Genomic DNA, 113,943 nt, shown 5'->3' on the forward strand with positions numbered 1-113,943 from the left:
AGCCGACGGCGGTGATCCTGCTGCGCGCGCTGCTGGCCAAGAACGGCATCGCCGAAGACCAGGTCAAGGTCGTGAAGATGGGCAGCGACATGGCCCAGTTGATGACCGGGCGGGTCGCCGCCGTCACCGGCTGGATGACGAACACCAACGCGCTCAAGATTCTCGGCGAGGACCGCGTCGACATGATGCTGTGGGACGCCGGCATCCGGCTCTATGCCAACGTCTACTACACGACCGACGACATGCTCGCCAAACACTCGGACGTGCTGACCCGGTTCCTTACCGGATCGGCCCGCGGCTGGGGCTACGCGCGCAAGAACCCGAAGGCGGCAGTCGACCATCTCGTTGCGGAATACAAGAACCTGAACAAGGCGAGCGAGATGGCGGCGGTCGGCGGCGTGCTCGGCTTTTCCTTCGACAAGGTGACGGCGAAGGAGGGCTGGGCGGCCATGAACAAGGCGAACTGGCAGGCCCAGATCGATTCCTACGACAGCCTGAAGCAGTTCAAGGGAACGACTCCGACCGTGGACGATGTCATGACCGACAAGATCCTGGCGGCCACCGAGAAGCTGCGCAAGCAGATCGGATGACATGAGGGACGAGGCGGCGGCGGAGGTTGCGCCCGGTTCCGGCGTTACGGCGATCTCCGTCGATCGCCTCGTTGTCCGGTTCGAGGGGAACGACGGCAGCATCACCGCCTTGAGCGATGTCGATTTCGAGGTGCCCGAGGGCGGTTTCGTCACCATGCTCGGGCCCTCGGGATGCGGCAAGTCCACCCTGCTGCGGGCGATCGCCGACCTGGTGCCGGTCAGCGAGGGCGGAATCCGGGTGTTCGGCCGGACGCCGGAACAGTCGCGGCTGGCCCGGGATTTCGCCTTCGTGTTTCAGGATTCGACGCTGCTGCCATGGCGCAGTGCGATCGACAACGTCCGGTTGCCGCTGGAGGTCGGCCGGCGCGGCGGGGTCGAACTCGAGCGGCATGCGGAACCGGAAGAATTGCTCGCGCTGGTCGGTCTCGAAGGACGGGAGGAGGCCCTGCCGCACGAACTGTCCGGCGGCATGAAGCAGCGGGTCTCGATCGCCCGGGCGCTGGTCCAGAAGCCCCGGGTCCTTCTGATGGACGAACCCTTCGGCGCGCTCGACGAAATCACCCGGGACAAGCTCAACGAGGAGCTGCTGCGGATCTGGCGGGAAACGGGAACGACGATCATGTTCGTCACCCATTCGGTGCCCGAGGCGGCGTTTCTCGGGCGCAAATGCCTGGTCCTGTCGGCCCAGCCCGGCCGGGTCCGCGGCTATGTCGGTATCGACCTGCCGGAACCGCGGCAGCTCGGCGTCCGCGATACCCTGGAGTTCGTGCAGATCACCTCGCATCTGCGCAGCCTGCTGGAGGTTGAGGAATGAAAGCGGCCGGTTACGGCAAGGCGCTGGCGCTGGCCGCACCCGCCGGCGATCCCGGCAAGCGGATGGAGAAATGGCGCCGGCGCGCCCCGGCCATCGTCGCGGCGGTCGGCCTGCTACTGCTGTGGCAGCTCATCGTCGACGGTTTCGGCGTCCCGACCTACATCGCGCCCAGCCCGGTCCAGGTCCTGGAGGTGTTCGGCAAGGAAGGCGAAATCCTGTGGATCAATTTCTGGCCGACGCTGATGGAAGCGGCGGCGGGATTTGCGCTGGGCAACGGCATCGCCGTGGTGCTCGCCGTCTGGTTCGTGCACAGCCAGCTTGCCGAGCGGGCGTTCTACCCGATCGCGGTCTTCATCAACACGATACCGATCATAGCCATCGCGCCGATCCTGGTGCTGATGCTCGGCAACGGCTATGCGCCGAAAATCGTCATCGCGGCGCTGATCTGCTTCTTCCCGACCCTGGTGAACATGGTCCGGGGCCTGAAATCGGTCAGCCCGCAGATGCTGGACCTGATGCGCGTCCTGTCGGCCAACCAGGCCGAAGTGCTGTGGAAGATCAGGCTTCAGAGTTCGCTGCCCTTCCTGTTCGCCGCCCTTAAGATCGCGTCCACGACCTCGGTGATCGGCGCCATCGTCGGCGAGTGGATCGGCTCGAATTACGGGCTCGGCTCGCTGATCATCGAGGCGACCTACAATTTCCGCGCGCCCCTGCTCTACGCCACGGTGATCCTGGGCGCGGGCATGGCGGTCGCCGCCTTCACGATCACAACGCTCGTCGAGCGGCGTGTCCTCAAATGGAAACCGGGCGATGTCATCTGACCCGAAAACGGAGAAACCCCCAAAACGGAGAAACCGGCGTGACTCTTTCCGACAGCGTTAGGCGGCCCGAGGCTGCGGTGCCCGTCGTTTCGACCTCCGACGTGGTGGTCGTCGGCGGCGGACCGGCCGGCGTTTCGGCGGCGGTTTCGGCCGCGCGCAACGGCGTTTCCGCGACCCTGGTGGAGCGCTACCCCTATCTCGGCGGGCTGGCGTCCGGCGGCATGGTGCTGGTGCTCGACGACATGCACAACGACACCGAAATCTCCGTGCGCGGCCAGGCCATGGAGATCGTCGAGCGGATGCACGCCAAGGGGCTGTGCGTGTATCCGCCGGAAGCGGACCGCGACCCCGCCGTCCGCGCGACGGAGGAGATGTGGCGCAAGTGGTCGCGCTGGGGCGTGTTCGACTTCCACACCCACACCAAGCCGCACCCCGTCATCTTCGCGGCCGCCTTCGATCCGGAAGGCTTCAAACAGGCTTCGCTCGACATGGTGCGCGAAGCCGGCGTGAACCTGCGCCTGCACAGCTGGTTCCAGTCGACCATCGTCGAGGACGGCCGGGCCGCCGGGGTCATCGTCGAGACCAAGGAAGGGCCGCAGGCGATCCGGGGTTCGGTGGTGATCGACGCGACGGGCGATCTGGACGTCGCCGCCAGCGCCAGCGCCCCGTTCGCCGCAGGCGCCTACATCGTGACCACCGTATCGCGCATCGGCGGCGTCGATACCGACGAGGCCGAGCGGTTCCAGTATGGCGAGCCGGAGCGCTTTGCCGAACTCGACCGGCAGGCCAAGCGCATCATCGGCGGCTGCTGGCAATACTGGTGGCTCAAGACGCCGCTGCCCGGCATCGTCTGGTGTAATTGCCCGCACATGGTCGGCTTCGACGGCATGAAGGTCGGCGACCTGACCGCGGCCGAGATCGAGGGCCGGCGCCGGATGAAGGCGCTGCTGGAATTCGCGCGCGAGAACATCCCCGGCTTTGCCAAAGCCTATTTCGTCGATTTCGCGCCGCAGACCGGCGTGCGCCAGACCCGCCTTCTGGACGGCGACTATGTCGTCACCAAGCGCGACGTGATGGACCGGGTGCATTTCCAGGACAGCGTCTGCCGGGGCCGCGACTATTACACGCCGTACCGTGCGATGCTTCCCAAGGGGGTGGAGCAACTGCTGGTCGCCGGCCGCCACTATTCGGCGACGCCCCAGGCCCAGAAGCTGAGCCGGGAGATTCCGCCCTGCATGGCGATGGGCGAGGCCGCCGGTATCGCCGCCGCGCAGTCGCTCGACAGCGGCGTTACGGTGCGCGAGGCGGACGTACGGGCCATCCAGCGCCAGATGCGCGCCCAGGGCGCCGATCCGGGCGACCGGCCGGCACCCAACGCCCTGGTCGCGGAGGCCGCGTGATGCCGGCCGGGCAGGACGGCGCCGGCGGCCGGCCCCTTCCGCTCGAAGGGGTGCGGGTTCTGGATTTCAGCCAGGTGATGATGGGGCCGTGCTGCACCCAGATGCTCGGCGACTATGGCGCGGACGTCATCAAGATCGAGCGTGCCGGAGGGGGCGACCTGTCGCGCTGGAGCGTCGGCGACGATCCGGACGGCGGCAACAATCCGGTGTTCGCCAGCCTGAACCGGAACAAGCGCAGCATTGCCGTGAACCTGAAGGCCGACGAGGACCGGGAGGCGGTCCTGCGCCTGGTGGAGACCGCCGACGTCGTCGTGAACAATTTCCGCCCGGGCGTCATGGACCGCATGGGTTTCGGATACGACCGCCTCCAGGCGATCAATCCCGGCATCATCTATGCGGTCGGGACGGGCTACGGGCTCGACGGCCCCTACGTCGACCGGGGCGGGCAGGATGTGCTGGCCCAGGCGATGAGCGGCGTCATGCACCGGCGCGCCGATCCCGCGCTGCCGCTCTCCGTCTACCCGACCGCGCTCGCCGACTACGCCGCCGGGATGCATCTGGTGCAGGGCATCCTGCTGGCGCTGCTGCAACGCCGGCAGACCGGCAAGGGCCAGCAGGTTGCGGTGTCGCTCTACAATTCCATGCTCGCCATGCAGATGCAGGAAGCGGCGGCGTGGATGATGCGCGGCCAGGATCTGAACTGGGCCGCCATGCCGCTCTGCGGCGTGTTCGAGACGACCGACGGTGCGATCGTCATGGTCGGCGCGTTCAAGAAAAACCCGCTGCAGGACATCTGCCGCGCGCTCGGCATCGAGGATCTGTCGGCTGATCCGCGCTACGCCGATCTGGAGCAGCAGAAGCGTCACCGGCCGGAGTTGCAGGAGATTTTCCGCAACAGCTTCCGCGGCAACAGTACCGGATACTGGCTGGAGCGGCTCGGCGAGGTCGACATCCTCAGCGCACCGGTCAGGTCGCTGCCGGAGGCGCTGGACGATCCCCAGACCGCCTGCAACGAGATGGTCGTCGAACTCGCGCCGTCCGCAGGCGGGCCGGTCCGCCTGATTGCGTCACCTATCGACATGTCAGACGCGCCGTTCCGGGTCCGCCACGCGCCGCCGAAGCTGGGCGAGCACAATGACGAGGTGCTGGCGGAAAGCCGCCGGGGGGTCGCGGCGTGAGCGTCGACCTCGATATCGCCGGCGGCGTCGCGCGGATCGTTCTGAACCGCCCGGACCGCAGGAACGCCATCGACCGGGCGGCCGAGGCGGCGCTCGGCGAAATCTGGGACCGGATCGAGGCCGGCCCGGACATCCGCTGCGCCGTACTGACCGGCGCCGGCCGCACATTCTGCGCCGGGGCGGACATGAAAGAGGAGGGCGTCGAGGGCCTCGAATACTGGGCCGGCGCCGATCCCTGGGGCTTCGGCGGCATCGCCCTGGGCGGCCGCCTGTCCGTCCCGCTGATCGCCCGGGTTAACGGTCCGGCGCTGGGCGGCGGGTTCGAGATGGTGCTGGGCTGCGATCTGGTCGTGGCGGCGGAGAACGCCGTCTTCGGCCTGCCGGAGCCGCGGGTCGGCCGGGTGCCGCTCGATGCCCGGGTCGTGCTGCCGCGCCTGATTCCGCGGGCGCAGGCGCTCGGCGTGCTGCTGACCGGCCGGCGCATCGGCGCGGCGGAGGCGCTGGGCTTCGGGTTCGTCAACCAGGTTGTCCCGGCGGACGGGCTGGATGCCGCCGTCGATGCCTGGGTCGCGGATATCCTGGCGTGCGCGCCGCTCAGCCTGAAGGCGATCAAGCGGTCGGTCTACGACACGGCCCATCTGGGTCTCGCCGAAGCCCGCAACGCCCGGCTGCACGCCCTGGTCGCCGCCCTGAACAGCCGGGATGCGGACGAGGGCGTGCTCGCGTTCCGGGAGAAGCGCCCGCCGGTCTGGACCGGCAGCTGAACCGCCGTCCGGAGCACAGCCATGGCCTTCGTGATCGCCGAAACCTGCATCGACGTGAAGGACGGCGTCTGCACCGAGGTCTGCCCGGTCGACTGCATCTACGAGGGCGGCCGGATGTATTACATCCAGCCCGACGAATGCGTCGATTGCGCCCTGTGCGTCTCGGTCTGTCCGGTCGAGGCGATCTGGGCCGACGATGAATTGCCCGCAGGTTCGGAAGGTTTCGCCGCCGTGAATGCCGAGTTTTTCGGCGAGAAGGTGACCGGCTGGGGGCGGCCGGGCGGCCTGGAAGAGGCCTTCCGCACCGAAAAGGACCATCCGGCGGTCGCGGCCTGGGACGCCGGCGGCGGGTGAGCGCGACGCCATGCACGCCGCGGTGCTGCGCTATTTCGAGGCGGTCGCCGAAGAGGGATCGATCCGCCGGGCGTCGGAGCGCCTGAACATCTCGGCCTCGGCGGTCAACCGGCAGATCCTCAAGATCGAGGACTATTTCGGCACGCCGCTGTTCGAGCGCCATCCGGACGGCATGCGCCTGACCGAAGCGGGCCGTCTTATGCTCCGCCATTCGCGCGAAACCCTGCACGATTTCAAGCGGTTGCACGGTGAAATCAACAATCTGCGCAGCGTGGTCAGCGGCGAGGTCGCAATCGCCACCCTGGACAGCCTGACCCAGCATTTCCTGCCCGATACGCTGACCCGCTTCATCGCGGACCATCCGGCCGTCCAGATCCGCGTCACGGCCGGCGATCCGAACGAAATCCTCCATTCGGTCGCACGCGGCACCGCCGATCTCGGCCTGACCTTCGATCCGGTCTGGCGCGGCGGCATCCATGAATTGCAGAACATCCCCTGTCCGCTGCACGCCATCATGAAGCCGGACCACGATCTGGCCGGCCGCGGCTCGGTCACGCTCGACGAATGCAGCGCCTACCCGCTGATCTACCAGGACAATACCGGCTCGATTCGCGGCTTTCTCGGCGACAGCCTCGACACGTTCAAGCGGGCCCACAAACCCGTGCTGACCTCCAACACGCTGGCGCTGCTCAAACGCCTGCTGCTGCGCGGCGTCGGCATCGCCTTCTACACCCGGCTGGGCTTCGTCGAGGAGCTGGCCGAGGGAAGGCTGGTCGCCGTGCCGCTTGAGAGCGAGCGGCTGACGCAGTTGCGCCTGTGCCTGCTCGCCCCGTCCGAGCGCAGCCCGACGGTAGCCGCGCGGGTGATGGCGGAGCATCTGGGGCGCGATCTCGCCTTCCTGTCGGGCGATTCGACGCCCGGCAATTCCATGTTGGGCGAGCGATGACCCGGTGCCTGCCCGTCGGCCGCCTATCCGTCGGCCGCCTGTTGGCGGCGCCGGGCGAGGGTGCGGCGCTGCGCAACGCCGAGGTGACGATCGCTGACGGCCGGATTGCCGCGATCGACTGTTCTGACGGTGCGCCGCGCGACGGCCGGATCGCGTTGCCGGCCATGGTCAATGCCCATGACCATGGTTACGGCATCCTTCCCCTCGCGATGGGCGGCTGCGACGACGCCTTGGAATGCTGGATCGCCTCCTTCTTGCGCCTGCCGCTCGATCCACGCCTCGAAGCGGCGGTCGCCTTCGGCCGCATGGCGCTCGCCGGCATCGGCGCGACCGTGCATTGCCACAATTCGCTCGCCGTCGACCGTCTGGAAAGCGAGGCGGACGGCGTCGCGCGCGCTGCCGCCAAGGTCGGTATCCGGGTCGCCTTTTCCTGCCCGGTCCGCGACCGCAATCCCTGGGTGTACGGCGACCAGCGGGACCTGCTTCCCTACCTGGAGGACGGCGACCGCGCGGCGATGGAGGCCGCTCTTGCCGAAGCGGCGCCGGCACACCGCCAGGTCGAGCAGGTCGAGGAGATCGCCGCGGCGCACGAGAACGAGCTCTTCCAGGTCCAGTACGGCCCGGTCGGCCCGCAATGGTGCCGGGACGAAACGCTGGCCGGGATCGCCGAGGCGTCCGCCCTCCACGGCCGCCGGGTCCACATGCATCTGCTCGAATCGCCGCGCCAGCGCCAGTGGCTCGATGCGACCTATAGGCAGGGAATCGTCCGGTTTCTGGACGAGATCGGCCTGCTCTCGCCGCGGCTCACGGTGGCGCACGGCGTCCATCTGACGGAAGAGGAATGCGCCCTGCTGGCCGAACGGGGCGTCACCGTTTCGGTCAACACCTCGTCCAATCTGCGGATGCGCTCCGGCATCGCGCCCGTGCAGCGCTACATGCGCCACGGCCTGCGCTTCGGTTTCGGGCTCGACGGTGCGGCCCACGACGACGACCAGGACTATTTCCGCGATTTGCGGCTGGCTGGGCGGGTGCACAACGGCACCGGGCTGGAGCCGGTCCTGCCGCCGGCCCGGCTGTTCCGGGCCGCCTGCCGCGACGGCTTCCGCGCGATCGACGGCAGCGGCGACTACGGCGCGCTGGCGCCGGGCGCCCGGGCGGACCTCGCGATACTCGATTACGCCGCAATGAGCGCGGATTGCCTGGCCGACGGCTTGGACGAAACCGAAGTCCTGCTCACCCGGGCAAGCAACCGGCATGTGCGCGGCCTCATCGTCGCCGGGCGCACGGTCATGGCCGAAGGCAGGCTTGCCGCGTTCGATCTGGCGGAACTGGAAGCGGACCTGACGGAGCGCGCCCGGCGCGCGGCGGCGGACGACCCCGGCCAGTTCGCACGCGGACACCGCCGGCGCGAGGCGGTGCGCGCCTACTACGCGAATCGCCGGCGCCCGGCCTGACGCCGGACTGCGGCCCGGCGGCGCCGGCGTCAGCCGACGGTCAGTGCTCGCCGCTCGAAATGACGGCGTAGGTCTCCGGCCGGCGGTCGCGGAAGAACTGCCAGAGGTTGCGCACCTCGCGCACCTTCTCCATGTCCATGTCGGCGTAAATCAGTTCGTTCCCGTCCTCACTGGCCTCGCACAGGAACTCGCCGCGCGGATCGACGATGTAGGACGAGCCGTAGAAGCGCCCGATATTCCACGGCCCTTCGGTACCGACCCGGTTGCAGGCGCCGATATAGACTCCGTTGGCGACGGCGGAGGCCGGCTGTTCCAGCTTCCAGAGATACTGGCTGAGCCCGGCGACGGTGGCCGACGGGTTGACGATATATTCGGCGCCGTTGAGCGCCAGCGCGCGCCAGCCTTCCGGAAAATGCCGGTCGTAGCAGATATAGACGCCGAGCCTGCAATAGGCGGTTTCGAAGACGGGCCAGCCGGAGGTGCCGGGCTTGAAGAAGAACTTCTCGTAAAAGCCGGCGACCTGGGGGATATGCGTCTTGCGGTACTTGCCGAGATAGCTGCCGTCGGCGTCGATGACCGCCGCGGTGTTGTAATAGACGCCGGTCTGCTCTTCCTCGTAGATCGGCACCACGACGACCAAGGAATGCTTTTTCGCGTATTCCTGCATCAGCCGGGTCGTCGGCCCGTCGGGGATCTTCTCGACCGCGGCGTACCACTTCACGTCCTGGCTCGGGCAGAAATAGGGCTGGTTGAACACCTCCTGCAGGCACAGGACCTGAACCCCGTTTGCGCCGGCCTCGTCGATCAGCGGCAGGTGGGCCTCGATCATGTTGGCCTTGATCGTCTCGGGGCTCTCGTCGGTGCTGGTGTTGAGCGCGAACTGGATCAGACCGGCCCTGACTGTGGTCATGTCCTCTCTCCTTCGGGATGCTGTAGCCTTTGCCGTTTCCGGGCGAAGAGCGCAAAGGTCGAATTTAGCCCAACAGGCCGTCTTTCCGCCAGAAGACGATCGCCAACCGTCCCCGCCAACTGTCCGGGCCGACCGGTAGTCGCCGAACGGCAAGGGCGGGTCCGGCCGGCGCAAATCGCCCTGGGAGATCACCACTCGGAGTCAGCGAGCACCCGTCTGCCGGCGGCGGCGAGGAAGGCGTCATCCTTCCCTCCGACCTCGCCGCATACCCGGTTCATTGCGTCGGTAACCTCGTCCGGCGCATGGCGCGCGAGATATTCGTCGAGCGCGGCGGCGTACACGTCGCTTCGGGACCGCCGTCCTTGCGATGCCAGCCGTTCGGCGCGTTCGAAAATGTCGTCGGGGATCGATACGGCTGTTTTCATACCGACAGTATAACTTTTTCCCAGAGCCAGCGGTCATAGGATTTCCGGAGGAGGTTCGCCGCGGCGCCAATGTTCCGGGCGGGGCGCCCGGATTGTCGAACCCCGACTGGCGCCGGGGTGCGGTTTGCCGTAATATCCGCGTTTGGTTCCGGTCGCCGGCGCCGCTTCCGGCCGTGCCGGCGGTATCGTTGGGAGAATCCGAGATGGCCACTCTGATCCGGGGCGGAACCGTCGTGAATGCGGACCGCAGCTTCCGCGCCGACGTGCTTCTGGACGGCGACAGGATCGCCGCCGTCGGCGAGAATCTGGAAGCGCCGGCGGGCGCCGAGACCGTCGATGCGGGCGGCTGTTATGTGATGCCGGGCGGCATCGATCCGCACACCCATATGCAGTTGCCCTTCATGGGCACCGTGGCGTCCGAGGATTTCGAGACCGGAACGACCGCGGGCTGCGTCGGCGGCACCACGACGATCATCGATTTCGTGATCCCCGATCCGCAGCAGAATATTCTGGACGCCTACAAGCAATGGCGGGAATGGGCGGAGAAATCGGTCAGCGACTACACCTTCCACGTCGCCATCACCTGGTGGGACGAGTCGGTCCGCGCCGATATGGGCACCCTGGTGCGCGATCACGGCGTCAACTCGTTCAAGCATTTCATGGCCTACAAGAACGCGATCATGGCCGAGGACGAGACGCTGGTGAACAGCTTCTGCCGGGCCCGCGAACTGGGCGCGATCTGCACCGTCCATGCCGAGAACGGCGAGCTGGTTTACCATCTTCAGCAGGAATTGTACGACCAGGGCGTGACCGGGCCGGAGGGCCATCCGCTGTCGCGCCCACCGGAGGTCGAGGGCGAGGCCGCCAACCGGGCGATCCGGATCGCCGAGGTGCTCGACGTGCCGCTCTACGTCGTCCACACCTCCTGCATCGACGCGCTCGAGGCGATCACGCGGGCGCGCAACGAGGGCCAGCGCGTGTTCGGCGAGGTGCTGGCCGGGCATCTGCTGATCGACGACAGCGTCTACCGCCATCCGGATTTCGCGACTGCCGCGGCCTATGTCATGAGCCCGCCCTTCCGCTCGTCCGAGCACCAGGCGGCGCTGTGGCGCGGCCTGCAGGCCGGCAACCTGCAGACCACGGCGACCGACCATTGCTGTTTCTGCGCGCCGCAGAAGGCCGCCGGCCGCCACGATTTCCGGCTGATTCCGAACGGCACCGGCGGCATCGAGGACCGGATGCATGTGCTCTGGGAGCACGGCGTCAACACCGGCCGGCTGACCATGAACGAGTTCGTCGCCGTGACCTCGACCAACGCCGCCAAGATCTTCAACATCTACCCGCGCAAGGGCGTGGTAGCCGCGGGGGCGGACGCCGACCTGGCGGTCTGGGATCCGACGCGCAGCCGGTCGATCTCGGTCGAGACCCACCATCAGCGGGTCGACTACAACATTTTCGAGGGCATGGAGGTCACCGGCATCAACGTCAAGACGTTCAGCCAAGGCCGGCTGGTCTGGGACGACGGCGATGTGCGCGTGACCCGCGGGACCGGCCGCTACATCGACCGGCCGCCCTTCGCGCCCTATTACGAGGCGCTCAAAATCAAGCACGAACGCGCCCGCCCGGTCGCAGTCATCCGCGAAGCGGCGGAGTAGGGCGAAGCGTTCCGGCCGCCAACGGCAAACGCGCGCCCGGAAGCGGGAAATTCACGCCGCGTTGCCCAGTTCGCGCAGTGCGCGCGCCAACGCTCGAAAGTCCCCGGTTCTCAACGACGTTCGGCGCCATGCCAATCCGATTCGGCGCGAAGCGGGCGTTGCAAGCCGCGAGAGCGAGATGCCCGTTCCCTGGGCGATATGCGCGTCGACCGCGAGCCGCGGTACGAGCGTGACACCGATGCCGGCCGCCACCATCTGCACCAGCGTGTGCAGGCTGCTGGCCTCGAACTGCGCCCGCGCCTTCGCGTTTACGGTGCCGCAGACATCCAGCGCGTGGCCGCGCAGACAGTGGCCCTCCTCGAGCAGCATGAGATGTTCGCCCTCGAGCGCCTCCCGCGAAATCGCTTCGGCGCCGGCGAACGCATGGGACCGGTTGCAGGCAAACAGGAACTCGTCCTCGAGGATGTCCTCGACGGTGAGGTCCCCGGTTTCGCAGGGCAGCGCGATCAGCGCGGCATCCACCTCGCCGTCCTCCAGCCGGGCGAGCAGCGGGACGGTCTGCTCCTCCCGCAGGTAGATCGTCAACTCCGGGAACCTCTCCCTCAGGGCCGGCAGGACCCGGGGCAGGAGGAAGGGGCCGATGGTCGGGATCACTCCCAGGCGCATCTCCCCGGTCATGGGGGCGCGGTCCGCCCTGGCGATCTCCATCACCTCTTCCGCTTGGCGCAACAGCGCCTTCGCCCTCCCGGCGATGGTCGTGCCGACGCGCGTCATCAGCACGTGCCGGTTCGAGCGCTCCGCGACCGCGGCGCCGAGCACCGACTCGAGATCGCGGATGCCGGCGCTCAGCGTCGACTGGGTGATGTGGCAGCGCGCGGCCGCCCGCCCGAAATGCCGCGTGTCCGCCAGCGCCGCCAGGTATTCGAGTTGCTTCATCGTGGGCAGGCGCTTCATCGGAGGTTCCTCCGGGAGCTTATATTCGGAAAACTCGATTATTATAGACAATATTCATCGTTGTACACGAAGATATGCACTCCCTACGCTCCCCCGGTCAGCCAGTCGGCTGAGGCCGGAGCGCGGTCTCCGGGACCGTTTCGAACCAACGCAGGACACGCGAAGGAGGAAGTCATGAACGAAAGCAGATGCCCGGTCATGCACGGGGCGCGCGGAAACGCCGCCGGCGGCGGCACCTCGAACCGGGACTGGTGGCCCAACCAACTGAAGCTCAACGTGCTGCACCAGCATTCCGCCCTGTCTAACCCGATGGGCGGGGACTTCGACTACGCCAAGGCGTTCGAGAGCCTCGACTTCGACGCAGTCAAGAAGGACATCTTCGAGCTGATGACCGCGTCGCAGGACTGGTGGCCGGCCGACTACGGCCATTACGGGCCGCTCTTCATCCGGATGGCATGGCACAGCGCCGGCACCTACCGGATCGGCGACGGCCGCGGCGGCGGGCGCACCGGCACCCAGCGCTTCGCGCCGCTCAACAGCTGGCCCGACAACGGCAATCTCGACAAAGCGCGGATGCTGCTCTGGCCGGTCAAGCGGAAGTACGGCCGGAAGATTTCCTGGGCCGACCTCATGATCCTGGCCGGCAACTGCGCCTTGGAGTCGATGGGGTTCAGGACCTTCGGCTTCGCCGGCGGACGCGAGGACGTCTGGGAGCCCGAAGAGGACATCTCCTGGGGCTCCGAGACCGAGTGGCTCGGAGATGAGCGCTACACCGGCGACCGGGAGCTCGAGGCGCCTCTCGGTGCGGTCCAGATGGGTCTCATCTACGTCAACCCGGAAGGGCCGAACGGCAATCCCGACCCGGTCGCCTCGGGCCGGGACATCCGCGAGACCTTTGGGCGCATGGCAATGAACGACGAGGAGACCGTCGCGCTCGTCGCCGGCGGGCACACCTTCGGCAAGGCCCACGGCGCCGGCGATACGGCCCATGTCGGCCCCGAACCCGAGGGCGCGCCCATCGAACAACAGGGACTCGGCTGGAAGAGCAGCTTCGGCAGCGGCAAGGCGGGCGATGCGATCACCAGCGGCATCGAGGGCGCATGGACCCCCACGCCGGTCAAGTGGGACAACAGCTACTTCGACACTCTGTTCGGCTACGAATGGGAGGTGGCGAAGAGCCCCGCCGGCGCGTGGCAATGGGTGCCGAAGGACGGCGCCGGCGCGGACATCGTGCCGGATGCCCACGATCCGTCGAAACGCCATGCGCCGATGATGACCACGGCGGACATGGCCATGCGGATGGACCCGGTTTACGAGTCGATCTCGCGGCGCTTCCACGCCGACCCGGACGCGTTCGCGGGTGCCTTCGCCCGGGCGTGGTTCAAGCTGACGCACCGCGACATGGGTCCGCGCGCGCGCTATCTCGGCCCGGAGGTCCCGGCAGAGGAGCTGATCTGGCAGGACCCCGTCCCCGCCGTCGCCCATGACTTGATCGACGAACGGGACATCGCCGATCTCAAGGCCGGGATCCTCGGTTCGGGGCTCTCTGTCTCCGAGCTGGTCTCAACCGCCTGGGCATCGGCTTCGACCTTCCGCGGCTCCGATCTGCGCGGCGGGGCGAACGGCGCGCGCATCCGTCTTGCGCCGCAGAAGGACTGGGAGGTCAACCAGCCCGCCCGGCTGGCGTCCGTGCTCGAAACCCTCGAGGGCGTCCGGCAGGCGTTCAACGACGCGCAAGCCGGCGGGAAGAGGGTCTCGCTCGCCGACCTGATCGTCCTGGGCGGGTGCGCGGCCGTCCAGCGGGCGGCGGAGAACGCCGGGTACGAGGTGACGGTTCCGTTCGCGCCGGGCCGCACGGATGCGTCCCAGGAGCAGACGGACATCGAGTCCTTCGCCGTGCTCGAACCGGCTGCGGACGGGTTCCGCAACTTCCTCAACGGCCGGCGCGCCGGGCCGGCGGAGGCGCTGCTGGTCGACCGGGCCCAGCTGCTGGGGCTGACGGCGCCCGAGATGACGGTGCTCGTCGGCGGCATGCGGGTCCTGAACGCAAACTTCGAACAATCCCGGCACGGAGTCTTTACCGACCGGCCGGAGTCGCTCACCAACGACTTCTTCGTGAATCTGCTCGACCTGGGCACGACATGGGAGGCAGCTTCCGAATCCGAAGACCTGTTCGAGGGGCGTGATCGCGCTACGGGCGATCTTAAATGGACCGCCACCCGGGCCGATCTGATCTTTGGCTCGAACTCGCAGCTTCGGGCGATCGCGGAAGTCTACGGATGCGAGGACTCCGGTCGGCGTTTCGTGGACGACTTCGTCGCTGCCTGGGACAAGGTGATGACTCGGGACCGTTTCGATATTGCGTGATCTCAACGGGAAGGTTCTCGACGGGTCGCGTCGAGAACCTTCCTCACGCGCGCGGGAACGACTATTGCGCGGAACATTCCGGCGGCGTCGGCCGCAACATCGACCGGCCGCCCTTCGTGCCCGATTACGAGGCGCTGAAGATCAAGCACGAACGCGCCCGGCCGGTCGCGGTCATCCGCGAAGCGGCGGAATAGGGCGCGGCGGGCAGACCGCCGGCCGGCCCGGCTGTGGGGGCATCCCGGCTGCGGGCGCGCACCGCGCTATCCCGCCTGCTGAACGGCAAGGCGGGCATATCCACGGACATGGCGCTGGCGCTGGAAGACATCGGCCGGGGCACTGCCGGTCGCTGGATGCGGATGCAGGTAAGTTACGAGCTTGCCCAGGCGGGGCGGGACCGGGCGGCTGCGTAGATGTCTGAGGGCGCGCTGTATGTATGATCCGGTTTCGTGCCCGAGATGTAGGGCAGGGGACCGTTCCGGATGCTACCGTAGGGAGAGATCCTAAGACTTGAGGTAGACGGCTAGGACAAGCATTCCAATAGCGAGGAAGGCGTAGAAGTAGTCGATTAAGGGCTTGGTACGTTTCATCCTCCAAAGTCCTCTCTGAGTTGCTTGAACTGCTCAGGTGTCATGCCCGAAATTAGTTTCTGAAACTCGTTCAGCTTCCTGTCTCGTTCCTTGTCTTCCGCGGAATACGGAATTGTATCCAACCTGTGCAATACGGCGTTCGGCGCCTCCTTAATCCACATGCGGTCTCCACATATCTTCACGTTGAAACTGTAATCTCCGGAGGGGCGGCGAAACCCGTCGCTTGCGCTGACGAGCGGTCCCAGAGGTCCCTTGAACACGTCGATGCTCGCGCGTTTCCGGTCCGCGATGACGAGCACTCCCTCGACCTGAGCGCGTCTCTCGTTCTGGATCATCTCTTCGGGAATGCCATGCCAGTTTGCTTGCCCACCCAGCACCCACCAGTTTCTACCCGAATCATCTCGCAACCATTTGGGACGCCGCCCCGCTTTCTCGAGCGCGACGCGGCAGCGTTCCTCGATCTCCTTGACAACGCGATCCCGGTCCAGATCGTCGAACTTTCCGAGCTTCTGCATCATGTCGCCATCCCCTTCCACCGGCCTCGGCGGAGCGCGCGCTTCTGATCGTCAGGTCGTGAGGGATACGCGGTCACGACCTGCTCACCGCGCATCACCACCTTCTTGCTCGCCAAGCGTTCAAGCGCCTGAATCTCCCGCTTGCGAACCTCGATCTCGCGTCTGACGTCCCGATCGCGCATGAACCAGGTCTCCTCGTCGATCTGGGTTCCGCACTCGAGAATGAGGATGATGTCCCGATTCCGAATACCTCGCTGCCGCATGCGCGTTATGGCGTGGCCGGTGTATGCGATGGCCGTCATTGGACGTCTCCGTCTTCCTCTCCGCCGCCGACATTCTGCGAGGCGTTCCCCGATTCCGGCGCCACCTTCTTCAAGGTCTCTTTCACCTCGGTCGGCGTCGCCGTGGACACGATCTTCGCGAGCTTGGCGACTGGCTGATCTTCGTTCAGGTCCCTGTAGATGCCAGGCAGTCTCTCTTCCAGCCACGCTGCGCGCTCCTTGCCCGCGTCGTCTCCCTTCAACTCCTCGGGAATCTCGGAGAGCCTGACATGGCCGGTTTCAAGCGCCCTCTTGGCATCGAGGGAGTCGTTGGTGACCTTTTCGATCTCGTCGTTGCAAAGGTCGTAGTCAGGAAACCGTAACCACGGCGACCCGTAGCTGAGATCATCACGCTCTACTTCGACGACGCCGGGATTTTCGAGGTCGGCGGCAAGCTTCCGCAAGTAGCCGGCAAAGGGGTTGCTTTTCGAGCGATCGAACGGGTCGTCTCCAAATGTATCGTGGCTATCGCTAAACAGATGGTCGCCGAAGATATCCGCCTTCGCGATAGACTCTTTTTCCAGCGTGTCCGCATTGAGCGCGACGGTCGTGGCCGTCCCGAAGAGCCAATACCCGACCTCGTTCCCAATCTCGTCCAAGCGGCTGATCGCTTCACCCGCTTCTTCCAGCTTACTTCGTCTCCAGCCGAGACTCCCTTCGGCCAGAAGCACAAATAGGAGAGGCGCCATGTTGATGATCTCGGTGGCGCTAACGCCGTATCGGCTCTTGACGAGGTCGTAGGCGAGCCGGGCCTTCGGCGCGATCTCGGCGTTGACTTGGACGCGCTGTGCGGGAGCAGGCGCCTTGCCGGTTTGCGGGAGCGGCAACTCACCGGTAAGCACCTCGGGGGCGATCTGGAGGGCCTTGGCAAGCCTCTCCACGGTAGTCCAGTGAGGGGTCGTGTTACTGTGTGCGGGGTTCTCTAGGCGCTGAATGGTGCGCATTGAGACTCTCGATAGTTCTGCGAGTCGAGCCTTCGAGAAGCCCTTCGCTTTGCGCAAGACATACAAACGGGTTGGATGAGCCATGACTTATGTACCTAGGCTAAACAGTGCCATTATTGAATTTATCCGCTATTCATATATAATTTTGCGCTAAAATATGTTCAAGCGCCAATACTTGGCCATTTTTGAGTCAATGCATCAGACCCTACGCCACGGGAATGATGCAGCGCGTCAAAAGGTGGACAAACTACGGGCGGACGGAGGCTAACAAATCCAATCGGCACCATGGTCGAAAGGAGGCGCCGACGGAAACCCCCCGTTTGCTCGATCGCCATCATGGCCTCGGCGATAATACTTCCGACCCTCCCGGCGGTATCGCGAAGACCGTGCAGGCGCGGGCTGCCGGGCTCGGCGTCCGCGCGGATTGCCCACCGGCCCACGCGATGGAAAGCGTCGGCCGGACGCGCATCGGCTGCGTGCGCGCGGCGGACCGCTGGCCGGCCCGGATCTCCCGACGCCGTCACAACCTTCGTCCGCCACGCTGCGCCGAATGGGGTTGACATCGGTCATGAGAACATTATATGAACATAAAGCGGGCGCGGCGGACGCAGGCGGGTGCAAACACGGCGGAAAGGCCGGATGCAAAAAAAGACGGTATATAGACCGGTCTGTCCCGATTTTCCGTTTTTCGGTAAACGGAGCAATTTCAAAGTGTTAGGCGGATTTAAGAAAATGAACGGTCAAACAAAAATCTAGAAATACCGGCCTGAAGACCTTCGGCGCCCGCAGGCCTACTCGGCCGCCTGCGCCCGGTTTGCCGGGTTCCGCGGATCGTCGGCCCAGACGACGTAGGGCTTGCCGTTGTCGACCGGCTCCATGGTGATGCAGCCGTCGACCGGGCAGACATACATGCAGAGATTGCAGCCGACGCACTCCTCGTCGATCACCTCGTAGCGCCGTTCGCCGTCGACCCTGAGCGCGGCGATCGACTGGTGGGAGGTGTCTTCGCAGGTGACGTGGCACAGGCCGCACTTGATGCAGAGATCCTGGTCGATGCGGGCGACGATCTCGTAGTTCATGTCGAGTTCGCCCCATTCGACATAGTTGCGCGCCGCGGCGCCCCGGAAGTCCGACAGGGTGCGGTAGCCCTTCTCGTCCATCCAGTTCGACAGGCCGTCGATCATGTCCTCGACGATCTTGAAGCCGCGATGCATCGCCGCCGTGCAGACCTGGACGTTGCTGGCGCCGATGGCGAGAAACTCCGCCGCGTCGCGCCACGTCGAGATCCCGCCGATTCCCGAGATCCCCATGCCGCGGCATTCCGGGTCGCGCGCCAGGTCGCCGACCATGCGCAGGGCGACCGGCTTGACCGCCGGGCCGCAATAGCCGCCATGGGTGCCCTTGCCGTTGACCAGCGGCAGCGGCGCCATCGTGTCGAGATCGACGCCGATCACGGAGGCCAGCGTGTTGATCAGCGACACGGCATCGGCATTGCCCTTGCGTGCGGCGCGGGCCGGGTAGCGGATGTCGGTGATGTTGGGCGTGAGCTTGACGATGACCGGCATCCGCGTGTGCTGCTTGCACCAGGCCGTGACCATCTCGACATAGTCCGGCACCTGGCCGACCGCCGAGCCCATGCCGCGCTCGGACATGCCGTGGGGGCAGCCGAAATTGAGCTCGATCCCGTCGGCTCCGGTGTCCTCGACCTCGGCGAGGATGGTCTTCCAGCTTTCCTCGTCGCACGGCACCATCAGGGAGACGACCAGCGCCCGGTCCGGCCATTCCCGCTTGATCTGCTTGACCTCGCGCAGGTTGACCTCGATCGGCCGGTCCGAAATCAGCTCGATATTGGTGAAGCCGGCCATGCGGGAGCCGTTGTACTCCACCGCGCCGTAGCGCGACGTGGTGTTGACGATCGGCTCGCCGACGGTCTTCCAGACGACACCGCCCCAGCCGGCTCTGAAGGCGCGCTCGACATTGTAGTATTTGTCGGTCGGCGGCGCCGAGGCGAGCCAAAAGGGATTGGGCGATGTGATTCCGGCGAGGTCGGTTCTCAGGTCAGCCATGGTCCTTGCCTCCCGCTCATCGGGTCAGGTAGCAGTGGATCGACCGCGCGGCGACCTTGCCGTCTTCCACCGCCTGCACGGTCAGGTCGAGTCCGTCGATGCAGTCGCCGCCGGCGAACACGCCGGAGAGCGACGTTTCAAGGTCATCGTTCACGACGATCCGGCCGCCGCTTATGTCGAGCGGCCCGCCGGCGCCGTCCGCCACCGGATCGGCAATCAGGATCTGGCCGATCGCAGTGAACACGCTGTCCGCAGGCAGGGTCGTCGTATCGCCGGTGCCGGTCAGCCGGCCGCTGTCGTCGAGCCTTGTATATTCCAGTTCGATGCTGCCGACATGGCCGTTCGCGCCGTGCAGTCGCACCGGGCGGACCCAGTGCTTGATCCTGACGCCGCTGGTCTGCGCGACCTCCTGCTCGTGCCAGGTCGCACCCATCTCGTCGGGTCCGCGGCGGTAGCAGATGGTGACGTCCTCGGCGCCCAGCCGCTTCGTCTGGACGGCGATGTCGATGGCCGTGTTGCCGCCGCCGATCACGACGACCCTGCGCCCGACGGGCAGCGCCGCCAGATCGCCGGCCTGGCGCAGCTCGGCGATATAGTCGATCGCCGGCCGGACGCCCTCGAGCGCCTGTCCTTCGACCTCCAGCCCCTTCACGCCGGCCTGGCCGGTCGCCAGGAACACCGCGTCGTAATCCCGGCGCAGCCCGGCCAGGGAGATGTCCGTGCCGAGCGCCTTGTTGAACTCCAGCGTGATGCCGCCGACCGAAAGGATGAAATCCAGCTCGCGCTGGGCGAAATCGTCGATCACCTTGTAGGCGGCGATGCCGTATTCGTTGAGCCCGCCGGCCTTGGCCCGCGCTTCGTAGACCGTAACTTCGTGGCCGAGCCGGGCGAGGCCGTGGGCGCAGCTGATGCCGGCCGGTCCGCCGCCCACCACGGCCACACGCTTGCCGGTCGTCGCCGCGCGCTCGAAGGGCTGCTCGCCGCGCTCGAAAAACCGGTCGGTGGCGTAGCGCTGGAGCAGGCCGATATTGACCGGCTTGCCCTCCTGCGCGGTGCGCACGCAGACCTCCTCGCACAGCTCCTCGACCGGGCAGACCCGGGCGCAGGCGCCGCCGAAAATGTTGGCCCCGAGAATGTCCATCGCCGCGCCGCGGATATTGTCCGAGGCGATCTTGCGGATGAAGCTCGGGATGTCGATGCCGGTCGGGCAGGCCTCGATGCAGGGCGCGTCGTAGCAGAAGTAGCAGCGGCTGGCGTCGATCGGCGCCTGCTGCGGCGTAAGCGGCGGCTTGATATCGCCGAAGTTGCGCGCGTATTCGGCTTGCGAGAGCCGGCCCGCCGCGATGTCAGGCTGCGCCGCCATCGTGCTTTCCATGGTCCATGCTGCCCTCCAAACTTAAGGCGCTGAAATGGCGCGTTTCCGCCATTTCGTTGCCAACGCGCCCCGGCGCCTCGGCACCGCCGTTGCACCGGAAAAAAAGAATTGACCCTAATTGCGGCCCCGGAACCCGTCAAGCATTGCCGCACGGGAAGGTGCCGGCCTTTGGAGCGCGGCTGCGCCGCTCCGGTCGAAATGACGGGGAGGGGCGCGGAGAGGCGCGCGTTTTCGTGTCGCCGCATACTCTCTTATTTCGAACGGACGCACGACCGACGCTTGACGGCATTCGGATCATGGGGCTAATGCTTGCGGGCTTGGCGTCCCGATCCGGAAGGGGAGGGGCTTAATAGGGAATCCGGTGCGATCGGCGGATCAAATCCGGAGCTGTCCCCGCAACTGTAGACGGTTGGCCGCGCTCGGAATGCCACTGGTCGAACGGCCGGGAAGGCGGGCGCAAGACAGGCCGGTAACCGTGAGCCAGGAAACCTGCCGGGCGACCGCGACTGTATCGTTGTCGGGTGATACGACGGAGAATTGCATGACTGCCCAAACCCAGAGCAGGACCGGAATTTCGGCGAAGCTCGCCGCCATCGCGCTGTCCGCCTTCATCGGCCTGGCGATCGTCACGCTCGCCGGCCATGTGCAGACGGCCGCCCTGCATGACGCGGCGCACGATTCGCGCCACGCCATGGGCTTCCCCTGCCACTAGACATGTTTACCCGCATATTGGTCAGCGCGCTGTTCGCTGGCTTTCTGACCGGGTTGGTCGCGGCCCTGCTCCAACTCGTCTTCGTCCAGCCGGTGCTGCTGCATGCCGAACTGTATGAGAGCGGCACGCTGAACCACTTTGGCGACGGCGGGGAGGGCACTGCGGCCATTCCCGGCATCGACCTGGAGCGCGACGGGCTGAGCGTGCTGTTCACGACCCTGACCTATACCGGCTACGCCTTCCTGCTGGTCGCCGCCATGGCGCTGGCCGAGGACCGCGGCGTCCGCATCGCCGTCCGGCAGGGGCTGGTCTGGGGCATCGCCGGTTTCATGGCGGTCCAGTTGGCCCCGGCGTTCGGCATTCCGCCGGAACTGCCGGGCTCCGCGGCGGCGGAGATCGGTCCGCGCCAGACCTGGTGGTTCGGCGCCGTCGGCGCGACTGCGGCCGGCCTGGCGCTGATCGCGTTCGGCCGCACCTGGGCGCTCCGGGGCGTCGCCGCCCTGCTTATCCTGGCGCCGCACCTTGTCGGCGCGCCGCACCCGGACGAATTCATCGGCCCGACGCCGCCGGAACTGGCTGGCCTTTTCGCCGCCCGGGCCCTCGGCACCGGCCTCGTCGCCTGGAGCCTGCTCGGCCTCCTCGCCGCCTACTTCTGGCAACGCGAAAGCAAGCGCGCAGAGGGGATGGCGCAGGCGGTGTGACCGCCGGCGCTTCCCAAATTTCGATTGTGTTTCGAGCGCGGCCTGCGGGCAGCGCGCGCCAACCCGTTCGCCGGTTGCCGGCCGCCAGCCCGGAAGGCGCCGGCTACACCGGCATCCTGCCGAATTTCGGCTTGCGTTTCTCTTTCAGCGCAGCGAGGCCTTCCTGCGCCTCCGGGCCGTCCCAGGCGAGGAATTCGTAGCCCAGCGAGGCGTCGAAGCTCGGGCCGTTCATACGGTACCAGTTGTTGAGCGCCATCTTTGTATGGCTGATCGCGGTGCGGGCGCCGCCGGCGAGCCGCGTGGCGACGCGCAGCGCCTCGGCCTCCAGGGCGTCTTCCTCGACGGCCAGCGAGATCAGGCCGATCCGCTCCGCCTCCTCGCCGGTCAGCGTTTCGCAGGTCATCAGGTAGTATTTCGCCTTGGCCATGCCGCACAGCAGGGGCCAACTGATGACCGCATGATCGCCCGCCGCGACACCGAGGGCGGTGTGGCCGTCGATGATGCGGCAGCTCTTCGTGGCGATGGTGACGTCGCAGACCATGCCGGCCGCGAGGCCTGCGCCGACGGCGACGCCGTGCATCGCGGCGATCGTCGGCCGGCAACAGGCGATAACGTTGTAGACGAGGTCGCGCGCCTCTTTCATCGCGCGCATGCGGTAGCCGTGGTCGCCGATGATCCCGTCGATCATGCCGAAGTCGCCGCCCGCCGAATAGGCCCGGCCGGCGCCGCGCAGAATGACCGCGCCGACATCCCTGTCAGCATCGATGTCGGGCCAGACTGCGACCAGTTCCTCGTGCATCTTCGCATCGACGGAATTCATAGGGTTGTCCGGATTGTGCATCGTGACCCGCAGCACGCCATCGGCCGGCCGGTCGAATATCAGGCGTTCGTAGGCGTCGTAGCGGTTTCCGGACATGGTTTCTTCCCTTTCGGCGAATTTCGGATTCTCCGGCTGTAGCACTCCGGCGCCCGCACGGCGTCAGCGACAGGCTGACGCACGAAATTGTCATCGCAGCGCCGCCGATTTTGCGTGACGAGGCAGGCGGTTATGTGCATGTTCCCGCGCCGCCGCATTCCATGCATATTGCGGCCGTCGGCGCGGGTTTGTTGTCCAGCGCCGCCGCGCGCTCCGAGGGATGGTGCCGTCATGTCCGACGACGACGATCTCGTTCTCAGCGAACTGAACGACGAGGAACTGGTCGAGCAGATGCACGACGACCTCTACGACGGTCTCAAGGAAGAGATCGAAGAGGGCGTCAACATCCTGCTCGAGCGAAAATGGCAGCCCTATTCGATCCTGACCGAAGCGCTGGTCGAAGGCATGCGCATCGTCGGGATCGATTTCCGCGACGGCATCCTTTTCGTGCCCGAAGTGCTGCAATCGGCGAATGCGATGAAGGCCGGCATGTTCATTCTCCGGCCGCTGCTCGCCGAGACCGGCGCGCCGCGGGTCGGCAAGATGGTGATCGGCACCGTCAAGGGCGACATCCACGACATCGGCAAGAATCTCGTGTCGATGATGATGGAGGGCGCCGGCTTCGAGGTGGTCGATATCGGCATCGACAATCCGGTCGAAAATTATCTCGCGGCCATCGAGGAGCACGAGCCCGATATTCTCGGCATGTCGGCGCTGCTGACGACGACGATGCCGTATATGAAGGTCGTGATCGAAACCTTGAAAGAGAAGGGCATTCGCGACGACTATACCGTCCTGGTCGGCGGCGCCCCGCTGAACGAGGAATTTGCCCAGGCGGTGGGCGCCGACGCCTATTGCCCCGATGCCGCGGTCGCCGTGGAAATCGCCAAGGATTTCATGAAGCGCAGGCACAACCTCCTCGGCGGCGCGACGATCAACTGACCCATGGAGGCTGCGCTGGCGCGTCGCCCGACTGCAAGAACCGGCAGGAGCGGCCGAATTCGCGGCGGTTCGGCGCCGCGCGTTGCCGCTGCTCCGCCGGGCAAGGCCCTGGACGTGGCGCCGGATAGCGCCCTGACTCTCGCCGGACGCCGCAAGGCTGGCACGGTAGTGATCGCCTGCGGCGCACTCGCACGGGAGATCGTGCACTTCCGGGACATGAACGCGGTTCCCGCGTTCGACGTCGCCTGCATTCCGGCCTGGCTCCACAACGCGCCGCAGCTGATTCCGGACCGGGTTCGCGAGAAAATCCGTGAGTGCCGCTCGGCCTACGACCGCATTCTCGTCGCCTACGCCGACTGCGGCACCGGCGGACTGCTCGACAGGGTGCTCGACGAAGAGGGCGTGGAGCGGATCGAAGGCCCGCACTGCTATGCCTTCTACGCCGGCCAGGCGGCGTTCGACGCGCTTGCCGAAGCCGAAACCGGCACTTTTTACCTGACGGACTACATGGTCCGCCACTTCGACCGGCTGATCGTGGAGGGCCTCGGCCTCGACCGCCATCCCGAATTGCGGGACGATTATTTCCGGCATTACACCCGCTGCCTCTATATCGCCCAGACCCGCGACGCCGGGCTCCAGGTCAAGGCGCAGGCGGCGGCGGCCAGGCTGGGCCTGGGCTACGCCTACCGCTATGTCGGCTACGGCGAACTGGAAGAATTCCTGAGCCGGGCCACTGTTCCGACGCCGGATCGAGGAGCCTGAAGCGTGGCGAAGCTCCAGATCATCTACTGGCGCGACATCCCCGCCCAGATTATCGTGTCGGCCGGCCGGAAAAAGGCGCGCCGGCAACTGGATGTGCGGTTCGAGAAGGCGATCGACCGGGCCGCCATCCGCGCCAAGCTGCACGGCACCGACGACTATCTCGAACAGTGGCGCCGCAGCGCGCCGGTCGATTGCGGCGACGATCTGGAAGCCGCGGCGGCCGATGCTGCCGGGCGCATCGAACAGGAGTATCCCGAAGACCGGGTCGAACGGATCGTCCGGTCGAACGGCGTCGACGATACGGCCCGCTAGACATCCGAACCTGAGAGCCAGCCCGACATGAGCCGAACCGTTGTCAGTTCCGCGACCCGGGAGGTCGTGATCGGTTTCGACCGGCCTTTCTGCATCATCGGCGAGCGCATCAACCCCACGGGGCGCAAGCTTCTGATGGAGGACCTGCGCCGCGGCGACTACAGCCGGGTCGAGGCCGACGCCGTCGCCCAGGTCGAGGCCGGGGCGCACATGCTGGATGTCAACGCCGGCGTGCCGCTGGCGGACGAGCCGAAAATCCTGGCCGATTGCATCAAGCTGGTGCAATCGCTGGTCGATGTCCCGCTGTCGATCGACTCGTCCATCGTCGCGGCGCTGGAGGCGGGGCTGTCGGTCTATCAGGGCAAGCCGCTGCTCAATTCGGTAACCGGCGAGGAAGAGCGGTTGGAGGTCGTCCTTCCGCTGGTGAAGAAATATGGCTGCGCCGTGGTGGCGATCTCCAACGACGAATCGGGCATTTCTGAAGACCCGGACGTCCGCTTCGAAGTCGCCAGGAAGATCGTCCATCGGGCCGCCGACTACGGCATCCCCAAGGAGGACATCGTCGTCGATCCGCTGGTCATGCCGATCGGCGCGATCAACCAGGCGGGCCGGCAGGTCTTCTACATCCTGAACCGGCTGCGCGACGAGCTGGGCGTCAACAGCACCTGCGGCGCATCCAACATCGGCTTCGGACTGCCGAACCGGCCCGGGCTCAACGCGGCCTTCCTCGGCATGGCGGCCTGTTCGGGCATGACCTCGGCGATCATGAATCCCTTGCATTCCCACGAGGTCGATGCCGTGATGGCGGCCGATGTGATGAACGGCAACGATCCCGACTGCCGGCGCTGGCTGAAGAAGTTCCGCGATCCCGCCGCCGAGAGCGAAAGCCGCCGCGGCCGGGAAGGGCGCCGCCGCCGCCGTGCCTGAAGCGCTGACCGGCGTAAAGGACGAGGCGGTCGAGGCGGAGGCCAAGATCGTCTTCACGCCGTCGGGCAGGCGCGGCACGTTTCCGGTCGGCACCAACCTGCTGCAGGCGGCGCGCGATCTCGGCGTAGACCTCGATTCCGTGTGCGGCGGCCGAGGCATCTGCGGGCGCTGCCAGATCACTATCAGCACCGGCCGCTTCGCCAAGTTCGGGCTCGAAAGCGCGGCCGGCCATCTGAGCGCCTTCAGCGCCAACGAACAGCGCTACAAGGACCGGCGCGGGCTGGCCGAGGAGCGGCGCCTCGGCTGCCACGCGACCGTCCAGGGCGACCTGGTGATCGATGTGCCTCCGGACAGCCAGGTCCACAAGCAGGTCGTCCGCAAACGCGCCGAAGTTCGCGACATCACCGTCAACCCGGCCGTCCGGCTGCACTATGTCGAAGTCGAGAAGCCAGACATGCACCACCCGACCGGCGATTTCGAGCGGCTGGCGACGGCGCTGCGGGAACAGTGGGGCCTCGGCGAGCTCGAGAGCGACGTACGGATCCTGCAAAAGCTGCAGAAAAGCCTGCGCGAAGGCGACTGGAAGGCAACCGTCGCGATTCACCGCAAGGAGCGGATCATCGCCATTTGGCCGGGGTTTCGGGGCAAGGCCTACGGCCTGGCCTACGATGTCGGCTCGACGACCGTCGCTGCTCATCTCGCCGACCTTTCGACCGGAGAGGTCGTCGCCTCGGTCGGTGTCATGAACCCGCAAATCCGCTTCGGCGAAGACCTGATGAGCCGGGTCTCCTACGCCATGATGAACCCAGGCGGCGACATCGAATTGACCGAGGCCGTTCGCGAGGCGGTGAACCGGCTGGTCGCCGATGCGGCTGCGGAGGCGGGGATTGCGGCCGACGACATCCTCAACGCGACCTTCGTCGGCAACCCAATCATGCATCACCTGCTGCTCGGCATCGATCCAGTCGAACTGGGCGGTGCGCCCTTTGCGCTGGCGACTAATCGGGCGCAGACGCTCTGGGCGTCCGAAATCGGCCTGGCGGTCAATCCGGATGCGCGGGTCTATTTTCTGCCCTGCATCGCCGGCCATGTCGGCGCCGACGCCGCCGGCGTGATTCTCTCCGAAACACCCTATCTTTCCGACGATACCGTGCTGATCGTCGATGTCGGCACCAATGCCGAAATCGTCCTGGGCAACAGGGAGCGCATTCTGGCCGCGTCCTCGCCGACCGGGCCGGCCTTCGAGGGCGCTCAGATCGTCTGCGGCCAGCGCGCCGCCCCCGGCGCCATCGAGCGGGTCCGCATCGATCCCGAAACCCTGGAAGCGCGGGTCAGGGTGATCGGTTGCGACCTGTGGTCCGACGAGCCCGGCTTCGATGCGGCGACGGGCGATACCGGCGTCACCGGCATCTGCGGTTCCGGCATCATCGAGGCGCTGGCCGAAATGTATCTCGCCGGCCTGATCCGGCCGGACGGAACGATCGACGGCGGCCTGGGAGGACGGACCGACCGGCTGCAGGCCGAGGACCGGACCTTCAGCTACCGCCTGTACAGGGCCGGCGAGCGCGACATCCGCATCTACCAGGTCGACGTGCGGGCGATCCAGCTTGCCAAGGCGGCGCTCTATGCCGGCGCCCGGCTGCTGATGGACCGGCTGCGGATCGCCGCGCCGGACCGGATTGTGCTGGCCGGCGCCTTCGGCACCCATATCGAGCCGAAATACGCCATGATCCTGGGCATGATCCCGGACTGCGCCCTGGACAAGGTGACCTCGGCCGGCAACGCCGCCGGCACCGGGGCCACGATCGCGCTGCTCGACCAAGCGGCGCGCGACGAGATCGAGCGGGTCGTGCGCGGCATCGAAAAGGTCGAGACCGCCGTCGAACCCGAATTCCAGCGCCATTTCGTCGACGCGATGGCGCTCCCCCACGCGACCGCCGACTATCCGCACCTCTCCCGGCAGGTAACCCTGCCCGCGCGCCTGGCCGACGACGGCGGTGCCGTGGCGGAAAGCGGCGGGCGCCGCCGGGGCCGCCGGCGCCGGTAGCGCGTAGCGCGTAGCGCGTAGCGCAATTAAGTATTTTATTACAATGTATTAAAAAATTAAATTAATCTTTTTTGTGAAAATTTCTGCGTGCGGACGGATGCCTTGAAGGTGCGCCATCAGCCGATCCCGTCGGGCAGGCTTTCCTTCTTCTTCGCGATGAATGCGTTGAGCGCCTCGTCGATCGCCGGGTCGAGCGGCGGCGCCTCGTAGCTCGCCAGCATGGCCTTCCAGCGTTCGTTGGCGCGCATGACGATGTCCTTCGAGCCATCGCTCTGCCATTGCTCGAAGCTGTTGTTGTCCGCGACGGCGGAGCGCCAGAAGGCGGTCTCGAAATTGTCCTGGGTGTGCTGGCAGCCGAGATAGTGGCTGCCCGGCCCGACCTCGCGCACCGCACTGAGCGCCTGGCCGTTTTCCGACAGGTCGTAGCCGCCGGCCATTACCTGGTGCATGGCAAGCTGGTCGGCGTCCATGATCAGCTTCTCATAGCTCGACGCCAGCCCGCCCTCCAGCCAGCCCGCGGCGTGGAGCACGAAATTCACCCCGGCGAGGACCGTCGGCATCAATGTATTGGCGCTCTCGTAAGCCGCCTGGGCGTCCGGCAGTTTCGAGGCACAGAGCGAGCCGCCGTTGCGGAAGGGCAGGTTCAGCCGGCGGGCCAGCGCGGCCAGGCCGAACAGGGCGAGGGCCGGTTCCGGGGTGCCGAAGGTCGGCGCACCGGACTGCATCGAGATCGAGCTGGAGAAGCTGCCGAACACGACCGGCGTTCCCGGCCGGCACAGCTGGGTCACGGCGATGCCGGCCATCGCCTCGGCCAGCGTCTGGGCCATCACGCCGGCCACGGTCACGGGCGCCATGGCGCCGGACAGGATGAAGGGGCTGACCACCGTTGCCTGGCCGGCTTTCGCGTAGGCTTTCAGCGCGCCCAGCATGGTGGCGTCGAACACCATCGGCGAGTTGGCATTGATCAGGCTGGTGCAGACGCAGTTCTCGTCGACGAAATCATCGCCGAACAGGATTTTCGCCATGGCGACGGTATCGGCGGCGCGCTCCGGATGGGTCACCGAGCCCATGAAGGGTTTGTCCGACCAGCGCATATGGGCGTAGACCATGTCGAGGTGCCGCTTGTTGATCGGCACGTCGACCGGCTCGCACACCGTCCCGCCGGAATGATGCAGCGCCGGCGACAGGTAAGCCAGCTTCACGAAATTGCGGAAATCCTCGATCGTGCCATAGCGCCGCCCGCCGTCCAGGTCGCGCACGAAGGGCGGGCCGTAGACCGGCGCGAATACCGTATGGCCGCCGCCGATCTCAACCGAGCGCTCCGGGTTGCGGGCATGCTGGGTGTATTGCGCCGGCGCGGTCGAGCAAAGCTGCCGGGCGAGGCCGCGCGGGAACCGGACCCGCGTTTCGCGGACATCCGCGCCGGCGTCCCGGAACATGTCGAGGCATTCCTGATCGTCGTGAAACTCGATGCCGACCTCTTCCAGGATCGTGTCGGCATTATGCTCGATGAGTTCTAATCCTTCGGCCGACAGCAGCTCGACCTTGGGGATTCTGCGCAGAATCGCGCCAAGCTGCTCGACCGGACCGGCCGTCCGCGCCGCGCGCCGGCTTTCCCGGCCGCCGCCAGCACGACCCGCGCGCCGGCCCGCACGGCCTTCGCCGCGCTTTCGGCCGCGTTCTTCGCTCATGGCCGGGCCTCCGCACCCTGCGCGGGGATGTCAGGAAATGTCATGATTCGCCGGAAATTTCCTCCAACTGCGCCCGTCATTCCGACCGGAGCGGCCGCAAGGACGCGGAGTGGAGGAAGCTCTTCGCCGGAATCTGGCGCCTCCTTTTCGGATCGAGCCGAGATCCCTCCACTCCCTTCGGTCGGTCGGGATGACGGATAGGGTGTGAGGCAGTGAGCAAGGCATTCGCGGATGTCAGGATACGTCATGATTTGTCATGCGCCCCTTCGCGGCCTGGACATTCTTCCGGCGGCGGCGCGCTGGCGCCCGGCGCCCGGATGTCAGGATATGTCAGGAATTGTAAGTCGGGACCGGCGAATCGCCCGCTATACCTCCCCCTCTTCAGAGGGGGAGGGCAGGTGGGGGTGGCGCGCGCCGCCGCGAGGCGGTCCATGCCGGACCGCGACGGCACCCCCATCGACCTCGCTGCGCTCGGCCACTTCCTCCTTCGAAGAGGGGGAAGGACATAATTCGCAGGATTGAGGATGTCAGGATATGTCATGTTTTGTCATGAACCCCCACACGGCCACTCTTTTCCACAATATCCCGGGTCGCTCGCTGCGGCAAAAATATAGGGCATGAAAACCTATATTTCAAGGAAATTGCGCCTATGAGCGCAGCGCGGCGTTGTCCGGGTCGTAGGGGCTTTCGGCGACGATCCGGGCCGGGCGGCGCTGGTCGAGCACGCGGACTTCGCACGCCCGGCCGATCTCCGCTACGTCGCTGCGCACATAGCCGAGCAGCAGGCTCTTGCCGACATGGTGGCCGTAGCCGCCGGCAGTGCCGCGGCCGGCGACCTCGCCGTCGATATAGACCGGCTCGTTGCCGAACGGATCGGCATCGTCGGCATCGATCTCGATGGTGCGGTAGGCGTTCGGCACGCCCTGTTCCTTCTGCGCCAGCAGGGCGGCGCGGCCGGTGAAATCGGCATTCTTGTCGAAGCGCACGAAGCGGTCCAGCCCGGCCTCCAGGATGCTGTTCTCGGCGTTCAGGTCGGTGCCGAACAGCCGGTAGCTCTTCTCCAGCCGCATCGAATCCATCGCGCGCATGCCGACCGGGCCGATGTCGAATTCGGCGCCGGCCGCCATGAGCGCGTCGTAGAGGTGGATCTGGTACTCGATCGGGTGGTGCAGTTCCCAGCCGAGCGAGCCGACGAAGTTGACCCGGAGCGCGCGCACGGCCGGGCAGTAGCCGACCGGGATGTCCCGGCCGGTGAGCCACGGGAAGGCTTCGTTCGAGACGTCGGCGTCGGCCAGCTTCTCCAGCACATTGCGGGCCTGCGGGCCGGCGAGCACCAAGACACCGTATTGCGTCGTCAGGTCCTGCAGGAAGACCGAGCCGTCGCGCGGTACGCGGCGGGTCAGGATGTCCCAGTCCATGTCGTGGGCCGCGCCGGGGCCGACCAGGTAGAAGCGCTCGCCGTACAGGCCGTCGGGCAGGCGCAGGATGGTGAATTCGCTGCGCACCGAGCCGGACGGGTTGAGCGCGTGGGCCAGCGTCATGCGCGACACCTTCCGCGGCACGTTGTTGGCCACCATGCCGTCGAGCCAGGCGCGGGCGCCGGGGCCCTCGACCAGGTATTTCGCGAAACTCGACAACTCCATCAGCCCGACCCGCTCGCGCATGGTGCGGACCTCGTCGCCGACATGCGCGAACCAGTTGGAGCGGCGGTAGGAGTAGTCGTCCTTCCGCTCGACGCCGGCCGGCGCAAACCAGTTCGGCCGCTCCCAGCCGAAGCGCGCGCCCCAGACGGCGCCGGCCCGGTCGAGCCGCTCGTAGCAGGGCGGCGCCTTGGCCGGCCGGCCGAGCAGGCGCTCCTCCATCGGATAGTGGTTGATGAAGACGTGCTCGTACGCTTCTTCGTTCTTGATCTTGGCGAAGTTCTTCGAGACGACGCCGAAGCGCCGGGGATCGACGCCGATCATGTCGACAGTTGGCTCGCCGTCGACGATCCACTCGGCGAGCTGCCAGCCGGCGCCGCCGGCCGCGGTGATGCCGAAGCTGTGGCCCTCGGAGAGCCAGAAATTCTCCAGGCCGAAAGCCGGGCCGACCATCGGGTTGCCGTCCGGCGTGTAGGCGATCGGGCCGTTGACGATGTCCTTGATGCCGGCATTCTCGAAGCTCGGCACCCGGTTCATGGCGGCCTCGACATGGGGCACGAGCCGGTCGAGCTCGCCGGGGAACAGGTCCTTCTCGAAGCTCTCCGGCACGCCGTCGACGAAGCAGGCCGGCGCGTGGCGCTCGTAGGGGCCGAGGATCCAGCCCATGCGCTCCTCGCGCAGATAGTAGGAAGCGTCGGATTCCCGGAGCACGGCGAGTTCCGCGTTGCCGGCTTCCCTGTACTCCTGCAGCACGGGATCGACATCGGTGACGATATACTGGTGCTGGACCGGGATCGCGGGGATCTCCAGGCCGACCATCCGGGCCGTGGTGCGCGCATAGTTGCCGGTCGCGCTCACGACATGCTCGCAGCGGATGTCGCCCTTGTCGGTCTTCACGATCCACTCGCGGTTGTCGCGTTCGATGCCGGTGACGGTGGTATGCTGGTGGATTTCGGCGCCGCGGTTGCGCGCGCCCCTGGCGAGCGCCATCGTGACGTCGACCGGCGCGATGTGGCCGTCCGTCGGGTGCCACAGGGCGCCGACCAGCCCTTCGGCGTTGATCAGCGGCCAGAGCTCCCTGATCCGTTCGACGTCGATAATCTCGCATTCGACGCCGATGGTCTCCGCCGTGCACTGGTAGAGGCGGTATTCGTCCATGCGGTCGCGGTTGGTGGCGAGGCGCAGGTTGCCGTTGACGTGGAAGCTGACGTCCTGGCCGGTCTCCGCCTCCAGCGTCTTGTACAGGTTGACCGAATACTGGTGCAGCTGGCCGACCGAATAGCTCATGTTGAACAGCGGCAGCAGGCCGGCGGCGTGCCATGTCGAGCCGGCGGTCAGCTCGGTGCGCTCGACCAGCATCACGTCGGTCCAGCCTTTTTTGGCCAGATGATAGAGGGTCGAAACGCCGACCACCCCGCCGCCGATCACGACGACGCGCGCCTGGTTCTTCATCCGCAGGGCCTCCCTGTCTCCGCTGCCCGTCGAAACCGCCGCCCGGTCCGGTCGTTGCGCGCCGGCCGGTAGAGGCGCGGGATACTATGCCGGACGGGCGGAAATTCACGCTAAATTCGGCGTGATCGGGGCGCGACCCGCGGCAGCGGAAAGCGGCCGGGAGGGAAGGGGGCGCAATTTTCTCCAATTCGATCAGGTTAGACTTCTTTGCTGAATTAATGTACATAAAAAAAGTACATATCTATAAGATGGGGCTGACCATGAAAATGATCGCTGCCGCCGAATTCAAGGCCAAGTGCCTCCGCGTGATCGGGCAGATGTGCGAGGACCGGGAGCCGGTGACAATCACCAAACACGGCCGGCCGCTGGCGGTGCTGTCGCCGTATGTACCGGCGGACGGAACCGATTCGATCATCGGCGCCATGCAGGGGTCGGTGCTGGGCTACGACGACCCGTTCCTGCCCGCGGCCGATCCGGACGATTGGGACGCCAACCGGTGATCGTTCTGGACACGCACGTCCTGATCTGGGCCGTTGGCGGCGACCGGCGTCTCGGCGAGACCGCGCGCGCGGCAATCGAAGAGTCCATACAGACGGATCGCGCCGCGGTTTCGGCGATCACGCCGTGGGAAATCGCCATGCTGGTGGAGAAGGGCCGGCTCCGGCTCGGGCGCGAGGTCCGGTCATGGATCGACAATGCGCTGGCATTGCCGGGCATCTTCCTGGCGCCCATCGAACCCGCGATCGCGATCGACAGTATGCGCTTATCGGGCGGCTTTAACGCCGATCCGGCCGACCGCTTTATCGTCTCGACCGCGCGCTACTTCGATGCGCCCCTGGTCACGGCGGACCGAGCCATTCTCTCCTATGCGGCGGCCGGTCATGTCCGGGCGATGGACGCCGCGGCATAGAGCACCGACGGCACGAGCGCCAGCGGCGGACTCAAGCGCCGAACACGCGCTTGAAGATTGTCTCGACCTGGCTCGTGAAGAATGCTGAATCGAACACGGCGTCGATGGCAGCAGCGTCCAGATGCGCCGCGATTTCCGCATCGGCCTTGAGCGAAGCGGCGAAATCGCCGCCCTCCTGCCAGACCGTCATGGCGTTGCGCTGGACGGCGCGGTAGGCGTCTTCCCGGCTCATGCCGGCCTGGGTGAGCGCGAGCAGTACGCGCTGGGAATTGTGCAGGCCGCCGAGGGCGTCGACGTTGGCCTGCATGCGCTCCGGGTAGACGACCAGTTTTTCGACGACGCCGGTCAGCCGGGCGAGGGAAAAGTCGAGCGCCACCGTGGCGTCCGGGGCGATCTGCCGCTCGACCGAACTGTGGGAGATGTCGCGCTCGTGCCACAGGGCGGCGTTTTCGAGCGCGGGCAGGACCATGCCGCGGATCAGCCGGGCCTGGCCGGTGAGGTTTTCGGTCAGCACCGGGTTGCGCTTATGAGGCATGGCCGAAGACCCTTTCTGGCCCTCGGAGAAGAACTCTTCCGCCTCGCGCACTTCGGTACGCTGAAGATGGCGGATCTCGACCGCCAGCCGCTCGATCGCGCCGGCGACGACGCCGAGAGTGGCGAAATACATGGCATGGCGGTCGCGCGGGACGATCTGGGTCGAGATCGGCTCGGGCGTCAGGCCGAGCTTTTCCGCGACATGGGCTTCGACCCGGGGATCGACGGTGGCGAAGGTGCCGACGGCGCCGGAGATGGCGCAGGTCGCGATCTCGGCCCGCGCCGCCTCCAGCCGCGCCTTGCAGCGGGCGAACTCGGCATGGTGGCCGGCCAGCTTGACGCCGAAGGTGGTGGGCTCGGCATGGATGCCGTGGCTCCGGCCCATCGTGAGGGTGTATTTGTGCTCTTCGGCCCGGCGCCTGAGGGCGGCGAGAAGGTCGTCCAGACCGGCCAGCAGCAGGTCGCTTGCCCGGCAGAGCTGGACGGCGAAGGCGGTATCCAGCACGTCCGATGATGTCAGGCCCTGATGGACGAAGCGGGCTTCGGGGCCGACCTGCTCGGCCAGCTCGGTCAGGAAGGCGATGACGTCGTGCTTGACCTCGGCCTCGATGGCGTCGATGCGGGCGATGCGCTCTGCCGTGTAGGGCCTGTCGCCCTTGCGCCACACGGCCGCCGCCGTGCCCGCGGGTATCGCGCCGAGTTCCTCCAGCGCGTCGCCGGCGTGGGCTTCGATCTCGAACCAGATGCGGAAGCGGTTGGCCGGTTCCCAGACGGCAGCCATCTCTGGGCGGGTGTAGCGGGGGATCATGAACGGGCTCCTGTCGGAGGCTGGCAACCGCTGCTACACCGGAAGGCCGGCCGCCGCCAGCAGACGGGTCGCCGCGCGCCCGATGTGCCGTCCGCCCGATGCTTGTGCAGCAGTGGCGCCGCTTCGGGGGCGATGCTATACCGCCGCAGAACGTTCCCCGCATCCACCGTTTCCGGGAAAACCGCATGCACCGCCGGGTCCGCCTGCTGCTCCTGCATCTCGCCGCCGCCGCCCTCGTCGTCGGCGCGGTCGCTGCCGCAGAGACGCAATCGACGTCCCAGGCGCAATCCGGGTCCGGACAGGAGGCGGCGCCGGCCCGCGGCGACAGGCTGGCCGGGGCGTTGCCGAAGCCCCTGGAGGGCCAGACCGCGCGCGAGCGGATCGAAAACAATTCCGAAACCGGACAGGTTCAGGTCCAGCGGGTCTATCAGGATGCCGAGGGCAAGCCGATCATTGCGATCGTGGTGCGCAGCGAAACGCCGGAGTCGCTGAAGAAGCGCAAGGCGACCTTCATGGATCCCGACGTGGTCCGGGCGAGAAAGGGCGAATTCCGGGAGATTGCCGGCCAGCGGTTTGCAATCGTGAAGATCCAGGGCGAATACACCGCCGCCACGTTCGTCGCGGACCGCTATTCGGTGCTGTTCTTCGGCACGGCCGACCTGGCGACCCTGTTCGCCCATATCGTGTCGACGGATTTCAGCCGGATCGCCGCCGTGCCGTAGGGGCCTGCCGCAGCGGCCGGCCCTGAACGGCACGGGCGGCGCGCGCCAGCGAGGAGCCGCAAATGCGCTTCGATCCCGCGTCCCAGGACGTCGGCAACATCGTTTTCTTCGAGCATGTCAACCTGACGATCCCGGACCAGGAGACGGCGACGGATTTCTACGTCGCCGGACTGGGGCTGACCCGCGACCCGCATATGACGGTCGGCAGCAACAATATGTGGATCAACGCCGGCCGCCAGCAGTTCCATCTGCCGAAAGGCCAACCGCAGCGTTTCCGGGGGACGATCGGCCTCGTGCTGCCGGACCTGGACGCGCTCGAGGCCCGGCTGCGCAGTGTCGCGCCGCGGCTCGGCGGCACGCACTTCTCGTGGCGCCGCGAGAGCGGCCACGTCGCGCTGACCTGCCCGTGGGGCAACCGTCTCCGGGCGCACGGGGCGGGCGGCGGTCATGGCGGGCCGCTGGGCATCCCCTATCTCGAAATGCCGGTTGCCGAAGGGACGGCGGCGGGCATCGCCGAATTTTACCGCTCGGTGATGGGCGCGCCCGCCGGGGCCCGCGACGGCTGCGCGCGCGTTACGGTGGGGCCGGGCCAGCGTTTCGTGTTTCGGGAAAGCGGCGCGCCGGCGGCCGCCTATGACGGGCACCATGTCGCGGTTTACGTCGCCGACTTCTCCGGCCCGTACCGCATCCTCGCCGAACGCGGCCTGGTCACCGCCGAGGACAATCCCAGCCAGTATCGCTTCGCCGAGATCGTCGAACTGGACGCGGCGGAAACGCTGTTCGATCTCGAACACGAAGTGCGGAGCCTGCGCCATCCTCTCTACGCGCGCGCCCTCGTGAACCGGACCGGCGTGTGACGGGCCGGATGGGCCTTGCGGGCCGGCTGCCCGGCGCGCGCGCCGCCGCTGTTTTCGTCCCGATGCAAATTTCTTGGGGATAACTTTATCCACAACCCGAATCCGCGGAAATGCGCGGCAGCCGCGTCGAATTGTGGAAAAAATTGCCGGCATTTGTCCGCTAACTCTTTGGTTATCCACCGAAATTTCGAAGATCCGGCACAATTTTTTGTTGCCAGACGGCGGGGAGCGAAGCAGTATCCAGTCACGCGATGGGCAACCGCAAGGAAGCAGGTCGCGGGGCGTCGGAAGCCTTCGGGCGGAAGACGCGCGAGCCGGAGAGCCGGACCCTTCGGGGAAAGGATCGAAGGCGGAACGGCCAGGCGGCTTCGGTCGTCGAGGTCGGGAGCCGGGGAGCCTTCGGGCGAGCCGGCGGCCGGGAAGCGGACCTTCGGGAACGCGGACCGGCAGGGCGGCCCGCAAGGGCGAGCCCGCGGTCAAGGCCTTCGGGTCGGGACCATGTGGGAAGCCCTTCGGGGCAGGCCCGCAGAGAAGGTGTCAGGGGGCTCTTCGGAGCCATGCTGGGACGTCCGCGTCGAAGCACCTGGCGCCTTCTTTGCGTTTGGGGCCCGGAAATCGTGCCCAGGCGCCCGCGACTTCGGCCCGCGCGATTGCCGCCGCCCATACCGCCATCGGGCCAAAACAAAACCCGGCCGCACCGGAGTGCAGCCGGGTTTGCTGTGCCAGGGAATGTCCGCGTCTATCGCACCTGTGCGTCGCCTGTTTATCGACAACAGGAAAATTTGTCAACAAGATTTTGTGGTGCGACCAAAATACTATCAAGATTTTGTAATATTCGCGCCCTGACGGCCTGAAGAAACGCCACCGCCCGGCCGGCGGAGGCGCCAGCGGCAGATACCGCCGGAGCCTTTCCGCATCGGCCGGGCCGGGAATCCCGAAATGCGTTCCGGACGCTACGGCCGGATATAGCTCCAGCCCTGCTCCTGCAGTTCCATCAGGCGCACGACGCCCGACGGCACCTTCTTCGCCTCGGCGATCAGCGTCACCGGCCGCGGGGCAGCTAGAATTCGAGAATGTCCTGTATCGCCTCGATGCCCTCGACGGCGCAGTCGTGATCGAGTTTGCCGCCGGGCGCGCCGGACACGCCGACGCCGCCGACGATCGAGCCCGCCGCCGTGACCCGGACGCCGCCGCCGACGAACAGCGCCTGGCCGATCTGGCGCACGCCGGGATTGACCGTGCCGTCCTTGATCAGTCCGTACATCTCCCAGGTATCGGTGCGGAACGACACGGCCGACCAGGCCTTGCGCCGCGCGGTCTCGACGGTATGGGCGCCGGCCAGCCGGTCGCGCAGCGCCACCTGGACGCCGCCGAACCGGTCCGTGACCACGACCGCGACCTGATAGCCGCCCTTGCGGCAGGCTTCGAGGGTCGCCTGGGCCAGCGCGAGCGCCGTCTTCGGTGTCATCACCTTGAAAGTCGCCAGCGGCTTTTCCTCCGCGCCGGCAGAGGTTGCGGATATGAGCGTCAGGGATAGCACAGCGGCGGCGGCCATCCTTGCGATTCCGTTTTTTCGGGCGATACCGTTTTTCAGCATGAACATGGTCATCCTTTCGTGCGGCCCGCCGGATCGGCCTGCGCCGCCGGCAGCTTGTCGAGCAGCCGCTCCAGCAGCGGCCAGAAGAAGTCCTCGCCCGGATAGCCGACCAGCCGGCCGATCTCCCGGCCCCGGTGCCACAGCACGAAGGTCGGCGTGTAGGCGATGCCGCGGACCGCGCGGTAGGCCGCCGGGACCGTGCGGTCGATATCGATCCGGCGCAGCGGCGCGGCGCGGCCGAAGCGCGTCTTGCCATAAGCGGGGCCGATCTCCTCGTGCCAGCGCTCGCACCACTCGCAGGTCTGCGATTCGAACATCAGCAATTCTGCCGCGCGCGCCTGCCCCGGCGTGGCGGCAAGGAGGCCCGCGGCGACCGCTGCGACAAGGAGCAGGAAGCGGATATTCGGCATCGGAACCCTTTGAATTTCCCCTTTGATTTTCAGGGCGTTTGCGGACCGGCGCGGCCGGCGAACCGGCGGTTTCGATTCGCGCTTGTTAAATTAGAAAGTTTGAATATGATACCGCAACGCCGGCGGGGCCAACACCGGAATCGCGCCGTTTTTCGGCACATCCGGGCCCGCCATTGGACCATCGGCTTGCCGGTGAAAGCCGGCAGCCGGTCGCGGTCAGGAGGACAGAGATTTGAAGGTCGGTCGACTTGTTTTGGCAACCCTTTTCGCAGCCGCGATTGCGGCAGCCCCGTTCGCCGCGCAGCAGGCCGTTGGCCAGGGCAAGGCGCCAGTCGTCAAATACAAGATCGTCGACGAAGACAGCATCCCCGAATCGCTGACCGGCAAGCCGGGCGATCCGGAAAAAGGCAAGAAATGGGCGATCGCCGGCCGGCTCGGCCATTGCATCGCCTGCCATGTCATGCCGGTCGACCAGCCCTATATGGGGGAGGTCGGGCCGTCCCTGGTCGGCGTCGCGTCGCGCTACGAGGCCGGGCAGCTCCGGATGCTTATCGTCGATCCCAAGATCATCAACGAAGACACGATGATGCCGGCCTTCTACAAGGCAGACGGATTTCACCGGGTGCGCAAGGCGTTCGTCGGCACGACGATGCTGAGCGCCCAGCAGGTTGAGGATATCGTCGCCTACCTCCTGACGCTCAAGGACGAGGAAAAGGACTAGCCGGCCGCGCCGGCCGACCGCCGCGCACCGGCCCAGCAACGTAACAGGACAGGAGCCATGTCACAGACAGACGTATCCGGCGGCGTCCATCGCCGCAGTTTCCTGATCGCCGCCGGCGCCGGCGGCGCGGCCTTCGCCGCCGCCCAGTTCACGCCGGGCATTGCGCTGGCCGACAAGGCGCTGACCGCGGAGGCGATCAAGAAGGCGATCGGCGACCGCAAGCCGATCGAGGGCAGGGTGTCGATCGACGGTCCGGAAATCGCCGAGAACGGCAACACCGTGCCGATCGGCTTCGAGGTCGAGAGCAAGATGGCCGGCGGCGACCTGGTCAAGGCCGTGCACATCTTCGCCGAGGGCAATCCGCGCCCCGAAGTCGCGAACTTCTGGTTCTCGGAGCGAAGCGGCGCGGCCCGCGGCGCATTCCGCATGCGCATGGCCAAGACCCAGAACATCATCGCCCTCGCCGAGATGGCCGACGGCAAGGTCTATATGGGCCAACGCCTGGTGAAGGTGACGATCGGCGGCTGCGGCGGCTGACCGCCCTTCGAACCGGCAGGACCGACACCTTCAGGACAGACATCGGGACATAGAGGATATCGAACCATGTCACGACCCCGCGTGCGCGTTCCGCGCAAGATCAAGAAGGGCGACACGGTAACCGTCAAGACGCTGATCGCGCACAAGATGGAAACCGGCGTGCGCCGCAACAAGAAGACCGGCAAGCTGATCCCGCGCAAGATCATCAACAGCTTCGAAGCGAAGATCGACGGCAAGACCGTGTTCAAGGCCGCCCTGCATCCGGCGGTCTCCTCCAATCCGTATATTTCGTTCGCGATCAGCCCGGAGGAGAGCGGGAAGATCGACTTCGTCTGGACGGAAGACGGCGGCAAGACCTTCACCAAATCGGCGAAATTCACGGTCGCCTGACGGCGCCTCCGGAATCCCGCCCGCCAACGACAACAGGCAGGAACCCTACATGTTGCGAAAATCGATCGCTGCAGCCGCCCTCGCGGCGTTCGTCATCGGTGTCGTGTCCGGCGCCGCGGCCGACGACAAACCGCTTGAGCTGTGGGAGCGGAAGGAAAACCACGTCAAGCCGCCGGAGGGCAGCCCGCTCGATTATCTGGTCTCCGGCTACTGGTTCCGGACCCCGAAGACCCGGGCGTTGCAGGACGACGATTTCGAAAATCCGGCCTTCCTGTGGGTGGAAACAGCCGAAATCGAATGGACCAAAGTCGACGGCAAGGCCGGCAAGGCCTGCGCGAGCTGTCACGAAACTGCCGAGAAGAGCATGAAGGGCGTTTCGGCCCGCTATCCGGTCTATTCCGCCAGGGACAAGAAGATGATAGCGGTCCAGCACCAGGTGAACCACTGCCGCAAGAATTACATGAAGGCCAAGACGTGGAAGTGGGAATCCGACAAGATGCTGGGCATGGCGGCCTATATCGGCCTGCAGTCGCGCGGCATGCCGGTCAACGTTTCGATCGACGGGCCGGCGCGGCCGTTCTTCGAGGCCGGCAAAGACTTCTACCATGAGCGCCGCGGCCAGTTCGATCTCGCCTGCAAGCACTGCCATCAGGCGAATTTCGGCCAGTACATCCGCGCCGATTTCTTGAGCCAGGGCCACTCCAACGGCTTCCCGACCTACCGCCTGAAATGGCAGAAGCTGGGCTCGCTGCACCGCCGCTTCCGCGGCTGCAACAACAATATCCGCGCCATTCCCTACAAGCGTGGCTCGCCGGAATACACCAATCTTGAGTTGTATCTGGCGTGGCGCGGTTTGGGCCTGAAGGTCGAGACGCCGTCGGTCCGCCAGTAGGCGCCAGGCATACGCCGTTGAGGGGCGGCCGGGCCGGTTGGCCGGCCGCCCCTTTCCTTTTAGGAGGTCGGACATGGCCGTTCGGAGCGAGGCAGCCCCATGATCAGCCGCCGCGATTTCGCCACGGCCGGCGCTGCGGCCGCCCTGCTGGCCGGTTCGGGCGCCCTCGGCCGCCTGGCTGCGCAGCAGAAGCTGACCCAGGATGCGCTGCTCGCCTTCGCGCCGGTCGGGCAGGTCACGCTGCTCCATTTCACCGACATCCACGCCCAGCTCTCGCCGCTCTATTTCCGCGAACCGTCGGTCAATCTCGGGGTCGGGGCGGTCAAGGGGCTGCCGCCGCATATCACGGGCGCGGCGCTGCTGAAGAAATACGGGCTGAAGCCGGGCGGCGCCGAAGCCTACGCCCTGTCGAACGTCGATTTCGCCCGGCTGGCGGCCTCCTACGGGCGGCTCGGCGGGCTCGACCGCATGGCGACCGCCGTCAACGCCGTCCGCGCCGAGCGGCCGGGCCGGACATTGCTGCTCGACGGCGGGGATACCTGGCAGGGCGACTATATCGCGCTCAAGTCCCGGGGCGGCAGCATGGTCGCGGCCATGCACGCGCTGGGCGTCGACGTCATGACGGCGCACTGGGAATTCACCTACGGGTCCGACCGCGTGACCGAGATCGTCGAGGACGAACTCAAGTTTCCGTTTCTGGCCGGCAATGTCCGCGACACGGAATGGAACGAGGGCGTTTTCGAGAGCACGCACTATTTCGAGCGCGGCGGGCTTACCGTCGCCGTCATCGGCCAGGCCTTCCCCTTCACGCCGATTGCCAATCCGCGCCACCTGATGGAAACCTGGTCGTTCGGCATCCGCGAGAAGGAAATTCGGAAGGCCGTGGCGGCGGCCCGGAAGAAAGCCGATCTGGTCGTTCTGCTGAGCCACAACGGCTTCGACGTCGACCGCAAGCTGGCCTCGCGGGTCGACGGCATCGACGTCATCCTGACCGGCCACACCCACGATGCGCTACCAGAAGCGGTGCGGGTCCGGGATACGCTGCTCATCGCCTCCGGCTCCCACGGCAAGTTCCTGTCGCGACTCGATCTGGAGGTGAAAAACCGCAAGGTCGCGGATTTCCGCTACCGGCTGATCCCGCTGTTCAGCGATGCCATCGCGCCGGACCCGACGATGAAGGCGCTGCTCGACGGATTGCGCGCGCCGCACCGGGCAGTGACGGAAAGGGTGATCGGCCGGACCGACACGCTGCTCTACCGCCGCGGCAACTTCAACGGCACCTTCGACGACCTGATCTGCAACGCCCTGCTCGAAGAGCGGGATGCCGAGATTTCGCTGTCGCCGGGCTTCCGCTGGGGCGCGTCCCTGCTGCCTGGGCAGGACATCTCCATGAACGATGTCTACAACCAGACGGCGATCACCTATCCGGCGGCCTACCGGATCAAATTCACCGGCGCGTTCCTCAAGACCGTGCTGGAGGACGTCGCCGACAACATCTTCAACCCCGATCCCTACTATCAGCAGGGCGGGGACATGGTGCGCGTCGGCGGGCTGAACTACGACATCGACGTCGGCCAGAAGATCGGCCACCGCATTTCCAACATGACGCTGATGCGCAACGGCGCGCCGATCGACCCGGCGAAGGAATACACGGTGGCCGGCTGGGCCTCGGTCAATCCGGATACCGAGGGCCCGCCGATCTGGGATGTCGTCGCCGGCTATATCGGCCGCAAGAAGGTCATCGCGCAGCCCGCGCGCGGCAAGATCCGCGTCAGCGGCGCCTGAGCCGGCCGTGCTGGAGGACATCAGCTATCCGGGCGTCCTGCTGGCCGGCATCCTGACCTTCCTGTCGCCCTGCATCCTGCCCATCGTGCCGCCCTATCTCGCCTATCTCGGCGGCATCACGCTCGACCAGATCGACGTGGAAGGGCAGACCGACCGGGCCAAGGCGCTCAAGGTTTTCCGCGCCGCCGTCTTCTTCGTCCTCGGATTTACCACCGTGTTCGTCGCCATGGGCTTGGCGGCGTCCGCCATCGGGCGCTTCGTCGGCGACAATATCGATATTCTGGCGACCGTCGCCGGCATCCTGATCATCGTCCTTGGCCTGCACTTCATCGGCGTTTTCCGGATCGGCTTCCTGTTCCGCGAGGCGCGCTTCCAGGTCGACCGCAAGCCGGCCGGCGCGGCCGGCGGCTATGTCATCGGTCTGGCCTTCGCGTTCGGCTGGACGCCCTGCGTCGGCCCGGTGCTCACCGGCATCCTGATGCTGGCCGCGGGCAAGGAAACGGCGCTGGAAGGCGGCTTTCTGCTCGGCGTCTACGCGCTCGGGATCGGCGTGCCGTTCCTGGTCGCCGCGCTGTTCGCCGGCGCGTTCCTCCGTTTCATGAAACGCTTCCGCCGCTTTATTCCGTGGGTCGAGCGCGCGCTCGGCGCCCTCCTCATCCTCATCGGCATCCTGTTCATCACCGGCTCGCTGAACGAGATCGGCTTCTGGATCCAGGAGGCGTTTCCGGGCTTGGCCAAGCTGGCGGGGTAGGGGGCGGCCCTCGATACGGCGCTGGCGCGCCTACTCGGGATGAGGAGTTGTTTGCAATTCTCTCAGCCTGAATCCCATTCTCCCTCACCCTGAGTAGCCGCCGCAGGCGGCGTATCGAAGGGCGGGACGCCCGCTATCCCAGATAAAGCCAGATCAGTCGGTCGAAGGACCGCAGCTCGCGCAGATTGTTGATGACGCGGCGCGCGCTCTTGTCCTTCGCCGCCCGGATCAGGCGCTCGATGCTTTCCAGGCTGCCGGGGAATAACCGTTCGAACGCCGGGTTAGCGCGTTCGCGCGGCCCGGCCTCCCGGAAGCAGCGCTTGTACCAGTGCGCCAGCACGGCGAAACGCCTGTCCAGTTCCGCGACCTGGGCGGCGTCGGTAAAGTCCGGCGGCTTCCGGCGGTAGACCCAGGCACCGTCCATCGCCCGGTTCATGGCGGCGATGCAATCACTGTAAATCCACAGGCCGTTGCGCTTGCGCAGGGCAGCGAGACGGCCGGCGACCGGTTTCAGTTGCGCGGCCGCGGCATCGCGTTCGTCGCTGTCCACCGCGTCGAGCGCCGCGTCCAGCGCACCGGCCACGGCCTCGATCTCGGCCTTGAAGGCGCTGTCTTCGGCCAGTTTGCCGGGCGGCTTAGAACCGAACACGGCGGTTAAAGCGGCCCATTTTTCCGTCGCCTCGTCCAGTTCGGTTCCGGCGACCGCCAGATTGCCGGTGCGCAGGTAGAATTGCGCAAGGCGCACATGCTTCATCGCCGCGCCAACCCTGTCGTGAAAGGCCTCCAGGGTGCCGGCCGCCGCCGGACCGGTCGGCCCGGCGAAGGACAGGCCGATTATCAGGATCAGCATCGCCCTCATTGGAACCTGTCCTCCAGAAATTCCGCCATCCGGTCGGCGACGTCCTCGGCGAAGAAGTCCAGAAACATGTGGTCGGCATCGTCGATGACCGCGAAGGCGACGCGCGGGTTCTTCACTGCTGCCATTTTCGCGATCAAGTCGGGCACCACTTTGTCCTCCCGCCCGGCCAGAACGAGCAGCGGCGCGCCGCGATAGCCGTCGAGCAGGGCGGGCGTGTCGCGGCCGGGATCGTTGCGGTGGTAATCGACGAAGCTGCTGGCCGCCACTGTCGCGCCCGGGCAGGACAGGAAGGGATGGTCCCTGAGCAGTGCGTCCCCCTTGGAGGTTGCCGCTTTCACGTCGGCCAGCCGGTCGCGCTTGTGGCGCGTCCGGTAGCCAGCGTCGGCCCGTTCGGCGCTCCAGGTTGCCGGCGCCAGCGCGACCGCGGCGGCAAGCGCGCCCTGCGGAGCGGTGCGCGCGTAGGCGACGATCTGGTTGCCGCCCCGCGAATGACCGAACAGGGCGATTTTCCCTGCGCCCTGCCGGTTCAGCCAATCGCGCCACAGGCCGATCTCCCTCGCCGCGTTGCTGTGCTTGTGCCGGTGCACCCGGTCGCACGGAAACATGCCGGTCCGCGCCGATTCGCCGAGCGACAGGGTGATTGCGAGCGACGGGATCTGCCGGTCGGCGAGCGCATTCTGGACGCCCGCGATGGTTTCCTGCCCCAGATGGGCCATGCTGCCGTGAACCATCAGAACGGCGCCCTGCGCCAGCGCCGCGCCGTCCGGAACCGTCAGGTTGCCGAGCAGGATGCGATCGCCGTCCTTCAGCCGGACCGGCTCGGCGGCAGCCTGGGTTGCCGCCGCCGCTACCACCAGCAACGCCAGCATCGGGCGGAAAATCGTTCTCATCTGTCGCTTCGGCATTATCTTCGTCGTACGGGCGCATCGGATATTACATTCACGCCTGCGAATATGATAGACTTCCGACATTCGCGCAAAAGGGGGAGTTGGGGCGATGATCGAGCGGCGGCAGTTCCTGATCGGCGGCGGTGCGGCAGCCGTGGCGCTCGGAGCAGGCGGATTCGCCGGCCCGGCACGGGCGAGTAATCCGGACTGGGTCCCCCGCTACCGTGCGACCGTGGACGAAAACGGTCTCCACAGCCAGCCCTGGTTCCACCAGGGTTTCCTCGACATGAAGGAAGACCTGGCGGAGGCCGCCGCCGGCGGCAGACGCCTCATGGTGATCTGGGAGCAGAAGGGCTGCCCCTATTGCCGGGAGATGCATGCGCGCAACCTCGCGCTGACGGAGATCAACGACTATATCCGCAAGCATTTCCTGGTCGTGCAGCTCAATATGTGGGGCTCGCGCGAGGCGACGGATTTCGACGGCAAGGCGATGGAAGAGAAGGCGCTGGCCCGGCGCTGGCGGGTGAACTTCACGCCGACGATCAACTTCTTCCCGGCGACGGTTGCGGAGGTCGAAGGCAAGTCGGGCCGCGAGGCGGAGGTCGCGCGCATGCCGGGCTACCTGAAACCGGCGCATTTCCTGACCTACATGGAATTCGTCAGGGAAGAGGGCTACAAGAAGGACAGCTTCCAGCGCTATCTGCTGACCAAGTTCCGCGCCATCCACGACAAGGGCGGCGACCCGTTCCGCCTCGACAAGCTGACCCGGCCCCAATCCTAGGAGCGAACGTCATGCGCACGCTGACAACGGCCGTAGCGATCGTCTTCGCGCTGGCCGCCGCCGCGAAGGCCGACGAGGTCAAGGTCGGCGGCGACGGCCTGTATCACCAGGACTGGTTCCTCCAGAGCTTCCTCGACCTCCGGGAAGACCTCCAGGAATCCGCCGACGCCGGCAAGCGCCTGGTCATCCTGTGGGAGCAGAAGGGCTGCCCCTATTGCAAGGAACTGCACCAGGTGAATTTCGTCGATCCGGCGATCCGCAAGTATCTCCTGGATAATTTCGTCGTCCTGCAGCTCGATATCTGGGGCGCCCGGCCGGTGACCGATTTCGACGGCACGGAAATGTCGGAGAAGAAGCTGGCGCGCCGCTACGGCGTCCGCTTCACGCCGACGATCCAGTTCCTGCCGGCGACGGTGGCGGCGACCGAAGGCAAGACCGGCAAGGCGCTCGAAATCGCCCGGATGCCGGGCTATCTGAAGCCGGCGCCGTTCCTCATCATGTTCCGCTACGTCCGCGAAAGGGCGTACGAGAAGACCCCGTTCCGGAAATACCTGCGCGCGGCACTGAAGCGGTCGGGATAGATCGTTCTCCGGTATCTCCGGTCGATTGCCGAAATATTTGTAGGGAGGGTTTGAATCCCTCCCGTACTACGGCGTTTCGGCCGCTCAGGCGATTGAGATCATCTCGTTTGCCGCCCCGACCGACCACAGGGAGAGCCGGGGACCAGAGTCGACCCGAGCGTCCGTGCCGGGCGGCTCTGGCCCCCGGATCGTCGCTTCGCTCCGTCCGGGGTGGCAATCGAGGAATCTCGAAGGTGTTCGATTGATCGCAATTTATTTTAATTCTTTAAATTACCGAGATAATACATTGTTAATAAATACCTTACACATTCTTTATCACGAACCGATAGACCCCGCCGTCCTCGCCGGATTCCATAAGCTCGCAGCCGGTCTGGCGGCAGAAGGCCTCGAAATCCGCCGTCGCGCCAGGGTCGGTCGCGTGCACTTCCAGCAGCCCGCCCGACGCCATCTTCTTCAGCGCCTTCTTCGCCTTCAGGATCGGCAGGGGGCAGTTCAGTCCCTTGGTGTCGAGAAACTCGTCGGCCATCGGCGGGGGTGTTCCTTACTGTCTGGTTCGGGCCTGTCCGGTTCGGGCGTAACGGCCATCACCTAGGTTGCCGGTCCCGGCTTGTCATCCGGAGTCCGCTGCGGGGCGGGTCCGGCAAATTGTCCGGGCCGACAAATTATCCGGGGCGGCGATTGCCATTCATTCAAATTATTGAATACAATATCCGGCAATCCGTCAACGGGACGGCCGGACCGCGGGGGCCATGGATCCGAAATACCGCACGACCGGGATCGAATCGCGAAAGAGGCCGGCCCGCCGCCGCGCGCCGGAGGCGGGACGATGACCGGCGCGCCTGCCGACCGGACGCGGCTGCCGCCGGTCTTCGTCGGCCACGATATCTACCGCCGCGCAGCCTACGGCGCCAACCACCCGCTGGCGATTCCGCGGGTCGAGACGGTGCTCGATCTGTGCTGCGACCTCGGCTGGATCGTTCCGGACGCCTGGATCGAGAGCCCGGTCGCCGACGCGCAAACCCTCTGCCGGTTCCACGATCCGGACTATGTCGCGGCGCTGTGCCGGGCCGACGAAGACAGCGAAATCGACCGGGAAACGTGCCGCAGATTCAATCTCGGTACTCTGGAAAATCCCGTGTTTCCGGGCGTTTACCGGCGCGCCTCGACCTCGGTCGGCGGCTCGGTCGAGGCGGCGGAACAGGCGCTTTCCGGCCGCATCGCCTATCACCCGGCCGGCGGCACCCATCATGGCCGGCCAGACCGGGCGAGCGGCTTCTGCTATTTCAACGACCCGGTCTTCGCCATCCTCACCGCGCTTGACGCCGGCGTCGGCCGGCTGGTCCATGCCGATCTCGACGCCCACCACGGCGACGGCGTGCAGGACGCCTTCGCGGCCGATCCCCGGGTCTACACGATCTCGATCCACGAGCGCGACCGCTGGCCCCATACCGGCGCGCTGGACGATACCGGCGGCGGGCAAAGCTGCAACCTGCCCGTGGCGCCCGGTTTCGCCGACGCCGATCTGGCGCTTCTGTTGAACGACGTAATCCTGCCGTTGGTCCGGCGTGCAGCGCCGGAGCTGATCGTCGTCACCTGCGGCGCCGACGGGCTGGCCGGCGATCCGCTGTCCCGGATGAGCCTGTCCAACCGGGGGCTGTGGGCCGCCGTGGCGGCGTTGGTCGCCGAGGCGCCGGGCAGCGTGGTGCTGGGCGGCGGCGGCTACAATCCGTGGACGGTCGCGCGCTGCTGGGCGGGACTCTGGGGCGTGCTGAACGGCTTTGCACTGCCGGAAACGCTCGACCCGGCTTCGGTCCGGCGTCTTGAAGCGCTCGATTGCGATCTGGTCGACGAGGACGAGCGCGACCCGCGCTGGCTGACCACGCTGGCGGACGAGCCTCAGGACGGTGCGGCACGGCCGGAAACCGCAACGCTGGCCCGGCGCGCGCTGGCAATCCCGCGGCGCGGACGCTGGAGCGCCGGCGTGCAGCGCGCGGCGGCCTGACGGAACGCTAGGGGGACGGGCCTTGGAAACGGTAACCCTGATGGCGCTCGCCGGGCTTGCGATCGGCTTCGGCTTCGGCTTCGTCATCGAGCGGACGAACTTCTGCACCATGGGCGCGATTTCGGACGCCGCCACCTTCGGCGATTTCCGCCGCTTCCGGGCCTGGATGCTGGCGATGGCCGTGGCAATCATCGGCGCGCAGGCGTTGCACGGCGCAGAGATGATCGATCTCGGCGAGTCGATTTACCTGACCGCCAATTTCGGCTGGCTCGGCGCGATTCTCGGCGGGCTGCTGTTCGGCTTCGGCATGACCATCGCCGGCGGTTGCGGCACCCGCAACCTGGTGCGCTTCGGCGCCGGGGACCTGCGCTCGCTGGTCGTACTGCTGGTGCTCGGCATCTTCGCCTACATGACGCTACGCGGCCTGACCGGGCTGGTCCGCGTCGAAATCGAGGGCGCGGCCAATGTCGATCTGGAGGCGGCTGGCATCGAGTCGCAGGGGATCGGGGTCCTGCTGGCCGGCCTCTTCGGTGCATCGGCGGGGACCGTGAACCTGGTCGTCGCCGTCGTCGCCGTCGCCGGCCTGCTGATCTGGTGCTTCATGGACGGCGCCTTCCGGGCCTCGCCGCGCAACATCGTCGCCGGCCTCGGCGTCGGCCTCGCCATCGTCGCCGGCTGGTACGCCACCGGCGTGCTCGGCTTCGACGATTTCGAACCGGCGCCGCTGACCTCGCTAACCTATGTCGCGCCGACCGGCAACGCGCTGGTCTACCTGATGACCTTCACCGGCGCGACGATCAACTTCGGCATCGCCAGCGTCGGCGGCGTGATCCTCGGCGCGTTCGTCTCCGCGATCCTGCGCGGCAATTTCCACCTGGCGACCTTCGCCGACGTCCAGGACATGCTGCGCAACATCACCGGCGGCGCGCTCATGGGCTTCGGCGGGGTGATGGCTTTGGGCTGCACCATCGGCCAGGGGCTGACCGGGATTTCCACCCTTGCGCTGGGCTCCGTACTCGCCATTCTGGCGATCATCGCCGGCGGCGTGGCCGGCCTGAAATATATCGAGTGGCGCCTCTGATGGATGGATCCGTTTATCCCGGCCGTACTGCCGACTGGCTCGATCGCCTTGGCGAAATCGAGCCGCTGGAGGATGCGGAATTCGATGCCGCGCTGGTTGCCGAAATGCAGCGCGCGGCGCCGGCCGCGCCAGGCCGGCCGGTTCGTTTTTCCACACCGACCTTCAAGGATTTTCAGTCCGACGAACTGGCCGGCTGCGGCAAGAACAGCTTCCCGGCCTTCTCGATCACGGCCGGCGGCTGCGCCCTGATGTGCGACCATTGCCAGGCCAGCATCCTGGAGCCGATGATCCCGGCGACGAGCCCGGAGATGCTCGACCGCAAGGTGCGCGACCTGGTGCTGTTGCAGGATCTGCAGGGCTTCCTGCTGTCCGGCGGCTCCAACCGGCGCAACGAGATCGCCTATGAGCGCTTCTACCCGGTCATCGAGCGACTGAAGCGCGACTTTCCCCATCTGAAGATCGCCATCCATTCGGCGCTGCTCGACGAACGGCGCGCCCGGCTGATGGAGAGCGCCGGGGTCGATACCGCGATGATGGACGTGATCGGCGCGCAGGAGACGATCGAACAGGTCTACCATCTCGACCGGCCGGTCGCCGATTTCGAGGCGACGCTGGCGGCGCTGTGCGGCACGTCGATGGAGGTCGTGCCCCATATCGTCGCCGGGCTGCACTACGGCCGGCTGCTCGGCGAATTCGACGCGCTCGACATTTGCAGCCGCCACGGCATCCACGCCCTGGTGCTGGTCGTCATCATGCCGTTCTACGCGAAGGCCAGAACCTTCGAGACGCCGGACACCGCTGCCGTCGGCCGCCTCTTCCTCGAGGCCCGACGCCGGATCGTTGACCGGCAAGTGCTGCTCGGCTGCGCCCGCCCGGCCGGAATGCACAAGCGGGTGACGGACGTCTACGCCGTCATGGCCGGGCTGGACGGGATCGCCTTCCCGGCCGATGGCGCGGTTGCGGTTGCCGAGGCCATCGGCCGGCCGATGGAGCAGCAGCACGCCTGTTGTTCGATCAAGGTGGGCGGGGAGACGGTGACCGTGCCCGCAAGCTGCGCCGCGTGACCGGGCGCGTCGATATCCTCGTCGTCGGCCTCGGGCCGGCCGGCGCGTCGGCGGCGCGGGAGGCGGCGCGGGCCGGTGCGTCGGTGCTGGCCGTGGACCGCAAACGCGCGGCCGGCGAGCCGGTGCAATGCGCCGAGTTCGTGCCGCGGCTGATCGGCCTGGATGTCGAAGGCGTGGCGCCGGTCGCCGTCCAGCCCATCGAGGCCATGCATACCTTCGTCGAGGCGGCGGATTTCGACAGCGCCGACGGTTTCACCGGCACGATGATCGACCGCGGCCGCTTCGACGCCCTGCTCGTGGAGCAGGCGCGCGACGCCGGGGCCGAATGCCGCTTCGATACGGTCTGGCACCGGGAGTTCGGCGTTCGGGAGTTGGAGGTTACGGCGAAACTGGTCATCGGCGCCGACGGGCCGCGGTCGAAGGTCCGCGCCGCGGCGGGCCTGCTGCAGCCGCGGCTGATCGAAACCCGGCAGATAACCGTGCCGCTGCTCGATCCCAACAATGCGACCGACATCTTCCTCTCGGCGGAGATCGAGGGCGGCTACGCCTGGCTGTTCCCCAAGGGCGACGTCGCCAATCTCGGCCTGGGTGTTGCGCCGAAAGCGCGACCGCGGCTCAAGCCGGTCCTCGAAGGGTTACGCCGCCGCCTGATGGCCGAAGGCCGGATCGGCGACGCAATCCTCGGCAATACCGGTGGCGCGATCCCGGTCGACGGCATCGTCGGGCCGGTGGCCGCGCTGCCCGACGGAGCGCCCGTATTACTGGCCGGCGACGCTGCCGGCCTGACCAACCCGGTGACCGGCGCGGGCATTCCCGCTGCGGTCATGTCCGGCGCTCTGGCCGGGGAAGCGGCCGCCCGCTGGGTCGCCGGCGCAGCGGATGCGCTCGACGACTATGCCGAGGAGATCGACGACCTGTTCGGCGCCTCGCTGCGCCGCGCCGTGGCGCGCCGGCGGGAACTGGAGCGGGCCTTTGCCGATTCGGTCCCGCAACCGGCCGACCTGCGGCGCGGTTGGATCGCCTATCCGGAATACTGGGCGGCCCGGCCGGCCGTTCCGACGCCCGATCCGCAAAATGCGATGGGAGCGCCATGACCTGCCTCAAGCCCGAAAGCACGATGCCCGCCGAAACAGGTCCGAACGGCGCGGACTTCAACCCGTTCGCGGCGATGCAGCCGCGCCGGCCCGACGCTATCCCGCGGGACTTCCGCAACGGCGGCCGGGTCAAGACGGCTGACGTGGCGCCGGCGGGCGTCTATCTGCCCAACAACAACGTCATGACGCCGGCGATGCGCTCGCCGGAATACGTCCAGATGTCGACCGCGGCGGCGATCACGCTGGGCATCATGCCGGGCATGCTCTACCGCTGCGCCTGCACCCGCTGCCTGAACCTGCTGCTGACCTATCCCGAGGGCTGCCGGGCGAACTGCGCCTATTGCGGTCTGGCGCGCCACCGGGAGGCCGAGCGCGACTATGCCGACCGCAACTTCATCCGGGTCGACTGGCCGGCGGTGCCGATGGCCGAGATCGTCGAGAAGGTTGCTGGCGACGGGGAGAACACGCCGTTCCACCGCATGTGCATCAGCATGATCACCCATCCGCGCTCGGACGAGGACACGGTGACGGTGCTGAAACAGTGGACCGACCGGATCGATCCGGTGACTGTGCCGGTCTCCATCCTGTCCAACCCGACGACGATGCAGCGCGCCGACGTTGAGACGCTGAAGGACCTGGGCGCCGACATCTTCACCGTGGCGCTCGACGCCGCGACGCCGGAGATATTCGACCGCACGCGAGGCAAGGGCGTCGACAGCCCGCACAGCTGGAAGAAATACTGGGATATCCTGCTGAACGCCCGAGACATTTTCGGGCCGCAGAAGTTCGGCGCCCATATCATCGTGGGTATGGGCGAGACCGAGGCCGATGTGCTGAACCTGGTTCAGCGCCTGGTCGATCTCGGCGGCCACAGCCACATGTTCTGCTTCTTCCCGGAAAAGGGCTCGCTGATGGACCATCTGCCGGCGACGCCGCGCGACCAGTGGCGGCGGGTGCAGCTGGCGCGCTACCTGATCGACTATTGCGATGTCCGGGTCGGGCAGATGGCGTTCGACGGGGAGGGCAGGGTGACGGATTTCGGCCTGCCGCAGGGCGAACTCGACGCGATTATCGACGCGGGGATCGCCTTCCGCACCTCCGGCTGCCCGGGCAAGTTTCAGGAGGACATCTCGGCCTGCGACCGGCCCTACGGCGATTCGCCGCCCAGCAACATCGCCAGCTATCCGTTCCAGCCCGCCGGCGCCGACATCCGCCGCATCCGGCATCAACTCGACATGGAGAAGCCGGGCGAGCCCTACGAACCGGGCGAGGAGTTCGACGACCCGGACGATTCCCCTGCGCCGGAAGCGCGCGCGCCTTGAGCGAGACCGGCGACAGGCCCGGATTCCGGGTTGTCGATACCGGCGTCCGCGACGGCTGCCTCCAGATCGCTTTCGACCAGGCGCTCGTGGAACTGCGCAAGGCTGGCGATGTCCCGGACACCGTGCGCTTCCTGCGCTTCCCGCCGACCGCTCTGATCGGCCGGCACCAGGACTTGAGCCGGGAATTGAAGCTCGATCATTGCCGCAAGGCCGGCGTCGGCATCGTCCGGCGCATCACCGGCGGCGGCGCGATCTATCTGGACGAGGGCCAGCTCGGCTGGGAACTGGTCTGCGACCGGCGCAGGATCGGCGTGGCGACGCTGGCGGACATGACCGCCCGGATCTGTACGGCGGCGGCGGCCGGCCTCTCGACCCTCGGTATCGCGGCGGAGTACCGGCCGCCGACGGATATCGTGGTGGACGGGCAGAAGATCTGCGGCACCGGCGGCTATTTCGACGATGACATCGTCATGTACCAGGGCACAACGCTGGTCGATCTCGACCTGCCGGCGATGACGGCGGCGATCAACGTGGCGGCCCCGAAGGAGGGCGCGCCGCCGCCGCGGGTGACCACCCTGCGCGCCCTGCTGCCCGCCGCCGACCTGTCGATGCCGCGCCTTCAGGCCGCGCTGATCGCCGGTTTCGAGGACGGCTTGGGGATTGCCTGCACCGCGTCCGAACCGGGCGAGGCGGAAGAGGCACTGGCGCAGCGCATCTGCGACGCGGAGATCGGCACGCTGGAATTCATCGCCGGTATCGACGATCCGGGCGCCGATGGATCCGTGCGCCACGGCGAGAGCGGCGCCGTGAACGCCTGGCTGCGGGTCGAGGGCCGGCGCAACGACCGGGTGCGCGAAGTGCTGTTCACCGGCGACTTCGTCATGGTGCCGCCGCGCCTCGTCATGGACCTGGAAGGCAGCCTGCGCGGTGCTGTGTCCGGCGAGGTTGCGGCGCGCATAGCGGCCTTCTTCAGCGATGCGCCGCCCCAGATCGCGACCGCGCCGCCGGACGCGTTTGCCGGGGCCGTCGCCGCAGCCTTTGCCGGCGCATGAAGTCGCTCACGGTCATCCAGCATACCTCGGCAGAATATCTCGGCCTGATGGAAGACCATTTCGAAGGCCGCCGCATCCGCTTCACCTACGTCCGCCCCTTCACCGAAGGCGTGGCGCCGCCGCACCCCGTCGCCGTTGCCGACGGCCTCATCCTGCTCGGCGGCGGACCCTGGGGATCGGCCGGGACGCGCGACCTGCCGACGCTGGCGCAGGAAATCGCCGTCGCCCGGACCTGCCTGATGGTGGAGAAGCCGGTGATCGGCATCGGGCTGGGCGCGCAGATCCTGGCGCTCGCGGCCGGCGGCTCGGTCGAGGCGGCGCCGCTGCGCTTTGCCGTGGATACGGCGCTGCGTAGCACGGAAGGGGCGCTGAACGGCTATCTGCCGGAGACCTGGCCCGTCGCCGTTTACGGCCGCGACCGGGCCGTGCCGCCGGATTATGCGCAGGTCCTGGCGCGCACCGGCGGCGGCGACCCGGCGCTGTGGCAGATCGGCAGCAACGCGTTCGGCTTCGCCGGCCATCCCGGCCTCAAGGTCGCCATGGTCGAAGACCTGATCATGGAGTTCGAGGAAGCGCCCGCCGATCCGGCGCTGGCCCTGCGCGACCTGCGCGCCGCCCAGCGCGCGATCGAGGATGCGCTGGTGCCGATCATGACCGGCCTCGTCCAACTGACCGGCCTAATGCAGCCGGGCGGAGAATAGCGGGCGGCGGGACCGGCCGTCGCCCGGTCCCGGAGCGAATTCGACCGGTACGGATCTCCGACAGCGCGGCGACACTTCTGCCCGACACCCTATCCCGTCATTTCGACCGAAGCGGTTCGAAGAACCGCGGAGCGGAGAAATCTGTCACCCGCGGAGTTTGGTCCCGAGCGGCTTGCCGGAAAGATTTCTCCGCTCCATGGCCCTGCGGGCCATTCCGGTCGAAATGACGGGGTGAGGAGGGCGTGGGTCAGCCGCGCCGACGGTTCAAATCGAGACGGACGTGCTCCGGCCCCACGTTGCCTGCTGCGGGGATTTGCCCGGCACCGCTGACATATTCAAAAGTTGCTATCTTTCGGCAGTTTCAATACCCTGTCGGCACAGCCGGTCAGTCAACGGTGAGGGGGCATGTCGTGACGGACAAACTGGTCATCGTGATGGCGAACACGGACACGCGCAACGGCGAGGAACTGGGCGCGCCGATCTTCCAGGCGACCGTCGCCGCGGCGATGGAATACGAGGTCGACGTGATCTGCACGGCCACCTCGGGCCGCTTGATGAAGAAGGGCGTCGCCGAACACCTCGTGGTCAAGGAAGGCTCGCCGAAATCGGTTTACGATTTCATCCAGGACGCCCACGAGGCGGGGGTGAAATTCTATTGCTGCTCGCCCAATCTCGACCTGTTCGACATGACCAAGGACGACCTGATCCCCGAATGCGAGGGCATCGTCGGCGGCGCCCATCTGATCGAGGAGATCATGGAGGACGACGTCAAGGTGCTGACTTACTGAGGAAGGGGCTCCGCCCACGGATATGGACCACGGCGCCGCCACCCGCGTGCAGGAGCATATCGGCGATCCGGTCTCGGACGCGCCACCGCTCGACCGCGACGACCTCGAAGAGATTTTCGGCGATATCCAGGCCGACCTGCGCTACGACCACGAACTCAACGGCTGCCTGAACTGCGGCATCTGCACGGCGACCTGCCCGGCGGCCCATTACTACGATTTCAGCCCGCGCGAGATCGTCCAGTTGCTCTGGACGGAAAATCTCGAGGGCATCTACGACGCGATGCAGGAAAAGATCTGGGCCTGCGCCCAGTGCTACACCTGCGCCGCGCGCTGCCCGTTCGGCAACAGCCCCGGCGGCCTCGTCATGCTGATGCGCGAGGTCGCGATCAAGCACGGCATGGAATCGGCGAAAAATGTGCTGCGCCCGTTCAGCCGGGTCATGCTCAAGCTGATCTCGACCGGCAACCAGCTCGCGCCCGATATGATCAACCCCGATCATTTCGCCGACTGGGGGCCGAACATCACCAAGGTCGATGCGCCGCTCAAGCTGCTGCGCAAGGCGATCCCGATGCCGACGCTCAACACCACGGCGACGGCCTGGGAGGTCAATCTGAAAACCTCTGTGGAACTCTACACGATCTGGGAAATGACCGGCGTTCTCGACCAGCTCGAAGGGATCGACGAGAACCTGTTCGACGTCATCACCGACATCATGGACGAGAAGCGCGAGGACTGGGAAGATTTCCTGGAAGAGCAGGAAGACGACGACGAGGACGACGACTGAGCCGCTGCGGGCGGTTCGCGCAGGAGACAAGGGATATGACCGGCACCACGAACGATACCGGGAACGCCACGGGCGAAAGCGGCGAACGCTTTACCGGCCACGGCAGCGAGTGGCGCGATTCGAATCTGTCGGCGCAGGACGCGCGCACCGCGACCGCCTGGGTCGAGGCGAAGGTCGACAAGCGCTCCATGCTGACCAACAAGGACCGCGTCGAGGACGTGCGCGATGTCATGTGGCAGTTGGAGAAAGACGGCGAGATCGCCGTCCACCGGGTCGGCGACGGCCACGCGCCGGTCGAGGTCAAGACGCTCTACGGCTGGACCAAGCGCATCCCGACGACCCGGCTCTGGCACCACAAATCCTGCGGCCAGTGCGGCAACATTCCGGGCTATCCGGCCTCGCTGCTCTGGCTGATGAATGAACTCGGCGTCGAATATCTCGACGAGACCGACCAGACCTCCTGCACCGCCTGGAACTATCACGGCTCGGGCATCGGCAACCTGGAGAGCCTGGCCGCCGTCTTCCTGCGCAATTTCCACCAGGCCTATGTCAGCGCCCGCGCCCAGGGCCTGCCCGACGCCTACTACTATCCGCTGGTCCACTGCGGCACGTCGTTCGGCAACTACAAGGAGGTGCGCCACTACCTGCTGCACTCCGCCGAACTGCGCGAACGGGTGAAGAAGATCCTCGCCAAGCTCGACCGGCTGGTCGACGGCAAGCTGCTGATCCCGGAAGAGGTCGTGCACTATTCCGAATGGGTGCACGTCATGCGCGACCGCATCGCGGCGCGCCAGACGATCGACGCCAGCGCCATCCGCGCGACCATCCACCCGGCCTGCCACGTCTACAAGATGGTGCCGGAGGACGCGATCTACGACGACGATATCCTGGAGGGGAACCGGGTCGCGGTTTCGACCGGCGTGATCGGCGCCTTGGGCGCCCAGGTGATCGACTATTCGACCTGGTACGACTGCTGCGGCTTCGGCTTCCGCCACATCATTTCCGAGCGCGAGTTCACCCGCTCCTTCGCGATCGACCGCAAGGTGAAGGTCGCGGTGGAGGAGGCGCGGGCGGACGTGATGATCGGCCACGACACCGGCTGCATCACCACGCTGGACAAGAACCAGTGGATCGGCCAGGCCGCCGGCAAGGCCTACGACCTGCCGATCCTGGCCGACTGCCAGTTCGCGGCGCTGGTCTGCGGCGCCCATCCGTTCAAGATCGTCCAGTCCCACTGGCACGCCTCCTCGACCGAGACGCTGATGGAGAAACTGGGCATCGACTGGCGCGCCGCGAAGGCGGAGTTCGAGGCCTATCTCAAGCAGGTCGAGGCCGGCGACCAGGAGAATCTCTACGATCCGCGCCTGATGATCACCTCGGGCCCCGGCTTCAAGCGGATCGAGTCCCAGGTTTCAGAGACCGGCGCATGACCAAGCCGGTCCTCGTCGTCGGCGGAGGCCCGGCCGGGCTCGCCGCAGCCGAGGCCCTGTCCGGCGTCGGCCGGAATTCCGTTCTTGTGGAAAAGGAGGACCGGCTGGGAGGCGCGCCGATCCTGTCCGGCTATGCCAAGCTCGTGCCGACCGGAGAATGGGCGAAGGACGCCATCGGCGGCATGGTCGCGCGGGTCGAAGGCGACGCCGCGGTCGATGTCCGCGCCGGTTGCACCGTGCAGGAATTCGGCGGCGAAGCGGGCGCGTTCACGGCCACCCTGTCGGACGGTTCGGCGGTCGAGGCTTCGGCCGCGATCCTGTGTACCGGGTTCACCCATTTCGATTCGGTCAACAAGCCGGAATGGGGCTTCGGCAGCTTCCCGGATGTCGTGACCACGACCCAGGTCGAGCAGATGATCTCGTCGGGCGACGGCGTGCGCTGCCCGTCCGACGGCCGCACACCGAAGCGGGTGGCGATCCTGCTCTGCGTCGGCTCGCGCGACCGCCAGATCGGCCGCGAATGGTGCTCCAAAATCTGCTGTACCGTCAGCGCCAACATCGCGATGGAGATCCGCGAGGAGGTGCCGGACTGCCACGTCTACATCTACTACATGGATATCCGCACCTTCGGCCTCTACGAGACGAGCTACTACTGGCGCAGCCAGGAGGAGTTCAAGGTCAAGTACATCAAGGCGCGGATCGCCGAGGTGACCTCGGACGGCGAGCGGCTGATCGTCAAGGGCGAGGACACGCTGGTCAAACGGCCGATCACGATTCCCTTCGACATGGTCGTCCACGCCATCGGCATGGACCCGAACGTCGACAACCTGCTGCTGTCTTCCATTTTCGGGGTCGAGCTGGAGCCGCACGGCAACATCGCCCGGCAATCGGCCTATGGCGGCATGGGGCGGACCAGCCGGCCGGGCGTGTTCGTCGCCGGCGCGGCGACCGGCCCGGAGACCATCGACGATTCGATCGCCCAGGCGAATGCCGCCGCCATCGCGGCGCTCGGCGCCGGCCGGCCGGCAACCGACGAAGCGGCCTGAGGGGATGATGGCGCAGATCCTGCGCAGGACGGCGGGACGGGACGAGCCGGTCCCCGAACGGCCGGAATTGCATCTCTCCGGGCCGCGCCTGCGCCAGGCCCTGGAAAGCCTGATCGCCGGCAGCGAGGAGCAGGGCGGCGTCGAGCGCTTTGTGGATGCCCTGAAGCTGAAATCGGTTGCGTTCGGGGACGCGTTTGCGGACGGCGCGGCCGGCTTGAAGCCGGCGGTGTTTGCCGAACTGTGCGCCCTCATGCCGTCCGTGCGCCGCCGGATCGGGCCCTATCGCGACCGAAAGGGCTTTGCGACCCTCTGCACGGCGATCGGGGCGCTGCTCGACGGCATGGCCGACACCGCGACGGTCGACAGCCGGCTGGCGGCCTTCGAGTCCGCCTTTCCGCGCGACCGGGAGCATCGCTGGGTGCGGGATCTGGCGGCCGAACTGCTGCACAACCTCGACCCGGAGCGCTATCCGCCGATGCAGCGCTGGGTCTGGGACGCGAAAGCCAATACCGGCGTGCTGCGCGAGATCTGGTGGGGCGACGATGTCGACCACATCATGATCGACGTGCCGGACAATTACGCCACCTTCCTCATGCTGCGCGAAGAGCTGTCGCAATTCCTGACGGAAAACGGCGTCTTCCGGGACATTCTCCAATATGTCGATCTGCTCCTCGCCCATGTCTACGCCGGCTATATCGGCGAGCAGGGCGGGCAGTATCTGCGCACCGATTTCGCGACGCCGGAGGACCCGATGCTGCACACCCGCCGTATGCTCGGCCTGGACGGCGTCGGTGCAAGAGGCCGAACGAAGGCGGGGGCGATCGAGGGCGAAGCGCGCCGCCTCAGCGATCCCGGGCTGCTGAACTAGGAGTTTGGTCAAAGTGAATAATGAACTTAAAAAATTCTTATATGCATCAAATAGAACGGGACGGAACCCGTTAGGAATTATTGCGCTCTTTTTGATATTGATTTACGGACTAGCGTCTTTAGTGACCGCGTTTTTGGCTGATCTTACCTTGATTGAAAGGCTGCCGCTAATTTACTTTCTGATCATTTTTCCGCTTTTTATACTGTTCGCATTTTTATGGTTGGTTAGTAAGCACAGCGACAAACTCTATGGTCCGAGAGATTTCCGAGATGAGGAAAATTATGTGCGAATTCAAATTGCTGCAAATCTAGGTGCAGCAAAAGGTAAAACCCAAGACAGTATTAGCGAGGCGGATATAAAAAGATTAGTTGAGTTGGCGGTGGAATCTGATTCAAAGAGAGCCAAAAAGCTTGACGGTTGGCGGAGGCAAATCCTTTGGGTAGACGACCGACCGCATAACAACATTTATGAAAGAAAAGCGTTGGAGGCTTTGGGACTTCGTTTCACGTTATCTGAGTCAACAAATGAGGCTATAAATAAATTGAATAACAATAAATTTGCAGCAATTATCTCGGATATGGGGCGTCGTGAAGGACCGAGAGAAGGTTATGTGTTGTTGGATGGATTGCGTAAAGAAGGAAATCGCACGCCCTTTTTCATCTATGCTTCTTCAAATGCCCCTGAACACAAAGAAGAAACCAGATCCCACGGTGGGGACGGGTGTACCAATGATCCACAGGAGCTATTCGAAATGGTAACTCGAGCTGTAATCGAAAGACAGGACACATAGTATTTCGCGACCATGTGTACTATCGAAAACACACGTTAGTTCGGACACCCAATGCCAATCCACGAACAGTCGCTGATCCGCCCGGAGAACATCAAGACACACGACAAGCTGGTGCTCGACGGCGTCGACGTGTCGGGCCACTGGTCGACCTTCATCGAGCCCCGGGTCGTCACCGACTACAACGAGGCGCTGGAGGACGAGATCGCGGCGCTGCCCGGCGGAGAGTTCATCCATCGCTGCTGGCAATGCGGCTCCTGCACCAACTCCTGTACGGTCAACGCCGTCAACCCGGACTTCAACCCGCGCTACTGGATCTACCTGATCCGTATGGGCATGGAATCCGAGCTGCTGCGCGACCGGGACATCATCTGGCAGTGCGTCTCGTGCAACAAGTGCACCTACGCCTGCCCGCGCGACGTCGAGCCCGAAGGCGTGATGAAGGCGACCGCGCACTGGCTGGAGAAGAAAGGCCATACGCCGAAATCGCCCTCGATCATTTTCGACGAGATTTTCGCCGAACAGGTGATCGCGCGCGGCAAGATCGAGGAATCGTCCATCATCCGGACGTTCCTCAAGCGCACCGGCCAGCCGCTGATGCAGGACTGGCTGATCGCGATGGCGCGTGGCCTGTTGATGAAGCTGCCCATCGGCCTGATGCGGCGCATGGGCCTCGCCATGCTGTTCCGGCCGCGCACCGCCGGCTGGTCGAAGGCGCGGGCGGCGCTGGAAGAGTATGTCGAGGAATGCGAACGCGAACAGCGCCGGGCGCTCGGCCTGGGCGACGGGAAGCCGGAATGAGCGAAGACCGCAAATACGACCGCGTCGCCTACTATCCCGGCTGTGCGCTGGAAGGCACCGGCCATGCCTACAACCGCTCGACCAAGGCGGTCGGCAAGGCGCTCGGCCTCAAGCTGGACGAGGTGAAGAACTGGAACTGCTGCGGGGCGATGGAGGTCAAGAATATCGACCCGAAGATCCAGACCTACCTGTCGTCCCGGGTCATGTCGATCGCGGCAAACGAGATGGGCCACGACGTCGTCATGGCGCCGTGCAACGGCTGCTACCACAATCTCAAGAAGGCCGAATACGATCTGGAGCACGATGAGGCGTCGAAGGATGTCGTCGATCGCCTGTCGACCAAAGCCGGCCACGAAACCTACGAGGCCGGGCAGGTCGAGACCATCCATGCCCTCGACTGGATCAAGGACGGGATCGGCGAGGACGGCCTGAAAGCCAGGGTCAAAAACAGCCTGCAAGGCGTTAAAATTGCGAATTATTACGGCTGCATGTACACGCGGCCGCGCCACATCTTTCCGGAGAAGGACAAGGGGCCGGGCTCGGATTCGACCTCCGAACCGCACTTCATGGACGACCTGCTGGCGGCGGCCGGCGCCGAGAATGTCGATTTCCCGCTCAAGACGGCCTGCTGCGGCGGCGCCCACACGCTCTCGGACAGCGACATCTCGACCAAGCTGGTGCTGAACATCCTCGAAGCCGCCGAAGCCGCGGGCGCCGACGTGATCGCCACGGAATGCCCGACCTGCCATTCCGGGCTCGAAATGCACCAGATCCGGGCCGAAAAGCGGCTCGGCCGGAAAACGACGGTGAAAATCCTCTATTTCACCCAGCTGCTCGGCGTCGCGCTGGGCCTCAGTCCGCGCAAGGTCGGCGTGCACGAGAATGTCTCCGACTCGCGCGGTTTCCTCAAGGAAAAGGGCCTGGCATGATGCCGTTCGCCGACATCGAGGCGGCGCTCGACGGCTTCGATCCCGCTGCCGCGGAGCCGGCCGGCCGGTTGCTCGGCCTGGCCGAGGCTGTCCTCGATAACTGGGCCGAAGCGCGCGGCGAAACCCCGACCGTCGAAGAGCGCGAGGGCTTCCGCCTGCTCGCCCTGCACCGCCAGGGTGCGCGCGGCGAGCCCAGCTTCAACGCCTGCCGCGAGACCTGCCGCGAGATCGCCTTCCACGCCAACCTGCTGCGCCTGGAGCCGGATCATGCCGAATCCGCCCGCCGCGCCGCGATGATGGCGATGCTGGTGCGCCATCTGCTGCTGTTCGTTTCGGGCAAGATGCAGGTTGCGGGGCTGGGTGAATTTTGCTGTTCATCGCGCACGCTGCGCGCACTCGACCGGGATTCCGCCGCAGCGCCCGACCATCGGCCCGAACGACAGAGGGTTGCCTGAGCCATGCCGACAGTCCGCGGATGCCATCTGCCCGACGACCTGCTCTACGACGTGCCGAACCATATCTGGTTCACCGAAACCGGCGACGGCAACCTGCGTCTCGGCATGACCAGCGTGGCGACGGCAATGGCCGGCAACCTGGTCGCCTTCACGCCGAAGAAGGTCGGGCGTTCGGTCAAGGCGGGCCGGTCCTGCGCCACCGTCGAATCCGGCAAATGGGTCGGCCCGGCCAAGTCGGCGGCCGGCGGCGAGGTCGTCGAGGTCAACGAGGCGCTGGTCGAGGAGCCCAGCCTGGCGAACCAGGATCCGTACAGCGCCTGGATGGTCGTGCTCCGGCCCGATGACTGGGAGGGCGTGAAGCCGACCCTGACGCCGGGTGCCGACGTCGCAGCGCCCTACGAGGCCAAGATGGACGAGGACGGCTTCGCCGGCTGCGAGTGAGGCGCCGCCTTACGGCCGCGAGACGCCCGCCAGCGGCCGGGTCGACAGGCAGCCGGCCAGGATATCGAGCCGGTTGACATCGAATTCGCGCCACAGGCCGGGCAGCGCCGGGGCGTCGCCGTCGCCAGCGTCGTGCCAGGCGTGCAGGAACGGATCGAGCCAGGGCCGCAGTTCGCCGGTGCGCAGGTCACCCGGCGTCCAGCCGGCCAGCCCCGCCGCCTTCATGAAGGCCGCTTCGTCCGCCGCGTCGGCCGCCAGTTCCAGCAGACGGTTCAGCCGCTCCACGTCCTCGCGCAACAAAGCCGCCCGGAAATAGCTCGGGTCTCCGGCCAGTTCCGCCGTTACGGCGTCGATCACGGCTTGTCTGCTCATGGCGATCCGGGTGCTTCGGCCGGAGCGGCAATATTCCGGCGCGTCCGGAAGACGGGCTGCGGCCTGCCTTCCGGCAGTTGGGAGTGCCAGTCCGCCTCAATCGGCCGACCTATTCCTCGAATAACCTTGCAATTCTGCCATCCGATGGCGGATTTGCAAGGCAGAGGAACCGCCCATGCCCGAATCCCTTCCCGCCCATGCGCCGGTCGTCGTTATCGGCGGCGGCATCATGGGCTGCTCGACGCTGTACCATCTGGCGCAGATGGGCGTTGGCGACGCCATCCTGCTGGAGCGCAACCGGCTGACATCGGGCACGACCTGGCATTCCGCGGCCCAGGTGCGGGCGTTGCGCCAGTCGCGCAACCTCACCCGGCTGATCCAATACTCGGTGGACCTCTATTCCCGGCTCGAAGCGGAAACCGGCCAGAGCGTCGGCTGGATTCAGGAAGGCTCCCTGTCGATCGCCACGACGCCGGACCGGCTGACCCACATCCGGCGCCAGGCCGCGCTCGCCCGGGCCTACGGCATCGCGGCGCACGAGATCGGCGCCGGGGAGGCCAAGGAGCGCTGGCCGCTGATGAATTCGGACGACGTGCTCGGCGCTGTCTGGTCGCCGGAGGACGGAAGGGTCAGCCCGTCGGACGTCTGCGCCGCCCTCGGCAAAGCCGCGCGCGGCCTCGGCGCCCGCTTCTTCGAGAATTGCGGCGTGACGGGCATCCTGACCGAAAACCGCCGCATCCGCGGCGTCGAGACGGCACGCGGCACGGTCATGTGCGACGCCGTGGCGATTTGCGCCGGCCTGTGGTCGCGCGAGGTCGGCGCGATGGCCAGCGCGCGGGTGCCGCTGCTCGCCTGCGAACATTTCTACCTGCTGACCCGACCGATCGCCGGCATCGCCGGCAACCTGCCGACCCTGTCGGACCACGACCGCCATCTCTACATCCGCGACGACAGCGGCGGCCTGCTGGTCGGCTGTTTCGAGCCGATGGGCAAGCCGATCCCTCCCGGCACGCTGGACGAAACCTTCGAATTCCGCCTCCTGCCCGAGGACTGGGACCATTTCGAGCCGATGATGGAACACGCGCTGCACCGGCTGCCGGCGCTCGAGACGACAGAGGTCCGGATGCTGCTCAACGGCCCGGAAAGTTTCACGCCGGACGGCATGTTCATGCTCGGCGAGACCGCGGAAACGCGCGGTCTGTTCCTCGGCTGCGGCATGAACTCGGTCGGCATCGCCTGCGGCGGCGGCGCGGGCATGAACCTCGCCCACGCCATCGTCTACGGCCACACCGCATACGATCTGTCGGAGGCCGAGCCGAACCGCTTTGCGCCGCAGTTCGACAGTGTCGAGCATCTGATGACCCGCGCGCCGGAAGTGCTCGGCCGGCATTACGAGATCGCCTATCCGGGCCTTCAGCCGGCGACGGCGCGCGGCCAGCGGCGCCTGCCGCTCGATGCCGAACACCGCGCCGCCGGTGCGCAGACGGGCCAGGTCTACGGCTGGGAGCGGCCGCTCTGGTTCGGCGGTCCGGCCGAACCGGAGCCCACCTTCGGCAAGCCGGACTGGTTCGACACCGTGAAGGGCGAGGTCATGGCCGCGCATCGCGCCGCCGCGGTCTTCGACGGCTCGCCCTTCGGCAAGATCGAGATCAAGGGACCGGATGCCGAAGCCTTCCTGCAGCATGTCTGCGCCAACGACATGGACCGGCCGCCCGGCAGCGCCGTCTACACGCCGGTTCTGAACGAACGCGGCACCTACGAATCCGACATCACCGCCCAGCGCCTTTCCGGGGACCGCTACCGCCTGTTTACCGGCGCGGCGGCGATCCGGCGGGACATGGCCTGGCTGCGCCGCCATGCCGGGAACTTCGACGTGAGGCTCGCCGACGTGACGGAACGCATCGCCGTGCTCGGCCTGATGGGTCCGGACTCCGCGCGGATCGCCGCCGAACTCGGCGCCGGTGTCTTGAATGGCCTCGGTTATTTCCGTACCGCTTCGGCGCGGATTGCCGGCCATCCGGTGCGCGCCGCGCGGCTGTCCTACGTCGGCGAGGCGGGCTGGGAGCTGACCTGCCGGGCCGGGGATGCCTCCGAAGTGTACGCAGCCCTGACCGGGGCCGGGGCGGTCCCGGCCGGCCTTCATGCCCAGACGTCGATGCGGATCGAGAAGGGCTTTGCGGCGATGGGCCATGAACTCGATGGCGACATCGGGCCGGTCGAAGCGGGGCTGGACCGGTTCTGCTCGCGGACGAAGCCGTATCTCGGCAGCGAAGCGGTCGCCGAGCGCCGCAAGACCGGCCGGCGCACGCTGGCGACCCTCCTGTTCGACGATCCGGAGGCCGTTCCCCTTGGCCACGAACCGGTCTACAGCGAGGGCAAAATCGTCGGCCGCACGACCTCGGCGGCGTTCGGCTACCGGATCGGCCGGCCGGTCGCCCTGGCCCATGTCGAGGCCGGCGGCATCGATGGCCGGCGCGTCGAAGTCGACATCGCCGGCGCCCGCCACGCCGCCCGGATGCAACTCGCCCCGGCCTTCGATCATGCGGGGGACCGGATGCGGCGTCGGAGCGGATAGGGGCAACTGCAGGAAGCGACCCGGTTCAAGTTCCCGTCCCCCCGACTCCCCTAAGGGATTCCTCTGCGAAAGGCGGCGCGCGTCCGCGGTGCTATCCCTCCCCCTCTTCAGAGGGGGAGGCCAGGTGGGGGTGCAGCAGCGCCGGGCACGCACCGCCGGGCGGCTGTTCCGGCTTGAACGGCACGGCACCCCCATCGACCTCGCGGCGCTCGGCCACTTCCCCCTCTGAAGAGGGGGAAGGACAAGTGTGCGGCGCCCTGGCTCATTTCGCCGGGGAATCCAAAGGGGAGGATTCCTCTGCGAAAGGGTGTGCCGGACGGGCCGGACGCCGGAAATCGGCCGGATTTTGAATAAATGTTCAAAATTAGCTTTCCTAAGTCTTTGAAATCGCTCTGTTTTTGGAATTGGACAGACCGTTCTAAATAAAATGTTTTTTTGCATCCGGCAGCCCTAACCCTTTGGAATCGTTGGAAACACGCCGTCCGGAAGTGCGCAAAAACAATCCCGGTAGGAAAATTTCCAGCCTCCCGGGCGGGCGGGAGCGCCGGTCGACACCGGAGGCGGCACCGCCGGGCAGGATCGGGGCCAAAATCAGGGACAGCACGGCCCGGCGGAATCGGAGGGTCGAACCGGACGGGTCCGGCCGTCAAGCCCGATGGCGCACAGGGCGGCGCACAGGGTAGCGCATTGGATGGCGGATCGGATGGCCGATCGGCGGCGGCGGGCCGGAAAGCGGGCAGGTTCCCGCCTGTTTCTTCGTTCGCTTCTTTTTTTGAGAGGGCGTCGGCCGGCCGCAGCGGGCGCACTTCGGGCGTTGACGGGGCCGATATAGGGCGTTGGATCCACCGTGTCAAGGAAAATTATCGAAAAAAAGGAAATATTGTTGAAAGACCAGCCCGGCTCACGGCTTTTCGCAGGAGAATCCCAAGGGGAGGGGGAATACCTCGCAATATCCTTCGCCGGATTGCCCGCGCTCGACAGTTCCGGCGCCCGGTGGCAAGGTCGCGCCGCATTCCAGGAGACGGGAACACCACCGTGCGCATCGGCGTTTTCGACCATCTCGACCGGGGCGCCGGGGCGCTGCCGGATTTCTACGAGGACCGGCTGCGGCTGCTCGAACTGTACGACCGCGCCGGCCTTCACGCCTACCACCTGGCCGAGCATCACGGCACGCCGCTCGGCATGGCGCCGTCGCCGGGCGTGTTCCTTGCCGCCGCCGCCCAGCGCACGACGCGCCTGCGCCTGGCGCCGACGGTCTATTGCCTGCCGCTCTATCCCCCGCTGCGCCTGATCGAAGAGATCTGCATGCTCGACCAGATGAGCCGCGGCCGGCTCGATCTCGGCGTCGGGCGCGGCATCTCGCCGATCGAGGTCGCCTTCTTCGGTCTCGATCCGGCCGAAACGCCGGCGATGTACCGGGAGGCGCTCGATTTCGTCCTCAAGGGGCTGGCCGACGCCTCGGCGGGCCGCGATTTCAGCTTCGCGGGCGACTGGTACCGGACCGCCGGCATGCCGATGGTGCTGGCGCCGTTCCAGAAGCCGCATCCGCCGCTCTGGTATGGCCTGAGCCGGGCGGATTCCGTGGCCTGGCCCGCCGCCAACCGGGTCAACATCGTCAGCAACCAGCCGCCGCCGATGACCCGGGAAATCACCGACGCCTACCGCGCCGCGTGGCGCGGGGCCGGGCGACCGGAAGCGGACCTGCCTGCGCTGGGCGTCAGTTTCCATCTGGTCATCGCGGAGACCGAGCGGGCGGCGCTGGAGACGGCGCGACGCGGCTACCGGGAGTGGCGCGACAGCTTCTACATGCTGTGGGATCGCGCCGGCACCAGGCCGATCGGCGTCGCCTTCCCGGACGAATTCGACGACCTGATGGAGACCGGCGTCGCCATCGCCGGCACCCCGGCCCAGGCGCGCGCAAAAATGGCGACGCTGGCCGCCGGTTCCGGCGTCAACTACCTGGTCTGCCGCATGGCCTTCGGCGACCTGAGCTACGAGGAAGCGGCCCGGACTGTGGACCTGCTGACGCGGGAGGTTTTGCCGGCGCTGAAGGCGGCGTAATCAGCTGAATCGCCGCTTTCTCAAACGCCTCTAACTGCTTGAAGTAAATGGTACGCCCAGCTGGATTCGAACCAGCGACCTACTGATTAAAAGTCAGTTGCTCTACCAACTGAGCTATGGGCGCCCATAGGCGGCGGGGCAGGAGGCTGTTGCCCGGTCCGGCAGCCGTGCGGCGCCTCGGATTCGGCCCCGTCTCGGCGGGGCGGAAGATAGGGACGGCCCGGTGGGGCGTCAAGCGAAGCGGGTCCGACGAGGCGGCGGTGAACGGGCGTGTAGAGGAGGGTTTGAAACCCTCCCCTACGGAACGCCGGGAAGCGGGACGCGGGTGCGGGTCATGCAACGGCCCGGCGCTATCGCGGCCTGACTTCGCGGCTTGACACCGCGGCGGCGGCGGGTCACGAGATTCCCGCCCGTCCGACCGATCCTCCGGAGCCGCCATGACCGGCTATATCAACCTGCCCGATTACCAGACCGCGCTGGCCGAAGGCGTCCGCCTGCCGGCGCCGGAGTTCTACAATTTCGGCTTCGACCTGATCGACCGCCGGGCCGCGGAGCGGGACAAGACCGCCTTCGTCTACGCCGACGCCAACACCGGCGAGCAAGCGATCTGGCGCTTTTCCGACCTCTCGGCGGCCTCCAACCGCTTCGCCAACATGCTGCGTGGCATCGGCGCGGCCAAGGGCGATTTCGCCTTCATGATGATCCCGCGGATCCCGGCCTGGTACGAGGCCATGATCGGCTGCATCAAGCTCGGCGTGATCGCCATGCCGGGCACCAACCTGCTGCAACCCAAGGACATCGAATACCGCATCAACAAGAGCCGCGCGCGCTTCGCCATCGTTACCGCCGACCATATCGCGAAGATCGAGGCGGTGCGCGGCAAGTGCCCGACGCTGGAGCGGGTCATCGTGATCGGCGCGCCGCACGCAGATTGGGTGCATTGCGAGGCCGCCTGCGCGGCGGCAAGCGACAAGCTGGACCGCGCCGACGTCGCACCGACGCGCCTCGACGAGACCATGCTGGCCTATTTCACCTCCGGCACCACGGCTTTCCCGAAGCTGGTGCCGCGCAGCCACGAATACGCCATCGCCCACACGCTGACCGCCCGCTACTGGCACGACCTGCGCGAGGACGATCTGCACTGGACGATGAGCGACACCGGCTGGGCCAAGGCGGCCTGGGGCAAGCTGTTCGGCCAGTGGCAGCTCGGCGCGGCCGTGATGCTCTACAATCCGGGCCCGGGCTTCGACGCCGACGCCCATCTGCGGCTGTTCGCCGAGCACGGCATCACGACGCTGTGCGCGCCGCCGACCGTCTTCCGCGCCTTCATGCAGGTCGACCTGTCGGCCTACGACCTGTCGTCGATCCGCCACACGGTGAGCGCCGGCGAGCCGCTCAACCCCGAGGCGCTGCGCGCCTGGAAGGACGCCACCGGCACCGTGCCCCACGACGGCTACGGCCAGACCGAGACCGTCAACCTGGCCGCCAACGTGCCCGGTCTCGAGGTGCGGCCCGGCTCCATGGGCAAGCCGGTGCCGGGCATGGACCTTGATATCGTCGACGACAGCGGCAACCGGCTGCCGGACGGCGAGGTCGGCCACATCGCTGTGCGGACCGACGGCGAAACCTGGCCGCCCGGCCTGTTCCACGGCTATTACGAGGACGACGCGGCCAACGCGAAATGCTTCCGCCACGGCTGGTATTACACCGGCGATACCGCGACGCGGGACGCCGACGGCTATATCTGGTTCGTCGGCCGGGCCGACGACCTGATCTCCTCGGCCGGCTACCGGATCAGCCCGTTCGAGGTCGAAAGCGCTCTCATCGAGCACGCGGCGGTTGCCGAATCGGCGGTTGTTGGCAAGAAGGACGACCTGCGCGGCGAGATCGTCAAGGCCTATGTCGTGCTCGCCGAAGGCTTCGAGGCCGGCGAGGAAATGGCCGGAACCTTGCAGGATTTCGTCAAGGCCACGACCGCGCCCTACAAGTATCCCCGCGAGATCGCCTTCGTCGAGGAGCTGCCGAAGACCATCTCCGGCAAGATCCGCCGCGTCGAGCTGCGCGAACGGGCGAATGCGGAGTAGGGGAGCCGGCTCAGGCGACCGCGTCGAGCCGCTTCACGCTCTGCCTGATGGCCTTGCCGGAGTCCCGTTCGGCGACTTCCAGTTCGTAGTGGGACTGGAGATTGAGCCAGAAGGCGGCGGAAACGCCGAACGCCTGTTCCAGCCGCAGGGCGGTATCCGCGGTTATGCCGCGGCGGCCGCGCACGATGTCGCTGATCCGGTTCTGCGGAATGCCGAGCCGCTTCGCGAGGCCATTGGCGCTCAGCCCGTAAGGCGCCATGAAGTCTTCACACAGGGTCACGCCGGGATGAATGGGTCCGATCATCGACTTCATCTAGCACGTTAACTGGTCTGCACCAGGCCGTCGTCTGGACAGGCCCATGCCGCGTCGCTACACCATCGCACCCGCGATCGGGTACCGGGAGGGATCGACGAATGGCAGACACGGCGACCGGCATCTTGCCGATTCGGAGCTTCGCAGCCGCGTGAGCGACGGCGACTACCGCCTTGAGGAGCAGGTCGGTTTCCTGCTGCGCCGGGCGCAGCAGCGGGCGACCGCGATCTTCACCGCGCGCTTCGCCGGATACGGGCTGACGCCGACGCAGTTCGCCGCGCTGGCGAAGATCGCCGACGAGGGCGAGGTCTCGCAGAACCGGCTCGGCCGGCTGACCGCCATGGACCCGGCGACCATGAAGGGGGTGACCGACCGGCTCTCGGAGCGCGGCCTGATCGCCGGCCGGGCGGACCAGGAGGACCGGCGGCGCACCCAGTGGCGCCTGACGGACCCCGGCGCGGCCCTGCTGGCGGCGGCCTACGGCGACGGTTTCGCGGTCACGGCGGAAATCCTCGACCCGCTGTCGCCGCGCGAACGCACAACATTGTTGCGTTTGCTGGCGAAGATCGTTTGAGGCTTGCGCAGCGGCGGCGGGTTCGATATGATCGGAAAAATTCGTTCGTATACAAACAATTTCAGCCGCCGGTAAGAGCGGCGGATTCGAGCGGACGGGAACGGGGATGTCGGTGTATCTGCGGCCGGACAATCTGGACGACGCGCTGGACGCGCTGGACGCGCTGGACGCGTTGCAGCGCGCGCCGCTGACCGTGCTGGCCGGCGGCACCGACTATTATCCCGGCCGGGTCGGCCGGCCGCTCGACGACGACCTGCTCGACCTGACCGGTATCGCGGCCCTGCGCGGCATCGCCGACGCGGGCGACCGGTGGCGCATCGGCGCGCTCACGACCTGGACGGACCTGATCCGGGCCAGTTTGCCGGCCTGTTTCGACGGCCTCAAGGACGCGGCGCGCGAGGTCGGCGGCGTCCAGATCCAGAATGCCGGGACGATCGCCGGCAATCTGTGCAACGCCTCGCCGGCGGCCGACGGCGCCCCCAACCTGGCGGCGCTGGAGGCCGAGGTCGAACTCTCGGCCGCCGCCGGCGTACGGCGGCTGCCGGTGACGGAATTCCTGACCGGCAACCGGACGACGGCGCTGGGGCCGGGCGAAATCGTCACCGCCGTACTCGTGCCCAAACTGCCGGCTGCCGCAGCCAGCGTCTTCCTGAAGCTCGGCGCGCGGCGCTATCTCGTCATTTCCATCGTCATGATCGGCATCGTCCTGGTGCCGGACGGCGGTATGGTCGGCGATGTCCGGATTGCGGTCGGCGCCTGCTCGCCGGTGACGCGGCGGCTGCCGGCGCTGGAGGCCGTTCTCGAGGGCCGCCCGCTAGACGGCAGGCTGGGCGAAGTGGTTTCCGCCGAAGCGGTCGAAACGGTCCTGTCGCCGATCGACGACGTGCGCGGCTCGGCCGGATACCGGCTCGACGCCACCGTGACCATGCTGCGCCGCGGCCTGTCGGACATGGGCCGGCGGATGGGAGAGGCGGCATGAACATTGCCGCAGCTTCGACGACGCTGACCGTCAACGGCGAACAGACGGCCCTGCGCAGCCCGCCGGCGACCCGGCTCGCGGACGCCCTGCGCAGCGAACTCGGCCTGACCGGCACCAAGGTCGGCTGCGACGCCGGCGACTGCGGCGCCTGCACCGTGCTGCTGGACGGCGAACAGGTCTGTTCCTGCATGGTGGCGGTCGCCCAGGCCGCCGGGCGCGACGTGACGACCGTCGAAGGGCTGGCGCGGGACGGCGCGCTGTCCGATCTCCAGGCGGCCTTCCTGCGCCACGGCGCGGCCCAGTGCGGCATCTGCACGCCGGGCATGCTGATGGCGGCGCGCGACCTGCTCGACCGCAACCCGGCGCCGAGCGAACAGGAAGCCGCCGACGCGCTGGGCGGCGTGCTGTGCCGCTGCACCGGCTATCGCAAGATCGTCGAGGCCGTGCTGGACGTTGCCGGATCGCAGGACTGCGCCCCGCCCGAAATCGTATCCGGGACCGGTGCGGCGGTCGGCGCCCGGATCGAACGGCTGGACGGCGCGCAAAAGCTCACCGGCGACGAGGTGTTCGGCGCGGACTTCGCACCGCCGGATGCGCTCACCCTGCGCGTCCTGCGTTCGCCGATCGCGCGGGGCCGGTTCGAGATCGGCGACTTGGAGGCTTTCCGGGCCGCCCGGCCCGGCATCGCCGCGGTGCTGACCGCTGCCGACATTCCGGGCGACAACGCCTTCGGGGTCTATCCGGTGGGCAAGGACCAGCCCGTGCTGGCCGACGGGACCGTGCGCTACCGGGGCGAGGCCGTGCTTGCCGTGGTCGGCAACGCCGGCGCCGTGGCCGCGTTGCGCGACGAGGATCTGCCGGTCGTCTGGCACGAAGAAGCGCCGGTTACCGGGATCGATGCCGCGCGCGAAGCCGAGGCGGCGCTGGTCCAGGGGCATCGGGACAGCAACGTCCTGGCGCGCGGCCGGGTCGTCAAGGGCGACATCGAACGCGGCTTCACCGACGCGGACTTCGTCGCCGAGGGCACCTGGCGGACCAGCTTCGTCGAACACGCCTATATCGAGCCGGAGGCCGGCTGGGCGCGCCGCACCGGCGACCGGCTCGAAATCCACGTCTCGACCCAGTCGCCCTACATGGACCGGGACGAGACCGCGCTCATCCTCGGCATCGGCGAGGAGCAGGTGCGGATCGTCCCGACCGCCTGCGGCGGCGGCTTCGGCGGCAAGCTGGACATCTCCGTCCAGCCGCTGATCGCGCTGGCTGCCTGGACGCTGGGCGTGCCCGTGCGCTGCACCTACACGCGGCCGGAAAGCATGGCGTCGTCGACCAAGCGCCATCCGGCGGCGATCCGGGCGCGCGCCGGCTGCACGGCGGACGGAACGCTGACGGCCTTCGAGTTCCACGGCGATTTCGATACCGGGGCCTACGCCTCCTGGGGCCCGACGGTCGCCGACCGGGTGCCGGTCCACGCGGCCGGGCCGTACGTCATTCCGCATGTGAAAAACACGAGTTGCGCCTGGCTGACCAACGCGCCGCCGTCCGGCGCCTTCCGCGGCTTCGGCGTGCCCCAGTCGGCGATCGCCAACGAGGCGCTGCTGGACGACCTCGCCGGGCAGTGCGGCCTCGATCCGCTCGCCTTCCGGCTGAAGAACGCGATCCGCAAGGGCGACGAAACCTCGTCCGGCCAGGTGCTGGAGCACAGCGCCGGTCTCGCCGCCTGTTTCGAGGCGTTGCAGGCGGATTGGGACCGGGAGCGGGCGGAAGCGGCGCGGATCGACCGGGCCGGCGGGCCGCTGCGCCGGGGCGTCGGCATCGCCGGCATGTGGTACGGCTGCGGCAACACCTCCATGTCGAACCCGTCGACCATGAAGCTCGGCATTTCGGCCGAAGGGCAGGTCACGCTCTACAATGGCGCGATGGACATGGGGCAGGGGCCGAACACGATCATGCCCCAGATCGCTGCCGACGCGCTCGGCGTGCCGGTCGACCGGATCGCCAACGTCGCCGGCGACACCGACCGGACGGCGGACGCCGGCAAGTCCTCGGCGTCGCGCCAGACCTTCGTGTCCGGCCGGGCGACCCAGATCGCCGGCGAAACCCTGCGGGCGAACATCCTGCGCCTCGCCAATGTCGGCCCGGCGGCGGCAATCGAGATCGGCGACGGCCGGATCGTGCTGCGCGACGGCGACGCCGAGCGGACCCTCGATCTCCGGGCGATGGGACAGGACGCCGAAGGCGACGTGCTCGCGGCCGACGGCACCTTCGATCCGCCGACGAAGCCGCTCGACGCGAACGGCCAGGGCGTGCCCTACGCGACCTACGGCTTCGGCGCGCATCTGGCCGTCATCGATATCGATACCGAGCTCGGCACCATCAAGGTCCGGCGCATCGTGGCGGCCCACGATGTCGGCCGCGCCATCAACCCGACCCTGCTGGAAGGGCAGATCCACGGCGGCGTCGCTCAGGGCCTCGGCCTCGCCCTGATGGAAGAGTTTGTCCCGGGCCGGACGGAAAACCTGCACGACTACCTGATCCCGACATTCGGCGACGTGCCGCCGATCGACACCATCCTGATCGAGGATCCGGAGCCGCTCGGCCCCTACGGCGCCAAAGGGATCGGCGAGCAGGCGCTGATCCCGACCGCGCCGGCGATCTTCAATGCGGTCCACCATGCGACCGGCGTGCGTCTGCGCCATGCGCCGGCGCTGCCGCACCGGGTCCGCGAAGCCCTGCTCGCCGCCCGGGAGGCCGGCCATGCCTGACGGAACCGCTGCCGCCGCGAAGGACAAGTCCGGCATCGTCACCTGCGACGCCTGCCCCGTGCTGTGCCGGATCCGCGAGGGGCGCACCGGCGCCTGTGATCGCTACGGCAATGTGGACGGCGTGCTGACCCGGATGGACCCGTTCGTGGTCACCCAGCGCGCCGGGGCGGACGGCGACCTCGTGCCCTTCCAGGGCCAGGACTGGGACGGTTCGCTGATTCCCAACGCCGAAACCTTCGTCACCGGCATCGGCTCCGGCACGACCTATCCGGACTACAAACCCGCGCCCTTCATCGTCGCCAGCGAGCATGAGGGCGTCGACATGGTGACGGTCGTCTCCGAAGGCATCTTCAGCTACTGCGGCCTCAAGGTGAAAATCGACACCGACCGCTATATCGGCCCCGAAACCGCGCCGGTGCGCGTCGGGGGCGAGCAGGTCGGCCACGTCACCACGGCGGAATACGGCTCCCAGATGCTTTCGCTCGGCGGCGTCCGGCACCTCACCGGCGGCTCGAAGAAGGAGGGCGTCGTCACCTGCGATATGATGCTGCGCCTGTCGAACGGCGAGGCAATCGGCTTCACCATCGACGGCGGCGAAGAGATGACGCTGGAGGCCGGAAAGGCGCCGGTCATCGGTGGCCGCCACGAGGAGCGGATGCGCGTCGGCTGCGGCTCCGCGACCATCGGCATCTTCGCGCAGCAATGGTTCGGCCATGCCGACGAAGTGATCGTCGTCGACGACCATATCACCGGCGTCCTGACCGAGCACCAGGCCGGCCGATTCCTCGACATGAAACCCGCCGGCATCCGGGTGCGCGGCCGCAAATCCACACCCGGGCGCTATTTCCAGGTCGCCGAGCCGGGCAGCGGCTGGGGCGGCACGGACGTGACCGACCCGCTGTCCATCATCGATACGATCAACCCGAAGGTCGCCTGGCCGGGCCAGCGGCTGCTCATGGTCAGCACGACCGGCGAAGACGCCGAATATTTCATCCTCGACGACGAACTCCGGCCACAGCAGGCGCCCATGCCGTCCGAACTCTCGGTCGTGGTCGACCGGATCGGCGAGAATTGCGAACCGGCGCTGGCGACGGTGGCCTTCATGGCCGGAGCCGGCGGCTCGCTGCGCGCCGGGGTGACCGAGAACCCGGTGCGGCTGACCCGCTCGGTGCGCAGCGCGCTGACCCGCGTCACCGCCGGCGGCGCGCCGGTCTATGTCTGGCCGGGCGGCGGTATCACGATCATGGTCGACGTCACGACCATGCCGGAGAACAGCTTCGGCTACGTCCCGACGCCGGCCATCGTCGCGCCGATCGAATTCACCCTGCGGCTCGACGACTATGCCGCCCTGGGCGGCCATATGGACGCCGTGCGGCAGGTCGGGGACATCGTCGATGCCGACCGGCTGCGGGTCGAAAAATGGCACGACCGGGCGCCCTGGCCCGGCGCGCCGCTGAACGGCGTGGCGGCGGACGGATGAGCGGGATGCGGACCCCCGCCGAACGGAACGCCATGCCGGGCCCGGTCCGGGCCGTCCTGCCCGACGGCCGGCGCCGGCATTTCCAGCACGGCCCGATCGACCTGGTGCTCGAAGCCTTCGGCCCGGCCGGCGAGGTCGCGGCGTTCCACGAACAGGCCTGGGCGCGCTTCCGGACCGTTCTCGGCGAACTGGTTGGCGAGCTGGCCGCGCTGCGCGCCGGTATTTCCGGTATGCCGGCCGTGCGGGGCAGCACGGCGCGGCGCATGGCGGCGGCCTGCGCGCCGCATGGCGGCAGCTTCGTCACGCCGATGGCGGCCGTCGCCGGCGCGGTTGCGGACGAGGTGCTGGCGGCGGGGATCGCGGGTCGAAACCTGTCCCGCGCCTACGTCAACAACGGCGGCGATATCGCGCTCCATCTGGCGCCGGGCGAACGGTTCCGGACGGGGATGGTTGCGCTGGGCGAGGCGCCGGAAGCCGCCGGCGTCACGGAAATCGGCAGCGAAGACGGGATCGGCGGGATCGCGACCAGCGGCTGGCGCGGCCGCAGCCTTTCGCTCGGCATCGCCGATTCGGTGACCGTCCTCGCCGGAAACGCCGCCGCGGCGGACGTCGCGGCGACGCTGATCGCCAATGCGGTCGATATCGACAGTCCGGCCGTCAAACGAATTCCGGCCCGTGAGCTCGATCCGGACAGCGACCTCGGCGCGCGGCCGGTGACCGTTGACGTTGGCGCGCTCCGGGCAGCCGAAGTCGCGGCGGCGCTGGCTGCGGGCCGGGCGGCGGCACAGTCGATGGCCGGCCGCGGCTTGATCGCCGCAGCCGCGCTCTGCCTGTGCGGCGACCGCGCGATTGTTGCAGGAACGTCGCCGGCGGTTTCCCTGGAGACGGACGACCCGGTTTCCGGTCCCGAGGAAAGGGCCGAAGCGGCATGAGCGGATTCGTGCGCAACGCCTGGTATCCGATCGCCTGGCTGGACGAGCTGGACGACGGTCCCCTGGGCCGGCGGCTGCTCGGCGAGCGGGTCATGGTGTTCCGCACCGGGGACGGATCGCTGGGGGCGCTCGAAGACCGCTGCGCACACAAGTTCCTGCCCCTGTCGAAGGGCCGGGTGCGCGGCGACTGTATCGAATGCGGCTATCACGGACTGCAGTTCGACGCGACCGGGGCCTGCCGCAAGATTCCGGGTCAGAAGCTCATTCCGGGCAATATCCGGGTCCCGTCCTATCCGGTCGCCGAACGGCTCGGCCTGGTCTGGGTCTGGACCGGCGCGCCGGAGAAAGCCGACGAGGCGCTGCTGTTCGACCTGCCGCCCTACCGGAACCCGGCCTGGGGCGTCAATCACGGCCCCTACACCCACGTCGCGGCGCACTATCAGCAGCTGACCGACAACCTGCTCGACCCGGCCCATGTCAGCTTCGTGCATCCGTCGTCGCTCGGCAGCGCCGAGATGGAGGACATCCCGGTCGAGACAAAGCAGGTCGGCGACATCGTCGAAGTCAACCGCTGGACGCTGGATCGGCCGCCCGTGCCGATCTTCGAGCAGTTCATGAAGATCGAAGGACATGTCGATCGTTGGCAGTATTATTTCTTCTATCCGCCGGCGATCAATGTGGTCGATTTCGGGATCGGCCCGGTCGGCATGAAGCATTCGGACGAAGCGCGCGAAAAGGGCACGCGCATCTTCTCCTGCCACTATCTCGCCCCGGAGACCGAAAGCAGCACCCATTATTTCTGGATGCAGGTGCGCAACTTCGAGCCGGAAAACGCGCCGGTGTCCGAACGCATGACCGAGCAGTTCGTCATGGCGTTCGAGGAAGACCGGGACATTCTCGAGGCGGTGCAGCGTTCGCAGGACGAGGCCGGGATCAAGCCGACGGTCCGGCTGGCGATCGACAACGGTCCGAACCGCAGCCGGCGCATCGTCGACAAGATGCTCCGGGCGGAACAGGCCGCGGCCGTGGAGGCCGCGGAATAACGTGTTGTAGATGACGCACCGGAGCGGTCGCCGGCCCGCCGGCGATATTTCCGGGACGTCGAACCAGGGAGGAAATCCTCATGAAAGTGAAATACGTTCTGACGGCAGGCGTCGCCCTCGGCGTCCTTTCCGGCGCTCTTGCGACCGGGATGCCGGCGCTGGCGGCCGACGAGATCAAGATCGGCGACATCAACAGCTACACAAGGCTGCCGGCCCACACGATTCCGTACCGTCGCGGGGCGACCCTGGCGATCGAGGAGATCAACAAGGCCGGCGGCGTGCTGGGCAAGAAGCTGGTCTTCGTTTCGCGCGACGATCAGGGCAAGCCGGGCGAGGCCGTCAAGGTCGCCGAGGAACTGCGCTCCCGGGACAAGGTCGCGCTGATTTCCGGCTCGCTGTTCTCCCATATCGGTCTGGCACTGGCTTCCTGGGCCAAGCAGCGCAAGACGCTCTATCTGGCGGCCGAGCCCCTGGCCGACGCGCTGGTCTGGGCCAAGGGCAACAACTACACTTTCCGCCTGCGTCCCTCGACCTACATGCAGGCGGCGATGCTGGCGGCCGAGGCGGCCAAGCGCAAGGAGGCGAAGCGCTGGGCGACCATCGCGCCGAACTATGCCTACGGCAAGGATGCCGTGGCGGCGTTCCAGAAGGTGCTGAAGAAGCTCCGTCCGGACGTAACCTTCGTCCGCTCGCAATGGCCGGGCCTGTTCAAGATCGACGCCGGCGCCGAGGTCCAGGCGCTTGCCGCCGCGAAGCCGGACGCGATCTACAACGTCACCTTCGGCGGCGACCTCGCCAAGTTCGTCCGCGAAGGCCGGACGCGCGGCCTGTTCAAGGGCAAGCTGATCGTCGGGCTGCTGACCGGGGAGCCGGAATACATCGATCCGCTGAAGGACGAAGCGCCGGTCGGCTGGCTGGTCACCGGCTATCCGTGGCAGGACATCGATACCCCGGCGCACAAGAAGTTCCTCGCCGCCTACCAGGCGCGCTGGAACGACTATCCGCGCATCGGTTCGATCGTGGGCTACAACACCATGCTGGCGATTCAGGCCATGCTCAAGAAGGCCGGCTCGACCGACACCGACAAGATGGTCGCCGCCATGAAGGGCCTCAGCTTCGACGCCCCGACCGGGCCGATCACCTTCCGCGCCGTGGATCACCAGTCGACCATGGGGGCCTATGTCGGCTGGACGGTGCTCAAGGACGGCAAGGGCACCATGGAGCGCTGGCAGTATCTCGACGGCGCGAACTACCTGCCGTCAGTCGAGGAAACCAAGAAGCTGCGCAAGCAGTAAACGGGACTGCCGCGAAGCCGGCGGCCTCTGGCGAGGGGCCGCCGGTTTCCGGTTTTCGGCCGCCGGTTTCGAACTGCGGGTACGAATGGCGGCCGCATCCTCTTTCCGCTGAACGCCGGGCGCCGCGATGGGTGAATTCATCGTCACACTGCTGACGGGCCTTTCCAGCGCGGCTGCGCTGTTCCTCGTTGCGTCCGGCCTTTCGATCATCTTCGGCGTCACGCGGATCGTGAACTTCGCCCACGGCTCCTTCTACATGCTGGGCGCCTATATCGGCGTGACCGCGGTCGCCGCGGTCGGCGGCGGGGCGGTCGGTTTCTGGGTTGCCATCCTGCTTGCCGCGGCCGCGGTCGGCCTGATCGGCGTGGCGATGGAAATCCTGCTGCTGCGCCGCATCTACCGGGCGCCGGAACTGTTCCAGCTGATCGCGACCTTCGGCGTGATCCTGGTCGTCCAGGACGTCACCCTGTGGATCTGGGGTTCGGAAGACCTGGTCGGGCCGCGCGCGCCCGGTTTCACCGGCGCGGTCACGATCCTCGGCCAGCGCCTGCCGGAATACGATCTCGTGCTGATCGCGGTCTCGCCGCTCGTGCTGGCCGGCCTGTGGCTGCTGTTCAACCGCACGCGCTGGGGCACGCTCGTGCGCGCGGCGACCCTCGACCGCCAGATGGTCGCCGCCCTCGGCGTCAACCAGCGCTGGCTGTTCACCGGCGTGCTGTTCCTCGGCTCGGCCCTGGCCGGACTCGGCGGGGCGATCCAGCTGCCCAAGGGCGGCGCCGACCTGCTGATGGATTTCAACATCATCGCGGCGGCCTTCGTCGTCGTTGTGGTCGGCGGCATGGGCAGCATCGGCGGCGCCTTCCTCGCCGCCATCCTGATCGGCCTGCTCCAGACCTTCGGCATCCAGATTTTCCCCAACAGCACGCTGATCCTGATGTTCCTGGTCATGGCGGTGGTCCTGATCTTCCGGCCCTGGGGCCTGCTCGGCCGGCCGGAAATTCCCGGCCACGGCGTCGTCGAGGCGCCCGAGGCGCCGCTTCGCCCGGCCGGCCGGGGCCTGCGCCTCGCCGGCGCCCTCGTGCTCGCGTTTCTGCTGCTTCTACCGGTGGCGCACCTGGTCGTTCCATCCGTCGTCGGCGATTTCTCGCTCGTACTGACGATCGAGATCATGATCTTCGTGCTGTTTGCCGTCGCCCTGCATTTCATCATGGGGCCGGGCGGCATGGTCTCGTTCGGCCACGCCGCCTTCTTCGGCGGCGGCGCCTATGCGGCGGCGCTGCTGGTCAAGTTCGCCGACGCGCCGATGGAGATCGCCTTCTGGGCCGCGCCCGCCGGCGCTGCGCTGCTGGCGATCCTGTTCGGCTGGTTCTGCGTGCGGCTGACCGGGGTCTACTTCGCCATGCTGACCCTGGCCTTCGCCCAGATCGCCTGGTCCATCGTCTTCCAGTGGGGCGAAGTCACCGGCGGCGACGACGGCATCCTCGGCACCTGGCCGTCCGACTGGGCGAGTTCGCGCATCGCCTACTACTATCTGACGATCGGCTTTACCGTCGCCGGCATCCTGGCCATGCGCCGGATGCTGTTCGCACCGTTCGGCTACACGTTGCGCGCCGGCCGCGATTCGGCGCTGCGCGCCGCCGCCATCGGCATCGACATCAAGCGCCACCAGTGGATCGCCTTCACGATTTCCGGCGCGTTCGCCGGTCTCGCCGGGGCGCTGTTCGTCTACTCCAAGGGCAGCGTCTTTCCCACCTCGATGGAAATCGCGCGCTCGTTCGACGCCCTGCTGATGGTCCTGCTCGGCGGAGTGCATTCGCTCACCGGGCCGATCGTTGGCGCGACGGCGCTGACCTGGCTCAACGACCTGTTCAGCGAGCTGAGCTACTGGCGCTTCCTGCTCGGCGCGACGATCATCGCTCTGGTGCTGCTGCTGCCCGACGGCCTGGCCGGGTTGGGCGATACCTGGCTGGCGCGCCGGCTCGGCCTGGCCGCCCCCGGATCGGGGTCCGGGGCAGACCCCGGATCGGGATCCGGGGCAGGCGGGCGGGGCGCGCCGGCATGACGGCGCTGCTCGAAGTCAGCGGCCTGTCCAAGGCGTTCGGCGGCGTGCGCGCGGTCCAGGAGGTCTCCTTCGCGGTCGAACCGGGCGAACTGCTTGCCATGATCGGGCCGAACGGGGCGGGCAAGACGACCTGTTTCAACATGCTGATGGGCCAGATCCGGCCGGACCGCGGCGCCATCCGGCTCAAGGGCCGGGACATTGCCGGCCTGCCGCCGCACCGCATCTGGCGGCTCGGCGTCGGCCGCACGTTCCAGATCACCGCCACCTTCTCTTCCATGACCGTGCGCGAGAACGTCCAGATGGCGCTGATCAGCCATCGCCATGCGAGCCGCAGACTCTGGCGGCCGGCGGCGGAGACCGAGGTCGCGCAGGCCGACGCACTGCTGGAGCGGGTCGGCATGGCGGAGCAGGGAGACCGCGCCTGTTCGGTGCTCGCCTATGGCGATCTCAAGCGGGTCGAACTGGCGATCGCGCTCGCCAACGATCCGGACCTGCTGCTGATGGACGAGCCGACCGCCGGCATGGCGCCGCGCGAGCGGGTCGAACTGATGCGCCTGGCCGACGAGATCGTCGCGGAACGCAATATCGGCGTGCTGTTCACCGAACACGACATGGATGTCGTCTTTGCCCACGCCCACCGGATCATGGTGCTGAACCGGGGCGAGCTGATCGCCGAGGGCGCGCCGGAGGCGGTGCGCGCCAACGAGCAGGTGCGCGAAATCTATCTCGGCAGCGCCGTTGCAGAGGGCGCGCCATGACGGAAACGGTCCTCGAAGCCCGCGACCTGCACACCTATTACGGCGGCGCGCATATCCTGGCCGACCTGTCGTTCGTCCTCAACGACGGCGAGGTCGTCGTGCTGCTCGGCCGCAACGGCGCGGGCAAGACGACCACCCTGAAATCGGTCATGGGGCTGGTCCCGATGCGCGCGGGCCGGGTCATGCTGGAAGGCGCGGACATCACAGGCCGGGAGCCCCATGTCATCGCCCGGGCCGGTATGGGCTATGTGCCGGAGGACCGGCGCATTTTCGGCGATCTCACCGTGATGGAGAATCTCGAGGTCGGCCGCCAGCCGGAGCGGGCCGGCGCGCCGGCCTGGACGCCGGAACGGCTGTTCGGGATGTTCCCGAACCTGGCCGAGATGCGCACCCGGCCGGCCGGCCGGATGAGCGGCGGCGAGCAGCAGATGCTCACCGTGGCGCGCACCCTGATGGGCAATCCGAAGGTCCTGCTGCTCGATGAGCCGTCCGAGGGCCTGGCGCCGGTGATCGTCGACCAGATGGCCGCGACGATCCAGGCGCTCAAGGCCGAGGGGCTGTCGATCCTGCTGTCGGAGCAGAATCTCCATTTCGCGACCGCCGTGAGCGACCGCGCCTACATCGTCGAGAAGGGGCGCATCCGCTACGAAGGCGGGATGGACGCGCTTGCCGCCGATGCGGAAGTACGCAACACCTATCTGACCGTTTGACCCGTGCGGAACGGGGAGGAGGAACCGCCATGAAAGCCGATATCCGCAAGACCATGGTGTTGGTCGAGGACACCCGCAAGGAGATGGGCCGGGCGATCGACCCGCCGACCCGCCGCGCCGTTGCCATCGCCGTGATCGTCAACCCCTTCGCCGGCGAATATGTCGAGGATCTCGAACCGCTGATGGAGATCGGCGCGGAGCTGGGCGGCTATCTGGGCGACAAGGCGGTCGGCGTGCTTGGTATCGATCCGTCGGCGGCGGAAAGCTACGGCAAGGCGGCGGTGGTCGGCGAGCGCGGCGAGCTGGAGCACGCCGCCGCGATTCTGCACCCGCGGCTCGGCGCGCCGCTGCGCAAGGCGGTCGAGAAGGGCGCCGCGCTGGTGCCGTCGTCCAAGAAACGGGGCGGACCGGGCACGCCGCTCGACGTGCCGCTCGGCCACAAGGACGCCGCCTATGTCCGCAGCCATTTCGACGGCATCGAGGTCCGGATTCCCGATGCACCGGCAGCCGACGAAATCCTGGTCGCCGTCGCCGTAACCGACAGCGGCCGTCCGCTGCCCCGGGTCGGCGGCCTGACCGTCGACGAGGCCGTCGGCGAGGACGGGCTGCGGTAACGTGCGAATCTGCGAATCGACAATCGGAAGACCCGCCATGCGCTTCGCACCCGATCGCCCGATAACATATTCCCCCCTCCCCTTGGGGGAGGGGGTCAGGGGGAGGGGTCCGCGGACGATATCGCGGCGCCGAATTCGGGCTCCTGCGCGCCGGCAGACAACCCCTCCCCTAACCCCTCCCCCAAGGGGAGGGGGATTCCGGCCGGAGCGCCGCGCCGGCGATGGACTACGAATCGAACGCGATGGAGTTCGCCCGGAACAGGGAAACATGCCATGAGCCTCACCGTTTCCACCGCGCCGCCGAAGGGCAAGACGGTCGTCCGCAATATCGGGATGATGCTGTCCGGCGACCTGGCGCAGCCGATCCTGGATGCCGACTGCATCGTGGCCGTGGACGGCCGGATCGACAGTTTCGGCACGGAAGGCGACCTGAATACCGCCGGGGCCGACACCGTCATCGACGCCAAGGGCACGACGCTGGCGCCCGGCCTGATCGACAGCCACGTCCATCCCGTATTCGGCGACTGGACGCCGCGCCAGAACCAGTTCAACTGGATCGACAGCTTCCTCAACGGCGGCGTCACCACGATGATCTCGGCCGGCGAGGTCCATCTGCCGGGCCGGCCAAAGGATATCGTCGGCCTCAAGGCGCTCGCCGTGACCGCCCAGCGCGCCTTCGACGCCATGCGCCCGGCCGGCATGAAGGTCCATGCCGGCGCGCCGGTGATCGAGAAAGGCATGGAGGAAGAGGATTTCGCCGAGATGGCGCGCAACGGCGTCAAACTGCTCGGCGAGGTCGGCCTGGGCGGCGTCAAGCAGGGCGAGGAAGCCAAGCAGATGGTCGCCTGGGCGCGCAAATACGGCATCCAGAGCACGATCCACACCGGCGGCCCGTCGATCCCCGGCTCCGGCCTGATCGACAAGGACGTCGTGCTCGAAGCTGACGCCGACGTGATCGGCCATATCAACGGCGGCCACACCGCGCTGCCGCTCGACCAGATCCGCTGCCTGTGCGAGCAGTGCAGCCGCGCCGTCGAGATCGTCCACAACGGCAACGAGCTGGCCGCCCTCTACGCCATGCGCACGACCATGGAGCTGGGCCAGCCCGAGCGCATCATCCTCGGCACCGATTCGCCGGCCGGCTCGGGCGTGCAGCCGCTCGGCATCCTGCGCCTGATCGCGATGCTGTCGAGCATCGGCGAGGTGCCGGCGGAGATCGTGTTCTGCTTCGCCACCGGCAACACGGCGCGCATGCGCGATCTCGACGTCGGCCTGATCGAGGAGGGCCGCGCCGCCGACTTCGTCATCATGGACAAGGCGCAGCACTCGGCCGGCGCGACGATCCTCGAATCGGTGCGCATGGGCGACGTGCCGGGCGTCGGCATGGTGATCGTCGACGGCGCCGTGCGCTGCGGCCGCTCGCGCAACACCCCGCCGGCCACGACGTTGCCGGAGGTGGCGGGGTAGGGGAGGCGCCGGGCGGGGGGCTGGCGCCCGCTCCGCAGCACGCCCGTTTCGACCGTGTGTCGCGCGGGATCCGATCCGGCGTTCAGAGCCGACGCGTGGGTGGTTGCCGGAGGCCGTGGTTCGCGCTTGGCGTGACCTGGGAGCGACTTGTACGGGCGTAGACGTCGGTCGGGGGCATGTTTCGCGCACGGGCGCGCGCATCTCCTTCCGGCGGCTATCCCGACCGACAATCACTGGTTAGGTTGGTAATCGTTGCGAGTGACGAGGGGATAGCGGGGGCGTATTGTCGGATTTCTCGGAATTCGTGGTCTACGCGGACGAGAGCGGCGATCACGGGCTTGTCGCCATCGATCCACAATACCCGGTTTTTGCGCTTGTCTTCTGCGCCCTGCGCAAGGCCGACTACATCGCCGACGTCGTTCCCGCCGTTCAGCGTTTCAAGTTTGGCATCTGGGGGCACGATGCGGTCGTCCTGCACGAACATGATATCCGCAAGAGTAAGGGGCCGTTCGCGATCTTGCTGACCGACAGGGCATTGCGCGAACGGTTCTATAGCGATCTCAACAGCCTGGTCGAAGCGGCACCCGTGACGATATTCGCGGCTGTCATCGATAAGACCGGCCTGCACGCGAGATATGCCGACACCCAAAATCCCTACCGGATCGCACTTCATTTCTGCATGGAGCAGCTGCACACCATGTTAAGCGAGGAGAGGCAGCACGGCAGGACGGTTCACGTCATCTTCGAGAGCCGCGGCAGGAAGGAGGACCGGGAGCTCGAACTGGAGTTTCGCCGGATCGCTGCCAACGACAGCGGCTCCGGCCCCGGCCGGCAGGATTTCGGGCTGTTCGATTTCCAGCCGGTGTTCGTCCCGAAGGCGGCGAACTCCGTCGGCCTGCAACTCGCAGACTTGACGGCGCGGCCCATCGCGCTGTCGCACCTGCGCCCGGACCAGCCCAACCGCGCCTTCGAGATCGTCCGACCGAAGATCGGCGGATTGGCTCAACTGCCGTGAACGCCCGAGGCCGGAAAACAAAAGGGCCCCGGAAGTTCCAGGACCCTTCTGTCGACCGGGAAATTCCCAATCCTTTGGCCGATATATAGTCACCGGCCGCAACGCTCGCAAGCAAATTCGGCCAGGCGGCCCGTACGCAGGACACCGCCCGGCCATACCGAAACGGCGCACCGGCCATGACTCGCCGGGCCGTTCCCTAGCGCTTATGTTCGCCCCACGGCGGCGCTCTTGCGGGCGCCGTTCGTTTGCCGGCAGGGAGCGGACATCATGGACGGCGGCGGAGAACGGCATTACGGCATCGGCGACCGGGCGCCCCGCAAGGAAGATCGCCGCCTGCTGACCGGCCGCGGCCGCTATGCCGACGATGTCCGGATCGCGGGCGCGCTCGCCGGCCATGTCCTGCGCGCGCCGGAAGCCCACGGGGATATCCGCCGGCTCGATACCGGTGCCGCCGCGGCCATGCCGGGCGTCCGGCTCGTTCTGCGCGCCGAAGACCTGATCGAATTCGGCTGCCGGCCGATCCCGTGCCGGCTGCCCATCAAGGGCCGCAATGGCGAAGCCATCGCCGTGCCGATCCGCCATGCCCTCGCGCACGGCCGGGTCCGCTTCGCCGGCGAACCCGTCGCTTTCGTCGTCGCCGATACGCCGGAGCAGGCGCGCGACGCGGCCGAGGCCGTCATTCTCGACATCGAGCCGCTGCCCGTTCTGCTCGATCCGTGGCAGGCCCTCGAAGCGGATGCGCCGCTCCTGCACGACAGCGTTCCCGGAAATCTCGCCCTCGACTGGGCGGGCGGCGATGAAGCGGCAACGGAGGAGGCCTTCGCCGAGGCTGCCCACGTCACCTGCCTGCGCATCGCCAGCCAGCGCGTCGCGCCGACCCCGATCGAGCCGCGCAGCGGCACCGCGGTCTGGGACGGCGAAACCGGCCGCTACACGTTGCACACCGGCGGGCAGGGCGCGTTCGGCCTGTCCCGGACCCTGGCCCATCTGCTCGGCGGAGAATCCGGCGACGTCCGGGTCCTGATGGAGGATGTCGGCGGCTCCTTCGGCATGAAGGGCGGCGCCTATCCGGAGCATGTACTGTGCCTGGCCGCCGCCCGGCTGACCGGCCGCCCGGTGCGCTGGCGCGACGACCGCTCCGACAGTTTCCTCGGCGACGCCGCCGGCCGCGACATCCATGTCGACGGCGAACTCGCGCTGGACGCGGACGGCCGCATCCTCGCCATGCGGCTCACCGGCGTTGCCAACATGGGCGCCTTCGTCTCCGGCGTCGGCCCGCTGCCCGGTTCGACCAACATCCTCAAGAACGGCGCGTCGCTCTATCGCATTCCGGCGGCTTTCGTGAACATGCGCTGCGTGCTGACCAACCAGAATCCCGTCGCCGCCTATCGCGGCGCCGGGCGGCCGGACGGCAACCTGTTCACCGACCGGCTGGTCGACACGGCGGCGCGGGAGACCGGCAGGGACCCGGCGGAATTCCGCCGCCTGAACCTGCTCCGGCCCGACGAGTTGCCCTACACGGCGGTTTCCGGCCAGGTCTATCGCGAAGGCGAATTCGAGGCCGTGCTGGACCAGGCGCTGGCGGCTGCCGACGCGGCCGGTTTCGCGGCGCGCAGGGCGGACAGCGACGCGCGTGGCCTGGTCCGCGGCCTCGGCGTTGCCAGCTATCTCGAAGCGACCGCGCCGCCCGGCAGGGAGATGGGCGGCATCCGGTTCGGGGCGGACGGCCGGATCACCTTCATCACCGGCACCAAGGATTACGGCCAGGGCCACGAAGGCACCTATGCCCAGGTGCTCGGCGAAAGGCTCGGCGTATCCTACGACCGGATCGGGCTGCTGCAGGGCGACAGCGACGCCTTGCTCCACGGCGGCGGTTCGGGCGGCTCGCGCTCGCTCATGGCAAGCGGCAAGGCCGCGGTCGAGGCGGCCGACGCGGTCGTCGAAAAGGGCCGGACGGCGGCGGCGCATTTTCTCGAAGCGGCGGTTGCCGATATCGAGTTCGGCGGCGGGCAGTTCCGGGTCGCGGGCACGGACCGGACCATCGCGCTGCACGACCTTGCTGCGCGCATGAAAGCCGAACCGTTGCCGGGCGAAGGCCTCGACAGCCTCGATGTCGGCCTGGTCGTCGACACGCCGCCCTCGGCCTTTCCGAACGGCTGCCATATCTGCGAGGTCGAACTGGACCCGGAAACCGGCGCGCTCGCCGTCGACCGCTACGTCGCGGTCGGCGATTTCGGCACGATCGTCAATCCGATGCTGGTCGAGGCGCAGATGCACGGCGGCGTGACCCAGGGGCTGGGCCAGGCGCTGATGGAAGACGTGGTGCTGGACGGCGAGGGCCAGTGCCTCACCGGCTCGCTGATGGATTACTGCATCCCGCGGGCGTCGGACCTGCCGGATCTGGAGCACATGATCGTGGGCGATCATCCGGTGCCGACGGAAACCAATCCGCTCGGCGTCAAGGGCTGCGGCGAAGCGGGAACGACCGGGGCGCTGCCGGCGGTCGCCAACGCCGTGGCCGACGCCCTGCAGCAATGCGGCGTCGCCGGGTTCGACATGCCGGCGACACCGCACCGGATCTGGCGCCTGCTGAACGGGCGTTCTTAAAGGCGTCACCGGATTGTGACGGGAATTTAATGTCCAACCGGTGCGGTGCTGCCGATATTGCCGTCACGCCAACCGGGGACGACCATGGCACGCCGCATCCTGCTTATCGACGATGACGATCTGCTGCGGGCGGCGATCGGCGATCTTCTGGAAAGCGGCGGATACGATGTCGCCTCGGCCGGCGCAGGCGATGCCGGCCTCAAACTGTTCCGCTCCGCCCGGCCGGATCTGGTCATTACCGACCTGACGATGCCGGAGACCGACGGCATCGACATCCTCCGGGCGCTGTCCGCGGAAGTGCCGCGGCCCCGGATCGTCGTCATTTCCGGCGGCGGCGAACAGCTCGATTCGCTGACAGGCCTGCGCCGGGCGCAGGCTCTCGGCGCCGACCGGATTCTGGAAAAACCGTTTCGTGCCAATGCACTGCTTGAAATTGTCGCCTCGGTTCTGAACGAGCGCGAAATGGAAACGGGCGATACCGGCGCCGCCTGACCCGGCGGATATGCCGGCCGGCCGCCGCCGCGCGCCGATTTCCGCTTGCCGGCGTGCGGAAAAAATGACATGAACCGCGCCCTTTTCCGCGGAGCCCGCCGATGAATCGACCCGCCTATCCCCGTTCGCCCGGTGCCGAAGCAGGCGCCCCGTCGCTCGCCGAGCGCGAAGCCCGGCAGATGGATGAGGCGGGCAAGCTGAACCGCTACCTGATCGGTTACGGCGAAGCGGTCGAGGCCGACTGGACGGCGCGCGGCCTCGATGCGCCGGACCTGCCGGCCATGCAGCGCTACCGGGTCGAACGGGTCCGCGCGGAGATGCGCCGGGCCGACGTCGCCGGGATGCTGCTGTTCGACCCGCTCAACGTGCGCTACCTCACCGATTCGACCAATATGCAGGTCTGGATCACGCACAACGCGGCCCGCTACGCCTTCGTCGCGACCGAAGGGCCGGTCGTCCTGTTCGAATACAAGGGTTTCCGGCATCTGAGCGCCCATTCGGTCGCGATCGACGAGATCCGGCCCGCGACCGGCCCCTATTTTTTCCATGCCGGCAGCCGGCTGCCCGAGGTCTACCGCAAATGGTCGGCCGAGATCGCCGACCTGATCGACGGCCATGGCGGCGGCAACCGCCGGCTGGCGCTCGACCACGGCCCGCCGGCCGGCATCCACGCCCTCGAAGGCCTCAATCTCGAGGTGGTCGATGCCCAGCCGATCATCGAAACGGCGCGCAGCATCAAGTCCGCCGAAGAGATCAAGGCGATGCGCCGGGCCATGGCGGCCTGCCTGGACGCGCTCGACGACGCAAGGGCGGCGCTGCAACCCGGCATGACCGAACTGGAACTGTGGGGCGCGTTCTGGAACGCCGCGGTCAGCCGGGGATCGGAATGGATCGAGACCTGCCTGCTCGCGGCCGGGCCGCGCACCAACCCGTGGTTCCAGGAATGCAGCGGCTACGCCATCCGGGCCGGTGATGTCGTTGGTTTCGACACCGATCTGGTCGGTCCCTACGGCTATTGCGCCGATATTTCGCGAACCTGGCTGTGCGGCGACGACCGGGGCGACGACGAGCAGCGCGCGCTCTACGCCATCGCGCAGGAGCAGGTGCAGTACAATACGGACCTGCTTAGGCCCGGCCTCGGCTTCCGCGAATTCGTCGAGAAGGCGCGGTTGCTCCCCGAGGATTGCCTGCCCCGGCGCTACGGCGTGCTGATCCACGGCGTCGGCCTGTGCGACGAGTGGCCGGCCATTCCCTATCCGCAGGATTTCGACAAATCGGGCTACGACGGCGTGTTCGAGCCTGGCATGGTCGTCTGCGTCGAGAGCTATACCGGCAGGGTCGGCGGCCGGGAGGGCATCAAGCTCGAAGAGCAGGTCGTGATCACCGAGACCGGCTACGACCCGATTTCCATACCCAAGCCGGACCCGCAGCTTTCCTGACTGGCCGACGGAGGCCGTATGCCGCCGGACATGCATCGTAGGGGAGGGTTTCAAACCCTCGCCTGCACTCGGGACACGCTCCGCGGCGTATCAAGGGACGGGAATTGCGACATCGTTCCGTCGAGTGCGGGACATCCCCTCAACGTAAAACGGGCTGAGTTGCCGCCACCCGCGCCGGGGCGCGGGCGTCCGCCCTGCCGAGGAGGCCCCCATGAGCGTCGAACCCGATTATATCGCCGAGGCGAACGCCTTCCGCGCGCGCTGCCCGGCGAAGCCGGTTGCAGTCGGCCGCGCCGTCTGGCGCGTCATCGACACCGGCGCCGTTTCCGGCGGCCAGAGCCTGCTGCTCTGCCCCGGCACGCTCGGCAACGCCGATATCTTCCGCAAGGTCATCGAGGCGCTCGCCCCGGACATTCGGGTGATTTCCGTCACCTATCCGATGATCGGCGACTTTCTGCGCATCGCCGACGGCGCGGTCGCGCTGCTCGACCGGCTCGGCGCCGGCCGGGCCCATGTCCTCGGCTCGTCGCTCGGCGGCATGCTGACCCAAGCGATCGGTGCGCGCCATCCGGACCGGGTCGGCCACCTGTTCGTCGCCAACTCGATCGCCGCGGCCGAAGCGATCGGGGCGGCCGGGTTTCCGTCCGAGGCCGAGGTGCTGCGCACGCCGGGCGCAGCGCTCAAATCCGCCGTAACCCGGAGCTTGGAACAATGGCCGGAACCGCGGCCGGAAATGGCGGCGATCAAGCGGTTCCTGGCCGACGAACTGGCGAACAGCTTCAGCGGCCGCGCCTTCAAGGCCCGCCTGCTGGCTCTGTCGCGGGTCACGGATATTCCGGTGGCGGCCGTCGCGCCTGAGCGGCTGACGATTCTGCAGTCCGACGACGACCAGCTGGTGGCCGTGCCTGTCCGCCACGGCGTCGTCGAGCGCTATCCCGGCGCCCACGTCCATACCTTCGACTGGGGCGGCCATTTCCCCTACGTTACCCGGCCCGGCGACTATGTCGGCGTTATCCGCCGGCGGCTCGGCCTCTGAACCGGCGGTTCGGCGGCCGGCTTCAGGTCCAGGCCGCCGGACCGGCTGGAGACGGCACATGCCAACGACGCTCATCGGCAATATCGGCGAGTTCTTCACCGGCGACCTCGATTCGCCGACCGCGCCGGTTTCCAGCCTGATGATCGAAGACGGGCGCATCGCGGCGTTCGACCCGGCGCCCGACGCCGCCCACGACATCGCGATCGATGCCGGCGGCGCGGCCGTTCTGCCGGGCCTCGTGGACGGTCATGTCCATCCGGTGTTCGGCGAATGGACCCCGACGCAGGACTCGCTGGGATGGATCGGGAACTATCTGCACGGCGGCACCACGACCATGGTTTCGGCGGGCGAACTGCACACGCCGGGCCTCGACTATGCCGGCCTCTCGCCCGATCTGGTGACGTCGCTTTCCGAGGTGACGCGCGCGACGACGGGCAGGGTACGGTGGTCCGGGGTCAAGCTCCATGCCGGCACGCCCCTGCTGGTCCCCGGAATGACCGAGCGGCATTTCGACCGCCTCGCCGAAGCCGGAATCATCCTCGCCAAGTTCATTTTCTTTCCGCTGGAGGAAAACCGTGCCGAGGCGCTGCGCTATACGGCATGGTGCCGGGAACGCGGCATCCGGACCAAGGTTCATACCGGCGGCGTGTCGCGCTCGGGCTCAAGCCGCGTCTGCGGTTACGAGACGCTGTCGTGGCTGCAGCCCGACATCGCCGCCCATGTCTCCGGCGGGCCGATCCCGATGAGCGACGACGACCTCGACAGGCTGGTCGACGACACCGCGTTCACGCTCGAAATCTGCTCGTCGGGAAATTACCGCTCCACCCTGCGGGTTACCAGCCGGCTGAGAGAGCGGGGCCGGCTCGACCGGCTCACGCTGGGCACCGATACGCCGGGCGGGACCGGCGTCATCCCGCGCGGCATGCTGCGCAACATCCTGTTGCTGTCTTCGGTCGCGGATTTGACGCCGGGAGAGGCGATCGCGGTCGCCACCGGGAACACGGCGCGCGCCCACGGCCTCGAAGTCGGGATTCTGCGTCCCGGCGCCCCGGCCGACATCGTGATTGCCGGGCCGGTCGAGGGTTCGGCCGGCTCGACCCTCGCCGACGCGATCGCCCACGGCGACCTGCCGGGCATTTCGTTCGTCCTGATCGACGGCGAGGTGGCGGTGGAGACCCGAAGCCGGCAGACGCCGCCGCCGGCGACACCGGGACAACTGATTTCCGACAGTCCGGGCTGCCCGTTCTGCTGAACCCGCGCGATCCGGTTCCCGCTTGCCGCGAGTCGCAGGAAGCGCATTTCGGGTTCGGCGCGCAGCCGGGCGTATCCCGCGCATCCGGATCGAACCTGACGAGGCTTCTTGTGCCGAAGGAAGCGTCGATTCACTTCCGCCAGAGAACTGCCCGGGGACGCGCAGCGCGGTTGTTGTAATGCGGCGGCGCTGTGGTAAACGCGAAGGACGAAGGATCGGCAGCATGGAACCTTCGATCTCCGACACTGGAAGGACGGCTGAATGAGCGCCTGGTTTCTCCTCGCTTGTGCCATCGCGCTTGAGGTGGCGGGAACGTTGTTGCTGAAACTGTCCAGCGGTTTCGAAAAGTGGCATTGGGGCGTGCTTGCCATCGTCTGTTACAGCGCCTGCTTCTGGGTCATGGCGCCGGCCCTCAAGGTTATCCCGGTCGGGGTCGCCTACGCGATCTGGGCGGGTGTCGGCATTCTTGCCATAACGCTGATCGGATTCGTTCTGTTCGACGAACATCTCGGGCTCGTTCAACTGGCGTGCATCGCGCTGATCGTCGTCGGCGCGGTCGGCCTGCGCCTGACCACCGCAACGCCCGCGGCCTGATCCAAATTTCGCGGTTGCCGGGCCGGACGGCGCGGCCCGGCGGCGCCGGCCCGGAGTGCGTTCAGCCCACCAGTTTCCAGTCGGTGCCGCCGGGGCGGTCCTTGATCGCGACGCCCTTCGCCCGCAATTCGTCGCGCAGGGCGTCGGCGGTCGCCCAGTCCTTGTCGGCGCGGGCCTTTTCGCGCCGGGCGATCAGGGCCATCAGGTCGTCGGGTAATGACCGGCTTTGCGTCGCGGCCGCGAGGTCGAGACCGAAGATCGTGTCGAATTCGAGGATCAGAGCGAGCTTCTCGGCCGGCCGGAGCTCCGGGTCCCGCGCCATTTTCCAGGCAACCGCCAGTGCGTTGGGGACGTGCAGGTCGATGGCCAGCGCGTCGTGGAAGCGCGCCCGCCACCCGGCCGTCTCGCCGCCGCGCACGCCATCACTGCCGTCCCGCGCCGCATAGCTCCAGTCGTGAGCCAGGTTGCGCAGGGTTTTCAGCGACTGGCGCGCGCCGTCCAGCGCCTCGAAGCTGAAGCTGAGCCGGGCGCGGTAATGGCCGGTCAGCAGCAGGTAGCGGTAGTCCATCGGGTCGTAGCCGGCCTCGACCAGCCGGTCGAGATGCAGGAAGTCGCCGCTCGATTTCGCCATCTTCGCCTCGTCCACCACCAGGAATTCGCCGTGCAGCCAGGTCTCGACCCAGCGGTGGCCGAAGCAGCCCTCGGACTGGGCGATCTCGTTTGTGTGGTGGACCGGCACATGGTCGATGCCGCCGCAATGCAGGTCGATGGTCTCGCCGAGATATTCGCTCGCCATCGCCGAACATTCGATGTGCCAGCCGGGGAATCCGGCGCCCCAGGGCGAGTCCCATTTCATGATCTGGTTGGGATATTTCGACTGGCTGAACCAGAGCACGAAATCCGCCGGGTTGCGCTTGCGCTCGTCGGCGTCGACCCGCTCGGTCGCCTCCTGGGCGTCCATCTGCAGCCGGGCGAAATCCGGGTAGGCCGGGAAGGTCGCCGTGTCGTAATAGACGTTGCCGCCGGCCTCGTAGGCGTGGCCGCGTTCGACCAACCGTTCGACCATGGCGATCATCTGGGGGATATGCTCGGTTGCCCGGCAGACCGTGTCCGGCCGGCGGATCCCCATCATGTCGGTGTGGCGGAAGAACTCGCCCTCGTAGAAGCGGGCGATGTCCCAGGGCGATTTACGCTCGCGCGCCGCCGCCAGCATCATCTTGTCGTCGCCCTCGTCGGCATCGGATTCGAGATGGCCGACATCGGTAATGTTCATCACATGGTGCAGGTCGTAGCCCGCCATGCGCAGCGTTCGCTGCAACAGATCCTCGAACACATAGGTCCGCAGGTTGCCGATATGGGCATGGTTGTAGACCGTCGGCCCGCAGCAGTAGAGCGTCACCTTCGGCGGCGCGGCCGGGGCGAATGGCTCCACGGTGCGGGTTCGCGTGTTGAAGAAGCGCAGCGGCAGGAGTTCGGACATCGCGCGACAGGCGGCTCGGGAAAGCGGAAGGACGGCCCAGGGACAGCTTTGCGCGCAAAGTGGCCCCGGAAGCGCCGGTTCGGCAAGAGCGAGCCTTGACCCGCGGCAACTTTCGGGCTTGGTGGCGGGAATCTTGCAGCGGCGGAGCGGAACATGGCGGGCAGCGACGGCAGCAGGTTCGGCGAAAGGTTCGGGGGCCGCGCGGCGGTTATCACCGGCGGCGCGAGCGGCATCGGCCGGGCGGCGGTGCTGCGGTTTCTGGAGGAGGGCGCAAGCGTCACCTTCGCCGACCTGAACGACGCCAACGCCGAAGGGACGCTTGCCCTGGCGCGCGCCGCCGGCCATGGCGACCGCATTGCCTACGTCCGGGCCGACGTGACCGACGAAGCGGCGGTGAAAGACTGCTTCGAGGCCGCCGCCGCCCGCTGGGGCCGGCTCGACGTGGCCTTCCTCAACGCCGGCGTCGGCGGCGCCATCGGGCCGGTCACCGAGACCACGGTGGCGGAGTGGGACACCAGCTTCGCCTTCCTGGTGCGCAGCGTGTTCCTCGGCGCGAAGCACGCCGTGCCGGCGATGAGGGCCAATCCGCCCCGGCCCGATGGCAGCCCCGGCGGCGTTCCCGCGGGCGGCGCCATCGTCGCGACCGGCAGCGTCGCCGGCCTGTCCGGCGGCGGCGGGCCGCACGCCTATTCGGCGGCCAAGGCGGCGGTGATCAATCTCGTGCGCAGTCTCGCGCTCGAACTGGCGTCCTGGCGCATCCGGGTGAACGGCGTGGCGCCGGGCCTGATCGATACGCCGCTCGCCCACGGCGGCGATCCATCGCGCCTGCCGGACATGAGCGAACGCCAGCCCTGGCCCGACCGCGGCCGGCCGGAAGACATCGCCGCCGCCGCGGCCTTCCTCGCCTCCGACGACGCCCGCTTCATCACCGGCGAGACCATTACCGTCGACGGCGGCGTGATGGCCAACAGCAGCAACATCTGGGGCCTCGGGGAGAATTGCCGCTTCCTCCAGAAGGCCGGGCTGAACAAGGGCACGACCGGGTTGGAGAACATCGTGCGCGACCTGGGCGAGGCCCCGTAGCGGAGACCGGCCGGCCCGGCCCGCGGCGCGGCCGCTTACCGCAGCCGGCGATGCCGTCGCATATGGATTTTTCGCCGGCAAGCGCCTATATGCCCGCCATCCGGCGCACCGCCCGCACGCAGGAATCGCCGCCCAGAATCACCGCACAGAATCGCCGCAGACCGGATATGGAACTCATTCTCCTGATCGTTCACCTGATTCTCGCCGTCGCGCTGATCGGCGTCGTCCTGCTGCAGCGCAGCGAGGGCGGGGCGCTCGGCATCGGCGGCGGCGGCGGCGGCGGCGGGATGAGCGGCTTCCTGACCGGCGCTGCGACCGCCAACCTGCTGACACGGGCGACCGCCGTGATCGCGGCGCTCTTCATCGCCTCCAGCATGGGGCTCGCCATCATGTCGGGCAACAAGCGCGCGCCGACCAGCGTGGTCACCGGCACGGGCAGTACGGCGCCGGCAACGCAGCAGGACGCCGGATCGGCCCCCGCGGTTCCGCCCGCCGAACCCGCAAAACCGCAGAACTGAGCGGTGGCGGCAGCGCGCTTCTGCCGACCGCCCGCCCCGATACTCTCATTGCCCCACCGCCCTGCGGGCCGGGTTCGCTGCGCGGCCCACACAGACTTCCCGATTAATTTATCGCGGCTTTTCCGGCCGCACCGGGGATGGTACGCTGCCGTCCCGTCATGGCCATGACGCGGTTCATCTTCATTACCGGCGGGGTGACGTCGTCGCTCGGCAAGGGGCTGGCTTCGGCGGCGCTGGGCGCGCTGCTCCAGGCCCGGGGCTACACGGTCCGCCTGCGCAAGCTCGATCCCTATCTCAACGTCGATCCGGGCACGATGAGCCCGTATCAGCACGGCGAGGTCTTCGTGACCGACGACGGGGCGGAGACCGATCTCGATCTTGGCCATTACGAGCGCTTTACCGGGGTGCCGGCGCGCCGGACCGACAGTTTCAGCGCGGGGCAGGTTTATCAAAACGTGCTCGCACGGGAGCGGCGGGGCGACTATCTGGGCGCGACCGTGCAGGTCATCCCCCATGTCACCGACATGATCCGGGAAATGGTGCTGCGCGATACCGACGGCATGGATTTCGTGCTGTGCGAAATCGGCGGCACGGTCGGCGATATCGAGGGCCTGCCCTTCCTGGAGGCGATCCGGCAGCTCGGCAACGCGCTGGGCCGCGAACGCTCCATGTTCTGCCACCTCACCCTGGTGCCCTGGATCCCGTCGGCCGGCGAACTCAAGACCAAGCCGACCCAGCACAGCGTCAAGGAACTGCTCGGTCTCGGCATCCAGCCGGATATCCTGCTCTGCCGCTGCGACCGCGAGATTCCGGAAGGCGCGCGCCGCAAGATCGCCCTGTTCTGCAACATCGCCCACGACCGCGTGATCCAGGCGCTCGACGCCGAGACGATCTACGACGTACCGCTCAGGCTGCACGCCGAGGGCTTCGACACCGCGGTCTGCCGCTATTTCGGGCTCGACGAGGCGGAGCCGGAGCTGCGGCAGTGGCAACGCATCGTCGAGCGGGTCGTGCGGCCCGAGGGCCGGGTGACGATCGCCATCGCCGGCAAGTACACCGGCCTGCAAGATGCTTACAAATCGCTCGAGGAGGCGCTGACCCACGGCGGCATCGCCAACGACGCCAGGGTCGAACTGCGCTGGATCGATTCCGAGATTTTCGAACAGGAAGACCCGATTCCGCACCTGAGCGGCGTCAACGGCATCCTGGTGCCCGGCGGCTTCGGCGAGCGCGGCGCCGAAGGCAAGATCCTGGCCGCCCGCTTCGCCCGCGAACACGCGGTGCCCTATTTCGGCATCTGCTTCGGCATGCAGATGGCGGTGATCGAGGCGGCGCGCTCCCTCGCCGGCATCGAGGCCGCGAATTCGACCGAGTTCGGCCCGACCGACGACCCGGTGGTCGGCACGATGACCGAATGGATGCGCGGCAACGAACTGGAGGTCCGCACGGCCGACGGCGACCTGGGCGGCACCATGCGCCTCGGCGCCTATCCGGCGAAGCTGGCGCGCGGCAGCAAGGTCCATTCGATCTATGGCGACACCACGATCAGCGAGCGCCACCGCCACCGCTACGAGGTCAACATCAACTATCTCGAGAAGCTGGAGGCGGCGGGGCTGCGCTTCTCCGGCCTGTCGCCGGACGGCGCCCTGCCGGAGATCGTCGAGCTGGAGGGCCATCCCTGGTTCGTCGGCGTCCAGTTCCACCCGGAGCTGAAAAGCCGCCCCTTCGCGCCGCACCCGCTGTTCATGTCCTTCATCAAGGCCGCCATCGACCAGAGCCGGCTGGTGTAGGGCGAGACGGCTCCCGTTCCGGTCGGCCGCACGGATTTGACGGGCACATATCAGACTATTAGGTTGGGCGTATAAACGTATAAGCGTCTATGCGCAAAAGGGGTGTCCATGACCCGGTGGAATCTGTCCATTCCCGAAGAGACGGACCGGATGGTCCGCACCTTCCTGGCGCGCACGGGCGGCAGGAAAGGCGACCTGTCGCGCTTCGTGGACGACGCGGTGCGCCGCCGCGTGCTCGATCTCACCGTCCGGCAGATCAAGGAGCGGAACGCGCCGTTCGACCAGACGGAAATTCTCGGTCTCATCGACGAGGAAGTAAGCGCCGCCCGTGCGGGTCGTCCTTGACACCAACATCCTGATCGGCGCCCTGATCACCAGGGATACGCCGCCGGACAGGCTGTATCGGGCGAAATGAAGACCGTGGAATCAACTTGTCATGCAACTTGTCCAAATTTAACTGAGTTATTTTTCATTCGGTCGTTATGTTCTATTAAATGGGCGACAGTATTTTGCTGAACATCAAACCATTCCAAGATCTTTACTTGACATTGGGTCTTTTAGTGCCTGGTTTAATTGTATTGTTCGTTCGTTCGCAATTTGTGACAGGTCGGAACCAACCTCACACAGAGGCGTTTCTTTCCTATCTGGTTGTTTCTGCAATATACTATGCCATTGCTTTTCCTATCATTGATTTTTTTCAGTCAATTGAAATCTCGCAGTACATAAATTTACTTGGCTGGTTAATTTTGGTTTTTATCGGCCCTGCAGGGCTTGGCTTATTGCTTGGAGTAAACGTGCAGTATGACCTTCTTCGACGCTTGCTTCGAAAATGTGGTTTAAATCCAGTCCACGCGATGCCCACCGCTTGGGATTGGAAGTTTGGAAGTATGGAATCACAATGGGTTCTTGTCACTCTCAAGGACGGGACCCGTTTTGCAGGATTTTACGGCGCGAAGTCTTTCGCTTCTTCTGATCCGAAAGAACGTGACATCTATATTCAATGGATATACGATATAGATCCAAATGACGTGTGGAAGTCTCGTAATGAGAACGGCGTTCTCATTTCCCCGGACGAAGTTCAGACGATTGAGTTTTGGCCATTTTGATTCAAAGGAGGAAAGCAGTGACTAAAGATGACAAGCCGACAGCAGCACGACAGCCGATAAGTGAAGGGTACCAGCCAAAGGTTGTAAAGAGGGGCTATCAACCAAAACCACAGGGTGGACACCAACCGACAAGTCACGGCGCTCCATCTAAACCGCCATCCAATCCACCGAACAAAGGGACCGGCGGGAAAAAGTGAGGGGAATATATTTAATTTAGCATGTTCAATAGCTGCTGGCTATCCCGAGTTGGAAAACACCTTCTAACATTACGCAAGCCTGTCAGGAGTCTCGTTTGCATAGTGCGCCCCTTGCTATGACGGTGCATTCAGTCCGTACCACTTGGGGCAGCACTGCAATCTGCCCGTTTCGCCCGCTACGGATAGTAGCGCCTTAACGCCCGCAGATCGGCGGAGATGCGGGCGCGGACGACCCGGGCCTCGGCCTTCGCCGATTCCTTCGGGCCGACCGTGACGCCGGTATCGAGTTCGAACGAGCCGTGGGGGCCGAGGCCGTGCAATTGCAGCCGGTTCCAGACCGGGCGGTTGCCGACGCTGCCGCTCAGGCTGACCGTGATGCCGGTGATGCGGTAGCCCGACCGGTTGGACACCCGCACGAGCAGCCGCCGGAACCGGAAGACCGGCCGCGCCGAGACGTAGCGCCCCGGGTTATCCGCGATGTCGAGCATGGCGTGGCGCGCCCGCGCCGCCTCGCCGACATCGCCCTTGGCGTTGGCCGCTGCCGCGAACAGGGTCTTGGCCGCGGACCGGTTGCCGCTTTCCAGTTGCAGGGTGCCGAGGGCGTAGCCGGCCAGCGACGTCGGCAGGAGGCCGTAGCTGTATCTGAGATCGCTTCGGGACCGGGCGCCGTTGCCGAGCGCCGACCAGGCGAGGCCGCGGCCGAGAAAGTGCTCGTAGAAGCCCGAGTCGCGGCGGATCGCGTTGTCATAGGCTGCAACGGCTGCCTCGTAGCGGCCCATGCGGGCGAGGATCTGGCCCTTGAGGCCGCGGAACTGCGCCTCCTGCGGCACGCGGGCGATGGCTCTCTCGATCAGGGGCAGGGCGCTCGCCGGCGCCGCCGCCATGACCCGGCGCGCCTTGTCCGCCGCGGCGTAGGCCGGCTTGCGCGTGCGCAGCCAGGCGAGTTGGACGTCGTAGCGTTTGCGGCCGAGGTCGCCGCCCGGCGGGTATTTCCTGAGCGCCTTGCGGTTGTTCTTGACCCGCTCCTTCGACGGCGGATGGGTCGCGAACAGGCCGGTCAGCCAGTCCTGCCGCCGCCCCTTGCTGAGCGCCAGGAACTTCTGCTGCAGGGTGACGGCAGCGCGCGTGTCGTAGCCCGCCCTGTGCATGTATTTCATGCCGTAGAAATCGGCCTCGCGCTCCGCACCCCGGCTGTAGCTCCGGTTGATGAGCTGGAAGGCGAGGCCGGAGCCGCCGAGGATGTAGTTGATGTGGCGCGAATCCCGGCCGGCCAGCGCGATGGCGATCTGCGCAACGCCGAACAGCAGGTTGCGGGTCAGCGCCTGGCCGCCGTGGCGCGCGGCGGCGTGGACGACCTCGTGGGACAGCACGGCGGCGAGCTCGGCCTCGTTCTCCATCTCCATGAGCAGGCCGCGGTTGATGCCGATCTTGCCGCCGGGCAGGGCCCAGGCGTTGGGCACGCTGTTGTTGATGACGACGAACTCGTAGGGCAGCTTCGTCCGGTCGCTCTTGCGCGCGACCCGCCGGCCGACCTCCCGGACATAGGCGCCAAGCTTCGGATCGGTCTTGAAGCGCCCGCCCTGGGCCTGCTGCAACGGCCCGTAATGCTGCTTGCCGAGATTGATCTCGTCCCGCGTCGAATAGGGCGCAAACTCCTTCTCGCCGGTGACGGGGTTCTTCGAGCAGCCGGCGAGCACCGCCGCCGCGAGGAGAAGGGCAAGGGGGAGGGCGGGCTTTGTGCGGCGAAAGGCCGGCGTCATCGTAATGCCTTGCTGTAACTTGGACGAATGAACGGATGGTTTCGAAGGGTCCGGCACCCGGCCCGGCACATTGTGCCAATTTTCCGCTGAATGTCGATTTTCTTGCCGCCCTCGCCTTCGATGCGCGCCCATGCCCCTCTGACAAAAAATGTTGCGCCGTCGCGGAGACGGCGACAGAAAGGACTGGCGCCAGATGCCGAACCGGAGAAAGACATGAACCTGATGCAGACGCCGGCGGCCGCCGAACAGGCCGGCGCGACCCGGCCGGACAAGGATTTGCGCGGTTTTTTTGACGTCAACGCCGATGCGGTTACCGTTGTCCGCAAGCCGGTGAGCATCGACCATGTCGGCGCCTTGGCGGCCCAGAGCGAGCGGCCGATCCTGTTCGAGAATATCGCGGAATATCCCGATTTCCGCCTGTGCGATATCCTGGTCAAGCACCGCTGGCTGCAGGCCCGCGCGCTGGGTGTCGCGCCGGAAGATTATCTGCCGACGCTGGCCCGGCGCCTGCGCATGCCGCCGCGCGGGCTTGTGACGGTCGAGACCGGACCGGTCAAGGAGGTGGTTCTGACCGGCGCGAAGGCCGACCTCTCGAAACTGCCGGTGCCCTTCCATACCGATATCGAGAAATACCCGTTTATCACGGCCTTGACGCTCGTGAAGGATCCGGAGACCGGCTTCTACAACACGTCCCATGCCGGAACGAACCCGGTCGGACCGCGGCGCGGCCTCACCAGTTTCATCACGCCCCACACCCAGATCGTCATGGCCCGGTATCGCCGGATGGGCCGCAAGACCATGCCGATCGCCTTTTGCTTCGGCGTGCATCCGGCGATGGAAATTGTGGCCAACTTCTCGGGCCTGCACATGGATCTATGGGGCGAGATGGAGATGGTCGGCACCGTCATGGATATGGATGTCGAAATGGTGCCGTGCGAGACAATCGATCTGACCGTGCCCGCGCATGCGGAGATCGTCGTCGAGGGCGAGGTGAACCTGGAGGACGTTTTCGACGAGGAAGAGATCATCGCGCCGACCATGTACGCGCTGCCCAAGAAACAGAAGCTGCCGGAAATCGCGGTTACCGCCGTCACGATGCGCGCCGACCGCCCGATATACCGCAATCACCAAGTCGTGCCCGAAACCGATCATCAGGTGCTGCCACGGCTGTGCCACGAGGCCGTGCTCTACAACCGGCTCAGCGAAATGGGCCTCGACGTCCACGATGTGCGATTTCCGACCTGGGGCGCGGCGGTTTCCTGCGTCGTCAAGATCGACTATCCGCGCCAGGGATTCGTCAACGACGCGCTGATGCAGTGCATGGGCGCGCCCTGGCTGAATACGAAGATGGTGGTGGCGGTCAGCCCCGACACCGATATCGACAACCCGGCCGACGTCTATTTCGCCATCGCTTCGCGGGTCGATCCGGCGCGCGACATCGTCATCGTACCGAACACGCGGGCCAATTTCGGCGATCCCTCCGGCGCGCCGGTCGACGGCGTCTATCCGCACCGGGTGGTCGGCAAGATCGGCATCGACGCCACCCGCAAGCCGCGGCACAACCCTGCCGACTTCGACCGGGCCTGGCCGAAGGGCTGGGGCACGGTCGATCTGGCAGACTATCTGGATTGAGAGCGGGGCGGATCGCAGAGAAGAGGCACGGTCATGAGCGAAGCCGGCAGCATGGAATCAGATCCGGTCGTTCCTTATGCCGATCCGGCCGGCCTGCCGCCGGCCCTGCGCGCGGCGATCGAGGCCTACGCGGAGCGTATGGGCTTTCTGCCGAACGCGCTGAAGCTCTACATGCACCGGCCGGAAATCCTGCGCTGCCTGATCGAGCTCAACAACACGGTTATGCGCGATGAGTCCGGCCATCTCGACGAGGGGTTGAAACGGCGCGTCGCGGCGGTCTGCAGCGCGCTCAACCGCAGCCCCTATTGCGTCGCGCACAACGCCAACACGCTGAAGACCGACGCGGACGGGGACGGCGAGGGCTGGGGCCATACCGACGCGCAGGTCCGCGCCCTGCTCGATCCGGCCTACGAGCCGGACGATCCGGTCGAGAGCGCGTGCCTCGCTTTCGCGCGGGCGGCGACGCGCGACCCGTCGGACGTTCCCCAGGCCGTTATCGCCCGCCTGACGGACGCGCTGACGCCGCCCCAGGCGATCGAGCTGGCCTGCGTCGTCGGGTTCTGGCGCATGTACAACGCCATCCATGAAAGCCTCTATGTACCGCTCGAGGACGAACTGCTCGGCGGCGGGGATTTCAACAGCGACGAGCTGCTGGGCGAGACTGCCGGCGCAGGCCGCGTGGCGGACGGCGCAGGCCGTGCTATGCCCGCCGCACAGGCAAGGGTCGAGATCTACACGATGGCCGGCTGTTCCTTCTGCCGCCGGGCCAAGCGGATGCTCGAAGGACGGGGCGCGGCTTTCGCCGAATATCGCATCGAGAGCGATGAGACGCTGCTGGCGGAAATGGTCGACCGGTCCGGCGGCCGGCGGACCGTTCCCCAGATTTTCATCGACGGCGCCCATAAAGGCGGTATGGACGACCTGCAGGCGCTCGCGAAGACCGGCGAGCTCGACACCCGGCTAGGCACGGCGGCTTGGCGGCGGACGGCGTCAGGATAGACTGCGTCTCCGCAATGGAATTCGCGAATTCGCGCGCCGACCGCCCCTCACCCCACCTCGAACACCGCATCAATCTCCACCGCCGCGTCGAACGGCAGCGAGGGCGCGCTGACGGCGAAGCGGGCGTGCTTGCCGCGGTCGCCGAAGATTTCGACGATCAGGTCGCTGGCGCCGTTGACCACCTTGGGCTGGTCCGTGAAGTCCGGCGTCGAGTTGACGAAGCCGCCGAGCTTGACGCAGCGCGTCACCCGGTCGAGGTCGCCGCCGCACGCCGCCTTGAGCTGGGCCAGGATGTTGATCGCCACGATGCGCGCGCAGGCCTGGCCGTCCTCGACCGAAAACGCGTCGCCCAGCTTGCCGACATGGCTCAGCTTGCCGTCCTGGAACGGCACCTGCCCGGCGATGAAGACCAGGTTTCCGGTCACCACCCAGGGGACGTAGTTGGCCGCCGGCAGCGGGGCTTCGGGGATCTCGATGCCGAGTTCGGCGAGGCGGGCGTCGATGGCGCCGGTCATGGCGGGCTTCCTTTGCGGGAGGGTGCTGACGGGGCGGATTCGGAGCGTTGAGTAGCGGCGCAGCGCGGCGCGGGCAAGACTGGACGCCTGCGGCGGGACGCGGCATTCTCGCCCCGCCATGCTGACCGCGGAACAGAACGCATTGCTGACCCGGACCGGCCCCGGCACGCCCGGCGGCGCGCTGATGCGGCGCTACTGGCAGCCCGTCGCGCTGTCGGAGGAACTGGACAACCCGCGCCCGGTGAAGGCCGTGCGGCTGCTCGGGCAAGACCTGGTGCTGTTCCGCGACCAGGCCGGGCGGCTCGGCCTGGTCGACCGCCATTGCTGCCACCGCGGCGCCGACCTTTCCTTTGGGCGACTGGAAAACGGCGGCCTGCGCTGCCCGTTCCACGGCTGGCTCTACGACGTCACCGGCGCCTGCCTGGAGCAGCCGGCCGAGCCGGAGATCTCCGACCTGCACACGCGGGTGCGCCAGCCGGCGTATCCGTGCGTTGAACGCAACGGCATGATCTTCGCCTGGCCGGGGGAGGGGGAAGCGCCGCCGCTGCCGGACCTCGACTGTTTCGCCGCGCCGGACGCCTACAGCTTCGCCTGGAAGGGCTGGTGGGAATGCAACTGGCTGCAGGCCCTCGAGGTCGGCGTCGACCCGGCCCACGCTTCCTTCCTGCACCGCTTCTTCGAAGACGAGGGCGACCGTTACGGCCAGCAGTTCCGCGACCGCACCGGCGACCTGGCCCAGACCGCGGTGTTCCGGGACTTCGACCAGCCGGAAATCCACGTCGAGACAACGGGTTACGGGCTGCGGCTCACGACCCTGCGCGACCTCGGCGACGGCCGCCGCCACGTCCGCGTCACCAACCAGGTCTTTCCGCACGGCATCGTGATTCCGATCTCGGCGACCATGAACATCACCCAGTGGCACGTCCCGATCGACGACGAAAACTGCTACTGGTACACCCTGTTCACCGACTATTCTGCAACGGTCGACAAGGACCGGATGCGCGCCGACCGGATCGGCAGCTGCACCCTGCCGGACTACCGCTCGATCCACGGCCGGGCCGACAACTGGGGCTACGACCCCGCCGAGCAGCGGCTGCGCACCTATACCGGCATGGGCGAGGACATCAATTTCCACGACCAGTGGGCGGTCGAATCGCCCGGCCCGGTCCACGACCGGACGAAGGAAAACCTCGGCACGACCGACGCCGGCATCATGGCCTATCGCCGGCTGCTGCGCCGGGCGCTCAAGGCGGCTGAGGAGGGCGGGCCGGTGCCCTTCGAGCGCGGGATTGCCGACGACGCGCCGCTTGCAATCGACACCATCGGGCCGGACGCCGAATGGCGTAGCGTGTGGCGCAAGGACGAGGCGGCGCGGCGCGCCCGTTCGCCCTGGGCCGGTGCGCGCGAAACGACGGTGACAGGCGAGGCGGCGGAATGAGCCGGCCCAGGTCGAAGGTGGGCCCCGGCGTAGGCCGCACCGGGTTCGTCGAACGCCACGGCCTCTGGACCGCCGAACAGGCGGAGGCGGGCGCCGAAATCGCCGGGCGCATCGACAGCGGCGAGGTCGAGACCCTGCGCTTCTCCTTCGCCGACCAGCACGGCATCGCCCGCGGCAAGGCGCTGATCGGCGAGGCGGCCAAGGCGGCGCTGGCGAGCGGCGTGTCGCTGCCCTCGACGCTGCTGACCAAGGACACCTCCCACACCACCGTGTTCCCGGCCTTCTCGAAAGGCTCCGGGCTCGGCCTCGACGAACTGACCGGCGCAGGGGATATCGTGATCGTCGCCGATCCCGCGACCTTCGCGATGCTGCCCTGGGCGCCGCGCACCGGCTGGGTGCTGTGCGACGTCTACTTCACCAATGGCCGGCCGGCGCCCTTCTCCGGCCGGCGGATTCTGAAGGAAGCGCTTGCGCCGCTGGCCGCCGAAGGCCGGCGGCTGATCACCGGGCTGGAGATCGAGTTCCACCTGTTCCGCCTCGAAGACCCGCACCTGGCGCCGGAGGACGCGACCCAGCCGGCGGCGGCGCCCGAGGTCAGCCTGCTGGCGCGCGGCTTCCACTATCTCACCGAAACCCGGCTGGACGAACTGGAGCAGGGCGTCGACGTGCTGCGCTCAAACCTCCTGGCGATGGGCCTGCCGCTGCGGTCCGCCGAGTGCGAATTCGGCCCGAGCCAGGTCGAGTTCACCTTCGCGGCCGACGAGGCGGTCGTGTCGGCCGACCGGATGATCCTGTTCCGCACCGCCGCCAAGCAGATCTGCCGGCGCAACGGGCTGCACGTCACCTTCATGTGCAAGCCCGGCCTGCCCAACCTGTTCGCCAGCGGCTGGCACCTGCACCAGTCGGTGTCCGATGCCGGCGGAACCAACCTGTTCGCGCCGGGCGGGGAGGGCGGCCTGCTCTCGCCCTACGGCAGAAGCTGGGTCGCCGGGCTGATCGACCATGCCGCCGCCTCGGCGCTGCTGACCACGCCGACGATCAACGGCTACAAGCGCTACCGGCCGAACTCCCTGGCGCCGGACCGGGCGGCCTGGAGCAGGGACAACCGCGGCGTCATGCTGCGCGTGATCGGCGCCGGCGCGGGCGATCCGGCGACCCGGGTCGAGAACCGGATCGGCGACCCGGCGGCCAACCCGTATTTCTACATGGCCTCCCAGGCGCTCGCCGGGCTGGACGGCGTCGCCCGCGGCCTGGCGCCACCGCCGCCGACCGAGACGCCCTACGAGGAAACCGACGCGCCCGCCCTGCCGCAGAGCCTGATGGAGGCGGTGCCGGCGTTCCGCAACAGCGCGCTCTACCGCGAGAAGCTCGGCGACCTGTTCGTCGACTACTGGGCCGACATGAAGCAAGCCGAGATCGCGCGCTTCCTGTCGTCCGTCACCGACTGGGAACAGCGCGAATATTTCGAGATTTTCTGAGCGGTCCCGCGCCGGTGCGCGCGGATCGGTGGCTGTAGGGGAGGGTTTCAAACCCTCCCCTACGAATTCGGAACCGTCATGTTCTGCCGTCAGATTTCGGCGTGCCGCAGCGCTCCGTTGCGCACCGGGTCACGCGGCATTTCCGGCAGGCGCAGCCGACAGGGGAACGTCGCTCGATTTCAGGTGCAGGTCGCGCTGCGGGAAGGGGATTTCGATGCCGTTCTCGCGGAACAGGTCCCAGACCCGGAGCAGGACCTCGCTGACGACGTTGGAGCGGCCCTCGGCCGGATCGTCGATCCAGATGCGGATTTCCAGATTGACCGCGCTGTCGCCGAAGCCTCTGAGCAGGCATCGCGGCGCCGGGTCGGCCAGGACCCGGTCGACCGCTGCGGCCGCCTCGCAGCACAGGCCGATCGCGTGGCGCACATCGGACCGGTAGGAAATGCCGACCGGGATCAGGAGCCGCACGGCGCTGTCGCTGTGCGACCAGTTCTCCACCCGCTGGGTGATCAGTTCCTCGTTCGGGATGAGATACTCGACCCCGTCGCGGGTCCGGACCGCCGCATAGCGTGCGCCGAGCGAGGCGACCCAGCCGTAGGTGCCGCCGACTGCGATGACGTCGTTCGGCTTGATCGACTTGTCCATCAGCAGCAGGAGGCCGCTGACCAGGTTGGAGACGACCTTCTGCAGCCCGATCCCGACGCCGATGCCCAGCGCGCCGCCGAACACCGTCAGCGCCGTGAGGTCGATCCCCAGGCTGCCGATGGCGATCAGGAAGGCGAGGACGACAAGGACAATCTTGATGATCTTGGCGACCAGCACCTGGACCGAGGGCGTCAGGCTTTCCGCCCGGCTGATGCGCCGTTCGAGCGCCCTGGAGAGCACCGAGGTGATCCAGAGCAGGATGCCGAGCGCGACAACGCCTTTCGCCAGGGAAAGGAGCGAAATGCGGACCTTGCCGAAGGTCATGCCGACGCTGTCGAGCAGAACGACCGTGGCGTCGAACAGCCCGACGGCGACCAGCGCAGCGAGAATCCACGCGATCCAGGCGACCGACCGGGCGAGCAGGTCGTTCCCGATGAATCCGGAAACCAGGCGGATCGCCACCCAGGCGGCGGCGAGGCTCGCCGCGATCTGCGTCAGGCGATGGCCGAACAGGGCGGTCTGCGATCCCGCCTCGACGGCGATCCACAGGAACAGGAGAATGACGATCGGCGTGGACAGGGCGGCGAGACGGTCAACGAAGTCGTGGACTCCGGCATGCCGCGCCCGGCCCGCCGTTGCGGCCGCAATGGCCTTCCGCAGCTTCGGGCCCAGCAATCTGCCGAGCAGCAGCGCCAGCAGGATCAGCGCCGCCTGAATCGCGTTGTCGACCGCCAGCACATGGGTATCGACCCAGGCTTCGAGGCCGGCGCGGAATTCGGGTAAATTCAGTCTCTGGAAGAACTCGTTCATCGGATCGCTCCCGCGGGCTGAATCCGTTTCGGGCGTCTGAGAATGACGCTTTCGGCATCCGCGACGCCGGAACGCCGAGTATAGCGGATCGGCAGGCGACGTCGGACCCGAATCCCGGACTCTGCCCGAAATCCGTACCGGTCAGGCCGGCAGGGAACAGGCGCTTTGGCGCGCAGGCGACGACGTTCCTGCCGTCCGCCGCCCGTTTTGCGAAGCGGGTCAGGCTGCTTCGTCGCCGATCTTGTCCTGCGTCCTGGTGTCGAAATCGCCGGCGTCGTGGCGTTCGTGAAGCTGGCTTGTCGGGTCGCCCGAGGTCCGGTTGACCATGCGGCCGCGCTTGACCGCCGGGCGCGCCGCGATCAGGTCGCTCCAGCGGTTGACGTGCTCGTATTCGTGCACCTGGAGGAACTCGCCGGAGTCGTAGGCCTTGCCCTTGGCGAGCGCGCCGTACCACGGCCAGATCGCCATGTCGGCGATGCTGTATTCGTCGCCGGCCATGTATTCGCTGTCGGTCAGGTGCCGGTCCAGCACGTCGAGTTGGCGCTTGACCTCCATGGCGAAGCGGTCGATGGCGTATTCGATCTTGACCGGCGCGTAGGCGAAGAAGTGGCCGAAGCCGCCGCCGAGATAGGGCGCGCTGCCCATCTGCCAGAACAGCCAGTTGAGCGCCTCGGTGCGTTTCGCCGGGTCCTCCGGCAGGAAGGCGCCGAATTTCCCGCTCAGATAGAGCAGGATCGAGCCGCTCTCGAAGACGCGCCGCGGCGGCGCACCCTTCGGCTCCGGATCGTGGTCGACCAGCGCCGGGATTTTCGAATTCGGATTGGCGCCGACGAAACCGCTGCCGAACTGTTCGCCTTCATGGATCTTGACGAGCCAGGCGTCGTATTCCGCGCCGCTGTGGCCGGCGGCCAACAATTCCTCCAGCATTACCGTGACCTTCACACCGTTGGGCGTGCCCAGCGAATAAAGCTGCAAAGGATGCTTGCCGACCGGCAGGTCCTTCTCGTGAGTCGCGCCGGCGATCGGCCGGTTGATATTCTCAAAGCGGCCGCCGCTGGGCTTGTCCCAGGTCCAGACTTTCGGCGGGGTGTAGTCGGCGGAAGCGTCTGAGGGCATGGCGAGGGGTCCGGTTATGTCGATCTGGGCACCTTCAATGACCGGACGGCGTGGCGCTGTCCAGAGCGTAGGTCGCCGCGCGCGCATGTCCGTCGTCGGCCGGCCCGCGCCATGCCGCCCCTATCCCTGTTGGTCGCGCTGTCCTACATTTGGCGGCGGCGCGGCTGCGCCTTTCAGCGCGCCGTGTCGGCATTCCGCCCCGGAGGAGGCCGTTTAGCATGCCGGATGACAGTCGCCAGGCGCTCGCTGCGGCCGGCAAGGGTTCCGCGCTGAAGAATCCCGTCCGTTTCGTGACGGCGGCGTCGCTGTTCGACGGGCACGACGCGTCGATCAACATCATGCGGCGCATCATGCAGGCGCAGGGGGCGGAGGTCATCCATCTCGGTCACAACCGCTCGGTCGACGAGATCGTCAAGGCGGCGATCGAGGAGGATGCCCACGGCATTGCCGTCTCGTCCTACCAGGGCGGCCATGTCGAGTTCTTCAAATACATGGTCGACCGGCTGAACAAGCTCCGGGCGGGCCATATCAAGGTGTTCGGCGGCGGCGGCGGCACCATCGTGCCCGAGGAAATCCGCGAACTGCACGACCACGGCGTGGCCCGCATCTACAGCCCCTATGACGGCCAGAATCTGGGGCTGCCGGGCATGATTGCCGACATGCTGGCGACCGCCGACGTCGATCTCGCCGCCGCGCCGCCGCCCAACCTGAACGCGCTGGATGCGGCCCATACCGGTGTGTTCGCCCGGCTGATCTCCTGCCTGGAGAGCGGGACGCTGCCGCAGACGATGGCGGCCGGGATTGCGGAGCGGGCGGCGAAGATCGGCACACCGGTCCTCGGCATCACGGGCACCGGCGGCGCCGGCAAGAGCTCGCTGACCGACGAGATCGTCCAGCGTTTCCGCCAAGACCAGCCCGATTTGCGCATTGCGCTGATCGCCATCGACCCGACGCGCCGGCGCACCGGCGGCGCGCTGCTCGGCGACCGCATCCGCATGAACGCGATCGACAGCGACCGGGTCTACATGCGCTCCATCGCAACCCGCGGCGCCGAAGGCGAGGTGCCGCCGGTCACGCCCCGGGCCATCGAGGTGTGCAAGGCGGCCGGCTTCGACCTTGTGATCGTCGAGACGCCGGGCATCGGCCAGGGCGACGCCGGCATCGTGCCCTATGTCGACCTCTCGCTCTACGTCATGACGCCGGAGTTCGGCGCCGCCAGCCAGCTCGAAAAAATCGACATGCTGGACTATGCCGACTTCGTGGCGATCAACAAGTTCGACCGCAAGGGCGGCAAGGACGCGCTGCGCGACGTCGCCAAGCAGGTGCAACGCAACCGCGAGGCCTTCGGGCAGCGGCCGGAGGACATGCCGGTCTACGGCACCATCGCCAGCCGATTCAACGACGACGGGGTGACGGCGCTCTATCTCGGCCTGCTGTCAAACCTGCGCGACAAGGGGCTGAAGGCCGGCGAGAGCAAATGGCCGGCGACGGATGTCCGCCATTCCTCCGACAATCGCGCCATCATTCCGCCCGACCGGACGCGCTATTTGTCGGAAATCTCGGCGACCGTGCGGGGCTACCATGCCTGGGCCGGCGAACAGGCGCAGATTGCGCGCGAACGCCAGCAGCTTTCCGCTGCCCGTACCATGCTGGGCGACAAGGACAGCCCGAAAGCACTGGATACGCTGATCGCCGAAAAGGAGGCGGCGCTCGACGCCCGGGCGCGCAAACTGCTCGAAATCTGGCCGCAGGTGAAGGCCGACTATGCCGGCGACGAATACAAGGTGAAGATCCGCGGCCGCGAACTTTCCTACAGCCTGAAGACCAAGAGCCTGAGCGGCACGCCGGTGCCCCGGGTCGCCCTGCCGAAATGGCAGGACGACGGCGAAATCCTGCACTGGCTGCTGCGCGAAAACGTGCCGGGCAGCTACCCCTATACCGCCGGCGTCTTCGCCTTCAAGCGCGAGGGCGAGGATCCGACGCGCATGTTCGCCGGGGAGGGTGACGCCGCGCGCACCAACCGCCGCTTCCACTATCTTTCCGAGAATTCCGAGGCCAAGCGGCTGTCGACGGCCTTCGACAGCGTCACCCTCTACGGCCAGGACCCGGCGCTAAGGCCGGACATCTACGGCAAGGTCGGCACTTCGGGCGTCTCGATCTCGACGCTGGAGGACATGAAGGTCCTCTACAGCGGTTTCGACCTGTGCGCGCCGGCGACCTCGGTCTCGATGACGATCAACGGCCCGGCGCCGACCATCCTGGCGATGTTCCTGAACACCGCCATCGACCAGCAGGTCGACAGGTTCCGCGAGGACAACGGCCGCGCGCCGACCGACGAGGAAATCGCCAAGATCCGCGCCTGGACGCTTTCGACCGTCCGCGGCACGGTCCAGGCCGACATCCTGAAGGAAGACCAGGGCCAGAACACCTGCCTGTTCTCGACCGAGTTCAGCCTCAAGGTGATGGGCGACATCGCCCAGTATTTCGTCCAGCACGACGTGCAGAATTTCTACTCGGTCTCGATCAGCGGCTACCACATCGCCGAGGCCGGCGCGAACCCGATAACGCAACTGGCGCTCACGCTCTCCAACGGCTTCACCTATGTCGAGAGCTATCTCGCCCGCGGCATGAACATCGACGATTTCGCGCCGAACCTGAGCTTCTTCTTCTCCTACGGCATGGATCCGGAATACAGCGTGATCGGCCGGGTGGCGCGGCGCATCTGGGCGACCGTGATGCGCGAGAAGTACGGCGCGAGCGAGCGCAGCCAGAAGCTCAAATTTCACAGCCAGACCTCGGGCCGCTCGCTGCACGCCCAGGAATACAGCTTCAACGACATCCGCACGACGCTGCAGGCTCTGATCTCGACCTACGACAACACCAACAGCCTGCACACCAACGCCTATGACGAGGCGATCACCACGCCGACCGAGGAGAGCGTGCGCCGCGCCATGGCGATCCAGCTCATCATCAACAAGGAATGGGGCCTGGCGAAGAACGAAAACCCGAACCAGGGCAGCTTCGTCGTCGAGGAACTGACCGACCTGGTCGAGGAGGCGGTGCTCGCCGAGTTCGACCGGATCGGCGAGCGCGGCGGCGTGCTGGGCGCCATGGAGTTGGGTTATCAGCGCGGCCTGATCCAGGAAGAGAGCCTCTACTACGAGACGCTCAAGCATGACGGCGCCCTGCCGATCGTCGGCGTCAACACCTTCCGCAATCCGAACGCCGAGGAATGGGAGGAGACGACCCTGGAACTGATGCGCGGCACGAAGGAAGAGAAGCAGGGGGCGCTCGATGCACTCGCCCGGTTCCACAAGACGCACGAAGCGGTTGCGTCGGCCATGCTGGAGCGCCTGCGCGAGGCCGTGCGCCGGAACGACAACGTCTTCGACGTGCTGATGGACGCCGTGCGCGTCTGCTCCCTCGGTCAGATCACCCAGGCCCTGTTTGAGGTCGGCGGCAAATACCGGCGGAATATGTGAGCGCGACGTCATCGTAAAATACGGTAGTGTCTCAGTTTGATTTACGTCGCCGGACCTAACCCGTTCCTTCCTCGTCATTTCGACCGGAGCGGCGCAGCCGCGAAGCGGAGAAATCTTTCCGGAACAATGCATTGGACTTGGCTCTGCAGGTGAAAGATTTCTCCGCTCCG

105 protein-coding genes, 1 tRNA gene and 1 riboswitch are annotated in these 113,943 nt (G+C 67.0%); of the genes, 81 read left to right on the forward strand and 25 right to left on the reverse strand.

All coding sequences use genetic code 11. The annotated features are described in order from the left end of the window. The 9 genes from OXM58_14460 to OXM58_14500 all read left to right on the forward strand — a co-directional run. Positions 1–590, forward strand: a 590-nt coding sequence (locus tag OXM58_14460; protein ID MDE0149571.1) for an ABC transporter substrate-binding protein, incomplete at its 5' end; no start/stop codon positions are given. A gap of 1 nt (position 591) precedes the next feature. Continuing rightward, positions 592–1,404 carry an ABC transporter ATP-binding protein gene (locus OXM58_14465; GenBank protein ID MDE0149572.1) on the forward strand — a complete coding sequence of 271 codons (813 nt, stop codon included), beginning with the start codon at positions 592–594 and terminating at the stop codon, positions 1,402–1,404. Next, complete coding sequence (locus OXM58_14470; GenBank protein ID MDE0149573.1) at positions 1,401–2,225, forward strand: ABC transporter permease; 825 nt, start codon at positions 1,401–1,403, stop codon at positions 2,223–2,225. The genes OXM58_14465 and OXM58_14470 overlap by 4 nt, the downstream gene beginning before the upstream one ends. Before the next feature lie 38 nt (positions 2,226–2,263). Continuing rightward, positions 2,264–3,625 carry an FAD-dependent oxidoreductase gene (locus OXM58_14475; protein MDE0149574.1) on the forward strand — a complete coding sequence of 454 codons (1,362 nt, stop codon included), beginning with the start codon at positions 2,264–2,266 and terminating at the stop codon, positions 3,623–3,625. Next, positions 3,625–4,803 (forward strand): CoA transferase, encoded by a 1,179-nt coding sequence (locus tag OXM58_14480; protein MDE0149575.1) that lies wholly within the window; start codon positions 3,625–3,627, stop codon positions 4,801–4,803. Before OXM58_14475 ends, OXM58_14480 begins: the two co-directional genes overlap by 1 nt. Then, positions 4,800–5,567 (forward strand): enoyl-CoA hydratase-related protein, encoded by a 768-nt coding sequence (locus OXM58_14485; GenBank protein MDE0149576.1) that lies wholly within the window; start codon positions 4,800–4,802, stop codon positions 5,565–5,567. Before OXM58_14480 ends, OXM58_14485 begins: the two co-directional genes overlap by 4 nt. Before the next feature lie 21 nt (positions 5,568–5,588). Then, positions 5,589–5,921: a ferredoxin family protein gene (locus OXM58_14490; protein ID MDE0149577.1), complete on the forward strand. Its 333-nt coding sequence runs from the start codon at positions 5,589–5,591 to the stop codon at positions 5,919–5,921. Positions 5,922–5,931: 10 nt separating this feature from the next. Then, positions 5,932–6,867: a LysR family transcriptional regulator gene (locus OXM58_14495; GenBank protein ID MDE0149578.1), complete on the forward strand. Its 936-nt coding sequence runs from the start codon at positions 5,932–5,934 to the stop codon at positions 6,865–6,867. Then, entirely contained in the window at positions 6,864–8,321 is a 1,458-nt protein-coding gene (locus tag OXM58_14500; GenBank protein MDE0149579.1) for an amidohydrolase family protein, read from the forward strand. Before OXM58_14495 ends, OXM58_14500 begins: the two co-directional genes overlap by 4 nt. A gap of 40 nt (positions 8,322–8,361) precedes the next feature. On the opposite strand, the gene OXM58_14505 is transcribed toward OXM58_14500, so the two are convergent. Both OXM58_14505 and OXM58_14510 read right to left on the reverse strand, forming a co-directional pair. Beyond that, positions 8,362–9,231, reverse strand: coding sequence for an acyltransferase (locus OXM58_14505; protein MDE0149580.1), 870 nt, complete (start codon positions 9,229–9,231; stop codon positions 8,362–8,364). Between the two features lie 188 nt (positions 9,232–9,419). Further along, positions 9,420–9,656 carry a hypothetical protein gene (locus OXM58_14510; protein MDE0149581.1) on the reverse strand — a complete coding sequence of 79 codons (237 nt, stop codon included), beginning with the start codon at positions 9,654–9,656 and terminating at the stop codon, positions 9,420–9,422. A 203-nt stretch (positions 9,657–9,859) separates the two neighbouring features. Between OXM58_14510 and hydA the strand changes: the two genes are divergently transcribed. After that, the gene (gene hydA, locus OXM58_14515) at positions 9,860–11,311 is read left to right on the forward strand and encodes a dihydropyrimidinase (GenBank protein ID MDE0149582.1); all 1,452 of its coding nucleotides are present in this window, start codon (positions 9,860–9,862) and stop codon (positions 11,309–11,311) included. A gap of 51 nt (positions 11,312–11,362) precedes the next feature. Here hydA and OXM58_14520 read toward each other — a convergent pair whose 3' ends face one another. Beyond that, positions 11,363–12,265: a hydrogen peroxide-inducible genes activator gene (locus OXM58_14520; protein MDE0149583.1), complete on the reverse strand. Its 903-nt coding sequence runs from the start codon at positions 12,263–12,265 to the stop codon at positions 11,363–11,365. A gap of 174 nt (positions 12,266–12,439) precedes the next feature. Between OXM58_14520 and katG the strand changes: the two genes are divergently transcribed. Genes katG through OXM58_14535 form a run of 3 tightly spaced genes read left to right on the forward strand, consistent with a single transcriptional unit; the run spans position 12,440 to position 15,042 of the window. Then, entirely contained in the window at positions 12,440–14,632 is a 2,193-nt protein-coding gene (gene katG, locus OXM58_14525) for a catalase/peroxidase HPI (GenBank protein MDE0149584.1), read from the forward strand. Continuing rightward, positions 14,629–14,826, forward strand: a complete 198-nt coding sequence (locus tag OXM58_14530) for a hypothetical protein (GenBank protein MDE0149585.1) — start codon at positions 14,629–14,631, stop codon at positions 14,824–14,826. Before katG ends, OXM58_14530 begins: the two co-directional genes overlap by 4 nt. A gap of 33 nt (positions 14,827–14,859) precedes the next feature. Continuing rightward, entirely contained in the window at positions 14,860–15,042 is a 183-nt protein-coding gene (locus OXM58_14535) for a hypothetical protein (protein ID MDE0149586.1), read from the forward strand. Positions 15,043–15,215: 173 nt separating this feature from the next. Here the strand turns inward: OXM58_14535 and OXM58_14540 are convergent, their stop codons facing one another. From OXM58_14540 to OXM58_14560, 5 genes are all read right to left on the reverse strand, one after another. Continuing rightward, on the reverse strand, positions 15,216–15,737 hold the full coding sequence (locus OXM58_14540) for a hypothetical protein (GenBank protein MDE0149587.1): 522 nt from the start codon (positions 15,735–15,737) through the stop codon (positions 15,216–15,218). After that, on the reverse strand, positions 15,734–16,036 hold the full coding sequence (locus OXM58_14545) for a DUF4258 domain-containing protein (GenBank protein ID MDE0149588.1): 303 nt from the start codon (positions 16,034–16,036) through the stop codon (positions 15,734–15,736). The genes OXM58_14540 and OXM58_14545 overlap by 4 nt, the downstream gene beginning before the upstream one ends. Next, positions 16,033–17,082, reverse strand: coding sequence for a helix-turn-helix transcriptional regulator (locus OXM58_14550; protein ID MDE0149589.1), 1,050 nt, complete (start codon positions 17,080–17,082; stop codon positions 16,033–16,035). The genes OXM58_14545 and OXM58_14550 overlap by 4 nt, the downstream gene beginning before the upstream one ends. 707 nt (positions 17,083–17,789) lie before the next feature. Beyond that, positions 17,790–19,064 (reverse strand): NAD-dependent dihydropyrimidine dehydrogenase subunit PreA, encoded by a 1,275-nt coding sequence (gene preA, locus OXM58_14555; protein ID MDE0149590.1) that lies wholly within the window; start codon positions 19,062–19,064, stop codon positions 17,790–17,792. Positions 19,065–19,080: 16 nt separating this feature from the next. Next, positions 19,081–20,427, reverse strand: a complete 1,347-nt coding sequence (locus OXM58_14560) for an NAD(P)-dependent oxidoreductase (protein ID MDE0149591.1) — start codon at positions 20,425–20,427, stop codon at positions 19,081–19,083. Positions 20,428–20,740: 313 nt separating this feature from the next. Continuing rightward, positions 20,741–20,951, forward strand: a riboswitch (cobalamin riboswitch). A 29-nt stretch (positions 20,952–20,980) separates the two neighbouring features. Between OXM58_14560 and OXM58_14565 the strand changes: the two genes are divergently transcribed. Both OXM58_14565 and OXM58_14570 read left to right on the forward strand, forming a co-directional pair. Next, complete coding sequence (locus OXM58_14565) at positions 20,981–21,151, forward strand: CbtB-domain containing protein (protein MDE0149592.1); 171 nt, start codon at positions 20,981–20,983, stop codon at positions 21,149–21,151. Between the two features lie 2 nt (positions 21,152–21,153). Then, positions 21,154–21,852 carry a CbtA family protein gene (locus OXM58_14570; protein ID MDE0149593.1) on the forward strand — a complete coding sequence of 233 codons (699 nt, stop codon included), beginning with the start codon at positions 21,154–21,156 and terminating at the stop codon, positions 21,850–21,852. Between the two features lie 103 nt (positions 21,853–21,955). Here the strand turns inward: OXM58_14570 and OXM58_14575 are convergent, their stop codons facing one another. Beyond that, positions 21,956–22,768: an enoyl-CoA hydratase/isomerase family protein gene (locus OXM58_14575; GenBank protein MDE0149594.1), complete on the reverse strand. Its 813-nt coding sequence runs from the start codon at positions 22,766–22,768 to the stop codon at positions 21,956–21,958. Positions 22,769–22,999: 231 nt separating this feature from the next. Here OXM58_14575 and OXM58_14580 point away from each other — a divergent pair, with 231 nt between their 5' ends. The 5 genes from OXM58_14580 to OXM58_14600 all read left to right on the forward strand — a co-directional run bounded on the left by OXM58_14580 (position 23,000) and on the right by OXM58_14600 (position 27,758). Then, positions 23,000–23,710 (forward strand): B12-binding domain-containing protein, encoded by a 711-nt coding sequence (locus tag OXM58_14580; GenBank protein MDE0149595.1) that lies wholly within the window; start codon positions 23,000–23,002, stop codon positions 23,708–23,710. A 114-nt stretch (positions 23,711–23,824) separates the two neighbouring features. Then, entirely contained in the window at positions 23,825–24,472 is a 648-nt protein-coding gene (locus tag OXM58_14585) for a DUF1638 domain-containing protein (protein MDE0149596.1), read from the forward strand. A 3-nt stretch (positions 24,473–24,475) separates the two neighbouring features. After that, positions 24,476–24,784, forward strand: a complete 309-nt coding sequence (locus OXM58_14590; GenBank protein ID MDE0149597.1) for a virulence factor — start codon at positions 24,476–24,478, stop codon at positions 24,782–24,784. Between the two features lie 27 nt (positions 24,785–24,811). Then, on the forward strand, positions 24,812–25,711 hold the full coding sequence (locus OXM58_14595; GenBank protein MDE0149598.1) for a methyltetrahydrofolate cobalamin methyltransferase: 900 nt from the start codon (positions 24,812–24,814) through the stop codon (positions 25,709–25,711). Then, positions 25,704–27,758, forward strand: a complete 2,055-nt coding sequence (locus tag OXM58_14600) for an ASKHA domain-containing protein (protein MDE0149599.1) — start codon at positions 25,704–25,706, stop codon at positions 27,756–27,758. Before OXM58_14595 ends, OXM58_14600 begins: the two co-directional genes overlap by 8 nt. 116 nt (positions 27,759–27,874) lie before the next feature. On the opposite strand, the gene OXM58_14605 is transcribed toward OXM58_14600, so the two are convergent. Together OXM58_14605 and OXM58_14610 are read right to left on the reverse strand one after the other, a co-directional pair. Then, positions 27,875–29,449 (reverse strand): trimethylamine methyltransferase family protein, encoded by a 1,575-nt coding sequence (locus OXM58_14605; GenBank protein MDE0149600.1) that lies wholly within the window; start codon positions 29,447–29,449, stop codon positions 27,875–27,877. Positions 29,450–30,096: 647 nt separating this feature from the next. After that, positions 30,097–32,541 carry an FAD-dependent oxidoreductase gene (locus OXM58_14610; GenBank protein ID MDE0149601.1) on the reverse strand — a complete coding sequence of 815 codons (2,445 nt, stop codon included), beginning with the start codon at positions 32,539–32,541 and terminating at the stop codon, positions 30,097–30,099. 260 nt (positions 32,542–32,801) lie between these two features. Here OXM58_14610 and OXM58_14615 point away from each other — a divergent pair, with 260 nt between their 5' ends. Together OXM58_14615 and OXM58_14620 are read left to right on the forward strand one after the other, a co-directional pair. After that, entirely contained in the window at positions 32,802–33,041 is a 240-nt protein-coding gene (locus tag OXM58_14615; protein MDE0149602.1) for a type II toxin-antitoxin system Phd/YefM family antitoxin, read from the forward strand. Beyond that, positions 33,038–33,451: a type II toxin-antitoxin system VapC family toxin gene (locus OXM58_14620; GenBank protein MDE0149603.1), complete on the forward strand. Its 414-nt coding sequence runs from the start codon at positions 33,038–33,040 to the stop codon at positions 33,449–33,451. The genes OXM58_14615 and OXM58_14620 overlap by 4 nt, the downstream gene beginning before the upstream one ends. Positions 33,452–33,482: 31 nt before the next feature. Here OXM58_14620 and purB read toward each other — a convergent pair whose 3' ends face one another. Beyond that, complete coding sequence (purB, locus tag OXM58_14625; protein ID MDE0149604.1) at positions 33,483–34,793, reverse strand: adenylosuccinate lyase; 1,311 nt, start codon at positions 34,791–34,793, stop codon at positions 33,483–33,485. A gap of 185 nt (positions 34,794–34,978) precedes the next feature. Here purB and OXM58_14630 point away from each other — a divergent pair, with 185 nt between their 5' ends. Next, a complete protein-coding gene (locus tag OXM58_14630; protein MDE0149605.1) occupies positions 34,979–35,515 on the forward strand; it encodes a hypothetical protein in 537 nt (178 codons plus the stop codon). A 62-nt stretch (positions 35,516–35,577) separates the two neighbouring features. Next, the gene (locus tag OXM58_14635) at positions 35,578–36,372 is read left to right on the forward strand and encodes a hypothetical protein (protein MDE0149606.1); all 795 of its coding nucleotides are present in this window, start codon (positions 35,578–35,580) and stop codon (positions 36,370–36,372) included. Positions 36,373–37,432: 1,060 nt separating this feature from the next. Here the strand turns inward: OXM58_14635 and OXM58_14640 are convergent. Beyond that, on the reverse strand, positions 37,433–37,927 hold the full coding sequence (locus OXM58_14640) for a heme-binding protein (GenBank protein ID MDE0149607.1): 495 nt from the start codon (positions 37,925–37,927) through the stop codon (positions 37,433–37,435). A 50-nt stretch (positions 37,928–37,977) separates the two neighbouring features. Continuing rightward, positions 37,978–38,379, reverse strand: coding sequence for a transcriptional regulator (locus tag OXM58_14645; GenBank protein ID MDE0149608.1), 402 nt, complete (start codon positions 38,377–38,379; stop codon positions 37,978–37,980). Between the two features lie 253 nt (positions 38,380–38,632). Between OXM58_14645 and soxX the strand changes: the two genes are divergently transcribed. The 6 genes from soxX to OXM58_14675 all read left to right on the forward strand — a co-directional run bounded on the left by soxX (position 38,633) and on the right by OXM58_14675 (position 43,455). Then, positions 38,633–39,100, forward strand: coding sequence for a sulfur oxidation c-type cytochrome SoxX (gene soxX / locus OXM58_14650; protein MDE0149609.1), 468 nt, complete (start codon positions 38,633–38,635; stop codon positions 39,098–39,100). Between the two features lie 57 nt (positions 39,101–39,157). Next, positions 39,158–39,637 (forward strand): thiosulfate oxidation carrier protein SoxY, encoded by a 480-nt coding sequence (gene soxY / locus OXM58_14655; GenBank protein ID MDE0149610.1) that lies wholly within the window; start codon positions 39,158–39,160, stop codon positions 39,635–39,637. Positions 39,638–39,703: 66 nt separating this feature from the next. Continuing rightward, complete coding sequence (gene soxZ, locus OXM58_14660) at positions 39,704–40,027, forward strand: thiosulfate oxidation carrier complex protein SoxZ (GenBank protein MDE0149611.1); 324 nt, start codon at positions 39,704–39,706, stop codon at positions 40,025–40,027. A 49-nt stretch (positions 40,028–40,076) separates the two neighbouring features. Beyond that, on the forward strand, positions 40,077–40,919 hold the full coding sequence (gene soxA / locus OXM58_14665) for a sulfur oxidation c-type cytochrome SoxA (protein MDE0149612.1): 843 nt from the start codon (positions 40,077–40,079) through the stop codon (positions 40,917–40,919). 99 nt (positions 40,920–41,018) lie between these two features. Continuing rightward, positions 41,019–42,704 (forward strand): thiosulfohydrolase SoxB, encoded by a 1,686-nt coding sequence (gene soxB / locus OXM58_14670; GenBank protein ID MDE0149613.1) that lies wholly within the window; start codon positions 41,019–41,021, stop codon positions 42,702–42,704. Between the two features lie 7 nt (positions 42,705–42,711). Continuing rightward, positions 42,712–43,455 (forward strand): cytochrome c biogenesis protein CcdA, encoded by a 744-nt coding sequence (locus OXM58_14675; GenBank protein ID MDE0149614.1) that lies wholly within the window; start codon positions 42,712–42,714, stop codon positions 43,453–43,455. Between the two features lie 133 nt (positions 43,456–43,588). Here the strand turns inward: OXM58_14675 and OXM58_14680 are convergent, their stop codons facing one another. Further along, a complete protein-coding gene (locus OXM58_14680) occupies positions 43,589–44,314 on the reverse strand; it encodes a hypothetical protein (GenBank protein MDE0149615.1) in 726 nt (241 codons plus the stop codon). Continuing rightward, on the reverse strand, positions 44,311–45,204 hold the full coding sequence (locus OXM58_14685) for an alpha/beta hydrolase (protein ID MDE0149616.1): 894 nt from the start codon (positions 45,202–45,204) through the stop codon (positions 44,311–44,313). Before OXM58_14685 ends, OXM58_14680 begins: the two co-directional genes overlap by 4 nt. 106 nt (positions 45,205–45,310) lie before the next feature. Between OXM58_14685 and OXM58_14690 the strand changes: the two genes are divergently transcribed. Then, positions 45,311–45,982: a thioredoxin family protein gene (locus tag OXM58_14690; GenBank protein MDE0149617.1), complete on the forward strand. Its 672-nt coding sequence runs from the start codon at positions 45,311–45,313 to the stop codon at positions 45,980–45,982. An 11-nt stretch (positions 45,983–45,993) separates the two neighbouring features. Continuing rightward, positions 45,994–46,563 (forward strand): thioredoxin family protein, encoded by a 570-nt coding sequence (locus OXM58_14695; protein ID MDE0149618.1) that lies wholly within the window; start codon positions 45,994–45,996, stop codon positions 46,561–46,563. 301 nt (positions 46,564–46,864) lie between these two features. Here OXM58_14695 and OXM58_14700 read toward each other — a convergent pair whose 3' ends face one another. Next, positions 46,865–47,089: a sulfurtransferase TusA family protein gene (locus OXM58_14700; protein MDE0149619.1), complete on the reverse strand. Its 225-nt coding sequence runs from the start codon at positions 47,087–47,089 to the stop codon at positions 46,865–46,867. A 300-nt stretch (positions 47,090–47,389) separates the two neighbouring features. On the opposite strand from OXM58_14700, the gene OXM58_14705 reads away from it, so the two are divergent. The 17 genes from OXM58_14705 to OXM58_14785 all read left to right on the forward strand — a co-directional run bounded on the left by OXM58_14705 (position 47,390) and on the right by OXM58_14785 (position 63,208). Next, positions 47,390–48,565 carry an acetoin utilization protein AcuC gene (locus tag OXM58_14705; protein ID MDE0149620.1) on the forward strand — a complete coding sequence of 392 codons (1,176 nt, stop codon included), beginning with the start codon at positions 47,390–47,392 and terminating at the stop codon, positions 48,563–48,565. A gap of 22 nt (positions 48,566–48,587) precedes the next feature. Continuing rightward, a complete protein-coding gene (locus OXM58_14710) occupies positions 48,588–49,646 on the forward strand; it encodes a YeeE/YedE family protein (GenBank protein MDE0149621.1) in 1,059 nt (352 codons plus the stop codon). After that, positions 49,646–50,710 carry a hypothetical protein gene (locus OXM58_14715; GenBank protein MDE0149622.1) on the forward strand — a complete coding sequence of 355 codons (1,065 nt, stop codon included), beginning with the start codon at positions 49,646–49,648 and terminating at the stop codon, positions 50,708–50,710. Before OXM58_14710 ends, OXM58_14715 begins: the two co-directional genes overlap by 1 nt. After that, complete coding sequence (locus OXM58_14720) at positions 50,707–51,804, forward strand: NAD(P)/FAD-dependent oxidoreductase (protein ID MDE0149623.1); 1,098 nt, start codon at positions 50,707–50,709, stop codon at positions 51,802–51,804. Before OXM58_14715 ends, OXM58_14720 begins: the two co-directional genes overlap by 4 nt. 23 nt (positions 51,805–51,827) lie before the next feature. Further along, complete coding sequence (locus OXM58_14725) at positions 51,828–53,126, forward strand: radical SAM protein (GenBank protein ID MDE0149624.1); 1,299 nt, start codon at positions 51,828–51,830, stop codon at positions 53,124–53,126. After that, the gene (locus tag OXM58_14730; GenBank protein MDE0149625.1) at positions 53,123–54,178 is read left to right on the forward strand and encodes a lipoate--protein ligase family protein; all 1,056 of its coding nucleotides are present in this window, start codon (positions 53,123–53,125) and stop codon (positions 54,176–54,178) included. Before OXM58_14725 ends, OXM58_14730 begins: the two co-directional genes overlap by 4 nt. Next, positions 54,175–54,879, forward strand: coding sequence for a hypothetical protein (locus tag OXM58_14735; GenBank protein MDE0149626.1), 705 nt, complete (start codon positions 54,175–54,177; stop codon positions 54,877–54,879). Before OXM58_14730 ends, OXM58_14735 begins: the two co-directional genes overlap by 4 nt. 410 nt (positions 54,880–55,289) lie before the next feature. Next, entirely contained in the window at positions 55,290–55,667 is a 378-nt protein-coding gene (locus OXM58_14740) for a DsrE/DsrF/DrsH-like family protein (protein ID MDE0149627.1), read from the forward strand. Between the two features lie 22 nt (positions 55,668–55,689). Beyond that, complete coding sequence (locus OXM58_14745; protein ID MDE0149628.1) at positions 55,690–56,451, forward strand: 4Fe-4S dicluster domain-containing protein; 762 nt, start codon at positions 55,690–55,692, stop codon at positions 56,449–56,451. A 35-nt stretch (positions 56,452–56,486) separates the two neighbouring features. Beyond that, positions 56,487–57,881, forward strand: a complete 1,395-nt coding sequence (locus tag OXM58_14750; protein MDE0149629.1) for a heterodisulfide reductase-related iron-sulfur binding cluster — start codon at positions 56,487–56,489, stop codon at positions 57,879–57,881. Beyond that, positions 57,878–58,927, forward strand: coding sequence for an FAD-dependent oxidoreductase (locus tag OXM58_14755; GenBank protein MDE0149630.1), 1,050 nt, complete (start codon positions 57,878–57,880; stop codon positions 58,925–58,927). The genes OXM58_14750 and OXM58_14755 overlap by 4 nt, the downstream gene beginning before the upstream one ends. A 4-nt stretch (positions 58,928–58,931) precedes the next feature. Further along, positions 58,932–59,795: a hypothetical protein gene (locus tag OXM58_14760; protein ID MDE0149631.1), complete on the forward strand. Its 864-nt coding sequence runs from the start codon at positions 58,932–58,934 to the stop codon at positions 59,793–59,795. Positions 59,796–59,808: 13 nt separating this feature from the next. Then, on the forward strand, positions 59,809–60,585 hold the full coding sequence (locus tag OXM58_14765; protein ID MDE0149632.1) for a response regulator: 777 nt from the start codon (positions 59,809–59,811) through the stop codon (positions 60,583–60,585). Between the two features lie 51 nt (positions 60,586–60,636). Beyond that, positions 60,637–61,383: a 4Fe-4S dicluster domain-containing protein gene (locus OXM58_14770; GenBank protein ID MDE0149633.1), complete on the forward strand. Its 747-nt coding sequence runs from the start codon at positions 60,637–60,639 to the stop codon at positions 61,381–61,383. After that, positions 61,380–62,312 (forward strand): CoB--CoM heterodisulfide reductase iron-sulfur subunit B family protein, encoded by a 933-nt coding sequence (locus OXM58_14775; protein MDE0149634.1) that lies wholly within the window; start codon positions 61,380–61,382, stop codon positions 62,310–62,312. The genes OXM58_14770 and OXM58_14775 overlap by 4 nt, the downstream gene beginning before the upstream one ends. After that, entirely contained in the window at positions 62,309–62,767 is a 459-nt protein-coding gene (locus OXM58_14780; protein ID MDE0149635.1) for a hypothetical protein, read from the forward strand. The genes OXM58_14775 and OXM58_14780 overlap by 4 nt, the downstream gene beginning before the upstream one ends. Before the next feature lie 3 nt (positions 62,768–62,770). Beyond that, entirely contained in the window at positions 62,771–63,208 is a 438-nt protein-coding gene (locus tag OXM58_14785) for a glycine cleavage system protein H (protein MDE0149636.1), read from the forward strand. 9 nt (positions 63,209–63,217) lie between these two features. Here OXM58_14785 and OXM58_14790 read toward each other — a convergent pair whose 3' ends face one another. Then, positions 63,218–63,580, reverse strand: coding sequence for a hypothetical protein (locus OXM58_14790; protein ID MDE0149637.1), 363 nt, complete (start codon positions 63,578–63,580; stop codon positions 63,218–63,220). 175 nt (positions 63,581–63,755) lie between these two features. On the opposite strand from OXM58_14790, the gene OXM58_14795 reads away from it, so the two are divergent. Together OXM58_14795 and OXM58_14800 are read left to right on the forward strand one after the other, a co-directional pair. Further along, on the forward strand, positions 63,756–66,155 hold the full coding sequence (locus tag OXM58_14795; protein ID MDE0149638.1) for an FAD-dependent oxidoreductase: 2,400 nt from the start codon (positions 63,756–63,758) through the stop codon (positions 66,153–66,155). A gap of 1,035 nt (positions 66,156–67,190) precedes the next feature. Then, entirely contained in the window at positions 67,191–68,216 is a 1,026-nt protein-coding gene (locus OXM58_14800; protein ID MDE0149639.1) for an LLM class flavin-dependent oxidoreductase, read from the forward strand. A 48-nt stretch (positions 68,217–68,264) separates the two neighbouring features. Here the strand turns inward: OXM58_14800 and OXM58_14805 are convergent. Further along, positions 68,265–68,340, reverse strand: a tRNA-Lys gene (locus tag OXM58_14805). 313 nt (positions 68,341–68,653) lie between these two features. Between OXM58_14805 and OXM58_14810 the strand changes: the two genes are divergently transcribed. Continuing rightward, positions 68,654–70,300: an AMP-binding protein gene (locus OXM58_14810; protein MDE0149640.1), complete on the forward strand. Its 1,647-nt coding sequence runs from the start codon at positions 68,654–68,656 to the stop codon at positions 70,298–70,300. A gap of 10 nt (positions 70,301–70,310) precedes the next feature. Here OXM58_14810 and OXM58_14815 read toward each other — a convergent pair whose 3' ends face one another. Beyond that, on the reverse strand, positions 70,311–70,604 hold the full coding sequence (locus OXM58_14815; GenBank protein MDE0149641.1) for a HigA family addiction module antitoxin: 294 nt from the start codon (positions 70,602–70,604) through the stop codon (positions 70,311–70,313). A 55-nt stretch (positions 70,605–70,659) separates the two neighbouring features. Here OXM58_14815 and OXM58_14820 point away from each other — a divergent pair, with 55 nt between their 5' ends. The 19 genes from OXM58_14820 (at position 70,660) to OXM58_14910 (ending at position 93,724) form a co-directional block, all read left to right on the forward strand. After that, a complete protein-coding gene (locus OXM58_14820) occupies positions 70,660–71,187 on the forward strand; it encodes a MarR family winged helix-turn-helix transcriptional regulator (GenBank protein MDE0149642.1) in 528 nt (175 codons plus the stop codon). A gap of 106 nt (positions 71,188–71,293) precedes the next feature. After that, positions 71,294–72,166 carry an FAD binding domain-containing protein gene (locus tag OXM58_14825; GenBank protein MDE0149643.1) on the forward strand — a complete coding sequence of 291 codons (873 nt, stop codon included), beginning with the start codon at positions 71,294–71,296 and terminating at the stop codon, positions 72,164–72,166. After that, positions 72,163–74,928, forward strand: a complete 2,766-nt coding sequence (locus OXM58_14830) for a molybdopterin-dependent oxidoreductase (GenBank protein MDE0149644.1) — start codon at positions 72,163–72,165, stop codon at positions 74,926–74,928. Before OXM58_14825 ends, OXM58_14830 begins: the two co-directional genes overlap by 4 nt. Beyond that, entirely contained in the window at positions 74,921–76,408 is a 1,488-nt protein-coding gene (locus OXM58_14835) for a 6-hydroxynicotinate reductase (GenBank protein MDE0149645.1), read from the forward strand. Before OXM58_14830 ends, OXM58_14835 begins: the two co-directional genes overlap by 8 nt. 5 nt (positions 76,409–76,413) lie before the next feature. Next, positions 76,414–77,340 (forward strand): UPF0280 family protein, encoded by a 927-nt coding sequence (locus OXM58_14840; GenBank protein MDE0149646.1) that lies wholly within the window; start codon positions 76,414–76,416, stop codon positions 77,338–77,340. Then, complete coding sequence (locus tag OXM58_14845) at positions 77,337–78,383, forward strand: aromatic ring-hydroxylating dioxygenase subunit alpha (protein MDE0149647.1); 1,047 nt, start codon at positions 77,337–77,339, stop codon at positions 78,381–78,383. Before OXM58_14840 ends, OXM58_14845 begins: the two co-directional genes overlap by 4 nt. An 80-nt stretch (positions 78,384–78,463) precedes the next feature. Next, entirely contained in the window at positions 78,464–79,678 is a 1,215-nt protein-coding gene (locus OXM58_14850; protein ID MDE0149648.1) for an ABC transporter substrate-binding protein, read from the forward strand. A gap of 127 nt (positions 79,679–79,805) precedes the next feature. Then, on the forward strand, positions 79,806–81,740 hold the full coding sequence (locus OXM58_14855; protein ID MDE0149649.1) for an ABC transporter permease: 1,935 nt from the start codon (positions 79,806–79,808) through the stop codon (positions 81,738–81,740). Beyond that, positions 81,737–82,498 (forward strand): ABC transporter ATP-binding protein, encoded by a 762-nt coding sequence (locus OXM58_14860; protein MDE0149650.1) that lies wholly within the window; start codon positions 81,737–81,739, stop codon positions 82,496–82,498. Before OXM58_14855 ends, OXM58_14860 begins: the two co-directional genes overlap by 4 nt. Beyond that, positions 82,495–83,208 carry an ABC transporter ATP-binding protein gene (locus OXM58_14865; protein MDE0149651.1) on the forward strand — a complete coding sequence of 238 codons (714 nt, stop codon included), beginning with the start codon at positions 82,495–82,497 and terminating at the stop codon, positions 83,206–83,208. Before OXM58_14860 ends, OXM58_14865 begins: the two co-directional genes overlap by 4 nt. Positions 83,209–83,237: 29 nt before the next feature. Then, on the forward strand, positions 83,238–83,822 hold the full coding sequence (locus OXM58_14870; GenBank protein ID MDE0149652.1) for an amino acid synthesis family protein: 585 nt from the start codon (positions 83,238–83,240) through the stop codon (positions 83,820–83,822). A gap of 273 nt (positions 83,823–84,095) precedes the next feature. Continuing rightward, the gene (locus tag OXM58_14875; protein ID MDE0149653.1) at positions 84,096–85,289 is read left to right on the forward strand and encodes an amidohydrolase family protein; all 1,194 of its coding nucleotides are present in this window, start codon (positions 84,096–84,098) and stop codon (positions 85,287–85,289) included. 283 nt (positions 85,290–85,572) lie between these two features. Then, complete coding sequence (locus OXM58_14880; protein MDE0149654.1) at positions 85,573–86,304, forward strand: DUF3800 domain-containing protein; 732 nt, start codon at positions 85,573–85,575, stop codon at positions 86,302–86,304. Between the two features lie 267 nt (positions 86,305–86,571). Then, on the forward strand, positions 86,572–88,911 hold the full coding sequence (locus tag OXM58_14885) for a xanthine dehydrogenase family protein molybdopterin-binding subunit (protein ID MDE0149655.1): 2,340 nt from the start codon (positions 86,572–86,574) through the stop codon (positions 88,909–88,911). Positions 88,912–88,995: 84 nt separating this feature from the next. After that, positions 88,996–89,403 (forward strand): response regulator, encoded by a 408-nt coding sequence (locus OXM58_14890; GenBank protein ID MDE0149656.1) that lies wholly within the window; start codon positions 88,996–88,998, stop codon positions 89,401–89,403. 101 nt (positions 89,404–89,504) lie between these two features. Continuing rightward, positions 89,505–90,842, forward strand: coding sequence for a Xaa-Pro peptidase family protein (locus tag OXM58_14895; protein MDE0149657.1), 1,338 nt, complete (start codon positions 89,505–89,507; stop codon positions 90,840–90,842). A 211-nt stretch (positions 90,843–91,053) separates the two neighbouring features. Then, a complete protein-coding gene (locus tag OXM58_14900; GenBank protein MDE0149658.1) occupies positions 91,054–91,878 on the forward strand; it encodes an alpha/beta hydrolase in 825 nt (274 codons plus the stop codon). A gap of 58 nt (positions 91,879–91,936) precedes the next feature. Further along, positions 91,937–93,130, forward strand: a complete 1,194-nt coding sequence (locus OXM58_14905; protein MDE0149659.1) for an amidohydrolase family protein — start codon at positions 91,937–91,939, stop codon at positions 93,128–93,130. A gap of 261 nt (positions 93,131–93,391) precedes the next feature. Next, complete coding sequence (locus tag OXM58_14910) at positions 93,392–93,724, forward strand: multidrug efflux SMR transporter (GenBank protein ID MDE0149660.1); 333 nt, start codon at positions 93,392–93,394, stop codon at positions 93,722–93,724. 61 nt (positions 93,725–93,785) lie between these two features. Here OXM58_14910 and cysS read toward each other — a convergent pair whose 3' ends face one another. Continuing rightward, entirely contained in the window at positions 93,786–95,204 is a 1,419-nt protein-coding gene (gene cysS / locus OXM58_14915) for a cysteine--tRNA ligase (GenBank protein ID MDE0149661.1), read from the reverse strand. Between the two features lie 153 nt (positions 95,205–95,357). On the opposite strand from cysS, the gene OXM58_14920 reads away from it, so the two are divergent. The 5 genes from OXM58_14920 to OXM58_14940 all read left to right on the forward strand — a co-directional run bounded on the left by OXM58_14920 (position 95,358) and on the right by OXM58_14940 (position 99,701). Next, a complete protein-coding gene (locus OXM58_14920) occupies positions 95,358–96,287 on the forward strand; it encodes an SDR family NAD(P)-dependent oxidoreductase (GenBank protein MDE0149662.1) in 930 nt (309 codons plus the stop codon). 167 nt (positions 96,288–96,454) lie between these two features. Further along, positions 96,455–96,805, forward strand: a complete 351-nt coding sequence (secG, locus tag OXM58_14925; protein ID MDE0149663.1) for a preprotein translocase subunit SecG — start codon at positions 96,455–96,457, stop codon at positions 96,803–96,805. Between the two features lie 164 nt (positions 96,806–96,969). Then, positions 96,970–98,595 carry a CTP synthase gene (locus OXM58_14930; protein ID MDE0149664.1) on the forward strand — a complete coding sequence of 542 codons (1,626 nt, stop codon included), beginning with the start codon at positions 96,970–96,972 and terminating at the stop codon, positions 98,593–98,595. 108 nt (positions 98,596–98,703) lie between these two features. Next, positions 98,704–98,940 (forward strand): methionine repressor-like protein, encoded by a 237-nt coding sequence (locus OXM58_14935; GenBank protein ID MDE0149665.1) that lies wholly within the window; start codon positions 98,704–98,706, stop codon positions 98,938–98,940. Between the two features lie 149 nt (positions 98,941–99,089). Further along, the gene (locus OXM58_14940; GenBank protein MDE0149666.1) at positions 99,090–99,701 is read left to right on the forward strand and encodes a DUF6338 family protein; all 612 of its coding nucleotides are present in this window, start codon (positions 99,090–99,092) and stop codon (positions 99,699–99,701) included. A gap of 373 nt (positions 99,702–100,074) precedes the next feature. Here OXM58_14940 and OXM58_14945 read toward each other — a convergent pair whose 3' ends face one another. Then, the gene (locus OXM58_14945; GenBank protein ID MDE0149667.1) at positions 100,075–101,658 is read right to left on the reverse strand and encodes a M48 family metalloprotease; all 1,584 of its coding nucleotides are present in this window, start codon (positions 101,656–101,658) and stop codon (positions 100,075–100,077) included. 213 nt (positions 101,659–101,871) lie between these two features. On the opposite strand from OXM58_14945, the gene OXM58_14950 reads away from it, so the two are divergent. Both OXM58_14950 and grxC read left to right on the forward strand, forming a co-directional pair. Next, positions 101,872–103,290 (forward strand): UbiD family decarboxylase, encoded by a 1,419-nt coding sequence (locus OXM58_14950; GenBank protein MDE0149668.1) that lies wholly within the window; start codon positions 101,872–101,874, stop codon positions 103,288–103,290. A 702-nt stretch (positions 103,291–103,992) separates the two neighbouring features. After that, positions 103,993–104,289 (forward strand): glutaredoxin 3, encoded by a 297-nt coding sequence (gene grxC, locus OXM58_14955; GenBank protein MDE0149669.1) that lies wholly within the window; start codon positions 103,993–103,995, stop codon positions 104,287–104,289. 47 nt (positions 104,290–104,336) lie between these two features. Here the strand turns inward: grxC and OXM58_14960 are convergent, their stop codons facing one another. Further along, a complete protein-coding gene (locus OXM58_14960) occupies positions 104,337–104,804 on the reverse strand; it encodes a RidA family protein (protein ID MDE0149670.1) in 468 nt (155 codons plus the stop codon). A gap of 118 nt (positions 104,805–104,922) precedes the next feature. Here OXM58_14960 and OXM58_14965 point away from each other — a divergent pair, with 118 nt between their 5' ends. Together OXM58_14965 and OXM58_14970 are read left to right on the forward strand one after the other, a co-directional pair. Next, positions 104,923–106,242: an aromatic ring-hydroxylating dioxygenase subunit alpha gene (locus OXM58_14965; GenBank protein ID MDE0149671.1), complete on the forward strand. Its 1,320-nt coding sequence runs from the start codon at positions 104,923–104,925 to the stop codon at positions 106,240–106,242. Beyond that, positions 106,239–107,720: a glutamine synthetase family protein gene (locus OXM58_14970; GenBank protein MDE0149672.1), complete on the forward strand. Its 1,482-nt coding sequence runs from the start codon at positions 106,239–106,241 to the stop codon at positions 107,718–107,720. Before OXM58_14965 ends, OXM58_14970 begins: the two co-directional genes overlap by 4 nt. A gap of 129 nt (positions 107,721–107,849) precedes the next feature. Here OXM58_14970 and OXM58_14975 read toward each other — a convergent pair whose 3' ends face one another. Both OXM58_14975 and yghU read right to left on the reverse strand, forming a co-directional pair. Next, complete coding sequence (locus OXM58_14975) at positions 107,850–109,175, reverse strand: mechanosensitive ion channel (protein ID MDE0149673.1); 1,326 nt, start codon at positions 109,173–109,175, stop codon at positions 107,850–107,852. A 219-nt stretch (positions 109,176–109,394) separates the two neighbouring features. After that, the gene (yghU, locus tag OXM58_14980) at positions 109,395–110,291 is read right to left on the reverse strand and encodes a glutathione-dependent disulfide-bond oxidoreductase (GenBank protein MDE0149674.1); all 897 of its coding nucleotides are present in this window, start codon (positions 110,289–110,291) and stop codon (positions 109,395–109,397) included. Positions 110,292–110,509: 218 nt separating this feature from the next. On the opposite strand from yghU, the gene OXM58_14985 reads away from it, so the two are divergent. After that, the gene (locus tag OXM58_14985) at positions 110,510–113,773 is read left to right on the forward strand and encodes a methylmalonyl-CoA mutase family protein (GenBank protein MDE0149675.1); all 3,264 of its coding nucleotides are present in this window, start codon (positions 110,510–110,512) and stop codon (positions 113,771–113,773) included. Positions 113,774–113,943: the final 170 nt, after the last annotated feature.

The organism is Rhodospirillaceae bacterium (genome assembly GCA_028819475.1).
In the GTDB taxonomy this organism is placed as follows: domain Bacteria; phylum Pseudomonadota; class Alphaproteobacteria; order Bin65; family Bin65; genus Bin65.

Excerpts from the sequence above, each read along its gene's own strand:
- OXM58_14950 (MDE0149668.1), top strand. The coding sequence starts at position 101,872 with ATGAACCTGATGCAGACGCCGGCGGCCGCCGAACAGGCCGGCGCGACC.
- OXM58_14500 (MDE0149579.1), top strand. The coding sequence starts at position 6,864 with ATGACCCGGTGCCTGCCCGTCGGCCGCCTATCCGTCGGCCGCCTGTTG.
- OXM58_14610 (MDE0149601.1), bottom strand. The coding sequence starts at position 32,541 with ATGAAGAACCAGGCGCGCGTCGTCGTGATCGGCGGCGGGGTGGTCGGC.
- soxA (MDE0149612.1), top strand. The coding sequence starts at position 40,077 with ATGTTGCGAAAATCGATCGCTGCAGCCGCCCTCGCGGCGTTCGTCATC.
- OXM58_14570 (MDE0149593.1), top strand. The coding sequence starts at position 21,154 with ATGTTTACCCGCATATTGGTCAGCGCGCTGTTCGCTGGCTTTCTGACC.
- katG (MDE0149584.1), top strand. The coding sequence starts at position 12,440 with ATGAACGAAAGCAGATGCCCGGTCATGCACGGGGCGCGCGGAAACGCC.
- OXM58_14895 (MDE0149657.1), top strand. The coding sequence starts at position 89,505 with ATGAATCGACCCGCCTATCCCCGTTCGCCCGGTGCCGAAGCAGGCGCC.
- OXM58_14550 (MDE0149589.1), bottom strand. The coding sequence starts at position 17,082 with ATGGCTCATCCAACCCGTTTGTATGTCTTGCGCAAAGCGAAGGGCTTC.
- OXM58_14545 (MDE0149588.1), bottom strand. The coding sequence starts at position 16,036 with ATGACGGCCATCGCATACACCGGCCACGCCATAACGCGCATGCGGCAG.
- OXM58_14885 (MDE0149655.1), top strand. The coding sequence starts at position 86,572 with ATGGACGGCGGCGGAGAACGGCATTACGGCATCGGCGACCGGGCGCCC.
- OXM58_14790 (MDE0149637.1), bottom strand. The coding sequence starts at position 63,580 with ATGAGCAGACAAGCCGTGATCGACGCCGTAACGGCGGAACTGGCCGGA.
- OXM58_14520 (MDE0149583.1), bottom strand. The coding sequence starts at position 12,265 with ATGAAGCGCCTGCCCACGATGAAGCAACTCGAATACCTGGCGGCGCTG.
- OXM58_14970 (MDE0149672.1), top strand. The coding sequence starts at position 106,239 with ATGAGCCGGCCCAGGTCGAAGGTGGGCCCCGGCGTAGGCCGCACCGGG.
- OXM58_14480 (MDE0149575.1), top strand. The coding sequence starts at position 3,625 with ATGCCGGCCGGGCAGGACGGCGCCGGCGGCCGGCCCCTTCCGCTCGAA.
- preA (MDE0149590.1), bottom strand. The coding sequence starts at position 19,064 with ATGGCTGACCTGAGAACCGACCTCGCCGGAATCACATCGCCCAATCCC.
- OXM58_14855 (MDE0149649.1), top strand. The coding sequence starts at position 79,806 with ATGGGTGAATTCATCGTCACACTGCTGACGGGCCTTTCCAGCGCGGCT.
- OXM58_14605 (MDE0149600.1), bottom strand. The coding sequence starts at position 29,449 with ATGAGCGAAGAACGCGGCCGAAAGCGCGGCGAAGGCCGTGCGGGCCGG.
- OXM58_14865 (MDE0149651.1), top strand. The coding sequence starts at position 82,495 with ATGACGGAAACGGTCCTCGAAGCCCGCGACCTGCACACCTATTACGGC.
- OXM58_14890 (MDE0149656.1), top strand. The coding sequence starts at position 88,996 with ATGGCACGCCGCATCCTGCTTATCGACGATGACGATCTGCTGCGGGCG.
- hydA (MDE0149582.1), top strand. The coding sequence starts at position 9,860 with ATGGCCACTCTGATCCGGGGCGGAACCGTCGTGAATGCGGACCGCAGC.
- OXM58_14755 (MDE0149630.1), top strand. The coding sequence starts at position 57,878 with ATGACCAAGCCGGTCCTCGTCGTCGGCGGAGGCCCGGCCGGGCTCGCC.
- OXM58_14505 (MDE0149580.1), bottom strand. The coding sequence starts at position 9,231 with ATGACCACAGTCAGGGCCGGTCTGATCCAGTTCGCGCTCAACACCAGC.
- OXM58_14745 (MDE0149628.1), top strand. The coding sequence starts at position 55,690 with ATGGACCACGGCGCCGCCACCCGCGTGCAGGAGCATATCGGCGATCCG.
- OXM58_14785 (MDE0149636.1), top strand. The coding sequence starts at position 62,771 with ATGCCGACAGTCCGCGGATGCCATCTGCCCGACGACCTGCTCTACGAC.
- OXM58_14985 (MDE0149675.1), top strand. The coding sequence starts at position 110,510 with ATGCCGGATGACAGTCGCCAGGCGCTCGCTGCGGCCGGCAAGGGTTCC.
- OXM58_14820 (MDE0149642.1), top strand. The coding sequence starts at position 70,660 with ATGCCGCGTCGCTACACCATCGCACCCGCGATCGGGTACCGGGAGGGA.
- OXM58_14705 (MDE0149620.1), top strand. The coding sequence starts at position 47,390 with ATGACCGGCGCGCCTGCCGACCGGACGCGGCTGCCGCCGGTCTTCGTC.
- OXM58_14770 (MDE0149633.1), top strand. The coding sequence starts at position 60,637 with ATGCCAATCCACGAACAGTCGCTGATCCGCCCGGAGAACATCAAGACA.
- OXM58_14905 (MDE0149659.1), top strand. The coding sequence starts at position 91,937 with ATGCCAACGACGCTCATCGGCAATATCGGCGAGTTCTTCACCGGCGAC.
- OXM58_14940 (MDE0149666.1), top strand. The coding sequence starts at position 99,090 with ATGGGCGACAGTATTTTGCTGAACATCAAACCATTCCAAGATCTTTAC.
- OXM58_14870 (MDE0149652.1), top strand. The coding sequence starts at position 83,238 with ATGAAAGCCGATATCCGCAAGACCATGGTGTTGGTCGAGGACACCCGC.
- OXM58_14470 (MDE0149573.1), top strand. The coding sequence starts at position 1,401 with ATGAAAGCGGCCGGTTACGGCAAGGCGCTGGCGCTGGCCGCACCCGCC.
- OXM58_14540 (MDE0149587.1), bottom strand. The coding sequence starts at position 15,737 with ATGATGCAGAAGCTCGGAAAGTTCGACGATCTGGACCGGGATCGCGTT.
- secG (MDE0149663.1), top strand. The coding sequence starts at position 96,455 with ATGGAACTCATTCTCCTGATCGTTCACCTGATTCTCGCCGTCGCGCTG.
- OXM58_14510 (MDE0149581.1), bottom strand. The coding sequence starts at position 9,656 with ATGAAAACAGCCGTATCGATCCCCGACGACATTTTCGAACGCGCCGAA.
- yghU (MDE0149674.1), bottom strand. The coding sequence starts at position 110,291 with ATGCCCTCAGACGCTTCCGCCGACTACACCCCGCCGAAAGTCTGGACC.
- OXM58_14935 (MDE0149665.1), top strand. The coding sequence starts at position 98,704 with ATGACCCGGTGGAATCTGTCCATTCCCGAAGAGACGGACCGGATGGTC.
- OXM58_14910 (MDE0149660.1), top strand. The coding sequence starts at position 93,392 with ATGAGCGCCTGGTTTCTCCTCGCTTGTGCCATCGCGCTTGAGGTGGCG.
- OXM58_14645 (MDE0149608.1), bottom strand. The coding sequence starts at position 38,379 with ATGCCGAATATCCGCTTCCTGCTCCTTGTCGCAGCGGTCGCCGCGGGC.
- OXM58_14490 (MDE0149577.1), top strand. The coding sequence starts at position 5,589 with ATGGCCTTCGTGATCGCCGAAACCTGCATCGACGTGAAGGACGGCGTC.
- OXM58_14850 (MDE0149648.1), top strand. The coding sequence starts at position 78,464 with ATGAAAGTGAAATACGTTCTGACGGCAGGCGTCGCCCTCGGCGTCCTT.
- OXM58_14760 (MDE0149631.1), top strand. The coding sequence starts at position 58,932 with ATGATGGCGCAGATCCTGCGCAGGACGGCGGGACGGGACGAGCCGGTC.
- OXM58_14845 (MDE0149647.1), top strand. The coding sequence starts at position 77,337 with ATGAGCGGATTCGTGCGCAACGCCTGGTATCCGATCGCCTGGCTGGAC.
- OXM58_14630 (MDE0149605.1), top strand. The coding sequence starts at position 34,979 with ATGCACCGCCGGGTCCGCCTGCTGCTCCTGCATCTCGCCGCCGCCGCC.
- OXM58_14725 (MDE0149624.1), top strand. The coding sequence starts at position 51,828 with ATGCCCGCCGAAACAGGTCCGAACGGCGCGGACTTCAACCCGTTCGCG.
- OXM58_14680 (MDE0149615.1), bottom strand. The coding sequence starts at position 44,314 with ATGAGGGCGATGCTGATCCTGATAATCGGCCTGTCCTTCGCCGGGCCG.
- soxY (MDE0149610.1), top strand. The coding sequence starts at position 39,158 with ATGTCACAGACAGACGTATCCGGCGGCGTCCATCGCCGCAGTTTCCTG.
- OXM58_14560 (MDE0149591.1), bottom strand. The coding sequence starts at position 20,427 with ATGGCGGCGCAGCCTGACATCGCGGCGGGCCGGCTCTCGCAAGCCGAA.
- OXM58_14875 (MDE0149653.1), top strand. The coding sequence starts at position 84,096 with ATGAGCCTCACCGTTTCCACCGCGCCGCCGAAGGGCAAGACGGTCGTC.
- soxB (MDE0149613.1), top strand. The coding sequence starts at position 41,019 with ATGATCAGCCGCCGCGATTTCGCCACGGCCGGCGCTGCGGCCGCCCTG.
- OXM58_14930 (MDE0149664.1), top strand. The coding sequence starts at position 96,970 with ATGACGCGGTTCATCTTCATTACCGGCGGGGTGACGTCGTCGCTCGGC.
- OXM58_14795 (MDE0149638.1), top strand. The coding sequence starts at position 63,756 with ATGCCCGAATCCCTTCCCGCCCATGCGCCGGTCGTCGTTATCGGCGGC.
- OXM58_14960 (MDE0149670.1), bottom strand. The coding sequence starts at position 104,804 with ATGACCGGCGCCATCGACGCCCGCCTCGCCGAACTCGGCATCGAGATC.
- OXM58_14920 (MDE0149662.1), top strand. The coding sequence starts at position 95,358 with ATGGCGGGCAGCGACGGCAGCAGGTTCGGCGAAAGGTTCGGGGGCCGC.
- OXM58_14695 (MDE0149618.1), top strand. The coding sequence starts at position 45,994 with ATGCGCACGCTGACAACGGCCGTAGCGATCGTCTTCGCGCTGGCCGCC.
- OXM58_14780 (MDE0149635.1), top strand. The coding sequence starts at position 62,309 with ATGATGCCGTTCGCCGACATCGAGGCGGCGCTCGACGGCTTCGATCCC.
- cysS (MDE0149661.1), bottom strand. The coding sequence starts at position 95,204 with ATGTCCGAACTCCTGCCGCTGCGCTTCTTCAACACGCGAACCCGCACC.
- OXM58_14900 (MDE0149658.1), top strand. The coding sequence starts at position 91,054 with ATGAGCGTCGAACCCGATTATATCGCCGAGGCGAACGCCTTCCGCGCG.
- OXM58_14715 (MDE0149622.1), top strand. The coding sequence starts at position 49,646 with ATGGATGGATCCGTTTATCCCGGCCGTACTGCCGACTGGCTCGATCGC.
- soxZ (MDE0149611.1), top strand. The coding sequence starts at position 39,704 with ATGTCACGACCCCGCGTGCGCGTTCCGCGCAAGATCAAGAAGGGCGAC.
- OXM58_14595 (MDE0149598.1), top strand. The coding sequence starts at position 24,812 with ATGAGCCGAACCGTTGTCAGTTCCGCGACCCGGGAGGTCGTGATCGGT.
- OXM58_14815 (MDE0149641.1), bottom strand. The coding sequence starts at position 70,604 with ATGATCGGACCCATTCATCCCGGCGTGACCCTGTGTGAAGACTTCATG.
- purB (MDE0149604.1), bottom strand. The coding sequence starts at position 34,793 with ATGATCCCCCGCTACACCCGCCCAGAGATGGCTGCCGTCTGGGAACCG.
- OXM58_14840 (MDE0149646.1), top strand. The coding sequence starts at position 76,414 with ATGCGGACCCCCGCCGAACGGAACGCCATGCCGGGCCCGGTCCGGGCC.
- OXM58_14775 (MDE0149634.1), top strand. The coding sequence starts at position 61,380 with ATGAGCGAAGACCGCAAATACGACCGCGTCGCCTACTATCCCGGCTGT.
- OXM58_14810 (MDE0149640.1), top strand. The coding sequence starts at position 68,654 with ATGACCGGCTATATCAACCTGCCCGATTACCAGACCGCGCTGGCCGAA.
- OXM58_14830 (MDE0149644.1), top strand. The coding sequence starts at position 72,163 with ATGAACATTGCCGCAGCTTCGACGACGCTGACCGTCAACGGCGAACAG.
- OXM58_14635 (MDE0149606.1), top strand. The coding sequence starts at position 35,578 with ATGCGCTTCGATCCCGCGTCCCAGGACGTCGGCAACATCGTTTTCTTC.
- OXM58_14580 (MDE0149595.1), top strand. The coding sequence starts at position 23,000 with ATGTCCGACGACGACGATCTCGTTCTCAGCGAACTGAACGACGAGGAA.
- OXM58_14735 (MDE0149626.1), top strand. The coding sequence starts at position 54,175 with ATGAAGTCGCTCACGGTCATCCAGCATACCTCGGCAGAATATCTCGGC.
- OXM58_14700 (MDE0149619.1), bottom strand. The coding sequence starts at position 47,089 with ATGGCCGACGAGTTTCTCGACACCAAGGGACTGAACTGCCCCCTGCCG.
- OXM58_14615 (MDE0149602.1), top strand. The coding sequence starts at position 32,802 with ATGAAAATGATCGCTGCCGCCGAATTCAAGGCCAAGTGCCTCCGCGTG.
- OXM58_14860 (MDE0149650.1), top strand. The coding sequence starts at position 81,737 with ATGACGGCGCTGCTCGAAGTCAGCGGCCTGTCCAAGGCGTTCGGCGGC.
- OXM58_14575 (MDE0149594.1), bottom strand. The coding sequence starts at position 22,768 with ATGTCCGGAAACCGCTACGACGCCTACGAACGCCTGATATTCGACCGG.
- OXM58_14965 (MDE0149671.1), top strand. The coding sequence starts at position 104,923 with ATGCTGACCGCGGAACAGAACGCATTGCTGACCCGGACCGGCCCCGGC.
- OXM58_14945 (MDE0149667.1), bottom strand. The coding sequence starts at position 101,658 with ATGACGCCGGCCTTTCGCCGCACAAAGCCCGCCCTCCCCCTTGCCCTT.
- OXM58_14835 (MDE0149645.1), top strand. The coding sequence starts at position 74,921 with ATGCCTGACGGAACCGCTGCCGCCGCGAAGGACAAGTCCGGCATCGTC.
- OXM58_14640 (MDE0149607.1), bottom strand. The coding sequence starts at position 37,927 with ATGGCCGCCGCCGCTGTGCTATCCCTGACGCTCATATCCGCAACCTCT.
- OXM58_14495 (MDE0149578.1), top strand. The coding sequence starts at position 5,932 with ATGCACGCCGCGGTGCTGCGCTATTTCGAGGCGGTCGCCGAAGAGGGA.
- OXM58_14465 (MDE0149572.1), top strand. The coding sequence starts at position 592 with ATGAGGGACGAGGCGGCGGCGGAGGTTGCGCCCGGTTCCGGCGTTACG.
- OXM58_14685 (MDE0149616.1), bottom strand. The coding sequence starts at position 45,204 with ATGAGAACGATTTTCCGCCCGATGCTGGCGTTGCTGGTGGTAGCGGCG.
- OXM58_14825 (MDE0149643.1), top strand. The coding sequence starts at position 71,294 with ATGTCGGTGTATCTGCGGCCGGACAATCTGGACGACGCGCTGGACGCG.
- grxC (MDE0149669.1), top strand. The coding sequence starts at position 103,993 with ATGCCCGCCGCACAGGCAAGGGTCGAGATCTACACGATGGCCGGCTGT.
- OXM58_14565 (MDE0149592.1), top strand. The coding sequence starts at position 20,981 with ATGACTGCCCAAACCCAGAGCAGGACCGGAATTTCGGCGAAGCTCGCC.
- OXM58_14750 (MDE0149629.1), top strand. The coding sequence starts at position 56,487 with ATGACCGGCACCACGAACGATACCGGGAACGCCACGGGCGAAAGCGGC.
- OXM58_14690 (MDE0149617.1), top strand. The coding sequence starts at position 45,311 with ATGATCGAGCGGCGGCAGTTCCTGATCGGCGGCGGTGCGGCAGCCGTG.
- OXM58_14975 (MDE0149673.1), bottom strand. The coding sequence starts at position 109,175 with ATGAACGAGTTCTTCCAGAGACTGAATTTACCCGAATTCCGCGCCGGC.